Origin of the sequence: Paenibacillus larvae subsp. larvae, assembly GCF_002003265.1 — a bacterium.
GTDB classification, from domain to species: domain Bacteria; phylum Bacillota; class Bacilli; order Paenibacillales; family NBRC-103111; genus Paenibacillus_H; species Paenibacillus_H larvae.
This window is the reverse complement of the sequence record NZ_CP019687.1, coordinates 2,124,870-2,240,212: the sequence shown is the minus strand read 5'-3', so window position 1 is coordinate 2,240,212 and position 115,343 is coordinate 2,124,870. Positions and strand designations below refer to the sequence as shown.

Sequence of the window (115,343 nt, the reverse complement as noted above, 5' to 3'; positions counted from 1 at the left end):
AAGTATTGTCAGTACACTTTGGGTTACCCACGCTGCAGAAGGAGGCGAACCGCCGATTATCCTGGCTGCGTCTACTAATAATCAAGCGGTTACGAATGTGATCGACAGCTTTGGGCAAGTAACGGAAAAGGATGCTCCTTATACAGATCCATCTTTAATCGGTCGATGGATACCCGGAATCAAGAGTTACGGATTGTATCTGCCCAGGTCTTTGTCCCCTAAAGAACAGACAGCATACTCGAAGAAATATCATATTACAGATACATATGAAGGACAGTTCCCCCAGCAGATTGAAGAAGCAGCAAAGCTGGAGGAGAAGGAGACTTTCTTTTTAAAGAAATTCAATACATATACAAAGCTAAATACTCAGGATCTTCAGGTGGCTTTAGAAGAGCTTCATAGGCGGTTACTGGAGACTCTGTCTGAAATAAGTAAAGGAATTATGCTCTTTGAACAGATGGTGCAAATGAAAACCAGACTTGAAGAGAAGTATGGAACGTTCGATCTGGAACAACTAACAAGGGAACTTCAGCATACGCTGAAACAGAAGAATACAGGTAAGGGAGAGCTGCTCCTAATACTTAAGGAATGGAGTGGGTCTATACCGTTTTGGATGAAATGGTTATCCTGGACCAGCAGTATCCAGACTAAAATGTACTTGCATAATGCTGCGTTTTTTCATGAACGTAATATAAAAATTGTAGAAGAGCATTTAGGTAACCACAAGCGTATTGAAGTTGAATTTCAGGACAGATTACGGCAGATTGCTGTTGATATCAAGGGTATAGAAGAGCAACTACAAGTTGTGGGTGAAGATCGGATGCTTTGGAACAATTTAAAGGTTGCCTGGGAACAATGGCATGCGGTCTACCCTTATCTGAACATTGATTTAAAGAACGATACTTCTCTTATAGAAGAACTGGACAAAACGCTTCGGTTCAACGCTTTTAAACTGGCGACTCACTATTGGGAGGCTCGCTGGTTAATAGAGATGAAAACAAAGCAGCCAAGACAGAATAAAGACTACTATTCCGAAACGGCACACTTGGCAAAATGGAGAAGATACTGCAAGCTGACGCCTTGTCTAGTATCCACGCTGCATATGACGCCGAATTATTTTAGAACAGGCAAGGAACCATTGTTTGAAGCTATTGATCTGCTCATTATTGATGAGGCCGGACAAGTATCACCGGAAGTAGCGGCACCGACTTTTTCGCTGGCGAAAAAGTCGGTCATCGTGGGGGATGTTTTGCAAATAGAACCGGTATGGAGCATCACCTCAAGCATTGATACTGCAAACCTTTGTGATTGTAAAGTTATTGATGTAATGAACGGGGAAGCATATGAAGCAGTTTCGGATAAAGGAATATGTGCTTCTTCGGGATCCGTAATGCGCATTGCCCAGAGGGCAAGCCGATATCAACGGTATGAGGAAATTCGTAGTATGTTTCTTTCTGAACATCGAAGGTGTGTATCGGAAATTATTCAATATTGCAATGAACTGGCTTATAAGGGGAAGCTGCAGCCGCTTAGACCCTCAGTCAAGGACTTTCCACTGCCACATATGGGATATGCTCATATTAAAGGTACCCCTATGTTAAAGACTGGGAGCCGATGTAACCCTAAAGAAGCTCAGGCGATTGTTGAATGGATTAAAGCAAATCAAAACAGGCTGTTGGCATACTATAACGAACCGCGGATACTCAAAGGTGAAAAACCGTTGACGGTAAGAGAACTCTTCGGTATTGTTACTCCTTTTACCGCGCAGAAAAATGAGCTGAAACGTTGGCTAAATAACGCAGGTCTGGGGGAAATAACCGCTGGAACTGTACATGCGCTACAGGGAGCCGAACGGCAAATCGTGATCTTTTCTCCCGTCTATAGTTACAATGATAATAATTTTTTCTTCGATAAGGGAGAAAGCATGCTGAATGTAGCAGTATCCCGGGCAAAAGATAGTTTTTTGGTATTTGGAAATATGAAAATCTTTGATCAGGCAAGTCTAAAGCCATCTGGTATTCTAGCGAAATTTCTATTCGAAAAATCAGAAAATCAGTTAAACGTGGTGAAGAAAGAGAGGTAGAGAAGCACTTAACGTTGTTGGTTTTCATAAAGGCTACTTCTCCTTCTCATTTGATTCTTGTTCTTTTAGGTAAGTTCCAAATTTGGCAAGTAAATGTAGCGCAGCATACATGACTGTCGTTACGAAAAGTTCCGAATAAAAATTCCTAATTTCAACTCCGACAATAATTTGATCTAATAGATGAACAAATAATCCCAATAGTGAGATCTGAATCACCTTGCTAAAGCTAACCCCTAAGAGGTTAAAACGTTCTTTAAACAAATGCTTCCACAAGTATTAAAAAGTGTTCCCATGATGCTCTTTCGCAAGAGCCGCATAGTTAGCAGCCGTTGGAAAATATGCAGCTTGTTTCAAGCTTGTCCCGTCTAACTGTCCAATATCCTTACGATCCAGCTCTCTGGCCCATCGAATCACCATCTTTGGATCGAGCTCATGCTGCCGGGCTACAGCCGTCATTTTGCCAATCTCTTTACCTTTAGCAACGACCATTCTCTTAATATCGTTTCCTCTTCATTACATTCCCCTCCGACTTGATTTTATTGTATCGGAATAAGGGGTGTACTGTCCAAGTTCATTTGGGGGCTAAATAGAAAGCATCTATTGAAATTCAAGAGGGCTTATCGGCAGCCAAGATTGAGGTAAAGGCATTACTTGAGCAATATGAGATGTTTAGCCGTCAACTTCAAGACATCATGACACAGGTGGAGCAGCTACTGAAGCAAATCCCAGGAACAGAAGAAATGCTAACGATCCCTGGAGTTGCTATTGTTACACTAGCTGGATTTTTAGCCGAAGTTGGCGATTTACGAGGCTATGAACATAGACAGCAGATCATCAGGCTTGCAGGCTTTCATCTCAAAGAGAACAGCTCCGGCAAGAAGAAAAGCAAGTCCACGATCACCAAACGCGAACGATCTCGGCTTCGAGCCTTGCTATTCCGTGCTGTGTTACCAATGGTAGGGAAAAACGCTCAATTTAAAGCATTACACCAGTATTATACAAAGCGCAGCCACAATCCGCTCAAAAAGAAACAGTCGATAGCCCGCGTTATGTGGAAAACTTATTCGTGTACTCTACACATTGGGTACAAAATGTATACGTTATAATGCAAAAGATGTATTAGGACCGGTACGCCAGTCCCAACTACAGATGGCTGCTTAAAACAACTTCAAACCATTAATTTGCTATATAAACGCTTAAGATTATGAACAACGACATAGAAGCACGGAACAGCTGCAGATTTTATCACATCAGGGCAACGACCCAGTGAAGGAACAAGAAGCAGCGTCCATATGAACGTACCCACAGATTGGAAAGTAGCTTCCAACCTCTATTCCCGCCACCGGCTTGCTCAGAAAAATATGTCATCACAACATGATATCTCCATCTCTTAAGGAAGTCGAAGTTGAAATTTTAAGAAAACAAGAGCAAATGAAAGAAAATATTAATTTATAGTGGGAGTTATTAAATCAGCTTGTATGCTTATTTTATATACGAGTACCGCACTTGGAATCTATTTATTATTCGCAGTAGCCACCGGAAGGAAGTTGCTTATTCCTTTTTAGATTAAATGAATTCCTCTGATTATATTACTTGAAGGATCTACAATAAGAAACATTTCTTTAAAATGGTGAGCAAAATATTTTATTGCCGGAGAATGTATCAGATCGTCAGAGAAGATCCAATTAAAGGGTGTAATCGTTACAGTGCCGTCATCTTGCATATAACTTTTCTCTAAAAAGGAGTATACATAATCAAAATCATCACATTTCAGTTCATCTACAGAAGAGGGATCGATTTGATAATAGATATTGTTACCAAAATTTAAACTCGATTCTTCAATAATCTTATCCCTAGCAAAAAGATCTCTTACTATTAGGTTCATTTTTTCCTCAGCATACATTCTTCTTAGATAATCTGCTGAGGTTGATTTAACTTGTTTTAGGTTCAAACTAACATTAACCGATGAGTTGTACCTTAGCTTAACATCCTCAAAATGTATGGCAACTTCATTCTTTGCCTGGGAAAATAATGTATTTGATGTGAACACAGGTATGATAGTATAAACTAGGTCATGACAAAAAACAGACATGGATAAAAAATATTGAGAAAGAACAGTAAAGATAAAAGATTGTTGAGATAAATCAAGGTGTTTGAACTTTAAATTTTCGAACTCTTGTGGAGGTTTATTTACTCGAGAAAAAATATTGTCATTAACCAGTTTCACCCAAGACATTTTCAAGCCACCCTTTTCAATTAAAGTTACTACACAGTATAAAAAAAAATGACTGATCATAACTCTAAAGCCCCCTAATGAACTTGGACAATAAGAGTGTGTATTGTTTATACTACAAGTGATAGGGGAGGATGAATAAATGAGACGAACGAAATATTCCAACGAGTTTAAGGTACAGGTTGTAAAGGAAGCTCTGGAAACCAGAAACAAAGCAGCCGTGGCAAGACGTTACGAGCTTGCCTCCAATATTGAGTCAGGAAAATGGGGAGTGATTTCGGTAGAGGGGATTTCCCCTCTGGAAACAAAGAAGTTGTCCCAAGAAAATGACCACTTAAAACGGCTGCTAGGGGAAAAAGATCTTGAGATCACTATTCTGCGTGATCTGGTAAAAAAGAAAAACCCTCACTTGCTGACAAAGTTGAAGTAGCCGAAATCTACATTCAACAGGGATACGCTATAACGCTCGTGCTACGTTTGGTGAAGGTCCCACGTTCGACTTATTATTACATGAAAAATAAAAAAGTCATGAAGAAAACAGTTAGTGAGGGACGTCCAGCGCCAGGGTATTCCTATCAAGCGAATGGAACAAAAGTACCTGATGAACAGATTCAAGAACGGCTCATGGAACTGATTTCGTCAGATGGATTTGCTTATGGATACCGGAAGCTGACCGTTTGCTTGCGCCGAGAATACCAGTTACAGATCAATAAGAAGAAAGTGTATCGCCTATGTAAGAAGCTGGACAATCCTGCGCCCACAACGACAGAAACCTGTTGTGTATCCACGAAAACTGGCTCGTAACCGAACGGTTACTGACTCCAACCAGCTCTTCGAAACAGACATTAAATACGGATTTATAGCAGGTGAAGAACGATTTTTCTTTATTCTGTCTTGCATAGATGTATACGACCGCTCGATTGTAGCCTTTCACATAGGACTGAGCTGCGAAGCAAAAGATGTTGCAAGTACACTTCAAAGTGCCTTGATGAAGCGTCAGTTATTTGAAGCTTTAGAAAAGCCCGTAATTCGCTCGGATAACGGACCACAGTTTGTTTCCCATGCCTTTCAACAAGCCTGTACAAGCTTCGGAGTGGAACACGAACGAATTCCACAAAAACGCCGAATATGAATACTCACATTGAGTCATTTCATCAACTTCTTCAAGATGAGTGTTTGGCACGGTACGAATTTTAAACGTACGGAGAAGCTTACCAGGCTGTTACTGAGTGCATTCGGTATTACAACGAGCGACGAATTCATTCGAGCATTCATGACCTTTCTCCATACGAGTTTTACGACAAAAACGAAAAACAGCTCATCTCGATTAAGGCTATTCGAGTATAATTATAACCTTGAGGAAAGCGTTGATTAAGATAGTATGTGTCCAAAATTAGGGGGTTAATCCGGTTCCTTTCCATATTTTGTTGCAAGTGGTCATAGTAGTCCAAGGACTTGGGCTCCTAGACTAGCTACTGGTTTAACAACTCCAGGGTGGTCACATTCATACCCGGATTTCCCCAGAGTCGCTTGCTTTTGGGAATATGTACGACTGCGTTTGAAGGAACCAATATTCTCACAACAGATTATATCATAAAAAATGATTTGAAATATACAGGAATCGTTGTTTCTGATTTTCCAGGGCCAGACCTAATAAATAATGATCCGGAGTTAATAGGCATTTAGAATCTCGAGTTCCTGATGATGTGTATCAAATTGTAACTGCTTTAAATGACACAAGTGTCTTTGATTTGAATGGGCCTAACCATGTTACACTCTGGGAGAATAATAGAGGGGATCATCAAAAATGGAAATTTGTATATAATAGAGATAAAAATGCCTATCAAATAAAAAGTGTAAGTGATAAAAATCTAGTACTGGCTTGGAATGCTATCCCAAATTCCAAACAGGTTTTTGCTACACCTAATCAATATAAAGAGGAACATTATTGGATTCTGGAGGAATGTAAAGATGGCTATTACATTATTAAAAATAAAAAGGATCCGACTTTATTCTTTAATTTCTCTAAATCATTTACGATTTTTTTTCTTGTTATAAAGTAAACAACAGTTATACAAACATAAAAAGAAGCTGTTACACCAAGGACATCAATCCAGTTGGTTAGTTTGTTAAAAATAAGATGGTATAAGATAAAACTAAAAGCAAACGCTAATGGGCATACAACAAAGTATATCAATTTAACTTGACGCGTAGGCTCTATCTTCAATTGTATGTTCCCCCTCTATTCCCCATATTCCACAGTTACCGCTGTACCAAAGCAAAACTCCTACTAATCCTCCGACACTGGCTCCAACAAAAAATCTAATCGCAATTTTTGCTGCCTCCTTCCATAACTTTTGTTTTATATATGCCATTATGCCAGCCTGTACCATCGCCTGAAATGCACTTGCTCCAAAATGGTCCAATAAAGCAAACTTCATAACTCGAACCATACACCACGATGAGACTCACTTGCCTCATTTATTTCTTTTTCCAATAAGTTTAGTCCTTCATCTTCGTATAGGGGAACCCACAGACGAAAAAAACATAATCAAACTCACAAACACCAAAAAATACTTGATTTTTTCATTTTAACTACCTCCCTGTATTAATTGACGCCTTATTTACCATAATAAAACATTTTCCTTTCAATATATTCTCTTAGTCTTCCATAAATTAACATAATTTTAAACAGGTCCACCTATTTCCAGATATACCTTGTGGGTTTGTACAAATTTGCAGAAAAATCCAAATGTGGTATCGTGGAATTATATGGTACCCTAGGAAATGAGAGGAGGAAGAAAAAATGGACTATAGGATTACATTGCGCGGCGAACTTGAAAAGGCTATAGATGAAACCGGATGTATACTATCCCAACTGGAAGATAAGGGCGGTACCCAAATTGGGATTCTAAGTGTCTGCCTTCGAGGCAATCACTTCGGCCTATCACCATGAAACAATTAGACAAGCTGATAGAAGTACTTGGCTTACCAGAAGGATATTATTATGAGTACTACCTTGCGGAGTGTTTTTACAAAGACAGAGTGGCCAGACCCTGAATGGAATCTTTTTTATTCCGCTGCGTTCTAAAGAATCCGTTCTCTTTTACGAAGAAGTCATTGAGGGAGAAAAGTATAATCATTCTGATCGCATACCCGCGCTTTCCACGTGATTAGCTCCACTTGGCTCCTAGAGCATTCCCAATCCTCCAACAAAAGAATATGCTCCCATAAAGCCGAAGATTCCCCCAGTCGAGAAATCAGATGATAATATAATTTTGCCTACGATAACACAAGAAGCTTTACAGCTTTATTTGGTCAATGGAGTTGTGAAAATGCAAAAAACTTTGTAAGAAGAAAATTAATCATTTTCGAAAAGAACTCCGATAATTTTTCTGTTGTTGAAGATGAGTATAATGACCTATTGAGGATTTTGATGAATTAAGGACATAAAGCCAGAGGTAACTTATTTTATCCCGGTGACTTTCCTCATACATTTGGGTAAGCTAAAACTGAGTATGTTTTTACCAAAATTCCACATCGAAAAGAGGTGATGCCCCATGACAACGAAACGCAAGCCCAATAGATTAATCGCGGAGAAATCGCCTTACCTTCTCCAACACGCTTATAATCCGGTTAACTGGTACGCATGGAGCGAAGAAGCGTTTGACAAAGCGGAACGAGAAAATAAACCTATTTTCCTGTCTATTGGCTATTCAACTTGTCATTGGTGCCACGTTATGGAACGCGAGTCGTTCGAAGACAAGGAAGTCGCGGATCTACTTAATGAGCATTTCGTTGCAATCAAGGTGGACCGGGAAGAGCGCCCGGATATTGACCATATATACATGAAAGTTTGCCAGGCTATGACGGGGCAGGGGGGATGGCCGCTTACCATTGTGATGACCCCGGAGAAGAGGCCGTTTCTCGCCGCAACCTACATTCCCAAACACCAAAAATATGGCCGCTATGGCTTAATGGACCTGCTTCCCCGGCTTCACCAGCTATGGGAGGATGATCGTGATAAACTGCTCAGCATCGGCAACGAGATCGTAGAGGAGATGGACAGGCAGGCACAGGTAGATTTGTCCGGAAGCTATAACAGTACTCTGCTGGATAAAGCTTACAATCTTTATAAGCAGCAGTTCGATTCCAAATACGGGGGTTTTGGAGGAGCTCCGAAATTTCCGGCGAGCCACAATCTTTCTTTTTTGCTGCGCTACTATCACAGGACCGGGAAAGAATTGGCACTTCAGATGGTGGAGAAGACGCTGGATGCGATGGCCAGGGGAGGCATCTATGATCATATCGGGTTCGGTTTTGCCCGATATTCCGTGGACGAAGCGTGGCTTGTACCCCATTTTGAAAAAATGCTCTATGACAATGCCCTGCTTGCCTGGACCTATCTGGAGACTTACCAAATTACGCAAAAACCGGCGTATGCGGAAGTGGCGGCACAGATTTTTACTTATGTACTTCGCGATTTAACTGATCCGGAAGGGGGGTTTTACTGCGCGGAGGATGCTGATTCGGAGGGAGTAGAAGGCAAATTTTATGTGTGGACTCCGGATGAGGTCCGAAGCGTGCTGGGAGCTGAAGACGGCAATTGGTTTTGCGAAATCTACGATATCACCGATGAAGGGAATTTTGAAGGAAACAGCATTCCGAACCAGATTCAGCTGGACCTTGAGCAGTATAGTAAAAGAAGCGGAATTCCACTTGATGATATAAAAAAACGTGCGGATCTATGCCGGAGAAAGTTATTTGCCACTCGGGAGCAACGGGTTCATCCCCATAAGGATGATAAAATTTTGACTTCCTGGAACAGCCTTATGATCATGGCTTTAGCCAAAGGATTTCAGGTGCTGGGACGGGAGGAGTATCTGCATGCCGCGGCCAAAGCCGTCTCTTTTATTCTGGACAAACTCAGGCGGCCGGATGGAAGGCTGTTGGCCAGATACCGGAAGGGGGAGGCTGCTTATCCGTCATATGTGGATGATTATGCGTTCCTGGTTTGGGGGCTTCTGGAGATGTATGAAGCTTCTCTGGACCCTGAATATCTGGCTCTGGCCGCGGAAATCAATACACAGATGCTGGATCTTTTTTGGGATGAGGACCAAGGCGGCTTATTCTTCTACGGGAATGATAATGAAGAGTTGTTCACCCGCAATAAGGAAATTTATGATGGGGCTTTACCGAGCGGGAATTCTGTGGCGGCCTACAATTTGACCAGACTATCCCGCCTGATGGATAGTGCCGAGCTTTCCGGGAAAGCAGATCAAATGTTTGAAGCATTTGCCGGTGCTGTTGGCAGTTATCCCCCGGGATATTCCATGTATTTAATAGCACTTGAAACGGTTCTTTGGCCTTCCCGGGAGATCGTGATAGCGGGAGATTCGGGCAAGGAATCAACAAGACGGATGCTCCGCGTAGTTCAACAAACATTTGATCCCCAGAGTATCCTTATCCTGGTAGAGGATGGGAAGAAGGGAGAGCGGGTTAGGGAGTTGGTTCCGTTTGTTCAGGACAAGGCCTCTATAGATGGTAAAACTACGGCTTATGTTTGTGACAACCTATCCTGTAAGGCCCCTGTCATGGAAGCTGCAGAACTGGAACAGAGTCTTTCCCGGAAGGAAAAGTAAGAAAAAAGTATACTGGGGCCGGTATCACTCCAGTCATATTGGCTTTTATAAATTCCAAAAAGACTGCTAAAGAAAGCAGTCTTTTTGTTTGAATAACCGGATCCCCCCGATTCACTATTTTTCTGATCTATGATATTCGATTTCATTTCCCTCTCTAACGATTTGGATGTTTCCATAGCACCCGGACGTGTTCCGTATTATTCCGGTAGAACGCAATATTAATCAGGTCTCCATCCTGGATACGTTTATTTATTACATCCTGTTCTCCAAGATAAAGGACCAGATTTTGGCCGTCCATACTAATAGGGACAGTTTCATTGCCGGTGTAACGATGCCGCACACAAAATTGCCCGTTGATCTTTTCGGCAAAACAGTAATCAAATTGAACACGGTCAGTTTCAGGATCTTCTGTTTTCACAACGATATGATAATCATATACATACTCATGACCAAACGGCTTCGCTACTACAGCCAGCTTGTCCCCGTTTTCAAGTCCCAGTCTTTTCACATCAGGTTCTTGTACAAATATATTTCCACCATCGTGAGCGGCCCCCATAATAAAACCGCCAATTAATTTCCTTCGAAACTCGTACAGTTCCGCCGAACTTTGATTCCCGCGCTCAGACATTTGCTTCAGACTATCTTCTTGCAACTCCTGTGCCGGTGCCTGCTGTTCGGCATTCAGCTTATCTATCGGGCCAAGAAATCCTTGGGATACCTCTGCAGTTGTTTTCCATTCGCCCAGGAGAAGCTGATACTTAGCCAATTGATGATTGAAATGGAGCAATTCGGAAATGAGTATATTCATTTTCTCCAACCGGGTTACTTCGGTGATATAAGCCGGTGATTGGTCGGTGACATATTGCCGTGTGTAATAATAGTTCAATTCCATTTCCAGGGAGCCGATCTTTTGCCGTACTTCTTTTTGGAGCTTATAGATCAGGTATTCTTTATCGCTTTGTATATAATCTATCACTTCTTCCAGGATCATATGTTTAAATGCCTGATCGGATGATTCGGAATATTCTATGATGTACTGGCCAATCGGGGAACTTTGTAACAAAGAATCAAAAAACTTCCGGAAGCTTGTATCCCGGAGCAATTGCTTATTTCCCTGAAGAATGAGTGAGAACACATGGATATCAGTTCTAGCCAAATATAAGGAAATGCTTTCTACAATTTCCTGGTTATTCATAATTAACTCCCTTCCCGAGCTTCGAGATTCTATTGGTTCTAACATTAGAGAGACTATTATTATAGTCGATTATAGTACTTTGTATAAATAGTATTTTGTGGAAATTTCCTTATTTGATATACCCGGCATCGGCTAAAAAACGTGTATGGTCCGGGCCGTGTTCGTGAGTTCGTGATAAGATCGGCGCCATTTCTCTAATATTCTACGTTTTGGGCGTCACTTTCAAAAAGCAAGATCGCCGGGTTGCTTTAGAAGCTATTATATCGTTCATTTCGAACGGAGGAAATGGGTCAGGCGCAAAAAACTATAAAACAAATTATTCCTATCATCTAAATGTGTTATACTAAAAGGGAAAATGCGGAAAAGAGGGTGAAAGATGCCGGTTGAAACATTTAAAGCAACGGCACATTTGCAAAAAGGACGGGTGCTTCGCTGTAACGGCAAGTGCCTTTTTGCTTTTTTGGAATCTTGTTTTACATCTCGGGGTTTTGCCCTTTTCCGGTATTGCATTTTGTCAGATCGAAGCAGCCTGCGTTATGATAAGGAGAACACGGAGCTTGGAGGAACAGAGATGACGATTATATTGACCATGTTTGCAACCGGTACCTTGCTAGGATTTGTAGGAGCAGGCGGAGCCGGTTTCATTATTGCGATACTAACCTTTCTATTTCATATTCCCATACATACGGCTCTTGCCACTTCGCTTGCAGCGATGGCCTTTACCACATTATCCGGGGCGTTCAGCCATTATCGGGAAGGCAATACATCTGTTAAAACCGGCCTGATAACAGGGGGATTCGGGCTGACCGGAGCTTTCGCCGGTTCCAAAGTATCCGCTCTGATTCCGGCGGATTCCCTGCATTGGCTAACAGCGGGGATGCTGTTTCTTTCCTCTTTTCTTCTTATGGTCCGTCTTGTCGTCTTTGACCGTTATACGCAGCACAACCAAACGGCAAAACACCGGGAATCTTCCCTGTTTTGGCTGAAGTGCATCAGTCTCGGAATTGCAACAGGTTTTCTGGCCGGTACCTTCGGGATCGGTTCTACGCCTTTTATTCAGATCGGCCTACTAACCATGCTGGGCCTGAGTATCAGACAGTCGGTCGGAACTACGATGCTAATCATTTTATTCATCGCAATTGGCGGCGGGACGGGCTTTTCGACCAAAGGCTTTCTGGATGTGACACTGCTGATACAGGTGCTGGCAGGAACCATGTGCGGGGCCTGTATCGGGGCTAAATTCACTGGACATGCTCCCAAGCCGCTGTTGAAAACAGCCATGATCCTGGCTCCAGCCACAGCTGGCGTACTGCTTGTAATATAAGGTGTGTAAAACGAGCCTAAGAAACTGCTTCAAAGGCCCGTTTTTTGCTGCAATTATCATTATCACAGATGAAGCCACCATACTATCGGAATAAATAAAATTCCTGTTATGATTCCCGCCAGTGCCATGGCAAACGCACTAAAACTTCCCTCAGATTCTGAACTCCGGATTAATTTGGAAGTCCCAATGCCATGAGCTGCCGTTCCAATAGCGATTCCCAATGGAAGATCCTCGCGGATTCCCAGCCGCCAAAGAAATGCCCTCCCGAACATACTCCCCATAAGTCCTGTCAATACTGCTAAAACTGCACTCAATTCGGGAATTCCGCCTGTTAAGCGGGAAAGCTCGATGGCAATTGGTGAGCTTACGGATTTGGGCATCATGCTCAGTATCATTTCCTTCGTTCCCCCAAGACTCCATACAATTATTCCGGCAGATAGGATTCCCGCCAGAGAACCGGTAGTGATGCCTGTGATTACTGCGAACAAGTGTTTCCTGATCCGGTTTCTGAATTTATAAAGCGGAACTCCCAATGCGACTGTTGCAGGGCCAAGAATAAAGGTAAGCAGGTCTCCGCCGGCCGTATAAGCTTCATAAGGAATATGAAACAGAAGAAGCAGTAGAATAATGCCCCCTGAACTTAAAAAAAGCGGATGGATTCTGGGGAATCTTTGATTGACCAAAATCCCGCAGACATAGGCGAGAATGCTTACGGTTACCCCAAATAAAGGGTGGTATAAAAGATTATGCTTCATGCTGCCTCTCCTCTTTCAGTTCGTTTCTTTCTGGCCAGCCGAGATGTGACCCAGCCTGTTACCCCCAGAACCAAAAATGTACTAATAACAAAACTGACGGTCAAGGAAATAAATTGGGTTTCAAGTAAAGGAAAAAAGGTCATAGTGCCCACAAGAAAGGGGATAAAAAAGAGCATCATATGTTTGGTTAGAAATTGGGCCGCAGACTCCACCCACTCCAAATTGATTAAACCTGTATATAGTGATCCTGTAAATAAGATGAGTCCGATAACATTGGCCGGAAGCGGTACATGCAGCATCTCTTTCAAGAACAGGCCTAACAGGTTGAAACATAGTAAGATAGCCAAACCAAGCATGGAAATAACACCTCTTTATAAATTCTGGTATAGAACAGATAAGGGATATTTTTCCTATTATTATATAACAATCTATCATTTTAAGAACAGAAGACTGAGATGTGAAAAAATTCAAAACAAAAATTCATGGATTCACAACATTTATTTTCAAAAGCGTATTGCAAACGGGGAGTATATTTTATACGATAATGATCGTTAAATGAAACTGTATTGATACAGAATTAAAAAGTCTAGGATACAATCTGAGGAAACAAGTTTGAAACGCTTGAAACGCTTGAAATGTTTGAAACGTTGGAGGAGTGTAGTTATTTGTGAAGGAGTGGTATGTTGAATTTACGAGAAGAATCCATCAAGCTGCATCAAGAGTGCAAAGGGAAACTGGGAACCTATTCCAAAGTTCCCATAAAAAATTCAAGAGACTTAAGCTTAGCCTACTCGCCGGGCGTTTCTGAACCCTGTATAGAGATTCATAAAGAACCGGCCAAAGTTTACGAATATACACTCAAAGGTAATCTTGTTGCAGTTATTTCGAACGGTACCGCAGTACTTGGGTTAGGAAACATCGGTCCTGACGCAGCTTTACCGGTGATGGAAGGAAAAGCGGTACTCTTCAAGGCTTTTGCCGGCGTCGACGCCTTTCCTATTTGTTTAAACACGACAGATACAGAACAAATAATTAAAACCGTAAAGCTTCTGGAACCTACGTTCGGCGGAATTAATCTGGAAGATATAGCTGCCCCCCAATGTTTTGAAATTGAGGAAAGGCTTAAAAAAGAATGCAATATCCCTGTTTTTCATGATGACCAGCATGGTACAGCTATTGTTACTGCTGCAGGATTAATAAATGCACTAAAAGTAGTAGGTAAAAAGATGGATGATATCGTTGTCGCAGTGAACGGGGCGGGGGCTGCCGGAATTGCCATTACCAAGCTGCTGAATCGGATGGGCGTTGGAAATGTACTGCTATGCGATACAAAAGGTATTGTTTATGAAGGACGTTCTGCCGGCATGAATAAAATAAAAAATGAAATTGCCTCATTCACAAACAAGGAAAAAAGCCAAGGTATATTGGCTGATGCCCTTAAAGGGGCCGATGTTTTTATTGGTGTTTCCGCTGCAGGATTACTAAGAGAAGACATGCTGAAGGTAATGAAGAGAGACCCCATTGTTTTTGCAATGGCAAATCCTGTTCCTGAGATTATGCCTGATAAAGCTAAAGCAGCAGGGGTGAAAGTAATAGGAACGGGCCGTTCGGATTTTCCTAACCAGGTAAACAATGTGCTTGCCTTTCCGGGAGTATTCCGGGGAGCCCTGGATGTGAGGGCCACGGAAATAAACGAAGCGATGAAATTATCAGCTGTCCACGCAATAGCCGATCTAATCGGTCCAAATGAACTTCATGATGACTATGTAATTCCTAACCCCTTTGATTCCAGGGTTGCACCGGCTGTTGCAGCAGCCGTATCCAAAGCTGCGGTTGATACCGGGGCTGCGGGAATAATGGTTAATCCGCAAGAAATCAAATTATAAATTACGAAGTTCGCCCTACGCCTAATGCGTTTTGCTAATGCGGTTTGATCTCGACGGGAGATTGGCCGCATTTTGTTTTTGTAGCTTAGGTGCTTGCTGGAAAAATAATTCATGGGAGCTTTTTCAGGAGTTTGCATTCGTTGGTTTTTTTATACTGTTGATATATAATGATTGAAACAGTATATAACAGTAGAACGAGGTGTGAATGATGGATTCGGTCAATCCAGATCTCCGTACAAAGCATGAACATGTCACAAAGTATATCCAGTCATTAAGTGTGGGAACCGTCATATCCGTTCGAAAAATTGCCCAAGAACTCGAAGTCAGTGAAGGTACTGCTTATCGCGCGATTAAAGAAGCGGAAAATCTGGGAATCGTCAAGACGAAAAGACGGATAGGCACAGTAAGAGTAGAGAAAAAAGAGGAACATCAATTTGATAAATTGACGTTTGCCGAAATCGTAAACATTGTCGATGGAGTTATGCTTGGGGGAGCAGAAGGGCTGCATAAAACACTGAACAAGTTTGTGATAGGTGCGATGCAGCTCGAGGCCATGCTAAAATACATAGAAACCGGTAATCTTCTGATCGTCGGAAACCGCGTCCAGGTCCATGCGCGCGCTCTTGGACAAGGGGCGGGCATCCTGATCACAGGCGGTTTTGATACGTCTTCCGAAGTGAAGAGCCTGGCGGACGAACTGCAACTGCCTATTATAGGAAGTTCATACGATACGTTCACGGTTGCAACCCTGATAAATCGGGCGATCGAGGACCGGCTGATCAAGAAGAAAATTATGCTGGCGGAAGATATTCTTTGTCGGGACGTTTATTCATTGACTGAAGATCAAACGGTTAAAGACATGCAAAAACTGGTGAGAAAAACGACTCATACCAGATACCCTGTACTGGATGCAGATCAAAAACCCGTAGGCGTCATTACCACCAAAGACATCATTGGTGCCAAGCCGGGCCAGCTAATAAGCAGCCTTATGACAGCCAATCCCTTAGTGATTAGCAGTAAGGCTTCCGTAGCTTCCGCCGGACATACCATGATATGGGAAGGCATTGAGCTGCTGCCTGTCATAGACGGGGAGCGTAAGATGATCGGGGTGATCAGCCGTAAAGATGTCCTGAAAGCAATGCAGGATATCCAGAAGCAGCCCCAAAACGGAGAAACCTTCGAGGTGCAAATATGGTCGGGGTTTGAGAGGGTCAGGGACAAGGATGGAAATTTGTTTTTCAGAGGTACGGTAACACCTCAAATGACAAACTTTGAAGGTCTGGTATCTGAAGGCGTGTTATCCACGCTGATGACCCGGGCAGCTTATCAGACAGTTAAGGAACATAAAAAAGGAGATTTGATCCTGGACAGCTTCTCCAATTATTTTCTTGTGCCATTACAGATCGACGATGTGATTGAACTGGTACCGGCCATTATTGAACTAAGCAGAAGATTTTGCAAAATAGATATGGAAATTATGTGCAGAGGCATTCGTGTGGCAAGGGCGATGTTTACGGCACGGATTCTTTAAAGATTTAAGGCTGTTTTCTATATGAATGCATCATTCCCGATCAGGGATGGTGCATTTTTTATTTTTTTCGTCAACTTTTTTGTAGTAAGGGCTCTTATCGTTGTTGGTTGTCTCCGGAACGACAATCGGATCCTACAAAATTTCTTTGCATATAGAGAGGATAACATCATATCTGTTATATAACATAAATAAAAATTAAAAATTGTTATTGAACAGATGGAGAATCTATTATATAATAATTTCCATAATATACAAACTGTATTAAAACAAAGGGAGGGGAGTACAATGGATTGTCCAATTTGCCAGGGCAATGGTGAACTTGAAGCTAAGGATAGCCGCATTGGCAAAAACCATGAAGAGGAATATGAGAAAAAAGGAAATCACCATGAAATGGCCACGATTTGTTTCAGATGTGGCGGGACAGGATATTTGGAACAAATCGATTGATCTTCAGATAACAGCTATTAAGGCAAGTCATTTCTGAAATTAAAGGAGGAAAACTGAAAATGTCCGATAATAGACAAAGTGCATTGGAACAATTGAAAGCAAGCTGGAACTCAAAACGGTTTATAGGAGTGAAACGCCCGTATACGCCGGAAGATGTACTTCGGCTCAGAGGGTCAATACTGGTGGAGCACACTTTGGCCAAAAGGGGATCTGGGAAATTCTGGAACCTTGTAAATACTGAAGATTACGTCCATTCATTAGGTGCACTCACGGGGAACCAGGCTGTTCAGCAGGCGAAAGCGGGCCTTAAGGCCATTTATTTAAGCGGCTGGCAGGTGGCGGCTGATGCAAACCTGAGCGGTCATATGTATCCGGACCAAAGCTTATATCCGGCTAACAGTGTACCGAGCGTAGTGAAACGCATCAACCAGGCGCTCCAGCGGGCAGACCAAATCCAGCATTCCGAGGGCAAAAGTGATACCGATTTTTTCCTTCCTATCGCAGCTGATGCGGAGGCGGGTTTTGGCGGGCCGCTAAACGTGTTCGAGCTGATGAAAGCCATGATTGAAGCGGGGGCGGCAGCTGTACATTTTGAGGACCAGCTCTCGTCGGAGAAAAAATGCGGACACTTGGGCGGGAAAGTATTGCTGCCGACTCAACAAGCAATCCGCAATCTGATTGCAGCCAGGCTGGCAGCGGACGTATTAGGGGTGGAAACTGTGTTGATCGCCAGAACCGACGCTAATGCAGCACGGCTTTTAACCAGTGATATAGATGAAAATGATCATCCATTCTTAACCGGTGAACGTTCTCTGGAAGGTTTTCACTATGTAAAAGCAGACCTTGATCAGGCCATTTCACGGGGACTTGCTTACGCTCCTTACGCAGATATGATCTGGTGCGAAACTTCAGAACCCAACCTGGAAGAAGCCAGGCGTTTTGCCGAATCCATTCATACTAAGTTCCCTGGCAAATTACTTGCATATAACTGCTCTCCATCCTTCAACTGGAAAAAGAAATTGGATGATACCACGATTAGAAACTTCCAGCAGGAGCTCGGCAAAATGGGATATAAATTCCAATTTGTTACGCTTGCAGGTTTCCATGCGCTTAATCACAGTATGTTTGAATTGGCAAGTGGTTATAGAGATCGCGGTATGGCAGCATATTCTGAGCTTCAACAAGCCGAATTCGCCAGTGAGAAGTATGGTTATGAGGCAACACGCCATCAGCGGGAAGTAGGAACAGGATATTTTGACGAAGTTTCGCAAGTAATTACGGGGGGAACTTCCTCAACAACGGCACTCACAGGTTCTACAGAAGAGGAACAGTTCGTACATCAAAACATATAGAATATATTAAATGTGAGGAGATGAGCCTTTTGACAGAACCAATGGTTTCTCAGGGAATTGAAATAAAAGATGATTTAAAGAGCCGGCATAGGGAAATTCTTACCCCAGATGCACTGGCTTTTATAGCGGGTCTTGAAAGGCGGTTTGGCTCCAAACGCCTTCAATTGCTTCAGCAAAGGCAGGAACGCCAGAAGAGAATAGATGCAGGGGAACTTCCGGATTTTTTAAATGAAACGGAACATATCCGCAAAGGAGATTGGTCGGTTGCCCCTATTCCGGCGGTTTTACAGGACCGTCGTGTGGAAATCACGGGCCCGGCCGGTGACCGGAAAATGGTCATTAATGCTTTTAATTCAGGAGCCAAAGTGTATATGTCCGATTTCGAGGACGCTAACTCCCCTACATGGTCCAATACGATTGAGGGTCAACTGAATCTTCGTGATGCTATCGATGGAACTATTCATTTCGAGCAACCGGGGGGGAAAACCTATCGACTGCATAAGGAAAGGGCTATTTTAAAAGTCCGCCCCAGAGGGTGGCATTTAGAAGAAAAGCATATTCTGATTGACGGCCGACCAATATCGGCAGCTTTGTTTGACTTTGGTCTCTTCTTTTTTCATAATGCCAGGAATCTAATGAAAAAAGGGAGCGGTCCCTACTTTTATTTGCCGAAGATGGAGAGCCATTTGGAAGCACGCTTGTGGAACGATGTATTCGTATTTGCACAGAAGGAGTTGGGAATTCCCCAGGGAACTATCAAAGCTACTGTTTTAATTGAAACGATTCTGGCTGCTTTCGAGATGGATGAAATCCTGTATGAGCTTCGTGAACATGCTGCCGGACTGAATTGTGGACGTTGGGACTATATTTTTAGCTACATCAAAGTATTGCGTGATCAGCCGGATGTTATTTTGCCGGATCGCGGACTTGTTACTATGGAATCCCCTTTTATGAAAGCCTATACCCTTCTGGCTATTCAAACGTGTCATAAACGAAAAGCATACTGCATAGGCGGTATGGCAGCCCAAATACCGGTGAAAAGCGATCCGAAGGCCAATGAGGAGGCGATGGAAAAGGTCCGTCGGGATAAGCTTCGGGAGGTTACAAACGGGCATGACGGCTCGTGGGTTGCGCACCCTGGACTTGTTCCTGTGGTCAAAGCTGTATTTGATGAAAAAATGCCAACACCTAATCAGGTCAACAAGCAGCTAAACCATATTGAGATCAAACAATCTGATCTTCTGGAGCTTCCCCGGGGACCGATTACTGAAGAGGGTGTGCGAATTAATGTTAGTGTAGGTATTCAATATATCGAAGCCTGGCTCAGGGGCTATGGAGCGGTTCCAATCAACCACCTAATGGAAGATGTCGCAACAGCAGAAATTTCAAGGGCTCAGCTTTGGCAATGGCTTCATCATCCAAATGGGGTACTTGAAGACGGGCGGAAGGTGACACTTGAGTTATTTGAGAAAATCAAAGCGGAGGAACTTGCAAAAATCAAACAGGAGCTGGGAGACGAAGAGTACTCGAAACGAAAATTTGAGTTGGCAAGTGAGTTATTCAGCCAAATGACGGTAGCGAAACAATTTGAGGAATTCCTGACCATTCGGGGATACGATTATTTATAGATATATAGCCAAGACCGTGTATCCAAACCTATGACCGGATATCCGGTCTTTTTTTGATGGAAATAGCAACCAAATGGTATCTGCTTCGTATGTTAATTAACTCCAAATGATGGCAGAACAGAGGTGGAAAAATTGATGGATAAACAAGTTGAAATTGTTAATTATCATCCCGATTATGGGGAAAGTCTGGCCGAGATGTGGAACCGTAGTCAGGAAGCATGGGGTGGAGGGACATCTGTAACGACAGGGGATCAAGTTCGCCGGGATGAGGAAAATTCCGATTCTCTTGCGGTATTCCTTGCCGTCTATGATAACCAAGTTGTCGCTTATTGCAGCCTTAGTGAGTATACGGAGGATGAAGGAGCCTTGTATATTCATCTTCTGAATGTCCGTCCTGATTATCATGGGAAAAAGATTGGCAAGATGCTCGTGCTCCGGGCGGTAGAGGAGACGGTTCACCGGGGATGGCCACGTGTTGACTTGTATACGTGGGAGTCGAACATGAAGGCAGTTCCTCTATACAAACGCTGCGGATTCTTTTGGGAAGACCGTGAGGATACGACACACTTTATGAATTTTATTCCGCAGATCATCAATTGTGAAGCTATTTTACCCTATATGGCGGATATCGATTGGTACGCGGATTCATCCCGTACGATTGAAGTGGTCCGGGACGGCCATGTAGAGAACGGCTTTCATACGTATACATACACATGGAACAAGAATGGCCGAAAGCTTCGCGTTGATATTGAACGCAGGGGACGGGGGATCTGCCTTATCGAGACAGAAGATTATCTATTGTCAGCCATGGCTGAGAATGCCGAACCCGTATTCGGCAAGGAATATACCGTTCAATATCGGATCGTTAACAAATCCGGGGCCCCGCTTAGAATTGAGTTTGAGGGTGAATCTGACCGGAACATCTCATTTAACTGGAAACAGTCCGTCCAAGTAGAGGGCGAGCAGCTGCTTACTGCCCGCTTTTTCGTCGGAGAAATTGCAGAAGAACAGAGCGAGTGGCGGACATGTCCTACCGTGCGCACGAACGTCACGATAAATGGTTTGCAGGCTTTACTTCAGGTTGGAGTTTTCCCGAAATTTCCTGCCAGCCTGGAAATGAAGGTTCCAGATGAAATGTATGCGCTGCAGGGCAACTATGAGTTCTATATGGACATCGAGAACCATTATCCGGAAGCAGCAACTTTCTCGTTTGAACTGCCTCCCGAGCCATGGCTTGAGCTTATGCAGCGTAAATTTATAGTGAGCCTCCAACCGAAGGAGCGCGTCTCTTTGTCTGTACCCTGCCGGCTCCTCGATTATGGATTCTACAGCCAGAAGCTCAGTATCCAGGCTGCATTTGAAAGTGCTGGAGAAGTGACGTTTACCCGGACCATAAGTGGCGGCTTCAGCGGTCCAGGCGGAATGTGTATCGGTGAAACTGAGCGTTCCTACCTTGCAATGAACGGGAAGTATAAACTAAAGCATGACAAGGAGAGTAACGAACTTTATGTCCGCTGTTCGGGCAGTGAGGACGACCTCTTTATCATGCTTCATCCGATGGTAGGGAAGCCTTATTCGGGGGAATTCTCTAAGAAGAAGCCGGAGAAGGTGAAGTGGAAGCAAGAACAAGGGGCAGCCGGATTCTGGTTCATGTACCGTTCCAGTCGGTATACCGGGCTTCTGCTGCATGTCCATATTCTTCTTTATGCGGATGGAACGGTAAAGTCGTGGCAGGAACTTGAGAATGTCTCGATTAGCCCGTTCGCTTCGGAAATATGGGTATCCCAGCGGATTCATTGCGATCTCTACCGTTCCATACTGCCCTACGGGGATCAGTTTGTGGAGATGGCTGATTCCCATAGCGATGAATATGAATATTGGGATAGTGAAAAGATGAGTGAACCGTGGATGTTCTCGAAAAGAAACGGGATGACAAAGGGGATCTGCTGGTCTGATTCCCACCGGATGAGCCTGCGGGACTGGTTTTTGGAGCTTGAAACGGACATGGGCTGTCTGAACCCTAAAGAGGTGAGAAGAACTGGCGACATTATCCTGACAGCCGGGAGTTTCAGTAATTGGAAATCCTTTAGGAAGTTCGCTTTGAAGCGAACTGATGAAGAAAAACTGGAGCACACTGTCCGGGATTTGGAGTTGACGGTAAACAGAGGTAATCCGTTTGTGAAGCCTGGCGTTGAAGGTGTACCCGTCATACTGCGGGATTTGAAGCGAAATATATGGGAAGGACAGGTATCAGCAAGTTTTGCCGGTCACGAAGGACCGCACGATACAGTATTCTTCTCTTCGGATAACGAAATTACGGAAGCCCGTTTCACCCTATCTCTACCGGATAATCTATATGAAACAGTTCAGGTAGATGCTCGCCTAGGAGCATTGGAAGAGTCTTACTTTGCTGCTCTCTTCCCTATAGCCCCAGGCAATGTAGAGTTTAGGGAAACCACTAAAGCCGATTGGACGATATTGGAAGCAGATAACGGTTCTATCCGTATCATGGCTGCCGGGGGGTATTACCCGGGTCTCCATTCTATTAGGGTGAATGGGCATGAGTGGCTGGCTTCAGGATATCCAGACTATGGTGCCAAGTCGTGGTGGAACCCGTGGACAGGCGGGATGAATGATTGTTTGGATGACTTCAGTACGGTTTCCATCTTGAAAGAAGAGAGAGTAGTTTCTTCCGTCCAGTTGCCCGACAACAAGGGCAATATCTGGTCCGGTATCCGGGTGCGGCTATCTGTCCATAAGCACAAAAAGTACCGGGGACTGACATGGGACTCTTACTATTTGATGCTGCCTGGCGTTCCGGTGCTTGCTTATATGGCAGATATTCGTCAGGAAACCGGCATATATTTTGGGGGATTGCAGAGTATAACCGAAATATTCTTTCCGCTGGAATGCGGGTGGATACAGACGGCTGGTCTCCCAGGAGAAGTGCTTCGCTACCGGCTAGGGGAAGGGGAGATTTTGGTGCGCGAAGCAAGTGATTATGTACTGGGCCGTGAAGAGGGACAAGGTTTCCTTCATGTGGTGACGGATGAATCACAAATTAGACCTAGTATGTATGCCAACAAGGAAATCAGTTGTTTGTCGTTTTACCGGAACCTGGACTTGCCGCATGGTAGCATTACCCGTTCATCCCCGACCTTTTTCGTTTTTACTGATGATATATTGTCTCGGGAAGCACTCAGAAGTCTGCGTTGTCTGACATTTTCAAAGTTGTCTGCACAACAAGACGATGGACCATAGATAGACCATAGATGGACCATTAAGGAGGAAGAATGCACCTATCTCATATTAAGTCGTTTAAACAGACGGCGTCAGAACGATCACATGTCGATTATTCCGTTGAGGGATTGCTTAGGGAGTATGAACAGAACGGTATTGCTCTCGGTATAGGCATGGGGTTGACGGAGACGGACAAAGAAAGCTTTCCTGACCGTGATGCTAAAACCCCGATGGGGCTGGATATGGTGGCTGATTACCCGAGTCAGGTCCGGGTATTAATCCTTACAAGCTTGACTCTGCCGGTCTGGACGCACTGGAACGGGCTTTGCAGCAGCCGGAAGCTGTCGGAATCAAAATTTATCTCGGATACTACCCGTTCTATGCTTATGACGATGTCTATCAACCGGTGTATGAATTGGCAAAGCAATGTAAGGTTCCTGTTGTCTATCACACTGGTGATACATATTCGGAACGGGGGCTCTTGAAATACTCACATCCGCTTACGATTGACGAGGTCGCCGTCAAACATAGAGATATTAACTTTATGATGGCGTATTTCGGAGATCCATGGGTCCTGGATGGGGCTGCACGGCGTATTTTTCCAAAGATCATCCCTATCATAGAAAGATAAAAGTCAGAAATCTGTTTGCGAGAGGCAAGCAGATTTTTTTGTGTATTTAAATCTATGAATCTATTAACTTAGATATTGCGAGTTTAATAGAATCGAATTAAACTGAGATTAGTCATTTTGTAACAAAAATGACAAAAAATATCTAAGGAGGAAACGAATGAAAACAGGAAAATGGTTATCTATACTCTTATCAGCATCCTTGGTCATAGGGGCCGGTACATCATTCCCCGCATCCAGTTATGCCCAAACTGCTGATAATGAAAAAGGGGGGATTGATTGGGGATTAGTAAATCAGGAGGCTGTAGTTAAGTCTCTTCAAGAGCAGGGAAAGCTTAGCTCAAAAGCTCCGGATGAAGAAGTGCAGAAAGCTGTCGAGGAATATGTCACAAAAGGTGAAAATCCACACAGCACCACGGATGGCATTGATACTACAACCGACTTTGGCAAACTAGCATTTAAAAACAGGCAGGGAATGCAGTAGCAAACCTCCGAAAAGGTAGCCCGCGGAGAGAACGCCGGTGTAGAGGAAAGCGGGGATACGGAGAACCGCTCTATTGCCCCTAAGAAAAAAGCATTTACTGACAATGCGGTAGTGGCGTTGATTGAATTCCCGGATTATAAGCATAACCAAATCAAAAAAGGGCAGATGTTCTGGACAGCTGACTTTAGCCCGGTGCATTATAAGCAGCTGTTGTTTAACCCGAATGGGTATACGACCAAGGAAGGCTTCAAGACCGATACCATGACCCAGTATTACAACGAACAGTCAGCAGCTACATGGAATCCGAACGGGACGGTAACACCTTGGATTATGGCCCAAAATAACGCCGCCTATTACGGTGCCCATAAGGGTAGTTCCAAAGATGCGAATCCCCGTGAACTGGTAAAGGGGACTCTAGAGGCAATAGGGAAACAAATTGCCGGGAACGAAGCCTTGTACGATCAGCGGGATCCGTATGATCTGGATGGGGATGGAAATACAATGGAGCCTGATGGAATACTTGACAATCTGTTCATTGTTCATTCAGGAATGGGTGAGGACGCGATTTGGGCTCACAGATCCACACTTCGCCAGCCAGTTGAGATTCCGGGTACTAAGCTGAAAGCCTACGATTATATTATTCAGCCGGAAGACGGAGCTATTGGCGTATTTGTTCATGAATACGGGCATAACCTGGGATTGCCCGACGAATACGATACGGCTTACTCGGGAAGCGGTTCACCGATTGAAGCGTGGTCCGTCATGTCAGGAGGAAGCTGGTCAGGACAAATCCCGGGGACAGAACCAACTGGATTTAGCCCGTGGGCGAAGCTGTTTTTAAGCAAAACATATGGACTCGATTGGCCGACAGCCAAAACTACCAACTTTGATGAGCTAAAAAATAAGCAGAATGTTACATTAAGTGAGGCGGTTGAACAAAAGAAAAAAGGGAAAATCCTGAAAATCGACTTGCCGGATGTGCCTAAGCAGGCACCCACCCAGCCTATAGAAGGAAAGAATGCATATTTTTCTACTAAAGGGGACCGTTTGACCACAAGCATGATGTCTACTCCTTTGGATCTAACGGAATCCAAATCCGTCCAGCTGACTTTTGATTCGTGGAGAGACATTGAGAAGGGATATGACTTCCTTAATGTTAATGCAATTGATGAGTCAGGTGGTAAGACGAAAGTGAAAGCTTACTCTGATACTACAGGCAAATGGGTGACAGAGAAAATGGATCTTTCCGGGTTCGTCGGCAAAAAGGTGAAACTTGAATTTGAGTATGTAACAGACGAGTATACTTCCGGAGAAGGGGCTTTCCTTGACAATATTCAAGTAGAGGCAGATGGCAGCATTATTTTGAAAGACCAGGCAGAAGGAACAGGAGAATTCACGTTGAACGGTTTTAAAGTATTTGACGGGTCCCCTACTTATTTCCCCAATTATTATTTGGTAGAGTACCGCACTCATAATGGGGTAGACAAGGGCTTGCTCCACCGTTCGGTTCCGTATGATCCGGGAATGGTCGTCTGGTATTACGACGGACGCTACGAGGAAGATAATCAGACGGGAAAACATCCGGGGTATGGTTTTCTAGGTGTTGTGGATGCTCACCAGACTGCATTGAAAGATAAAGCCGGTAAGGCAGCAAAAACTTCCGTCCAGATCAAGGACGCTGCCTTTGGTTTTGACAAAACACGTCCTATCCAATTCGGCGATGTGACCCAACTTGGCCTGCCGGGAATCCCGACTTTCTCGGATGGACTCGATTATTCTACACCCTTTAATCCGGCTGGTGGCAAAATCCTCCCGAAAAACGGAATCAATATTAAACTGAAATCTGAGAACAAACGGCAGGGCAATATTTTATTGGAAGTATCTATAGCAAAAAAATAGAAGCTTGCCAAAATTAAAGCTGTCGACAAACAGGTAGCACGATCCTGAAACAGGCACGATCCTCAAAGAGGAACGTGCCTGTTTCGAAAAAAATCATTTGCCTGACCATGTTATCTTATATTTTGCCCGGAAGCGATGATCCTTATAGGCAGGAAACAACTTGTTTTATGTTTCTATATAAGCAACAATTTCATCTTCCAAGTCTAGTTTGATCTGGTTTCGAAATACCCGTTCCCCCATTTGTGTAAACATGAACTGCTCAATAGCTTCCAGGAGATTGGCTTCAATGAGAACCTGGCTTCGCTCTCCCCAGAATACTTCAGCCGAATAACCAAATTCTTCATCCCAATGAAGAACCACTTCTATATCCGCGGGCTCAAGTTGTTTACGTGTGGACATATTCAGGCACACGGCATTGATGATATCCTGTTCATCAAGTCTCATTATTCGTACTTCCTCCGGTTATTCATATTGCGGTTTTGCCTGAATAGGCTAAATATTTTGCGGATCAGTACGATGATGAGAATAATAGCGAGCACGTTCACCAGCAGGCCAAGAATGCTTCCGACAAAGCCCATGTTTCCAAATAATCCTCCAAACAACAGTCCGGCGAGTCCTCCAATAAACAAGCCCTTCATCAGTCCACCATTAAAAAATCCGCCCTTGTTTGGAGTTTGTGTGGTTGTGTTAGACTTGTTCGTGGAAGTATTGGATTGATTTTTGGTTACATTATTGGAAGGCTGGTCTTTAGGTGTATAGCTTTTGCGGGTGGAGCTGTATCCTCCTTTTTTGGCATCTACAGGATGAGGATTAGCCATGGAAAGCGAGAATGTAACCAGTAAAGCTATACATAGTAAACCGATTTTTTTCATCATAAATCAAGTCCTACCTCCAAAATAAAGTCTGATTTTGCAGACAGCTGTTGCAAGCGGTCTACGTAAACATATACGATAAAAGAAGCAACAGGTTTCAACATTTTTTCCGGAAGGAGAAGTGGGAGAAGTGACGGATTATTCCGGTGCCTATATAAACTTTCTTATTCACTTTCATACTGACCGAGATTATTTTGAATGTCATGAGATTTTAGAAGAATATTGGAAGGCTCATCCGGAGCATCCTTTAAGCCGCTCCTTTGTGCTTCTGATTCAGATTGCGGTAGCCCAGTATCATGAAAGGCGGGGGAACAGAAGAGGGGCATTAAAGATGCTTCAGAGCGCGGATATGTATTTTCACCCTGAACAGATCAGCGATCTAGGTCTTGATCCTGAACGACTCAGGGAAGAACTGGAAGAACGCAAAAAAGACTTAGCGAGGGACGGCAGGCCGTTTACTGATTTAAACTTGCCTATCCGCGACCCTGCACTAAGCCTGTTGTGCCAGGAAAGTTGCCGATCTTCCGGTCTTCAATGGGGAGTACTGAGCGATATTCAAAACGATGAGCTAGTCCATCGTCACACAAGGAGAGACCGATCATCCGTTATTGAAGAAAGACGGTTGCAAAAAGAACGGAAAGAGAATCAAAGACGATCTACTCTTGAACCCAGGACAGATGGTTAAGCCGGTTCAGTGGAACCGGCTACCGCATTTTTGTACCCTTCTTCCACAAGTTCCAGCTCTCCTGTAGCAGGATCTATAACCAAACCGTGAACAGGAAGACTTGGGGGAAGGAGAGGGTGATTGCGGATTACCGATAAGCTCTTTGCAACCGCCTCATTGACTTCGTTAAAGCCCCGAAGCCATTTTTCAAGACGGATGCCCGAGTGCTCCAACGTATTCAGCACTACTTGGCTGATCCCTCTTTCCTGGGCCTTATTCAAAACGGAGTTTGCATTTAATCCTGTCATGCCGCATTCTTTATGGCCAATAACAAGCACTTCGTCTGCATTCAGTTCGTAGACCGCTACAATAATGCTTCTCATAACGCTACCGAAAGGATGGGAGACCAGAGCCCCTGCATTCTTGATTATTTTGGCATCTCCGTTACGAAGATTCAGGGCACGTGGAAGGAGTTCTACCAGCCTTGTATCCATGCAGGTCAGAATGACCATGCGTTTATCAGGAAATTTGTCTGTTAAGAATTCTTCATATTGTTTGTTGTCGACAAATGTTTTATTGTACTCCAGAATGTTTGAAAGTAATGACATGGGTTTCCCTCCTTCAAATCCATTAATTCTGTATATGTTTTTTGTTAACCAGATTTATAGACACACTGTAAATCTGGTTTGGGCTGCTCAAAGTGAACGCCTTGGAGTCTTTTGAATAATCAATCTTTATATCTTCTTCAAAAAAGATCTCCTGCTTAGGGTTATATAATACATCGAATGAGCTTCCCCGGGCAATCTTATCGGTAGGCTTGCATTCATTTACAAGCCAAAGGGCCGGAACTCCGTCAACTGCACATCCGCAGCCCTCAATATCGTATACGAGCTTCAACCATGTGGAAGGTTCCTGTAAGAGAGGGCTCAATATTCTCTCTGCTGTCTCTGTTATCGTTAGATGCATGTAGCTCAGCTCCTTTTAATTAGTTTACCATATGCTCTTTTATTTGATAAAGTGGTGTGAAGGAAGTATCATTTAAATAGGACAAATTTGGAAAGGGGATTTGAAAATGAGTTCAACAGATTTCACGGTTCAATTAGATGGATTCAAGCAGCTTGTTCGTAAAATAAACCATTATAATGAAGCCGTTGGTCTTATGTACTGGGATTTACGGACGGGAGCCCCGCGTAAAGGTGTGGAGCAACGTTCCGAAGTGATTGGGGAATTATCAACAGAAGTATTCCGAATGTCGGTTTCCGATGAGATGGGGTGTTACCTCGATTTCTTTATGCAGCATCATAATCTGAACCAGCTGGATGAGGTTTCCCGTAAAATGGTGCTGGAATGCAAGAAAGACTATGACCGCAGCAAAAAAATTCCGGAGAAGAAGTACCAGGAGTATGTGATCTTAACTTCACAAGCAGAGACGGCCTGGGAGGAGGCTAAGGAGGAGTCTGACTTCGCGAAATTCCAGCCTTACCTGGAAAAAATCGTGAAGTTTAACCAGGAGTTTGTGGAGCTTTGGGGTTATGAAGGGAATAAATACAACACGCTACTTGATATGTACGAGCCGGGCATGACAGTAGAGAAACTCGATGAAGTATTCGGCAAACTTCGTAGTGAAGTAGTGCCTCTCTTGGCGGAGATTCAAAAATCGGGTCAGCAGCCGGACTTGTCCTGCCTGAAACAGGAATTTGATGTAGATAAGCAAAAAGCTTTCAGCAGGTTTATGTTGGGTGAACTGAATTATGATTTTGCCGCCGGAAGACTGGATGAAACAGTCCATCCTTTTGCCACAGGATTAAACCCGGGGGATGTTCGAATTACAACCCGATATTTGAAAGAGGATGTAGTAAGTGCTTTATTTGGCACGATCCATGAGTGCGGGCATGCTTTATACGAGCAAAATATTTCCAAAGATCTGGCTGGTACGAACCTATGTTCAGGTACATCGATGGGCATACATGAATCTCAATCCCGCTTCTGGGAAAATAAAATAGGCCGCAGCCACGAATTCTGGTCTAAATACTTCAGAAAGCTGCAGGAAACATTCCCTGGCCAATTCGATGAGATAAATGTGGATACATTATACAAAGCGATTAACCATACCGAGCCTTCCCTAATCCGGATCGAAGCAGATGAGCTTACATACAATTTACATATTATGATCCGTTATGAAATCGAGAAGGGACTCATAGACGGGGATATTCAGGTTGCGAATCTCCCTAAGGTTTGGAATGCCAAGTACAAGGAATATCTGGGCATTGAACCTCAGAACGATAGTGAAGGGGTTCTACAGGATGTGCACTGGTCTGGCGGTTCCTTCGGTTATTTCCCGTCTTATGCCTTGGGTAATATGTATGCGGCCCAATTCCTGCATAAGATGAAAGAAGACATTCTGGATTTTGATAATCTCGTAGCTGATGGAAACTTTAAGCCCATCAAAAATTATTTGACAGAACATATTTATCAATACGGAAAACTGCTCGACCCTAACGAAATTGTTCAAAAAGTAACAGGGGAAGAATTGAATCCGCAGTATCTAGTCGATTATCTGAAAAACAAATACAAGTCAATTTATGGATTGTAATTCTGTTGAGATAAGGGACACCTTTTTTCAAGCTGCAAGCTTCAAAGGGGTGTCTTTGTTGTCTCTGCAATGGTACACAGGATTGATGGTACTTCTTTCTGCCTTTTAAGTAACCTCACTGTTTTTTAGTTTCACTACCTCCTAGACTCCACTATCTTTCTTAACTTTACGCTTAGCTCCACTATCCCATTGGTTCAGGAAAGTACTATGAGATAGTTTAGATGCTTTATTGCTAAAGGCCCCAGTATTAATAACGCATTCGGAATGAATCAGCATTGAATTTAAAAAGAACTGCTATTTTAAAAGCTGATTATCAAAATTCATCCAAAATTAAACAATTATAATATACGACATATAGAGAAGACTCTCATAGGATAAAAAACATATAAAATCCAGCCATTAACAAGTTCAATTAGCAGTTTGAGGATCAACATGACGTCATGAAATATTCTCAAGATGCAGTCTCAATAATCCAAACGAAGACCATGTACATTTTCAATATGCAATCAGTTAAATGTCAATAATCCAAAAGGCAAACTAATCCTGTGGAGTCCGTGTTATATTTCAAGAAAAATCCAAATTACCTGGATCAAGCAGCTGTTGGCGCGTATGGAAGTACGGGGTCGTTAGATGGGGTACAAGATCGGTTCAATGCAGGGGAAACCACCGCCATACATAATTGTAATAGCTGCTCCCAAGGGGATGTATGGTGGAGCGATAGATTATATCGAAAACAGTATTCATCCAGGTATGTTTGAAGATATTTGATCCCTATTCCGTGAAAGGTATCATTCATCCAACTCCATGCCTGCTTGAAGGCAAGATATAAGGGGTTATTGCTGCGAACCCGGTATTTTTGACGGATGATCGATATGTCAGAAGCTGTTTTATCAATATGCTGCTTGGTGAAATGTTCACAATCGGAGTGAAGCGGCAATTTCCTGGGGCGATACGTGCCAGTATGTTCAGTACAAACAGACTCCCAGAGCTTCATTTTGAGCTCCCCTACTTCTTTAGTGGGTGAAACGGATGCGGCTGCGAACAAGGGATACACTCGCAGGTTATATTGCCTAGTAGCATGGTGGCCATAGAAGGCTACGATGCCATTCACTTTCCCTGTCAGAGGCCGAGTAGAATCGACACGGCCCAAGGCAGCCCGGATTTTGCGGAGCATCAACCATGCAGTCTTGTAGGTTACCCCAATTATCAAACTGAGCCGGACGGCATGAATACCGGTATCAGAACGGGAGATAAGCCATAATGCAGTGAGCCACTTGTGAAGAGGCGTACGGCTACCTTCCAAGACTGTACCTGCAATAAGTGATGTCTGGTGACGGCAAGCACGGCACTCGAAAAGAGGAAGCCTGCGTGTCCGGATCTTGTAGGCATGGGAATGCTGGCAGCGAGGGCATACAAAGCCAGTAGGCCATTTCAACTGATAAAGAAAAGGGATGCAAGAAAATTCGGTAGGAAATTGACGCTGCAATTCTTCGAGAGTAGCAATAGATTGGAGTTCTTCTAAAGTAGCAGTAGAATGTAAATTTTCCAGAGCAATAGGTCGCGGGGCTTCTATCAAGGTAACCTCCTTGTCAGGACTTTCAAAAAAATCGGATTTATAGTTAAAAGAAATTTGAAATTTAACAGGAACGTGCGTTTGCAATTCCATTATACCGAACATACATTCCTATATCAAGGTAATTTTTTCTTTTTCCTTAATGCTTTTTCTTTGACTTTTTGCAAAAGGTATATGTTTCGAGATTCGATCCATAGTTCCTGAATGAAGGGGAGAGTGGAGCTAAGGGTTCTTTCAGGAACCCCTTTGAAGGGAGGGTAAAGCATTGGAACGAAGTGAGGCCCCTAGTTTAGAGTAAACCATATTAAAAACGGACCAGGGATAGACCTAGAAAACGAAACATTACCTGCTTTAACCGCCTAACAGGCACCTGCATACGATACAATACGGATTACGACTTCTGGCGGAGATAAAACTATGGCAGCGCTTTTTTCGGGAGGCATTGACGTAGGGCTGGTAGGAGCTGAAACATCGATTTATGTATATCAGCAGGGGACTGATGATCCGGCCATCAATTTTGCCCAAGTGACTCAAACTGACGGGACCTTTCTGGTATCCCGCAAAACAAAAGGGGAGTTTGACTGGAGCAGTCTGAAAGGAGCCAGTTATCTGGGACTGCGTAAGGGCGGGATGCCTCAGATGGCTGGGGAATATTGCCTCATTCGGGACAGAGAGCGGAAAGCTGCCCTACACCGTGTATATGGCAAGCAGAGTTTTATCAAGAAAAAAGAAGAAGTTGTTCAAAAATTCTCAAATGCCATTTATAAAGCGCAAAAACGGATATTGGAAAAAAGTGTGAATGAAATTGCTGATGCCGTTGCCCCTTACTTCAAGGATAAGGAAATTGAGATCATACGCAGTGTGCTACAGCGTTATAAGGATCAGGGTACTTACGCGAGTGATCCTACTATTGATTAAGAGGAATGGGACCATTTGCAGAAGATCATGACCATGGCAGGGGAACTAAAGCAAAATGTGGATTGGGGCAAGCATGTTGACAATTCATATGCAGATAAAGCCAAGCAGAATGTAAAGTGAGTAAGATGGGGATTTGGAAAAAATCAAGGAAAGGAGGAAGCAAACGGATGGATACGACTATTGTAGTTGAAGATGTAACACACGTATACGTGACACCCGAAAAAGCCTCTTTGGCTCTAGAATCAATATGCTTGACGGTTGAGCCGGGAGAGTTTGTGAGCTTGGTGGGACCGAGTGGATGTGGCAAAACTACACTACTTTCTATAATCTCGGGTTTATTTACTCCAACCCGGGGTAAAATTGAATTGGCTGGACAAAAGGTAGTGGGCCCATCTACCAAAGTTGGGTAAATGCTTCAACAGGATTATCTCTTCCCATGGAGATTGATTTATGAGAATGCGGTGATCGGTTTAGAGCTTCAGGGAAAACGGACCCCGGAGAATGAACAGTATGTGGATCATTTGTTGGAGGAGATGGGGCCTTTCTCCAATAATCACGATTCACCCGCACAGCTTTCAGGGGGCATGAGACAGAGGGTAGCTCTTGTCCGGACACTGGCAACAAAACCGGATTATATGCTCTTAGATGAACCTTTCTCCGCTCTTGACTATCAAACTAAACTTCAACTAGAGGATTTGGTAGCTGAGACGCTCAAAGCACATAAGAAAACCGCTTTGCTTGTTACCCACGATATCTCTGAGGCTATCGCAATGAGCGACCGGGTAATTGTACTTGAACCAAGTCCCGGCCTGATTCGCCGGCAAGTTACTATTCCGCCTGAAATTCGCAGCCTCCTTCCTTTTTCAGCGAGAGATCAAGCAGGTTTCCAGCGGCTTTTCCAGGAGATTTGGCAGGAATTTGAGGACATGAGGGTAAGGGGAGGTTGTCCTGATGGTGGATAAAAGGCAGTTAGCTTCAGCAGCCCCTGAACTGCCATCCCGGATATATGAACAAGATCAGAAGCGTCGTAAAATCGAAGCACGGTGGATTAGAATCACCCAATTAATTATTCTAATTACTGGGCTCGGCTTATGGGAAGTGGCGGGAAGAAATAATTGGATCGATGTTGGCATTGGGACCTCTCTTTATTGTAGGTTTCGGTCCCGGAATGATGTCAATTATAGCCACAACTCTATCCGTAACGATTATCATAACAACGATCGTAGTTTATGGAAGTTTTAAAGAGATCGATGATAATTTTGTCAAAGTAATCCGGGTATTTGGAGGTAATAAGAATGCCGTATTTCGCAAAGTGATTCTGCCTGCTTCCTTTCCGGCTATTGTAGCTACGCTGAAGACGAATGTCGGATTGGCCTGGGTTGGTGTGATTGTCGGTGAATTTCTGGTTTCAAAAATGGGTCTCGGCTATCTGATCGTATACGTTTTCATGTGTTCAATTTTACATTAGTCATGTCAAGTTTGTTTGTGATCGCCGCGGTGGCTACGTTTATGTACCAAGGGGTTGTTTATCTAGAAAATAAGCTGATCAGGAAACGGAAATAATAAAATTCTTTCGAATACTTGGGCTTCCGCCGCTTGATAGAACCGGTCCTTGGCCGTTAAAATAAAGTATCAAATTTACCAGATAAAGAACTAGAAATCGGACCATCGGAGAAAAAGGATGAATATTAAACGCTTTATAGGAATTCGGGTTATAAAAACAGCCATTGCTGTGATTGTCTCTATTACGCTGGCCAGCTGGATAGGCCTGAAGAATCCCAATTCCGCAGGCCTATTGTCTATTTTGGGGATAGAAGTGACGAAAAGGAAAGGACTCAGAAGCGCATTCGCTCGAATCAGTGCGTCGATTCTCGGTCTGCTCGTGGCTTCCGCTTTGTTCAGCATGCTGGGGTTTCATGTATGGGTCATCAGTTTGTTTGTCCTGGTCGTCTTTCCGATACTTCACCGGCTTCGCTTATCGGATGGCGCTGTAACAGGTTCAGTTACGATGTTCCATCTGTATTTGGCTCAAACCATTACTGCTGAGCTTGTCCTTAATGAAATTTTGCTGCTCTTTGTAGGGCTCGGATCTGCCACATTGATCAACATCATGTATTTTCCTAAAAACGACGAGATGATCAGAGCCTATAAATCTAAATTGGAACAGCTGTATGCCTCTATATTTTTACATATAGCAGAACATTTGAAAGACGAAACGGTAGTATGGGACGGAAGTGAACTGCTGGAAGCAAGCCGGCTCGTCGAAGAAGGAGCTTATAAAGTCTCACATTCTCTGGAAAACTCCCTCGTCTTTGGGCAGGACGCCTATGTATACTGGCAAATGTATTTTTATATGAGAAGGGAGCAGCTTGAGTCTATCCAGCGTATGCTGGGATTAGTTGCCCAGGTTAGCAGGACTATCCCGCAAGGGGAAAGCCTGTCCTCTATTTTTGAAGAACTTAGTGAAGATGTAAAGAAAGAATATTATACCGGACGCAGCGAACAAAAATTGAAAGAGCTGGAAGACCGATATAAGAAGATGCCCCTCCCTACTACAAGGGAAGAGTTTGAGCTTCGTTCGGCCTTGCTCCAGCTTACCCGGGAACTCTACATTTATTTAATGGAAGCGAAAAAGCAAAAATAGAAGAAGTAGTGTCCCACTTCCTCAAAAGTTTTTGTCACCCTAGACGAATGTCCTGCATACACTTGTAATGAATGATGTATGGAGGAGGTTTGAAAGGATGTCAATAGATAAAGATTTGCAATGCAGAGAGATCATCACCAAAGCTGTCTGCGGCAAAGGACGCAAATTCTCTCACGTAAGCCATACCGTGACTCCGCCTCATGCTCCAACCAGTATCTTAGGCGCTTGGATTATTAATAATCAATATGAAGCCGTAAAATCTGGCGATGGGGTTGAAGTAGTTGGAAGTTACGATATCAACATCTGGTATTCTTATGATCGGAATACGAAGACCGATGTTGCTAAAGAAACGGTATCTTACGTAGAAGCGGTTGGACTATCGTATGTGGATAAAAAACATAAATCCTCTACAGCCGAAGTCGTTGCTGTTGCTACTCAAGAGCCTAACTGTGTAGAAGCGAGCATCTCCTCCGGCGGCGGCCATGTCATCATCCGGGTAGAGCGGGAATTCCAAGTGGAGATGATCGCCGAAACGAAGGTTTGTGTAGTCGTTTGCCCTCATGATTGCCATGATTATGAAGAGAAGCACGTTGATTTCGACCATCTGCATGACGAAGCGGATTTTGAAGAGCTGGATCCCGATCTGCTTGATGACGATTTAATTTAGAACCTACAATCAGTATATGCAGCATAATACCGTAGGGCAGAGGGCGTTTGCCCTCTTTTTGTTTGTAAAAGGAAAAATAGGCGAAAAGAGGGGAGAAGCTCATGTATGCAGACAAATCTGCTGCCGAAAATAAACTAGATGCCGGGGAGAAGAGGGACTATTCAGATGCTTTGCCGATACAGAGCGACAGGGCTGTAAAAGGAGCAAGGGACAAGAAAAAAGTAAACGAATGCTTGCGAATGCACGGGATCAAAACGGCAAGGGATTATAACCGCAATGAAAAACCTTATGTTCATGAATACCGGATTTGGATTGGGCATTTGGAAGTGATAGGAATGGAAGAAGAGGCGAAAAACCTTTTATCGGGTATTTCTCAAGCCGTGTTATTCGGCAGGTCAGAAAAGAAAGAGATCCGATTGCATGAACTTACTTTTCATGAACGACGGGCGGTCAAGGAAGCTAGTAAGGCTGTCTATGCTTTGGGACTCAGTTCGGCAGAAGTCATCGTTGGTATCCTGGCAAGCGGACATACGCTTATAAAGGAGGTAAATCCTGACCCGGTCTTGCCTCCCCGTATTTTAGGTAAATGGAAGGAAAGTCTTCAACTTTATGAGAAGACAATGGAGCAGGAAAGAAGTCGGACCGGCCCACCCGTACTTGGCTGTGATCCCGAATTTATACTGGTAAGCGAGCAGGGCAAAGCTGTCCGCGCTTCCCGATACCTGGATAGGGAAGGCCAGGTTGGAAGCGACGGGCTTGTCCTTCAAGGACATCAGACGGAACAACTTATCGCAGAACTGCGCCCTCTTCCTTCAGATGATCCGTTCGTGCTTATGGCTAATCTTCGCAGCGCCATGCATTTGGCTTCCCGGAAGCTGCCATTCCGGATTACCTGGCGGAGCGGCGGCATGCCGCTAAAAGGTTTTCCGCTTGGAGGACATATACATTTCAGTCATATCCGGTTGAATGTACATCTATTGCGGGCTCTCGATAATTACCTGGCAATGCCATTGGTTCTTGCGGAAGGGATAACAACCCGATTTCGCAGGCCAAGATACGGTTTCCTGGGAGATTACCGGAGGCAGCGGCATGGCGGATTCGAATACCGCTCCCTGCCAAGCTGGCTCGTTGAACCTGATTTGACCGAAGGGATCTTCTGCCTATCCGCCCTGATCGCCTCGCATTACCTTGAGCTAAATAAGCTGCCGCTACAGGAATTATCTTTTCAGCGGGCTTATTATGAAGGGGAAAAAAATATGCTGGTTGAGCCGGTTAAGGAAGTTTGGTCTGAGCTTGAGAACTTATCCGGTTACAGGAGATACAGGGCGAGGCTTGATTGGATGAAGTCAAGACTACTTTCTTTAAAACCATGGGAAGAGGAACGGGATGTCCGATTAGCGTGGGAGATTCCCCCCTTCTCCGGAGAAGAAGATTCGGATAGTCAAATCATGTTATAATAGCAAGTGTAGAAGACTTCGCCGTCCAGGACGGCGGAGTTTTCCGGTCTTACTTTTTAAGCAGAAACGATTTTGATGCTAAGTTCTTATCTTTTGATAAAAGACATGGTTTGGAGGTTACATATGTCTTCCCAATATACACCAATGATCCAACAATATCTCGCTATAAAAGAAACCGTACCGGATGCTTTTCTGTTTTTCCGACTCGGTGATTTTTACGAGATGTTTTTTGAAGATGCCCTTAATGCGGCAAGAGAACTGGAAATTACCCTGACCGGAAGAGATGGGGGGGCCAAGGAGCGTATTCCGATGTGTGGTGTTCCCTATCACTCTGCCCAGACATACATAAACCGACTAATCGAAAAGGGATATAAAGTAGCCATCTGTGAACAGGTAGAGGACCCGGCCGCTGCCAAAGGAGTGGTTAAAAGGGAGATTGTCCGGATTATTACACCAGGAACGGTAATGGACAATAAATCCCTTGGCGAAACGAGTAATAACTATATTGCGGCTATCTTCCAAACTACCGATGCATTCGGACTTTCCGCATGTGATATCTCTACAGGGGAACTTTACAGTACAAGGTTAACCGCATCCCGGGAACTGCTTGTAGATGAACTTAATACGTATATGCCTTCCGAGGTGATCGGGGAAGCCACTCTGCTTGAGGAATTAACGGTCTGGACGAAACAATGGGCTAAGCCTATTGTATACACGCCATGGGAACAAAAGGAGCCGGATTTGCTCAGCACCCATTTTGAATCAGGACAATGCGAAGGTCTGAAGACGGAAGAAGAAAACGCGCTTGTCCTGCTCCTGACTTACTTGAAGGAAACCCAGAAGAAAGCAGTAACCCATATTAAACAAATCCGCCGCTACCAGCCTACCCAATACATGACGATGGACCCGTTCACCAAACGTAATCTGGAACTGGTGGAGACTGTCCGTGACCGTACGAAAAAAGGTTCCTTACTTTGGCTGTTGGACAAAACGGTAACTGCTATGGGTGGAAGAATGCTGAGAAGGTGGATTGAGAAGCCGCTTATGAACATTTCCGGGATTGAAGAGAGATTGGAAGCCGTAGATGCACTTGTCCAGCAACTCATTCTCCGGGAAGATTTGAAATCTGGCTTGGACAAGGTTTATGATCTGGAGCGGTTGGTCGCTCGTATATCATACGGTAATGCGAATGCCCGTGACCTAGTAGCACTTCGGCAATCGCTGCGCCAGGTACCAGCATTAATGGAATTATGTCTTGACTCATCATCGAAGACTCTGCAGCGTATTGCCAGGAGGCTTGATCGCTGTGAAGATTTGGCCGGATGGATCGATGAAGCTATCGTGGACGAGCCTCCCGTTTCCGTTAGGGAAGGAGGCATGATCCGTGAAGGTTATCATGATTACCTGGACCAGCTTCGGGAAGCCAGCCGGAACGGCAAACAGTGGATTGCAGAGCTGGAACGGAAAGAAAAACAGGAAACGGGCATCAAGTCGCTTAAAATCGGCTATAATCGGGTATTCGGTTATTATATCGAGGTAACCAAAGCGAATATTCCTTCCCTGCCAGAAGGCTGGTATGAACGAAAGCAGACGCTGACCAATGCGGAACGTTTTGTGACCCCGGAACTAAAGGAGAAAGAAGCGCTCATTTTGGAAGCTGAGGAAAAAAGGGTAGACATTGAGTATGAGCTATTTGTCCAGATAAGGGACAGGATTGGAGAACACATTTCCCGTCTGCAAACCCTGGCCGAGGAAATTGCTGAGATCGATGTGTACCAGTCGCTGGCATCTGTCAGTGCAGCGCACCGTTTCGTCAAACCCGAAATCCATGAAGGTTATGAACTGATTGTTGAAGAAGGGCGGCATCCGGTTGTAGAGTCCGTATTGAACGAAGGCCAGTTTGTGGCAAACGAAACGGAACTGGTTAGGGAAGGAGGACAAATCCTACTGATCACGGGCCCGAATATGGCGGGGAAAAGCACCTACATGCGCCAGGTTGCTGTTATCTGCCTGATGGCCCAGATAGGCTGTTTTGTACCGGCTCAGAAAGCAAAAATTCCGATAACCGACCGTGTTTTCACGAGAATCGGGGCTGCGGATGACCTCATAGGTGGTCAAAGCACATTTATGGTAGAGATGATGGATATCCAGGTCATGACAGAGAAGGCAACTGAACAGAGCCTGGTCATTATTGATGAACTGGGACGAGGCACTTCAACGGGAGAAGGAATGGCTATTGCTCAGGCGGTCATTGAATATTTGCATCATGAGGTTGGGTGCAAGACGCTTGTATCGACTCACTTCCATGAGCTTGCCCACCTGGAAGAAAGCCTGCGCCATCTGCGGAATTACAGCATGGCGGTCAAGGAAAGCGGCGGACAGGTGACTTTCCTCCGCCGTCTGATCCGCGGGGCAGCCAGCACAAGTTACGGCATCTACTGTGCCGAGGTAGCGGGGCTGCCCGCTCCGATCATTCAGCGGTCTTACGAGCTGCTGAATGCGCTTAGCCTGCATCCGGTTTATCCAGATGCAGACGAGCAGGTGCGTGAATCGGCGGCAGCGGCCGAGGATTCACGTACAGAGAAGCCCCCTGCTGAGGCAGAACCGCAAGGGGCCGTGCAACTGAGCTTCTTCGCCGGGGAGGAAGAGCCGAGAGGCTTACCTTCTGCTAAGGATACGGCGAAGCCTCAGGGGGATGAAGCGGCGGAGAAAGTGATCAGCCGGCTCAAAGGGCTCGATCTGATCAATATGACGCCGCTGCAGGCCATGAACGTTATTTTTGAACTGAAACAACATTTGCAATAAAGGGAATATCCATGACAGGGGGAACCGAACGTGGGAAGAATACAACTGCTGGACGAGCAGATTTCTAACCAGATCGCTGCGGGAGAAGTGGTGGAACGGCCGGCTTCGGTAGTAAAGGAATTGGTAGAGAATTCGATTGATGCGAGCAGCACCCGTGTTGATGTTTCGATTGAAGAGGGCGGTTTGCAGTCCATCCGTGTACGGGATAACGGGTCAGGCATTGAAGCGGAAGATTGTGAGCTTGCTTTTTTTCGCCATGCAACCAGCAAAATTGCCAGGGGAAAAGACCTGTTTTCCATCCGGACATTGGGTTTTCGCGGGGAAGCTTTGCCCAGCATCGCAGCTGTCTCTAAGGTAACATGCACCACGGCTACGGATAATAACGGCCTCGGCCGCCAGATCGTGATAGAGGGGGGGAATATATGCTCTGTTCAGGAAACCGCGGCCTCCAAGGGGACCGATATTATTATAAAAGATTTGTTCTATAATACCCCGGCCCGTCTTAAATATATGAAGACGATCCAGACGGAACTCGGACATATTTCGGATTATATGTACAGACTTGCCCTTGCCCATCCCGACCGGAGCTTCACTTTGCGCCATAACGGCAATACGCTGCTGCAAACACTGGGTAACGGGGATTTGCTGCAGGTTATCGCGGCAATCTATGGGACGAACCTGGCGAAGAAGATGATCTCGCTAAAAGGGGAAAGTCTTGATTATACAGTGAGGGGTTATATCTCGAAGCCGGAGCTGACCAGGGCTAACCGGAGCGGTATCTCCATTTTTGTTAACGGCAGATATGTAAGGAGCTTCCCTCTAAATCATGCTATACTGAGCGGTTATCATACCCTGCTTCCCATCAACCGTTTTCCCCTCGTAGTACTTGAAGTCGGTATGGATCCGGGACTCGTTGATGTGAATGTGCATCCAGCTAAGCTGGAAGTACGGTTCAGCAAGGAGCAGGACTTGACCAGGTGGCTGGAGGAACTGATCAAGGAAACGCTCGGAATGCAGGTGCTCATTCCAAAGGCTGACAAACCGGCGAAAATCAGGGAACAAGTTGTGCAGGAAGAATTGCATCTTGCCCGTGCCAAGGAAGAGACAGCCCCGGCTTTTCAAGGACAGACGAAATTCAAAGAAGACAAGCCCTCACAATCTGCGCCGGTCGACAAGGAGATATTTTCCACTTCCGTTCGTTATCAGGCAGAGGATATGCACGAAAAAAGCAGAATTTCCGAATCTCCCCTTTTAGAAAGTTATGCAGATCCTAATCAATTCAGAGGATGGGAATCTTCACCTGAAGCCGGCAATTCGCCGGGTGCCGGGTCCCGCTCAAAGCCGTCGGGTTACCACTCTGATTACGGTTTCAATCACGGTTCCGGTTACCGCTCCGATTACCGTATGCCTCACGGGAACAAGCAGCCGAGCGTCCAATCGGTTAAAAGCCTGCTGCCTGAGCCGAAAGAGGAAACCGGGCAAGGCGGCGGGGTTGCTTTTCCGGAACTGACTCCGGTTGGACAGGTTCATGGGACGTATCTGGTTGCCCAGAATGAGGAAGGCTTGTTTTTAATCGATCAGCACGCGGCACATGAACGTATAAATTATGAGTACTATTATCATAAATTCGGTCAACCGGAAGAAGCGAGCCAGGAACTGCTCATGCCCATTTCGCTTGAATTCACTCCGTCGGAGGCTGCGGCCCTGAAAGACAGGCTTCATCTGCTGGAACAGGTTGGCGTTCACATCGAACCGTTCGGAGGAAATACTTTTTTGGTTCGTGCATACCCGCACTGGTTTCCAAGCGGAGATGAAAAAGAAATCATAGACGAAATGTGCGAATGGATTCTCTCGGAAAAACAGGGCGTGGATTTGGCCAAATTGCGGGAGAAATCTTCCACATTATGTTCCTGCAAAGCATCGATCAAGGCAAATCAAAATTTAAGCCGTCTTGAAATGGAAGTGCTGCTCGACCGTTTATCCGGCTGTAAAAATCCGTATACTTGCCCGCATGGCCGACCCATCGTTGTCAGTTTCTCTACCTATGAACTCGAGAAAATGTTCAAGAGAGTGATGTAGCCGGATGCAGGGGCTTTTTGACCAGGGGGTATCGTTTATGGTATCTTAAGGTGGATTCATGGAGCTGCCGTGAATCTGCTAGGAAGTTTACGGGCTGTTAAACAAGCAGGTGAGACATATTTGATCATAACGACATCGTATCAACCAACGGAGGGCCAGCTGGCCAAGGCTAAGGAAGCGGCGGACAGGCTTGAGGCTCGTTTTGTCCCGAGAAGAAAGTTTTCCATCCCTCAACTGATGGACCGCTACCATACAGAAAAAGTGATCCTGGTGGGAAAGGATGGACTGAAGGCTTATTTAAATTCAGAACCTCCTGTATTTTTCCACCCGAGTACGGCTTTTGTGAGAGCCAAGCGCATTCTTCGGGGAGAGATAGATATTATGCTGCAAGCTGCAGGAATTTCAGCCGGCGATTCCGTCCTTGATTGCACGGCGGGTTTAGCTTCAGATTCCATTGTGTTTTCTCTTGCGGCGGGAGAACAAGGAAATGTTATCTCGCTGGAAAGCGAGCAGCTGCTTTCCTTTCTGGTTGAAGAAGGGCTTAAATCTTATGTATCATCTCTGGAGCCAGTCAATCAGGCGATGAGGCGCATTCAAATTCTGCATAGGAATCATTCTGATTATCTGAAGGAAGCCGAAACGGCCAGTGTGGACATCGTGTATTTCGACCCGATGTTCCGCCAGCCTATTGAGGAATCAAGCGGTATTTACCCGCTGCGCCGGATTGCTAATCCGAAAGCCGTTGATCCGGATTCGATCCGCGAAGCCCTCCGGGTGGCAAGAAAATGTGTGGTGCTTAAGGAACACCGGGATAGCGGCGAATTTGAACGGCTCGGATTTTCGTCCATCATCAGGTCCAACACGAAAATCGCTTATGGAGTGATCTTATGCATCCAATAAATCCATCAAGTTCCCCAAAGCCGAAACTGCTCGTACTGGTAGGACCGACGGCTGTAGGGAAGACCAGATTAAGTCTGGATCTGGCCAAAGACTGGAACTGTGAAATCATTTCAGGGGATTCCATGCAGGTATACCGGGGGATGGACGTGGGTACGGCCAAGCTGTCCAAGGAAGAACAAGCTGTAGTTCCTCATCACATGATTGATATTCACGATCCTGATTATCCTTACTCTGTTTCTGAGTTTCAGGAAGCTGTCATCAGGCTGATTCCTGAGATTACGGCAAGAAAGAAACTGCCTTTTATAGTAGGGGGAACAGGATTATATGTGGAATCAGTTTGTTATAATTTTGCTTTTACTCCGGCACCCGGTGATGAAGCCTTCCGTATGGCTCAGGAAACATATGCTGATCAACATGGCGAAGAGGCCCTTTTTGCCAAACTGAAGGAGGTCGATGCCGCCTCTGCGGAGAAGCTGCATCCGAATGACAGGAGGAGAATAATCCGGGCACTGGAGATCTTCCATTTTACGGGGATTCCGTTATCCAAGCATCTGACGGACCAAAAAAAGGAGTCACCCTACGAATTATGTATCATCGGTTTGACCATGGACCGGTCTAAATTGTATGCTCGTATTGAAGAACGGGTAGATCAAATGCTTCAGTACGGTCTAGTGCAGGAAGTGGCCGGACTGCTTGAAAAGGGAATCAGTCCCGATGCGGTTTCCATGCAGGGACTTGGATACAAGGAAATCGTCCGTTATTTGCTTGGAGAGATTACATTGGAAGAAGCAGCTCAGTTGTTGAAGAGAAACACCCGTCGGTTTGCCAAAAGACAGCTTTCCTGGTTTCGCCACATGAAAGAGATTGAATGGGTGGATATGATAGAAGAGGAGAATTATGCTATTCAACGTCAGAAGATTAATGATATAATAACAGGAAAGCTTGCATAGGATATCGAATATTATTTAGGAGCAATTGATGAAACTAAAAATACGAACCGTTTATATCTAAAGGGGGAACCTTACTGATGAACAAGTCCATCAATATTCAAGACAATTTTCTGAACCAGCTTCGTAAAGAAGGAGTTCCGGTTACTGTATATTTAACCAACGGTTTTCAAATCAGAGGGTTAATTCGCGCTTTTGACAACTTTACGATCATCATTGATAGCGACGGCCGTCAGCAAATGGTTTACAAGCATGCCATATCCACCTTTACACCACAGAGGCCGGTTTCTTTGATGAACGATTCTTCCCAGGAAGGGTAGGGGCAATTTTGATCGCAGCATGAAACAATCCCCTTTCAGTTGCGTATAATTTCATGTAACTTGGCGGAACAACCTAATAGACGGGTTGTTCTTTTATTAGTTGTGAAACAACCTAGAATGTAGAAAGAAAGAGAGGGAGTCGGAGTATGGCAACCAAACCAAAACCCCCTAAGGGGAACAAAAGAAGCACAAAGCCGAGGAAAAAGATCAATCGCAGGAAAGTGCTAATTGGGGTACTCATTGCCCTAATCTCAGCGTTAATTTGTGCTATAGGACTTTATATTGTTGTTTATACAAACGGGGTTAAAATCCTCAATGAGCAAAAAGACAACCTGAATTTTAAAGAAGCATCCTACATTTACGACTTGAATGATGAGAAAGTAACATCACTATTCAGGGAAAACAGGGAGCATGTCAGCATTAAAGATGTACCCAAAAAACTGCAAGAAGCCTTTATTGCAACGGAGGACCGCAGGTTTGAAGAACACTCGGGGGTTGACCTCTGGGCAATCGGCAGGGCTCTTGTGAAAGACATCACGCATCGTGGAGCTGTGGAAGGCGGCAGTACCATTACCCAGCAACTTGCCAAGAATGTCTTTTTGAGGTCAGACAAAACCTTGTTCCGTAAAGGGACCGAGGTTTCCATCGCACTGGCTTTGGAAAACACTTATTCCAAAGATGAGATTCTGGAAATGTATTTGAACCGGATATTCCTTGGTCAAAGATCGTTTGGCATAAAAGCGGCCGCCAAGACTTACTTTGGTGTCGATAACTTGAATGACCTGCAGTTGTGGCAAATGGCCACATTAGCCGCCCTTCCGAAAGGACCGTCCGCATACAATCCAATCAGTAATCCGGAAAAATCCAAGGAACGCCGCGGGGTAGTTCTAAAGCTCATGGCTGACCAAGGGTACATTATCCAAGAGGAGTGCGCACAGGCAGCGGCAGTAGATTACGTGCCTCCGAAGGTTGAAAAGCAGGATCAGGACGGTTTATACCAAGCGTATTTGGATTATGTGGTGGAAGAAGCCGAGGAAAGATACAATATTGAAGAGGAAGCTCTTCTAACAGGCGGATATAAGATTTATACATCCATGGATCCTTATACACAATCTTATGTTGAAAAAGTCTATGCGGACGACAAAAACTTCCAGCCTACCAAAGGCGAAGCAAAAATGCAAAGCGCCATGACTATCGTCGACAACAAGACAGGCGGAATCATTGCCATGTCGGGTGGCCGAGGCTATCAAATAAAAGGGTTAAACCGCTCGACGGTTAAATACCAGCCTGCCTCCAGCATCAAACCGGTTATGGACTATGGCCCGGCACTGGAGAGCGGAAAATATACGCCTAACTCTTTACTCAGCAATAAGCAGCAGGAGTTTATCAAAGGGTGGACGCCGAGAAACTGGAACAATAAATACGATCCGGACCCTGTTTCAATGACTCAGGCGATCAAGGAGTCCTTAAATATACCGGCGATTTGGACTTTGCAGCAGATTGGTATTGATAAGGGTAAGGCATTTACCGAAAAACTGGGTATCAAGCTGGATCAGAATGACAATTATCTGCCCATTGCAATTGGCGGTTTTACAAAAGGTACTACGACCATCGAAATGGCTCAGGCGTATACGGCCTTTGCTAACAACGGACAGTTAAATGAAGCCCATGCCATACGGAAAATTACGGATAGTAAGGGCAATACTCAGGAGTTTAAAATTGCGAATAAACAAGTCATGTCTGAAAAAACAGCCTATTACATGACTCAAATGCTGCAAAAAGTTATTGAACCGGGGGGAACAGGTGTAAAAGCCAAATTCCAGGGGAAATATTCGAATTGGCCTCTTGCTCTTAAGACAGGTTCTCACCCGATGGAGACAAAAGGTTATGAAAGCAACTATAGAGATATATGGGCGGTAGGCTATACTCCGGAATGGACAGCAGCGGTCTGGACCGGATTTGACAAATACGATGCCTCAAAAGGCATGTATATCAAGAAAGATTACTCTGGTGTAGCCAATAACATTTTCAGAATGGTAATGCAGGAAGGGCTTTCGAAAAAATTCGGCAAACCGGGAAGTTTCCCGGGGGCGCCTAAAGGAACCCAGCAAATAGAAGAGACAAACAAACAGAAGGGCATATCGGACTTGTCAGCCCAATATAATAAAGACTCCAAAGCGGTAAATCTGAAGTGGAGCGCGCCTGATGACAAACTGAGTTATCAGATCTACCGGAAAAGCTCCAAAGAAAATAACTACACCACGCTTACGGCTACTTCATCCACAGAATTTACGGATGCTAATGTAAAGCCGGGAGAAACGTACGAATACTACGTAAAGACGGTTACAGACGATGATTCGTCAGGTGTAAAGTCTAATGTGGCAAGTGTAACGATCGAGGGAGAAACGTCACCGACACCAACTCCGACTCCGTCAGCTACGCCAACGCCATCAGTAACACCAACACCGTCGGCAACACCAACTGCTACACCGAAACCGACACCGTCAGCAACGCCAACTGCCACACCGAAACCGACAGAAAAGCCTGAGCCGACACTAACACCAAAGCCTGATGAATGAAGATAAAGAAAATAATGAAGCCAATAATAGCACTGAAAATGGAAACAATAGAAACAGTGACTGAGCAGGAAAATAAAACTTAAGTTTAAGGCGGTTGCCACGTAAGAGGCGGCCGCTATCTTTTTAAGACCAGAATAGCTCAACATTCCGAATTCTAATTTGTTAAAGTAAGGAGGATTTTATTTGAAAAGATCTGAGAGAAAATATAGGATGTTTCATTATTTTTTGCTTGCCCTAACCGTGATTTTAATACTCAGTGCCTGTAATACAGGGAAGAAAGACGAAAAAGGAGCAGGCGAGGCTACCCCTTCTTCCGGAAAAACTTGGTCTAAACCACCGGAAATGGCTATTGATACGAATAAAACGTACACAGCCAAAATAGAAACTGGCAAAGGGGATTTTGCCATAGAGCTGTTTTCCAAGGATGCCCCTAAGACAGTGAACAATTTTGTCTTTCTGGCGAAAGAAGGATTCTACAATAATGTGAAGTTCCATAGGATCATTAAACCATTCATGATTCAAACGGGGGACCCTTCAGGGACAGGAACTGGCGGCCCGGGCTATACCTTTGAAGATGAACTCAACACGGCCCATACCTATGAGCCCGGTATAGTAGCCATGGCTAATCGTGGACCTAACACGAACGGAAGCCAGTTTTTCATTTGTACCGGTGAACAAGCTAAAGGATTGAATAAAGTTCCAAACTATACGATTTTTGGTCGAGTCAAGGATGGGATGGATGTTGTCAATGCTATTGCTGATACCCCGGTAAAACAGAATCCAAATTCTAATGATTCGTCGCCAAGTATGCCTACAGAAGACGTTATCATTAAATCTGTAACCATAACAGAATCCTAAAGCAGTGGAGTTTTCCCTGTTTCATAACTGATTGTCAGGGGGAGTCGGGAATGGAGCAGCCTCCGGCATTACTAATCCATGGTTTTACAGGAGGTACCTTTGAGCTTGAGCCTCTTTCGGAGCTTCTGGATGAGCGAGGTATCCAGGCCCATCTTCCCGAAATGCCATGGAGTGGAGAAAGGCTCGTAAAACGTAATAAGGAATCGTGGGAGGACTGGCTATCAGAAGTTACTTCATATACGAATCGCTTTGCTTGTGAACATAGCCAGTTTGATCTCGTCGGTTTTTCACTCGGTGGGATGGTAGCAGCTTATTTGGCAAATCGCTTTCCAGTGAGGAGACTGGTGCTAGTTAACGCGGCTGTTATCTATGTCAGTCCGGTTCGCTTTATAATTGATAGCCCAAAGCATGCAGGATTCGATTGTACATCCCCATAGCGCCGTTTATATCGATCGGCATATTCAGGCCCCAAGCCATATCTACACCTACGAACAGTCGAATCATCAGCTTTGTCTGGGACCAGAGAAAGATTTGGCCATAACGCATATTGTGGAATTCCTGGAGAGACGAGAAGGGAGCTGAGCAAAGCTATTCAATTTTTTTAAAAAAACAAGAAGAAACGGAAAGTGTTAGAGGCTGTTTTCCTTGGGATCCTGCTGGCCGGGCTTCTTTGGACGTTCTATGTCCAGTGGCTTCTATCAAGGCAGGATTATCCCGCTCTTCCTGAAGGCGTGGATACAGGGATCGTATTGGGAGCCAAACTGGAAACTAACCAGGCAAGTCCCGGATTAGCTGAACGTCTGGATCAGGCAATAAGTTTATACAATCAGCGTAAATTCAAACATCTTATTGTAAGCGGCGGTTTGGATAAGGAAGGGGACAGCCAAATAACTGAAGCTGAGGGAATGAGAAATTATCTGGTACAGAAGGGTATTCCCGAACAAGCTATAACGATGGAAAAACAGGCCAAAAACACGTACGAAAACCTCGTGTTCAGCAAGCGGATCATGGAGCAGAAAGGATGGACATCCTGCATCATTATTACGCATGAATATCATGGGGCAAGGGCTATGGATATCGCAGATTTCATTGCTTTGTCACCTGCATACCTTTCAACAACGGATTCTACGCATTTGTTTATGCCTTATCATAAAATCAGAGAGATTTTGGCCTTTACCAAATGGGAATTCAACAAGTGGAGAATGCGGCTTAATATAACAGTGCAGTTAGAGAAGGAAGGTCAGCATTCCATTGAGGGTACTGGCCTTTTCCTTTTACAAGATAAAGATTTGGAAGCCTTTCTTTTTTGTATGGAATCCGTTTTTTGATTACAATAAAGGTAACTATACATAGAGGGGTTGAACATTCCATGCTGTTTATTGACAATCAAGGAATAACAGATCCGCGCATCAATTTGGCTATTGAAGAGTATGCGCTGAAATATTTATCTACAGAGCAAACCTATCTGCTGTTTTATATAAATGAACCTTCGATTATTATTGGAAAGAATCAAAATACGATTGAAGAGATCAACATGGATTATGTGAAGCAGCAAGAGCTGCATGTGGTCCGGCGTTTGTCCGGCGGTGGAGCTGTCTATCACGACCTTGGGAACCTGAATTTCAGTTTTATCACCAAGGATGACGGCAATTCGTTTCATAATTTTTTAAAGTTTACCGAGCCGGTTATTGAAGCCCTCCGTAAGCTTGGGGTAGAAGCGGAATTATCAGGCCGCAATGATATTCAAGTAGGAGAGCGTAAAATTTCCGGGAATGCCCAGTTTACGACCAGAGGGAGAATGTTCAGCCACGGTACCCTTTTATTCCATTCGGAGATGGAGAATGTAGTGTCTGCTCTAAAGGTTAAGGCCGGAAAAATCCAGTCCAAGGGCATCAAATCTATCAGAAGCCGCGTGGCCAACATCTCCGAATTTTTAAAAGAGCCCATGACAATCGAAGAGTTTCGTTTTACGCTGCTCAGTTCTATTTTTGGAATGCCGGCGGAAGAAGTCCCCCAGTATAAATTGAAGGACGAGGACTGGAAGCAAATCCAGCAAATTTCCAAAGAGCGCTACCACAATTGGGAATGGAATTATGGAAAGTCTCCTAAAAGCAATATGCAACATTCCAAACGTTTTCCTGCCGGCACCATTGATGTCCGCCTTGATATTGAACAGGGACGAATTAAGCATATTAAAATATTTGGAGACTTCTTTGGTGTACAGGACGTCTCGGAGCTGGAGGACAAGCTTACAGGGGTTCGTTATGAAGAAAAAGCGATTCGTGATACCCTGCAGGGGGTGGACGTACAAACCTACTTCGGACAGATTGAGCCGAACGATTTCATCTCTCTGCTTACTTTAGCCTCTTAATACGAAAAGCGGAAAACAAGGCCCTGTTCCGGATCACCGGACGGGGTTTTTATATAACTTTTCTCTACAAATAATTTTCCCTTTTCGTCAATATAATGGAAAGGTATAGAGAAGAGGTGAGATAGGGTGAATGGACGTGTAACATCTACGTCAGATAGCTTAAGTCTGGCAAGAAGCTCCCGGCAGATCAATGTTGTGCTGAGAACCCCGGAGCAGCCCTCATTGGCTGATAGGGAGAGTCAATTTAATGGTAAGAAGATGCTGCCCGGCCATGGACCGTTTACCGAAGTCATGAAGGAACTTGACAAGATGATAGGACTGGAAAACGTCAAAGAACTGGCTTATGAAATATACGCACTCCTGCAAATCGGGCAATACAGATCAGAAGCAGGTCTGCAGGCCAACTCCCAGGTATATCATATGATATTTAAGGGCAATCCCGGGACAGGAAAAACGACAGTAGCACGCATCATGGCAAAGCTGTTTCAAAATATGGGAGTACTCGGCAAAGGTCACCTGATTGAGGTGGAAAGAGCTGACCTTGTTGGGGAATATATTGGACATACGGCAGTAAAAACTAGAGAGTTGGTAAAAAAAGCACTAGGTGGTATTCTATTTATTGATGAAGCCTACTCCCTGGCTCGCGGGGAGAAAAGGATTTTGGTAAAGAGGCTATTGACTGTCTTGTGAAAAGCATGGAAGATTACCGGAACCAATTTATATTGATATTAGCTGGATACTCGGAAGAAATGGAGCATTTTTTACTGACAAACCCGGGCTTGCCCTCCCGGTTTCCCATTCAAGTAGATTTTCCAGATTATACGGTTGATCAACTCATGAAAATTGCCGAAGTTATGGTAAAGGAAAGAGAATACACGTTATCGCCGGGTTCGGAAATGAAGCTGAGGCAGCACCTTACCCAGGAAAAAACGAATTCGGAGATGACATTCAGCAATGCCAGGTATGTCCGGAATACGATCGAGAAATCCATGAGGCATCAGGCCGTCAGGCTGCTGCATCAGCATCAGCCTCCCCATCAGCCCAGCAAGCAGGAACTGATGTTGATCCGGCCGGAGGACATTCGTCTTGACAGGAAAACATCGGTCTACGGATAATTTGAACCTACGAAGGAGAATAGAATTGAAGCCCTCCATGCACGAAACTGAAATGAATAAACAAGATCGGGCTATTTTAGTCAGTCTGGTCACTCAAACTTTTAAGCATTATGAAGCTTTAGCGGAATATTCTTTGCAGGAACTGATTCAACTGGCCGAGACCGCAGGGGTGGAAGTACTGGAAACTATGATGCAATCCAGGGAAGTTCCCGATTCCCGTTGGTTCATCGGAAAAGGCAAGGCGGAGGAATTGAAAAATCGCATAGAGGAAACAGGAGCCAATACCGCAATCTTTGATCAGGAGTTATCCGGGGCACAGGTACGGAATCTGGAGGCCTTGCTCGATGTAAAAATCATTGACCGTACCCAGCTGATTTTGGATATTTTCGCCCAGAGAGCCAAAACGAGAGAAGGAATTATTCAGGTAGAGCTGGCTCAGCTAAGTTATTTGCTTCCCCGCCTGTCTGGACACGGCAAGAACTTATCCCGCTTAGGCGGAGGAATCGGAACAAGGGGGCCGGGCGAATCTAAGCTGGAGACAGACCGCCGCCATATCCGCAGAAGAATTAACGAATTGAAATCCCAATTGCAGGAAGTTGTCAAACACCGTAATCTGCACAGAGCAAGACGTAAAAAATCAGGTGTGGTTCAGGTTGCGCTCGTAGGATATACCAATGCGGGAAAATCAACATTGCTTCGTGAATTGACGCAAGCGGATGTATATGTGGAAAACCAATTGTTTGCCACTCTTGACCCTACCTCCAGAACTATGAAACTGCCAAGCGGAAAGGATATTGTCTTAACGGATACGGTTGGTTTTATTCAGAACCTCCCGCATGATCTGATCGCGGTTTTTCGTGCCACCCTAGAGGAAGCGAATGAAGCGGATCTGATTTTGCATGTAGTAGATAGCTCCTCGAAAATGCGGCAGGAACAAATGCGGGTAGTAGATGAAGTTCTGGAAGAACTTGGGGCCTCAGGAAAACCGGCAATCACTGTATTTAACAAAATAGATTTAATTCCTGAAAAAGAGCAGGATATGCTAACTTCACCTGGAAAGTTCCTTCGTCTTTCGGCTTATCAGGAAAGTGACCTCGAAAGATTAAAACAGACCATCCAGGATTACGTCATGGGAGACAGTAAAGAGTTTTTAATTCCTTCCACCGAGGGCGGAATTATCTCACTTCTTTACCGGATAGGTGATGTGGAAGAAGAAGGAATGGAAGCAAATAGCATGAAGTTTCGCATCCACATTCAAGAAGAAGAGTATCAGAAAGTAAGGCACAGACTCGAACAGTATGAACTAAAGCAATAGAGTTCTTGGTGTCGGCATAAATAAGGGAGGGTATAAACAAACATGAATTTTGATCGTGATCTAGTGGAACGGATGGAGCGGGCTGAAAGGAAGATCGCTCCAATAGTCAAACAAGTGGAACAAATAATAGACCGGAATTCCTGGAAAGTAATCGAGGCTTTTCAGGAAAACCAGGTCAGTGATTTTCATTTCTCGTCTTCTACCGGCTATGGATACAATGACCGGGGCAGGGAAGTGCTGGATCTTGTTTACGCCAGAGTATTCGGAGCTGAAGCCGCCCTGGTAAGACCCCATTTTGCTTCCGGTACACACACTATAGGAACGGCTCTTTTTGGCTTGCTTCGTCCTGGAGACGAATTGCTTTATATAACCGGAGCCCCTTATGATACTCTACACAAGGTAATCGGCAAGGAGAAGGACGGGACAGGTTCCTTGCGGGACTGGGGTGTTCTATATAACGAAGTGCAGCTGACACCCGGGGGAACTCCAGATTGGGAGGCCATCCGTGGAGCTATAAATGGGCACACACGCGTCATAGGCATTCAGCGTTCAAAAGGGTATGCCTGGAGGCCTGCCTTCACCATCAGGCAAATTGAAGAAATGATCCGTTTTGTTAAAAAACTGAATCCCCATGTTATCGTTTTTGTTGATAATTGTTATGGAGAGTTTACGGAGGATCAGGAACCGACAGAGGTGGGGGCTGATCTTATAGCAGGTTCCCTGATTAAGAATCCTGGAGGCGGGATTGCAGCAACAGGAGGGTATGTAGCGGGACGAGCGGATTTAGTTGAGCTCGCTGCTAACCGGTTAACGGCTCCGGGCATCGGGTCGGAAGTGGGTGCCATGCTCGGAACAACCCGCACCATGTACCAAGGTTTGTTCCTTGCCCCCATCTCGTTGGACAAGCTGTGAAAGGGGCGCTTTTTGCCGCTGCTGTTTTTGAAGATTTAGGCTTTCTGACCCATCCTTCTAGCCAGGAATTAAGAAGTGACCTGATTCAGGCAATCCGTTTTACGAGTCCGGAACATTTGATCACTTTTGTACAGGGCATTCAAAAAGCATCAGCTGTAGATGCCCATGTCACGCCGGAACCGTGGGATATGCCCGGTTACGAACATCCCGTGATCATGGCGGCAGGCACATTTATTCAAGGAGGAAGCCTGGAGTTATCGGCCGATGCACCAATAAGGGAACCTTATACGGCATATATGCAGGGCGGTCTGACCTATTCTCATTGTAAGTTAGGGGTTCTGACAGCTCTGCAGCATATGAAAAATAACAAACTCTTGTGAAGTTTCCTCACACAACTTGACATATATTTGCATAAAGGATACAATACTTAACAAGGTACACTATGTTCAAGTATAAGAGAGTACATGATTTTTCGTATCTTGTCTTATATCAGCAGGAAACACTCACCGTCTTTAAGGCGGTCCAGTTGTTTCTTTGAGGAGGATGAGTCATGAGTGATGATATTCGCAGAAATATGGCGTTATTCCCTATTGGTATTGTAATGAAGCTGACTGATTTAACAGCCAGACAAATTCGTTACTATGAACAGCATGAACTGGTGATACCAGCCCGGACCTCCGGTAATCAGAGACTTTACTCCTTCAATGACGTGGAACGTCTCCTGGAGATCAAGGATCTGATTGAGAAAGGCGTGAATATCGCCGGAATCAAACAGGTTCTGCTGCCGGTATCTAAAGATTCAGAGGAAGCTACCTACCTGAATGAGGCTAGTGAGACAAAGCGGAAGGAACTGACAGATTCTCAGCTTCGTCAGCTTTTGAAACAACAAATTGTCGGTGCTAGGCGTCCAGGCCAGGTATCCCTCATCCAAGGTGAGCTATCCAGATTTTATCATTAATCATAAATAGATTTTTAAATCAGGGGAGGAACTATCGTGGCGAACTTTACCAAAGAGGACATCTTACGCATTGCGAAAGAGGAGAACGTACGTTTTATTCGTCTGCAATTTACAGATCTGCTTGGGACCATTAAAAATGTGGAAATTCCGGTCAGCCAACTGCCCAAAGCGCTGGATAACAAAATGATGTTTGACGGCTCTTCCATTGAAGGCTATGTGCGCATCGAAGAATCTGACATGTATTTGTATCCGGATCTGAACACATGGGTCGTATTCCCGTGGGTAACGGAAAACAAAGTGGCACGTCTGATTTGTGATATTTATATGCCTGACGGTTCACCTTTTATGGGGGACCCCCGTCAAATTTTAAAAAGAGCACTGCAAGAAGCGGAAGAAATGGGCTTTACGGATATGAATGTAGGGCCGGAACCGGAGTTTTTCCTGTTTAAAACAGACGACAATGGCCGTCCTACTATGGAGCTTAACGACCAGGGAGGATATTTTGACCTTGCGCCCACAGATCTTGGTGAGAATTGCCGCCGTGAGATTGTTCTTACTTTGGAAGAGATGGGGTTTGAGATTGAAGCCTCTCACCACGAAGTTGCCCCTGGGCAGCACGAAATTGATTTTAAATACGCGGATGCAGTAAAAGCGGCCGACCAGATCCAGACCTTTAAGCTTGTTGTCAAAACAATAGCAAGGCAGCATGGCCTGCATGCAACCTTTATGCCAAAACCGATTTTCGGTGTCAATGGTTCCGGAATGCATTGCAACCAATCCTTGTTCAGAGGGAAGGAAAATGCCTTTTTCAAGGAAGATGACCAACTGGGGCTAAGTGAGGTAGGAAAGCAGTATATGGCGGGTATTTTGAAACACGCAAGAGGATTTGCCGCGATCACCAACCCGACAGTCAATTCCTTCAAGCGTCTCGTGCCCGGGTATGAGGCACCCTGCTACGTGGCATGGTCTGATAGTAACCGCAGCCCGATGATTCGTATTCCGGCTTCCCGCGGGCTGAGCACCCGTGTTGAGGTACGGAACCCTGATCCTGCCGCCAACCCTTATCTGGCTCTTGCTGCTATGCTGAAAGCCGGACTGGACGGAATCAAGAAGAAACTTCCTCTTCCTGCTCCAACTGACCGCAATATTTATGTCATGACGGAAGAAGAGCGAGAGGATCAAGGAATACCGAGCCTTCCTTTGGACCTCCGCCAAGCCCTGGATGAACTGATTAAGGATGAAGTTATTTGTGAAGCCTTGGGTGAACATGCCCTCACTCATTTTATTGAGCTGAAGGAAATTGAGTGGGATATGTATCGCACACAAGTGCACCAATGGGAACGCGATCAGTATATGACCTTATATTAATCTTTCAAACCCTTGACACTACTGGTGTTGAGGGTTTTTCTTTTTGGGGCATAGTACTTTTTTTCAATCTTTATTGAATGATGCCCCCAAAATGCCCCCAAAGTTTTCACTGGAGTAAGTTTTGAATATAATCATCATATCTCTCCATATTGTCAGATTCTAATTTCTTGGAGATGTGGGCATAAATATCTGAAGTAACCTGAATACTACCATGACCAAGCCGCTAGACTTTAAATTGGACACAGAGAACTGAGAGTGCGACAATAAAAACATTCATAATCGAGGTGTCCGACATGACGAAAAAGTATGACAAGGAATTCAAACTTCAATCCGTAAGACTTATCCAGGAAGAGGGAAAATCGGTGGCGCAGGTAGCCCGGGAAATGGGCTTGCATGAGAACACGCTTTACCGCTGGATCGCGTAATTTAAGAACGCTGGCAACCAGGCATTCCCTGGTAGTGGACAACTAAAGCCGGAGGACAAAGCTTTACGCGACCTCCAGAAGCGAATTCGCAATCTAGAAGAGGAGAACGACATCCTAAAAAAGGCGATGCACTACTTCGCAAAAGACCGGCGCTGATTTATCCATTCATCCATGATCACCGCTTCCAGTTCCGTGTCACGAAGATGTGCGCTCTGCTCAGCGTTTCCAAAAGCGGTTATTACGAATGGACGAAACGCAAGGAAAGCGAACGCCTCAAACGTCGCAAAAAACTCGAACGATGGATTCGCAGAACTTTCTTTGATTCCAGGCAGTTGTACGGCAGTCCGAAAGTGTGGTATGCATTGAAAAAACAAGGTATTCACGTCTCTCAGAAGACCGTTGCTCGTATCATGAAGGAACTTGGGTTGAGATCCCGTACCGTTAAGAAGTACAAGGCGACGACGAATTCGAAACACAACCTGCCCGTAGCGGAAAATGTCTTGAATCAATCGTTTGCTGCGGAAAAGCCCAATCAGGTCTGGATGGCGGACATCACGTATATTCCGACTGACGAAGGATGGCTCTATCTCGCCAGTCTGGAAGACCTGTGCACACGTAAGATCGTCGGGTTTCACATGGGCGAGCGAATGACCAGGGAGCTCTGCCTGAGGGCGTTGGATCAGGCGTACCGCCATCAACGGCCGAAAGGAACCGTGTTGCATCATTCGGATCGCGGTAGCCAGTATGCGTCCTCGGACTATCAAACGCAGCTACGACAATACGGCATGACGGGCAACATGAGCCGTAAGGGCAATTGCTACGATAACGCCTGTATTGAATCGTTCCACAACGTGCTGAAAAAAGAACTCGTTTACCTGCACAAATTCAAAACCAGGAAAGAAGCCAAGGAGAAGATTTTTGAGTACATTACGTGCTTTTACAATGGAAAAAGAATCCATTCCTCTATCGGGTATCTTACGCCCAATCAATGCGAACATATGATCTGTTTAGCTGCATAATTCTCTCGGTTTTAGGTGTCCAATCTATTGACAGAAGTCCAAAACGTCTTGTCAAGACACGATTTTTTGAGAAATAAGTTAAGTCCTCCTACTCGTGTATTCCAGTATGTTAAGATGCGAGTTTATTGATAGTGTGAGCGTAGAATTGGTTTGGTTTTGCTCCATCAAGAGATTGATGGGGACGTTCCTGATTGTAAAATTGGACATAGCGAGCTATCCCTTTGCGGAGTGCGCGAGGGTCTTCAAATTCATTTAAATAAATACATTCATATTTGAGGGATCGAAAGTAGCGCTCTGTTCGGCTATTGTCCCTTGCCCGGCCTTTACCATCCATTGACACCTTGATGCCTTCTTTCTCTAGCAATTCCATATAATCAGTATTGGTGAAATGAGAGCCTTGATCACTATTCATAATCTCTGGTTTGCAACGGCTGAATGCGCGTTTGAGGCACTTAAGAACAAAGCTTTTCTCGAGCGTGCTGGACAGTTCATAGTCGATCACTTTACGGCTGTACCAATCGAAGATATTAAACAGGTACATAAATCCCTTGCCCATCCTCAGATACGTAATGTCGATTCCCCAGACCTGATTCGGTCGGTCAATGGTTAAACCGCGCAGCAGGTAAGGACGGGTGTACTTGGCGTGAAGGCGTTTGCTCAGGTTCGGCTTCGGATAGATCGCCTCAAGCCCCATGAACTGCATAAGCCGACGTACGCGCTTATAATTAATCTCAAAGCCCTGATCTCGAAGGAATCGTGTCATACGTCGGTATCCGAAGTACGGGTGCTCCATATATATTTCGTCGATTCGATGCATAATCTGCACGTTTTCTTCGCTTTCACAATGTTCCTTGCGATGGCGATAAATGCTTGTCCTGTTCACACTTAGCAGATCCGCTTGACGCTTAACGTTGATTTCGGCATGATTGCGTTCTACCATCACTTTTCGATCTTCAAGAGGTTCATTTAAGGCCAGATTTTTTTTTAAGCCAGTCGATCTCCACGGTGAGCTGACCGACCAGCTTTTGCAGATGCTCTTTCTTGCTCTCGTACTCCTTTCTCAGTTTGTCCGTTTCGTTGTTTTTTTTCTCGAACACCATAGAAGCACGTTCAAGAAATTCCGATTTCCACCTCTCCCGTGTCTCAACTTATGGGAGCATTATATTTAGCTTGTTAAGAGAGTGGGCCTGCCAGTCAGGTTCACTCTTTTTTTGGTTTTTGATATATAATAAAAAGATTATATTTTTCATTAATGGGTGAAAAAATGTATCTTTTTTTAAAAGAATTAGAAATATACTTTTATTTGTAAGGGGGGAGTTTTAAAAATAAAAGAAAAGTTGTTACCCCAAAATACCGGGTAAAGAAAAAAAGGAGAAAAATCGAATGTTTGATGAAAATAATCATGGACGTAACCTTAAAAACCAATTAGAGGCTTTTTTGGAATTATTAAATAAGGGAGAAAAATTAGGTTACTTAAAAGGAAGTAAAGTAGTAGGTACCGATTTTGGTTATGAGTTCATAAGGGAAGAAAGAAATAAAACAGCGTATATAGGTCCAATTTGGTATACAGTTGAATCTACGAGTGATCCTACTTTACATTTATCAAACAAAAATAGAAAATTAACAATAGAAAGAATTAAAAATAAGCAATCAACAGGATACTTTCAAACAATACTTAAAATTAAATATGATGTAAAAATATATAGTATAGTTGATAGTTGGCCGATCTTCCGGATGCACCACCAAGGTATGAGCTAATTAAGACAATTAATAAAGAAGAAGAGCATCGTGTGTCTTTCACATTTAACAATTTCGAAGAGATACCAATATTACAGGTGAATCGCAAGACAAATTACGAAATCAACCTCGACTCGGAAGTAAACGCTAAGGATTGTTTTGATGTAATAAGTAGTGCTGGGGAAGTGGAAACAGAATTTATAAATAAACTATATTCTAATTCTTATAATATGGGTAAGCACACCGTTACATCCATGCATGGGACCAGCACGGAGAAGAAGATAAAACAGATAAAGAACATAACCTTACATTTGATGTGCAAGTCAATGCTGTAGATAAGAGTACTTGGAAGGATAAAAACCTTAGGGGTTGGAAGTTCACGTCTGCAAATCAATGGAAGATTGTTAGAGATCCAGACAATAGTCTAACAGACGACCACGTTATTTATTCTAATGATTCAATTAAGGCTCATAAAAAGTATAGGTTAGAAAAAGGAGCCTTGTACAAATTTACGGCATTTATCAAACCAGATGTTTTAAGTAGAAGAGATAAAATTGCACTATCATTGATACCCGATAATAGTTCTCTAAAAAAAGAGAAATCTTTTCTTCAAACTCGTATGACTTACCGTCCGTAGATAAGGGATTCAAAGAAGTGAGTAAGGAATTTACCCTGGGGGACGACGAAGAAAATCTAACATTTGAATTTTTTGCTAACTTCCGCGACAAAGGGGGATATATTGATTCTTTTAAATTAGAAAGAATTAAATAGGTAAACATCACAACATTTGATCGGAATGAAAGAGATTTACTTACTTTACATAAAGAAAAGGAGAAATCCCCATGATACAAACAGAAGAGAAAATGCTAAAAGCTGTAGGTCAATTCTTCTACGGAGAGAATTTTAACGAACCGGCCTTTGTTGTGGCTCGGGGCATGAATGGATTTAAATTAGATAACAAAACTTTAGATGACATGAATGTTAGAAAGAACATAAAATCTGTTCGGTGGTTAGCCAATTTTAAACCAAGGAAAAGCGGTGCCTATACATTCACCATAAATCCTAATTGTTTTGCCCATATTCTCATTGACGGTGAAAATGCTAAGGATCAAGAAATGCAGTTAGAAGCAGGAAAAAGTTATCCATTCATGGTAGCTTACTTTGGAAATCCAATGGCAGAACAAGAAGAACTGCTTCAATTAGACGTAGACTATACCTTGAATCAACAAGAAACAAAAGAGATTGAAGTCGAAACTTTTTCTATTCCTGAAATCATTTCTTTTGAAAATCTTCCAATGGGCACTGATTCTAAAACGGAAGAAAATAAACAGCCTATGTTAGATACCGATGATGATGGTATTTATGATGATTGGGAAGTGAACGGATATTATATAAAAAACCATTTGGTTCTTCCTTGGCCTAAAAAGGGGTCGGAAGAAGAAAAAGAATTAATTAAGCAAGGATTTAAAAAATTTGTTTCAAATCCGAATGAATCTCATACGGCTGGAGACCCCTATTCAGATTTGGAAAAAGCAAGCGGCGCGTTTGACCGTACAATTCACAAAGCAGCCCGGGACCCTCTTGTTGCGGCATATCCCAGTATTACAGTTGGCATGGAAGAACTGGTTCTTTCAAATAATAAAAATATTAGCTCGACAGAGGGAAAGACCGTTAGCCGGTCCACTTCTTCTAGTGTTAGTGACTCTAATACGGAAGGGATCGACGCAAGTGTGGGATTCTCTCTCTTTGAGGGATTTTCAGCATCCGTTACCGGCCATTATTCCCATTCATCAACGCATACCGTTGATTCTTCCAATACTTCAGGGCAAGATTGGCAGCATCAATTAGAATTAAATACCGGACAATCTGCTTATATGAATGCCAATGTACGCTATTATAATACGGGAACAGCCCCTGTATATAACCTGGTTCCGACCACGAATTTAGTGTTAGGAAGACAAACCGTTACTACCGTCACCGGACAACTTAATCAAAGATCGCTTAGTTTAGCTCCCGGGCAGACGTATCCTAAACAACATTTACATGGGGTGGCTTTAAATACATTAGATCAGTTTAGCTCGGCCCCCATTGCTCTTAATATCAATCAATTAGATAGATTGGAATCGGGAGAAAAATTGAAGTTAGAAACTACTCAATTTCAGGGAGCATTTGCGAGAAGATCTCCCGCTGGCGGTCAAGTAGTACTGGAGGAAAATGAGTGGGCTCATTATATGCCGCAAATAGAAAGTGTGACGGCTGGTATCCTGATTAATATGGGGGGTAACCGGTTCATGGAACGGCGTATTGCGGCAAAAGACCCTCTGAATCCCAATGATCGAACTCCGGAATTGACACTGGGAGAAGCCTTGGAAAAATCGATAGGGATGTACTTAGATGAAGAGAACAAAAATTTTTATTTCATAAATGAAGAAACAGGCACCAAACATATTATAAGTCCTGATCTGGTTCATCTTGTATATGATACAAAAACAGATAAAAAGATAAGGGAAGAACTTAATAAAACAATTGGCGAATACCAGATCGTAAGCAGTATAGGTGAAAATAAAGTAGCGGACTTAGCTGATAATAAAGTTGTCATCTATGGTAACCATGAAGGAAATAATCAAAAATGGAGATTTACCTTTAATCGTGATAAACAAGCCTACAAAATAACAAGTGTATCTAATCCTAAACTAGCCCTTACTTGGGATAGCAAGGATTCAGATAAAATATTTGGTTACGCTGGAGATTATGATAGCCAATATTGGCGTGTAGAAAGAACGTCGGACGGTTACTTTACACTCAGGAACTATAAAAATCCAAAGATGGTTCTTGATTTACCGGACAGTAACACTACCAATAGTAACCAATTAAAAGCCTATAAGGATAACGGTGGAAGTGAGAATCAAAAGTGGCATTTACAAAATACCAAAAAAAATCCGGACGGGAAAACCATTTATGATATGACCATCCAGCCCGGAATGAATATACAAATCAATGTTCCCGTATTATATGACGACTTCACGGAAAAATCCGGCCAATGGGACGGAGGGGACTATGATAAAGAGAATGCTTTGTATAAAGGTCAATGTTATAAGATACCCAAAAAAGAAGTAGGGGTATATAGTGACTTTAGTCTTGAGCGCAATGCTGTATATTTAATTGTGATGGCTATTAAAGGAAGTGAAGCAGGGAACTTTACTGTAGAGATTAATGGAGTAACAGGAACTAAAGAAATCGGAAATTTTATAGTGGATAAAGACTATAAATATGAGAAGATGGTACTTAAAACATTTGGTGATATGGAGCAGCATTTGGAACTTCTTATTAAGAATCACACCCAAAGCCCTGTGTACATTGATAATTTTTCTGTTATAAAAATAGGAAAGGGTATGGATGAATTAAGGAAAGAAAATATAAAGTATGCTGAAAATTTAAAATCTGACGAAATATTTTATATTAGTCCAATATCTGATGAAACAACAGTTATTACAAATCTGAATAATAAGGCTTACATGAGGAAGAAGAGTACGAATGAAAAACAATTTTTCAGATTTGACTTTAATAATATAGATAATTCATTTACTATTATTGATGGGAGTGCGACTACGGGTGGGTTTGAGTACGTTTTAAAATGGAACGGAGATTCAGAGATAACTTTTGATGTTGTTGCTACCTTGAAATTGGATTCTTGGTATTTGAAAAAATCTACTAATCCAGACCAAATGGGTTATCAATTTATAAATGTCTGGGATAGAAGCAAAGTATTAGAATATGTCGATGGAGAAGAAAAAGATGGATGGCCAATTGAAATTGCGACACTAGATGAAAACAATCCATCACAATACTTCCAGTTCCCTCAGAAAATAAAAGATTTGATCCTCTGGGTATCTCGAAAAGATGAGAATATAAATGTAACAAATATGAATCCAATTGTAGTACCAAAAGATTTTAAAAATAAAGATGAAGAGCGAGAAATAGATCTCTTGTTTTATTCTGAAGGTAGAGTAGATATGAATCAGTACGAAATCAAGATAGGTAATCCTGATTTATTGAGGGTTACAACAGATTCAGAATGGAAAAAAAAGGGCCATCTTAATTTTAAAATAACGAACAACCTAACCGGACATGCGGACATTAAGATTGTTGATGCTCAAGCAAAATCAACGTTCAAAACGTTCACTATCCAGGTTGAATAAATCATACACAAGCTTTATGTCCAGTATAAATAAATACAAAAGATAAAAACAGAACTAGTAGAGCCTTTGAGATGTCATCAGAGGCTCTTTGCATATTAACGAGTAAAAGAAATAGCTCCCCAACTTGCAGTGAGCGGTTAAACTCCCTAATTGTGGACACTGCACCTCTTATTCAATTAATTTTATAAAATTTCTCCAAATTGCGATTTATTCTGGAGTTTCACACCTTTATTGTCTTTGGCTCCACGGCTTTTTTCCTGACCGCATCCATGTATTCGTAAGGCGACATGTCGTAGATGCTACCGTGGATGCGGTTGTGGTTGTAGTTATGAATAAAGCCGCTAACGATTTCATACGCCTGCTTATAACTTTCAAATTCGTGACGCTGATAACACTCTATCTCTAGAATGGCATGAAAAGACTCGATATGAGCATTCTTGTTAGGAGTCTTCGGCGGTATACGTTCGTGGACAATTTCGAAGCGCTCACAGGCCTGTGCAAATTTATGGCTGATGAATTGCGGTCCATTGTCTGAGCGGATTACTGGTTTATTTGCTTTGTCAAAGAGCTGGCGCTTCATCAGTGCCTCTTGTGTAATTTGAACAAGATCCCTGGCCTCGCAGGACAATCCATGGTGATACGTGATAATCACTCGATCAAACACATCTATGATGCTCATCAGGAAGAAGAAGCGGTGTTCACCTGCCTTAGGATGTCTACATTTTATCTGGCGCTAACGGACGCAATACATTCATTTGCTTGCATAAGCGATATACTTTTTTCTTGTTGATCACGAGTCTATGCTGGCGCCTCAAGACTTTCGTCAGCTTACGGTATCCATAAGCCGATGTGTACTCGTCGGCCAGCAGTTCCATGATCCATTCACAAATCTGTTCATCGCTAACCGGCTTTCTATCTTGTGTACATGAATAACCAGGCGCAGGGCGACCTCTCCTATGGACTGTATTCGGTTCTTGCTGCCTTCGATTCACATGTGTATAGTACGTAGAGCGTTCCATTTGCAGGATGCGCAGCACGAGAGAAATGCAATTCCCCTGCTGAATATACTTTTGGGCAATAGCTATTTTATCCGCAAGTGTGGGTTCGTTTTTTTTACTAGGTCGCGGAGGATTTCCCTCTCTAATGCTTGTTCAGCATATAGCTTCTTAAGCTTCTCATGCTCTTTTGCAAGAGCCGCATAGTCAGCAGCCGTTCGAACATATGCAGCTTGTTTCAAGCTTGTCCCGTCTAACTGTCCAATATCCTTACGATCTAGCTCTCTGGCCCATCGAATCACCATCTTTGGATCGAGCTCATGCTGCCGGGCTACAGCCGTCATATTGCCAATCTCTTTACCTTTAGCAACGACCATTCTCTTAAAATCTAATTCATATCGTTTCCTCTTCATTACATTCCCCTCCGACTTGATTTTATTGTATCGGAATAAGGGGTGTACTGTCCAAGATCATTTGGGGGCTAAATAGTGTTCTTGAACATTTTCATTTCAACTCCCGCTTCAAGGAGTAAGACAGCATGAGTATGCCTTAGAAAGTGGATAGGTAGTGACGGTAAACCTACACGTTTGAGTATGCGAGAAAATGCATTGAAAAGAGAAGACTTTGGTATGTAATTTCCGTCTTCCCGGCATAGAACCAGGTTAAGATCATGGTAGTATGCATCGCCTAGTGAAAGTTTATTTTGATTTTGCCAATTCATATGATACCTAAGATTATTCGTTAATGATGTACTGATCTGTATTGTTCTAGTTGAATTAAACGTTTTGGGATCTCCAAATAAATCTTCTTCTTCTTTTGCAGTAAAACCTAAAGTCTTATTAATGTGTATTCTTTGATTTTTTAGATCGATATCAGATTTTGTTACAAATTTATCAATTATATGGAAATATAAAGGATTTCCGACTTGTCATGTGGAAATAAGGTTGTGTAACCAAAAATTTACAAGGAGGATTAGAACTATGATCACAAAGAAGACGTTAGTAGCTGTAGCAACCTCTCTTACATTAGGTTTAGGATTCGCGGCTGGAGCCACCCCCACTTTTGCACATTCAGACGATACTCTGAATCCGTCCGTATCTTCTGTTGAAAAACAGGATCAAATTCAATTGACTGGATACATCCGTTCCTTTGACCATGGGTATGCATTGATTATAGTTGCTCCCACACAAGAAGAAGCATTGCAAGGAGATTGGGAGGATCTAATTGATCAGGGTAAGTTAGTAGTTGTTCCCGTTCCAGTACTTGGTACATATGCAATAGGAGATAAGGTAGATTTAGTTTATCAATCAACACATTTTCAGATTGAGTAATTAGAGAATTCAAGAGTCTGGTGTTTTTTATTTTCGGTAGACTCCTCACCCAATAACTGGTATAATATGGATGGTATATGGAAGCACCATTACAGAAAGGGTACCTAGGATCTTGAACTGTGACCCTAAAAGTGAACATTAATAAAAAGAGTCCTTGAGATTTAAGCAGCAATGAGATGGTTCCTGAATTCATCTTCATCAGGAGTCATCTTTTTTAATGTCCATTGGTAACGTTCCGAATTATAGTATGTTATGTATTCGTTGACACGCTGACGTAATTCTTCAAGAGACGTGCAGTCCTTGTATTCAAGTTCATCTTTCATACCAAAAAATGTTTCTATGGAAGCATTGTCCAGGCAATTCCCCTTACGAGACATAGATTGCTTTAAGCCAGCTTTGGCAACGAGCAGTCTTGTATTAGGATGAGTGTAGTGCATTCCTTGATCGAAATGAAAGATGGCATCTGGATGAATGTTACCCTCCAATCTTTTAAGTAACCTCTCTAGAGTTCGTTTAACCAGCGATAGTCCCAAAGTGGAGGATACATAGTGTGCCAAAATTTGTTTTGTTGCACCATCTTTCACACAGGACAGGTAGACCCACTGGCCAGTACCATAATGCATATAGGTGATGTCAGTAAGCAGGACCTTCTCAGGTTCGCCTTGATCAAACTGGCGTTTCAGAAGGTTTGGACATATATGATGTTCTTGAGTCTTTCGCCATCTTAACAAGCACTTTTTGGGTGTATGGGTAGAAATGCTGAAGAACGTTCCAAGCAATCACAAAGTTTGCCAATTGGACATTTTTGTCATCTAACAAAACTTTGGCTAAATCGATTCGTAAAAGCTGCTGTTGCAGCTGTGTCAATGCTTGTGCCGATTTCGGCGTTGCGCCTAGTGTTCCTTTATCGTCTCTATAGAGAACGAGCGGAATATGAGCAAATATATCCGGGGCTATCTGTTTGGCAACTGTTTCTCCCGGCTGTAAAACGTGCTCTACTTCCGCCAATTGGTCCATGAGCTTAATCTCGCTGAGATCAGCGGACTGTGCCCGCTCGCTCTTGCATAACAGATCCAATTAGGAAAATCCATTTTGATGCCTTCGTGAAGCCAAGCGGTCAGATTTTTGCTTGTTTAGGCGGGCTGAGGCGAGTTGCCTTGCCTTGCTTCGAGAGCTTCACCGTCGGAGCAATCGGGTAGAAAAGCTCTCCCAATGTTTTGTTGTTAATTCATCTTTTGTTTTTGCAGCCTTACTTTGCTCATCCCATGGATAGGAAAGTAATAGTCCAGAGTCCGGTATATTTTATAATTTGGCTGGGCCATTTGAGATTTTCGCAGATCGGAATATGAAAATCGGATTCATTTCTGAATAGCTCGGAGTTGCCGATACTAAAGCTATGGAAAGAAATACAGCTGTCGAGAAAGTTCTCGACAGCCAGAGGGTCTTCTGTGGATATTATACGGAACGCTCTTTTTAACGTATCAAAGGTTCTACATCTTATATCGTGTTATTTTCATAGTATGATGCTTTATGGAATCGTTAAGTCATCATTCTATGCCTAATAGCTGATCTTCCATCCGTCCAGTGTTTTAATAAATTGGATTTTTTCATTCCTTTGGTTTCAAAGGCTTCACCCGACAATACTTCCGATTTTTGATATAGACTGAAACGATGGGCAATAATATTGCCGAATATTTCGGTGAGTTCCCCGATAATTTCTTCTTTGAAACAATAAAATGGAAGGCTATAAAATAAGAAAGTTTCTTCAAGATACGGACATAAACGTCTGATGTAACCTGGATACTGCCGTGGCCAAGTCCCTTGACATCTTTCATGCCTGCTTCACTCATAAAACAATAACAGCAACGGTACGGGTGCGGCAAAGGAAACAATTTGGAGGGTTTGAAGTTCGGCACACTTTAAAATTCTTAAAAAATCATTAAAGAGAAAGGTAGTGGGCATAAAGTTACCATCATGGGATAATAAAAGGCTCGATCCTATTTTCTAAATCCTCATATGAACATATCACAAAATTAAAAGCCAGTTTCAAATTCCTAAAGCCTTCCCTTCTTTCGGATTTTATATAACATAAAAAACCTCCGCTCAAAAAAGGAGCAGAGGCTTCATATCCCGCAAATCATTGGATGGTTCCTTTTATCATGATCTAGGCAGTCCAATCCAATTCTAACCTCTCCTTCGTTGAGTTTTAGCACTGTACAGCATAGGTTTAAAACCAGCTACATTAAGAGGGGCCTTCTTTTCGACCATTCCTGTTGACCCATTGGCGTCTCTCGACATTTTTGGGCAGTAGCATTTCTCTATACAGGAGCCTCACCTAACGGAGACTAGCGATTCAGTTGTACTTTAAAATATAAATAATTATTTTTTAATTGTCAATATAGAGAATTCATAATTTTTGTTTTTATGTCTAAAATGGGTGCCTGAAACAAGAAATTTTCAGAGAAAATGATAATATAGCCTAGTAAAATATTTTACTTCCAGTTTAAATTTATGAATACTCATAGAATCATTAGGTTTGGTATAAAATTTGCAAACTAATTACATATCTCGTATGATAATAAAAAATCCGGGCTGGCAGGTTGGTGGATCGTGGAAACAGTGATAGATCGAATGAAGACTATATGAGAGCCAGTCAAAAAAAGAGGTGAAAGCTATGACGAATTTAGAAACCAATAAACATGATCCGAATCGTTCGGATAGACAGCCTAGAAAAAAGTTGAAGTCAAAAAGAAAAAGATGGGTGCCCATCCTTGTCGTCTTATTACTTCTTTTAGGCGGAGCAGGAGCTTACGCTGCTTTCCTTTATGCTAAATTTGACCAGACCCTGAATAAAATTGCAGCTCCCTCTGGAAATGATGCTGAAGCTATTCCCGTAGCAACCAATCCAATCACTTTTTTGCTGCTTGGGATCGATGACCGTGGCGATGGGGAAACCCTGAATAGTGACACGGCGATGGCGATTTCATTAAATCCCATTACAAAATCGGCCACTGTAGTCTCCATTCCAAGAGATATGGAAATTACTTTTGATGGACGATCCAGAAAAGCCAATTACGTTTTCGCGCATAACTATATTGTTGACAAAGAAAAAGCTTTTCCGAAGACAAAAGATTTCTGGAGCAGTAAATTAGGAATTCCGGTTGATTATATGGTGACCATTGATCTTGAGGGGTTTCGTAAAGTCGTTGATGTACTAGGCGGAGTGGATGTCAATGTAAAGATGGATATGTGTTACCGGGATTCATCAGATGAAGACGGAACCAACATCAATCTTAAAGCCGGGCAGCAGCATTTGGATGGTCCGAAAGCATTGGATTATATACGTTACCGAAAATCTAACTGTGGCACAAAAGAGTCCAACGACCACGATCGGAATCTGCGCCAGCAGGAAGTCATGAATCAATTATTTGGTAAACTGAAATCTTTTAATATTATAACAAAAGTAAACGATATTCTGGATGTGGCAGGGGATAACATAAAGACGGATGTTCCATCAGATACTTTAAAACAAATGATACTGTCTTACATGAACATTGAACGTGAGAAGATTCGTTTCATAAGCTTAGATGGAGATTGGATCAGTCCTTTTGTGGTAATACCAAACGAGGATTGGGAGAATGCCAAAAAAGCCTTAAAAATTGAACGAATGAGGACAGAGGCAAATCCGAATCCAACTCTGGATTCCAAAACCCCCACAGGAACTGATATGAAATCAAATTATCGTTCGTCGGGAAATATGCGGTAATAAATTACAAATAATTATATAACGAATTCCGTTAGGGGTCAATGCTTGTTATCTTGATCCGTATAGTCTTTTCGGTATGTTATTTCAAGAGGTGGGTATGTTGATTAGATTAAAGATTGATAGGATAATTGCAGCTGATCCTGAGCTGACCATGTACAAACTACATGTGTTGACAGGCATCAGGCCAAATACAATTAGTGATCTAGTGAACAACCGTGCTAAACACTGGTCGGTAGAGAATTTAGAAAGGATCATGAATGCCTTGAAATTAGAGGATGTATCCGAATTAATGGAATTTGTAAAAGATGACAAAGAGGCCATTAAGAATTAAAACTGCGACCCTAATTGTGGATTATTAAAAAGACTAAACCAGTATCCTCCAGTTGATGTAGGAACACGCTGGTTGCCCATTATTTTAAGATATGCTTAATTGATAGAGGCAGTACAGGACTTATGTCTGCGGTATATTCATGCTTTCCCGATACGATGCAGTATTCGTCACAAAGACAGCCATGTGAATAATATCTGTAACTAATTTGTCAGTTAACTGCCAACCCTTCTCATTCCACAGTAACTGTGGGAGAGCGGAGTCATCCCGTTTACTGTTGTATATCTTTCAGAAGAGTCTTAGAGGAACTGCCTCCAGGCTCTTTTCTTTTTAACGCGGGAGTATGTGAAGTGATCCCTTGCAAAACGAATGTTCCAGTTTTATAATGGGAACAAATGTTCTAGAGGGTCTGATTTGAATGGCAAGTAAACCCGGAGATCTTCAGGATTTTTAATTTGGATCAAAATCATAATATTCTCGGCGGAAGGGGAGGGAGATCATGCTAACTGATTTAGAAAGAAAAACGCTTCGCATTTTGTTCAACTTTTCAAATCTTTACCGCAGAATGCCTACCATGAAGGAGCTGGAAAAGAAGACAGGGGCCTGCGCAGTAAATATCTTTAAGGCATTGGATGGACTGTATAAGCAAGGTTATATTACCTGGCAGCCGAGGGTAGTTCAATCCATCCAAATTATCAACGTTTGGGAAGATTCACCAAGGAACTATAATGGTACCCGAAGCAATACGCTTATGGGACGTATGTGAAAATAACGAGAGGGAACAGCTGTGGTTTTGTCAATTACGGATAGTTTTGGCATAAAAGAAGGCAAGACAAGAAACGCTCACTGTTTTCAGTCAGTGAGCGTTTCCCAAGTTATGTGTAAGGGTTGAAGTATAAGTACGCGTCTGATCAATGAATGTTCCGGAAAATCCCAATAACTTTCCCCAAGATAGAAACATTGGAAAGAATAATCGGAGCCATCGAGGAATTCTCAGGCTGAAGGCGGATATGATCCTTTTCTTTATAAAATCTTTTGACCGTAGCTTCATCATCTTCTGTCATAGCAACTACAATATCACCGTTATCGGCCGTTTGTTGTTGGCGGACAATGACAAGGTCGCCGTCATGAATACCTGTTTCTATCATACTGTCTCCCAAAACGCTCAGCATAAAGACGTTATGATCACCTACATAATGAGAAGGAAGTGGGAAATAATCCTCAATATTTTCCGTTGCGGTTATCGGCATACCGGCTGTGACTTTACCAATCAAGGGAACTCTGGTCACGGAGAAGGAAAAGGTGGAGGAACTATCCATATCGAGAATTTCAATCGCCCTTGGTTTGGTCGGGTCACGTCTGATCAGGCCCTTCTTCTCCAGACGTTCCAAATGACCGTGAACAGTGGAACTTGAAGCCAGGCCGACAGCTTCGCCGATTTCGCGTACGGAAGGCGGATAACCTTTTTCCTTGACTTCATTTTTAATAAACTCCAATATTGCTTGCTGGCGCTGAGAGAGCTTTCCCATTACCTATCACTCCAGTGTTCTCATAATTAATTCAAGTATAGCATAGAACCCGAGTTCGTACAAACATAAGTTCCTAAATATGTATTGACACAAACATTCGTTCGTGTTAGATTGAAAACAGAACAAATGTTTGGAGGGCACTTTCATGTACATTGGCTATTATGATCATACAAATTCTTCTACAATCCACACATATAAGAAAACAACCTTTCAGGCAGATCGCCGCTCGAAGAGATATAGAACTAAATGGTTACGTTTGCTGGTCATTGGTGTCCTGATGCTTGCAGCCTTTACATCCGGAGCAATTATCCATGCATATGCGGGAGATAAATCCGTTCTTGATCCGAACACCTACAGTAAGGTCATCGTCACATCCGGGGATACATTATGGAGAATAGCGGACGAATATGCACCAGAACATGAAGATATACGCCACTATCTGAATGATTTAATGAAGCTGAATAAGCTCAAATCATCAACGATTCAAGCTGGAGATGTCCTATTACTGCCCAAGAGAGATTAAATTGCAACATTTATTAAACAGACTTCATTGATTAATGAGGTCTTTTTTTAATTAAGCATTTTGACATATTCGGATAGAGAGTCCCCTATATCTTCTTGGTATGAGTAGCATATCTGTCTTGACAATTCGCCTGCTCAATGTGATAGTAGATTCAGACCAAAAGTAGAAAGGGGGAACGTGCATGTCTATGGAAGAAACGGTTCGTCGCATTAACGAACTGTCCCGTAAAGCCAAATCTGTCGGACTGACCGAATCCGAAACCGAGGAACGCACTGTTCTTCGTCAAACATATATTGAGGCAATGCGTGCCTCGTTAAGATCACAGTTAGATTCCATCGAATTTGTTGATGAAAACCCGCAGCAATGATACCCGAAGACAAAGGAGAGTTCAGGATGGCAGTCAAAGCGGTTATGTTTGATTTGGATGATACTCTATTATGGGATGAACGAAGTGTTAAGGAAGCTTTCAAAACGACTTGTGAGGAAGCAGTCCGGTATTATCCTCAGCTTTCTTCCGAACGATTGGAAAAAAGCGTAAGACAAGAAGCGAGAAGTTTATATGAAAGCTATGAAACCTATCCTTACACAAAACAAATCGGCATCAACCCTTTTGAAGCCCTCTGGGCTCGATTTACCATGGAAGAGGATGAAAATCTTCGCAAGCTTAAACAAATAGCTCCTTTGTACCGGAAAGAAGCCTGGAAAAGGGGATTGGCCGCTTTAGGTATTGAAGATGGCCTCCTCGCGGAGCAGTTAGGAGAAAGATTTATTGACGAGCGGAGAAAGCGTCCTTATATATATGAAGATACGTTTGAAGTGCTTGATCAGTTAAAAGGCCGTTATACCATACTTCTTCTTACCAATGGTGCTCCGGATTTGCAACAGGAAAAGATTGACGGAATTAAGGAGCTTGCGCCTTATTTCGACCATATCATTATTTCCGGAAAGTTCGGGGAAGGAAAGCCTTCTGTAGCGATTTTTCATCATGCTCTGGACTTGCTGAAAGTTAAGAAGGAAGAGGTTATTATGGTAGGAGATAAGCTGACAACCGACATTTTGGGTGCCAGCCGTGCCGGTATAAAAAATGTATGGATCAATCGTCACAAGATGAGCAGAACCGATGAGATTATTCCCACTTTTGAAATTACACAATTAAAGGAATTATTGCCCCTCATTTCAAGTATATAAAAAATTATATAAGCATGAGTTATACGAACCCGCTTAAGTAAAAGGCACTCCTACCTGCCAGGTATAGAGTGCCTTTAGCTTAGTATAGTGGTCAGGTCACACCCGCTATGCCCTTTGGAAAGAAGCATCTTCATAAGGATGGGCTACCCACCCTTCCGTTTCGATAAAAAGCCGGACAGCCACAATTTGTTTATTCTCCATAAGAGTAAAGAAGTGCGGAGTACCTTCCGGAACAGAGATGACATCACCCGCTTTAAGCTCTACATCAAAATAGCCCGTATCATCAGAACCTTTAATTACAAAAATACCTTTGCCTGCCGTTACGGCTCTGACTTCGTCCTCGATGTGGGTATGCACTTGTTCAAATTTATGCAAAAGCTCATCGAGATTGGGAGTTGCCTCAGACAAAGTGATGATATCCCAGGCTTGGTAACCGCGGCGAGCTGCGAGGTCTCTGATTTCACTTTCATAAGTTTGGAGCACCTGCTGTTTTTCCTTGTCTGTTAGCTGGAATTTTTCCTGCAACGCTTCAGGAAGTTTTCCGGAATCCCAATGTTCGTAAAGAACATGCTGGCGGTCTAAAAAAGACTTGACTTTACTCTCTTCTGAAATACGTTCATTCGTTTTTCTTATTCGGATTTCTGCCATACGCAATTCCCTCTTTCTGATAAAATTATTACTGGAATAATTGATTTATTCTGTATTATAGTGGAAATTCAGGATTCTGTCGATGCAAAATTCACAATTTTATAATTCCGATGAGAAAAATGCGAATTCAAGTAAAGTTTTCGATTTGGCAACGTTATCTTTCCGCTTTGTACCTTTTCATTCCCGAATGATTCTGCTACACTAGTTCTTAATTATTTGGAAATCTTACTCATCTACTACTGCAGCTGGGTTGGTGAAAGGAAGTTTAAGATTAAGATGTTGAAACCTACAATTCAAGAACAGTTAACAAAAAAGATCCTTATCCTAGATGGTGCCATGGGCACAATGATTCAGCAGGCCAACCTGACGGCAGATGACTTCGGAGGAGAAGAGCTGGATGGATGTAACGAACTTCTCGTCCTTACCCGGCCGGATCTGATAAGACGCATTCACGAGGAATATCTTGAAGCCGGGGCGGACTTGGTTGAGACGAATACATTCGGTGCTACCAGCATTGTGCTGGCTGAATATAATCAGCAGGACAAAGCACGTGAAATTAATCTGGCTGCAGCTAGACTGGCTGTCGAAGCCGTAAATAAATATTCAACATCCGAACATCCCAGGTATGCGGTCGGAGCTATGGGACCCACTACCAAAACATTGTCTGTTACCGGAGGGGTAACCTTTGAGGAGCTGGAAGAAAGTTATTATGAACAGGCACTGGCTCTTATAGAAGGAGGAGTGGACGCTCTTCTTCTGGAGACTTCACAGGATACGTTAAATGTGAAAGCCGGAAGCATTGGAATCAGACGGGCGTTTGAAACATCCGGGCGTAAACCTCCTGTGATGATTTCCGGTACGATTGAGCCTATGGGAACTACACTTGCCGGACAAAATATTGAGTCTTTCTATATTTCACTAGAGCATCTGGAACCGGTATCAATCGGGCTGAACTGCGCGACCGGTCCTGAATTCATGAGAGACCATATCCGTACTCTTGCAACGATTTCATCCTCAGCTATCAGCTGCTATCCCAATGCGGGACTGCCTGATGAAAATGGACATTATCATGAGTCTCCCGATTCTCTGGCCAAAAAGATGGCAGGTTTTGCCGAAGAAGGCTGGCTGAATATTGCGGGGGGATGCTGCGGAACAACGCCTGATCACATCCGTGCGTTAGCGGAGGTAATGAGTTCACTCAAACCAAGGTCAAAAACAGGGCATCACCCTGCAGCCGTTTCCGGCATTGAGACGGTATACATCGAGCCGGAAAACCGTCCGTATATGGTAGGAGAAAGAACCAATGTCTTGGGCTCACGCAAATTCAAGAGGCTAATCGCTGAAGGGAAATATGAGGAAGCCTCTGAGATAGCACGGGGACAGGTTAAGGGCGGCGCCCATGTAATTGATGTTTGTTTGCAGGACCCGGACCGTGATGAGATGGAGGATATGGAAAAATTCCTTCAATTAGTAGTAAAAAAAATCAAAGTTCCCTTGATGTTGGACTCTACCGATCCTCGTGTACTGGAATTGGGCCTAAAGTACTCACAGGGTAAAGCGATTATAAACTCCATCAACCTGGAAGACGGGGAAGAAAAATTTGAGTCCGTTGTTCCTCTCCTGCATCGTTATGGAGCAGCGGCTGTTGTTGGAACTATTGATGAACGGGGTCAGGCGATAACAAGGGAAGATAAGCTGGAGGTTGCTAAACGTTCCCATGAACTGCTAGTGGGCAAATACGGCCTGAAGGCGGAAGATATCATTTTTGACCCGCTTGTGTTCCCGGTAGGAACGGGTGACCAGCAGTATATCGGATCGGCCAAGGAGACGATCGAGGGGATCAGGCTTATAAAGCAGGAGCTTCCAGAGTGCAAAACCATTTTGGGACTTAGCAACGTGTCCTTCGGATTACCGGAGGCCGGACGCGAAGTCTTGAACGCCGTATATCTCTATCACTGTACCAAGGCAGGGCTCGATTACGCAATTGTAAATACGGAGAAGCTGGAACGCTATGCGTCGATACCGCAAGAGGAGAGGGAACTGGCTGAGACTCTGATTTATGAAACCAATGATGAGACTTTGGCAAAGTTTGTTGCTCACTTCCGGTCCAAAAAGGTAGAGAAGAAGGAGAAGGTATCAAATCTATCCCTCGAAGAACGCCTGGCTGCTTATGTAGTGGAAGGAACCAAGGAAGGGCTGATTCAGGATTTGGATACGGCTTTAAAGCAAAACAGCCCGCTTGAGATTATCAATGGACCTCTGATGAAGGGGATGGAAGAAGTAGGTCGTCTTTTTAATAACAATGAACTGATCGTGGCTGAAGTTTTGCAAAGCGCAGAAGTTATGAAAGCATCTGTTGTCTACCTGGAGCCGTTTATGGAAAAATCCGAATCGGCGGTAAAAGGGAAAATCCTTCTTGCTACGGTAAAAGGCGATGTTCATGACATCGGAAAAAATTTGGTAGAAATTATTTTGATCAACAACGGATATAAAATTGTTAACCTGGGAATCAAGGTTCCTCCTGAACAGCTAATAGAGGCTTTCCGCAAGGAAAAACCGGATGCAATCGGGCTCTCGGGATTATTGGTGAAATCAGCCCAGCAAATGGTTGTTACAGCCCAGGATTTGCGGGCGGCAGGCATTGATGTTCCTATTATGGTAGGAGGGGCGGCCTTGTCCCGTAAATTTACCAAGACAAGAATTGCTCCGGAGTACGGGGGACTGGTACTCTATGCCAAAGATGCGATGGATGGTCTGAATCTGGCCAATCAGCTGAGCAATCCTGATCAAAAAGCCCGGCTTATTCAAGAATTAAAGGAAACGAAGGAAGCTCAGCTCAAGGAAGCGGATCTGTCCGAAGAAAAGGCAATGCCTACTTTAACCCGTGTCAAAACGTCAACTATATCCAGAGATGTACCCGTTCAAATTCCACCGGATCAGGAACGCCATATTCTTAGAGACTACCCGATCAGCTATTTGATGCCTTACGTGAATATGCAAATGCTTCTTGGACATCATCTTGGTCTGAAAGGAAAAGTGGAGAAGCTTCTGGTTGAGCGGGATCCTAAGGCACTTCAGCTTAAAGATACGGTAGATAGTATTCTCAGTGAGGCCCAGCGGCATCATATCATTCGGGCTAACGGCATGTATTGTTTTTTTCCTGCCCAGTCGGCAGGCAATGACGTTATCATTTATGACCCTGAGAACGGGAAACAGGAAATCAAAAGATTTACTTTCCCCCGCCAGCATAAAGAGCCTTATTATTGTTTAGCGGACTATCTAAAACCGGTAGACAGCGGACAAATGGATTATGTAGGATTTCTTGTTGTGACCGCCGGACATGGTATCTCAGAATTATCCAGGGATTGGCGGGAAAAAGGGGATTACTTGAAATCCCATGCCCTTCAGGCCACCGCTCTTGAACTGGCCGAAGCATTCGCGGAGAGAATCCACCAGATGATGCGGGATTTATGGGGAATTCCGGACCCGGCCACGATGACAATGCAGGAAAGATTCGGAGCCAAGTATACGGGACAGCGCTTTTCCTTTGGATATCCGGCTTGTCCGGCACTGGAAGACCAGCGGCTGCTGTTTGAACTGATGAAGACTGAAGATATTGGGGTAGAATTGACAGAAGGATGCATGATGGAACCGGAAGCCTCTGTTTCCGCGATAGTGTTTGCTCATCCCGAAGCCAGATACTTTAATGTACTGTGAACATAGATACTGCTTAATTGGATATAGGGTGCTGTCCCTCAGGGACGGCATTCTTTTTTGTGCTGATTGACTTTTGAAAGGGAAATAAGTAGCATGTGAAGAAAATAGCGTTTAGCGTTTAGCCGTAATAGATAAAAAGAATGTAGGGTTTACACAGAGGACGGAGGAATAGGTGTGGAACTGTATTTTTTGGGAACGGGGGCAGGTTCTCCTGCAAAACACCGGAATGTAACATCTATAGTATTAAACCTGCTGCCCGAACGGGGGAGTTATTGGCTGTTTGATTGTGGAGAAGGGACACAGCATCAAATCTTGAAATCGCCGATCCGTCTTGGAAAAGTGGATAAAATTTTTATTACTCATTTGCACGGGGACCATCTATACGGACTTCCCGGTGTTCTGACCAGCCGTTGCTACCAGGGAGGAGAAGACCCTCTGGTGCTTTACGGGCCCAAAGGAATCGGGGCATTTGTGAGACAAGTACTGGACATTAGCGGAGCCCAGCTCACTTATAAATTAAGGGTCGTCGAAATTGAACATGAAGGAAATTTATATGAGGATGACCGTTTTTCTGTTGAGGCAAGAAGACTGAATCACCGGATCGAAAGCTTTGGCTACCGGATTGTGGAAAAAGATCTCCCGGGCAAGCTGGATCATGCAAGATTAAAAGCTTTGGGAGTTCCTGCAGGTCCGCTTTTTGGCCGGTTGAAAAACGGGGAGAGCATCACGTTAGAGAATGGGCAAGTGATACATGGCCCCGATTATGTGGGGGAACCGGTAAAGGGAAGGATTATCACCATTCTTGGAGATACCCAGAAAACACCGAATGCGGTAAAACTCGCTCAGGGTGCCGATTTGCTTGTACATGAAGCGACCTTTGGAGCAGAAAGACAGGATTTGGCCGGCGCCTATGGGCATTCTACGACCATTGATGCGGCAAGAACGGCGGAAGAAGCCGGAGTAGGTACGTTAGTCCTTACACATATCAGTTCGAGGTATGGGGAAGATGCAAGTTCCCTGGCTAAGGAAGCAAGGCGTATACATGCTGAAACTTTTGTAGCCGAGGACTTCTGGAGCATTTCGATTCCCCGCAAAGATAAAAAAGGTGAAACGCCGCAGGAAAACGGGTAAGCTTACGTACAAAAACAGACCCTAAACGGAGAAGCCCAATGATGGAAATCAGAAAAATGCTAGTTGACCCTAGGGTGCGTTTTCAAAGTATCATGAAGTCCAAAAGTCTGGTAAACTTTGCATATGAAGAGACGATACGAATTACGAGATGATCAATGGGACCAAATCAAAGATATGTTGCCGCCTGAACGAAAAACGCAGGGTGGCCGCCCTGCCAAGGATAACCGTCAAATGCTCAATGCGATGCTTTGGGTGATCCGTTCGGGAGCGCCTTGGCGCGATTTGCCCGAATACTACGGACCTTGGCAATCGGTATACACCCGATTCCGCCGATGGGAAAAAGCAGGCGTATTCGATCGCATGCTGGATGTCCTTTCTGCCGATCCCGATGATGAAAGCGTCATGCTCGATGCCTCCATTATCCGTGTTCACCAGCACGGGGCGGGGGCAAAAGGGGGCAGCAATTCCAAGGCATCGGCCGGTCGCGAGGAGGCTTAACCTCCAAAATCCACGCGGTAGTGGACGCCCTCGGCAATCCTTTCAAATTCGAAGTGACGGCAGGAAACATCAACGATTGCGTAGTCGGATACGAAATTCTGCAAACCCTTGATATCGAAGGTAAAAACGTCTTGGCTGATCGTGGGTACGATACCGATAAAATTATTGCGCTGCTGGAAGAAAAGCAGGCCTGTTCCGTCATTCCCAGCCGTAAACATCGAACTGTTCAACGTGTAACCGACTGGTGGCTCTTTAAAGAACGGCACCTGGTCGAATGTCTTTTCAATAAACTGAAACACAATCGTCGATTAGCTACTCGTTACGATAAATTATCGTGCACGTAGTACCAAAAGCTTCACGTCCAACTGGGTAAACACATACATAATGAAGCAAAAACTTATCTTATTTATTTCTTTTTAACAGGTAGACGCCTCACTTTTTTACTGGTATGATATGGAGGATCGGAACCACAGAAAGGGCCTTTGAGGAAGTACCTCAAGGCCCTTTTACATACACACAAATGTTAGTGAGGCTGAGCATTTGGTTGTGATTTTCGCGTTTATTTAGCAATTTGGTTGTAGGAAGGATTGTCAAGGGGTATTTTTCCTGGGCGCAAAAAAATAGCGCCCGTTTCAGAGAGCCAGCAAGAAAGGATATGAACTAACACTGTAAGAGTATCATGCTTTGTCTCTGCTGACAAGCTTAGGTGAACTGATGTCTTTAAAGGATATGGGTGTAATTGGTAAAAAGTTAATACAAAAAAAACCACGAAGGCGTAAAAATGCCAACGTGATTTTTTTGGTAATTGGAGTGGTTTTTAAATTGGTTTAAACGGTGGGACCAACAGAACAAGAATAGAATAATTTATGCCCTGCTGACAAGAATTGAACTTGGTTCCTTAAAGGAACTGGGTGTAATTTGGTAAAAAATGAATGGAGTATAAATTTGAAGATTTCTCAGAAGTAATCCCGCAAGTCTAGACCTGCGGGTTTTTTTCGGTTTAGTTGTCTATTTTTTTGATTTCTGGAGTTACTTTATAGGTGTAGCTTTCATTAACGGATCTTTTTGATATGCCGTTTTTATTTATAGGTTTAACCGTTACTGAAAAATCAGTTCCATAACTAGCTTCGTATTTACCTCTCCCTTTTAGGAATGCAAAATTTTTATTATACATATCGGTGCTAAAATCCTTTCCAGGAGCCCTAAATGCTAAGTCACCTAGAGAAAAATCAGAATAGTGCCCATAATTTGAATAATCGTAACGGGCACTAACAAAACCTATTGCTTTAGTCAGAAGGTTGACATTTCCTTTTGATTTAACCTGATTTAAATTTACAATTACCTCTACAGATGAATGTGCGGGTACTTTAATGTTTTGTGGTGTGGCCGTATACGTATAGCTTTCCGAGTTTGTTTTAGCGGACGTATCTGAAAAGTTATACTCGGTCGATAACTCCATGCCCGTTTCTCCCACGAGAGGGATTTGGAACTTTGCACTGGCTTTAGCTCCAAGTTTAAATCCGTGTGTAGTAGAATTAGTAACAGAATTTGTAATAGTTTTTGAAAAGCTATTTGTAGAGAATGTTTGTTCTTGATCTGTATTGTTTGTTAAAATCGTCTTTCCTACAAACATAGGAGTCAATTCATTTGTTATAGAGGGGGTTTCTTGTTCAACAGTTGAGTCCGTATAATTGTGTAAAAAGCTAGGTTCCAAAAAATGAAAGGAGCCATATTCATAGCCCTCAGTTAGAATAATGTTGGGACACAAAATTCTAAATATACGAGGTGTTATGAAATGGCTCAATACCAGATTAACGTAGATTCGCAGCTTTTGCATCAACTATTTTTGGGAAATTCTCAGGATGCGGGTGTAGCCAAGCTGCTCGAGTCTGTACTGAACCAAGTCTTACAAGCACAGGTGAGTGAACAAGTGGAAGCAGATCGTTATGAACGAACAGAGAATCGAAAAGCGTACCGGAATGGATCGTATCCACATGGGCTGCATACGCGGGTGGGAACCATTACACTAAGTGTTCCGCGCATCCGTGGCGGGAAGTTCACGACAGAGCTCTTTAGTCGTTACCAGAGAAGTGAACAAGCGTTAATCTTAGCGATGATGGAAATGGTCGTAAACGGCGTCTCTACGCGTAAAGTCTCGCAAGTAACCGAAGAACTCTGCGGAACCGAGTTTTCTAAATCCACTGTTTCAGACCTTTGTAAGCGGCTGGATCCCATCGTAACTGCTTGGAATAATCGAAGCCTGGCAGACAGCCTCTTTCCGTTTGTTCTCGTAGATGCGATGTATCTCAAGGTCCGTGAAGACGGTCGTGTACGCTCACGAGGCATCATGATTGCCATTGGTGTAAACACCGAGGGCTATCGTGAAGTCCTTGGCCTGATGCTGGGTGACACAGAATCTGAAGCAAGCTGGAGTGAGTTTTTCAGCTCTCTAAAAGGACGTGGATTACGAGGTGTGGATCTCATTACCTCCGACGATCATGGCGGCCTTGTACGCGCGGTACGGCAGCAGCTGCAAGGGGTAACATGGCAGCGATGCCAGACTCACTTCACGCGAAATGTATTAGAAGCCTCACCCAAAGCCTTGAAGGATGAGATCCATGGCCGTCTACGGTCGATTCTAGATGCTCCTGATACTGGAACGGCAAGGTTTTTATTAAAACAGACCTTAGCGGCTTATGAAGATAAGGCGGGTAAGGCGATGGGCGTGCTGGAAAGCGGATTTGACGATGCTACCGCCGTCTTAATGCTGCCAGAGCGTTACCGAAAACGGCTGCGCACGACAAATAGCGTTGAGCGTCTCAACGAAGAGGTTAGACGCCGGGAACGTGTCATTCGCATCTTCCCAAACCGTGAATCCGTGATTCGTCTTATTGGTGCTCTATTGATGGAACAGGATGAAAAATGGGCAGCCGGCAAGAAATATCTCGACATGACCGAGTACATGGAATGGCGGAAGGATCGGCCAAAGTCCGATGCCAAAGTGACTCGCATTATGTAGCACAGTCTAGCTGAGGGAATTTACACACAAATTTGGACTTGATCTGTTCAACTGAGAAATCAAGGAATTTTACATTTAAATAACGAACATCATTTATCCCTAGAAATTTTCCCCTTTCAGGGTTATCTGCTGCAAATTTCTTGCCCATCCTTTGCATAGCTTCCTCGATTGGTTTTTTCCAGTCTATTATAGTTGCATTTGTTTGTGTATTTATTTGCGACATATATTCTGTATCATTTACTGGAGCAGCGCTTGCTTTATCTAGGGATGTTACTGTAAATGATGTTCCTATGGATGCAACAGTAGCTAAAATAAACATTTTCTTTCCAATTTTTTTATTCATAAATTATACCTCCAAGAATTTTACATAACATTTTAAAAAAACTCTGTTCAGGGTTTGTGACATTAAAAACAGCTTTTATACCATGCCATTTCACCAATAGTTCGACCTTATCATCAGAACCCATGAATCCAAGTCTCATCGAAGTTACAAATACCCTACTCGCTTTGATCTATCCGATAAGTTCCATGCGGAGAAACTTTCTGTGACATTTTTGAATCGACCAAAAATCGCTTAAGAGGAATTCCAAACTTTGGTGACTATTCTCAATACTACTTAAACTTAAGCTTTCTCAGCAAACAACTTTAATTTATAAATATCATCCTTTCTTGGTACGTGTATTTTGAAAAAGTTTACTAATTTTTTTTACGTATCTGCTCCATCCACCCCCAATGAGACTCACTAATATATCGGCAGAGGGTCTCTGTTTTTTTACAGTTTAAAGAAAACAACGAAAATTCTAACACAATTAAAAAGAAACTAATTACTATATTCGCTTCAAATTAGGGTTTGCTGGATAAAGATATTGGGGGACGAATTGGGGACGAAATGTACTCGGATTCACCATAAATCATCTTGTGGAGGATACGGCGGTTCATGTTACGGAGGTTTATTCACGAATACGGGAACCATTTTAGTCCTGTTTATTTTATTGGTTATTGTTGCTCGTTGTTTTTGTTTTTACATAATTTTTTTGGGGAAGAGAGATAACACTTGTCTTTGCGGCAGGTTATTTTTGTGCAAAATAAAAAGCCCCGAAGGGCTTCACTGTCTCATGTTCATTCTATTCATTAATTTAACCTGCTTTAACATTTCATCTTTCACAATAATCACAGCATGGACTATCCCCGGAACCATCCAAGCATAGTCAGGATTATGCTCAGTATTCCCTGTCCTGGCTTTCCAGAAAAAAACAGCGAGTGGAGAACAAAGAAAAGCTAGAAGATACATATCAATATTTTTCCTTTTATGTAGTTGGACAAAATATAACCAACACCAGTTTACATCCTAAATATGGAACAGGCAATACGAAATTATCTATTTCACATAAAATTTAAAACCGCTTGCAAAAACGAGCATTATGGGAAAAAGCCGAATTCAGGTAAATATAACAATTGTAAAAGAGTGAAAATATATGAATAAAACAGGTACATTCTTTTTTGCATTTTATTTTAAATATATGCACGAAATGTCTTATTTTGCGCGTTGAAACAATGAGAAAATAATTTCTATAATAGAAGTAGGAAAAGAAAGGAAGTGAGCAAATAATGAAAAGTGAATTTGGTTACATAGTCATACATATAAGAACAGTTGTTTGATTGGGCATTTTTTGCAAACGATTTATTTCATATTTTATCCATAATTAATAGAGGAATTGAATTTTAACAATAGCATTAGAAGTGAGGGAAGGAATGAACGTGTAAGCAAATAACAATAGGGAAGGAAATTATTTACTTAGAACGAATTTTGGGTATTTTGAAACGATTTATTTGAAGGTTATTCGTTCAAAACTTCCTAGAGCGAATTCGCAATATCATGAAACTAAAATAAACAAGAGGTGAGTCAGATTAAAAAGCAAGTTGACTTATCAAAATTGTGTATTCTAACGGACAATGATAATCCGGATTATGAAATGATCCTGGAGAGTTATCGGCGGTTGGAGGAGAGAGCTAGATGTAGACTTTCCAGAAGATTGGAAAACAAAAGGAATGGGCATCTTGAGAAAGGTGTCTCAAGGGAGGAAGTCAATAAACTAACAAAAATGGATGTCATTATTGATGATGCAATATTAACGGAGATCTATCTTACCGTCGTAAAGGAAATGGGCTTTCAAAGCAAAGTAGACGAAGTACAATCTGTCATTTAAACAAAGACTTATAGGATTTACATTAGTTGGTTAATCAAGAAGAAGAGCCTTCTACCTAAGTCTCTTCTTTAATTTAAGAGTAACAAAAAGGTAACGCAAGGTCATGAATCAGCGTAATTTTCCGTTAATGAAAAAAAGAAAAACCTTGATTTAGCGCGATTTTGTAACAATACGTTAAAGGTATTACATTATGGTTTTGATGATTATTCCGAATTCTAATTTCGCCGGAGCGGCTAAGCCCATACGGATGCGCCGGAAAATATACAAGGTTGATAATTCACTCATATTCAGGTTGTTTGGCGAACGTATATTCTGTAGAATGGAAGGAAACAGGATTGTATTAAGGAGTTTGGCCATGAACCGATTGACAGGCAAAGTTTCCTCCATTGAAGAAATGATTGAAGTGATTCGCAAGACGCCTGAGATTATGGCGCAAGTTAGTTATTGGCATACCATCCCTCTACGCGAAGCCAAGACAGAAAGTTTCCCAGATTCGCTTCGCCCGGAACTGAGGGATGCTTTACAACATAAACAAATTCATCAACTTTATACGCATCAGGCAGCATCTTTCCGCGAAGTTGCGGCTGGAAAACATGTGGTAACAGTGACCCCTACCGCTTCGGGAAAAACGCTTTGCTACAATTTGCCTGTAATCCAGCGCGTATTGGAGAATGAAAGTACACGTGCGTTATATTTATTCCCTACAAAAGCATTGGCTCAGGATCAGGTCTCGGAACTGCAAGGACTCGTCGGCTTTATGGGGGTGGACCTTAAAACACATACGTATGACGGAGATACCCCGCCAAACGTACGACAAGTAATCCGCAATGCCGGTCATATTGTGGTGACTAACCCTGACATGCTTCATTCGGCTATTCTTCCCCATCATACAAAATGGGCAAAACTTTTCAAAAATTTGGAGTTTATCGTCATTGACGAGGTTCACTCCTACAGGGGAGTATTCGGCAGCCATATGGCTAATGTTATACGCAGGCTGAAGCGGATATGTAAATTTTACGGTTCAAATCCGCAATTTATCTGTGCTTCCGCCACCATTGCCAACCCAAAAGAGCATGCGGAAAAACTGATCGGAGAGAAAATTTCCCTGATAGACAATAACGGGGCGCCAGCAGGGATGAAACATTTCGTTTTTTATAATCCACCTGTGGTCAATCAGGCGCTTGGCATTCGCCGCAGCTCCGTTCTTGAAACAAGAAAGCTTGCAGGCACCCTCCTGCGTAATGGCATTCAGACCATTGTGTTTGCGAGAAGCAGAGTGCGCGTGGAAATTTTGCTTACCTATCTGCAGGAATCAGTCAGGCATGAGTTGGGCAATAAGACGATCCGGGGCTATAGGGGCGGCTACCTGCCGAAGCAGCGCAGGGAAATTGAACGGGGACTTCGTACAGGGGAAATCCGGGGTGTGGTAAGCACAAACGCACTGGAGCTCGGAATCGATATTGGCCAGTTGCAAGCTTGCGTGTTGAATGGCTATCCCGGTACCATTGGAAGCACTTGGCAGCAATCCGGCCGGGCCGGCTGCCGCCAGGAAAGCTCATTGACCATTCTGGTTGCCAGCAGTAATCCGTTGGACCAATATATGATCCAAAACCCCCGCTTTTTCTTTGAACGGCCTGCTGAGCAGGAGCGGATTCATCCTGATAAGACAGCGGTGGCCGGGGTCGTTTTATACGGAGATTTAAATCAATATGAAGCAAATTCGCATTTAGATGACCCAGTTTTGTTTGTTGAAAGTTTTCGAGTACTGCCTTTAAGTGATCCGAAAGATTTTGATCTATACGAAGCCATTGAATTTATAGAACAAGTTGTTCCAAATAGACATGACATTGATGTTTATAATTTATCATTTGGACCAACAGGTCCAATATTTGATGATGAAATTTCAAGATTTACATATGCATTGGATACATTAGCTTGGAATTACCAGAAACTTTTTGTTGTGGCTGTTGGGAATGATGGAGAAGCACCTTCACCTTATAACAGGGTACAGGCTCCAGCAGATTTAGTTAATGGATTAGGTGTAGGGGCGTATACTTTTAATTATGATACTGCTGAACGAATCAGAGCTAGCTACAGTTGTATTGGTGATGGAAGAGAGGGATGCAAGGTAAAGCCTGACGTCTGCGCTTTTGGAGGAGATAGTCGATATCCTATTCACCTTATAAATTCTTCAGATTCTAAAGAGAAATTGCTTTCTGCTGGCACAAGTTATTCGGCTCCAATTATATCAAGTAAGGCAGCAGAAATTTTAGGAAGGTGTAGCCGATTTACACCACTAGTAGCTAGGGCATTATTAATACATACAGCTCAGAACCCGAACAGAGTAGATAATAGTATTGGTTATGGAATTATTGATCAAAGTGTTGATGAAATTTTAAAGTGTGACAAAAATCACGTAAATATTATATATACTAATTCAATGAATCCTACAGGTATGGCAAAGCTTCCGATACCGTTGCCTTTAAATAGTTCAATAACTTCTAATGTGAATTTTTCATGGACAATTGCAACTTTATCTAAGGCAAATGCTTTACATGTAGAAGATTACACTGAATCTACAATTGAGGACACCTTCTATCCACATGATAAAAAATACAATTTCACTAAAAAAGATTGTAAAATTGAAACTTTTCATATTGTTGAAGATAAAGATAAAATTCAAGAATTTTTATCTAATGGATACCAACAATCATTACTGCCTAAATCCGCTGATACCACAAAATACAAAACTGAATCAGAAAAAAGAAACGAACTAAAATGGGATACAGTGGTAAAAAGATGGAAAAACATGAGAGCATCTTCGTTGGAAAATCCATTTTTGGTTCTTCATGGAATTGGGAGAAATGGAAGTATTGACAGAATTGACTATGCTGTTATTGTTACAATCAGTATCCCTAAATACAAAGATAACCTATACGAGGAGATTTTAAATGAATTTAAAGTTTTGGAGCCAATAGAAATAAGAAGTAGAAATGAAGTCTTGACTTCAATAAGATAACATTTGAGATTGGAAGATGATTGATAAACGGTTAATCAACGAAAGCCGTTTCACATTAACAAGGTATCTAAATTGCTCCTTTACTTACAGTAGAGGACTAACAAAGGTTTCGGCTCGCTGAACCCATTAATCAGCGGCCATACGAACCAGTCACTTGGCTGGTTTTTTGTTTGCTTTTATCCTACAATAAAGCAAGGAAACATTTCCAAGTACATTGATTGATTTTAAAAATTTCACAAAAGAGGTGGAGGATCTTGGAGGCAAGTAATCGCTTTTCCAAGTTTATTCCTGATCGTCTTATTGAGGCCAGAGAAGCTAGGGGGTTTACTTTAACGGATCTAGCGAACATCGTTGAAATATCACATCAGGCAATATCTAAATATGAAAAAGAAAAAGCTACCCCGAATCATGATACACTTGAGAAGCTTTCTGATGCATTACATGTTCCTGTCACCTACTTTTATAAAAGTTATCCTAAGAAAGTTGATGGTGTCATTTATTTTAGAAGTATGGCAATGGCTACTCGAAAATCAAAGAACATCCATCTTCATAAGATTAGTTGGATTAAGGAAATTCATAAATACCTGGAACAATATTTCAATTTTCCAAAATTGAATGTTCCGCAGTTTATAACAAGACAAGAATATTACCCAACCCCTTTTGAAGAGATCGATCAGATTGCTATGGAAGTTCGCAAACTCTGGAATTTGGGGAATGGCTCAATCAGTAATGTGGTGTTGCTTTTAGAAAAAGCTGGCATCATTGTATCTCGGGCTCCTTCTTCTTCATATAAAATCGATGCTTGTTCGATTTGGGAGCCAGATGAGCGGCCATATGTTCTTTTAAGCAACGATAAAACATCTTCAAGGTCTAGATTCGATATTGCCCATGAACTTGGTCACCTCATATTGCATTCGAAATTAAAAAAAAGCGAGTTTAATAAAAAAGAAAACTACAAGCTAATAGAAAAAGAGGATCATCGATTTGCGAGCGCATTTTTATTACCTGCTCCCAGTTTCGGTAGCGAGATAGTATCAACGTCAATCGAACATTTTATCTCATTAAAAAAGCGTTGGAAAGTATCCATTCAAGCTATGGCATATAGGGCTAACTCGTTAGGTATCCTCAGTGAACATCAGCATATTTATATAAGAAAGAAATTAGCGAAAAATAATCAATTAATTAAGGAACCTTTAGATGGAGGAAATGAACTACCTTTCGAAGAGCCTTCAGCACTTAAACAAGCAATTGAAGCTTTAGTGAATCATAAAATTAAGAATATGCCCTGCTGGATATACTGGCAAGGCATATTTTCAACTTAACCACCGTACTATCCATATTATTGTACTTCCCCTATATCCCCTCTCATCTATTCCTAAGCTACAGAAGTATGAATACATCTTATGAAGTTCCATTGCAGTTTTTATTGTTCTTTGACACAAGCGATCTGGTTGCAAAAACGGGTACATTATAGCAGAATGGTTGCAAAAGCATAAAGAGGTGGGAAGGGTAAATGAGTAAGTGGTGGTAATCCATGAAAAAAATTTTTTCTTCAAGAAGATGAGTGAAAATGATACAAACAGAAGAAAGAGCAAAAACAATTCAGGAACCAACCGTCCATGATGTGGCAAAAGCATTTCTTCGCTTGGAATCAATGACTCCAAAAAAGTTGCAAAAGCTATGCTACTATGCCTACTCTTTTTATCTTGCTATTTATGAGAAAAAGTTGTTTGATGACAATTTTGAGGCTTGGGTTCATGGACCTGTGAATCCTCAACTGTATACTGAATATCGAGAATATGGTTGGCAAGAGATACCTCAGGAAATCAATTACCCAAATTCCATTATGAAAAATGAACGAGTAAGGGAAATAATTGAAGAAGTATACGAATCATACGGACATCTGGATGGTAGCCAATTAGAGTATTTAACACGTCAAGAAGATCCTTGGAAAAATGCTAGGAACCGGTTACAGCCGTATGAATCTTCAAGAAATGTTATTGATGATGAAGATATTCGTAGTTATTATGTTGGACTCTTGAGAAATTGCTAAAGAAAGATTAAAAAAACTCTTGACAAAAGCTCTTTGCAACCATCTCACCCAAAAACCCTTGTTTTTGCAACCAGTAGAAACCTTACTTAAGTACAATATGGATGGTAAAGCACCATTACAGAAAGAGCCTTTGAGGAAGTACCTCAAGGCTCTCAGACTGTCGACAGGACGGAAGTCCTGCCTGTTCTAATTTAACTATGGTTAAAACAGTTTATTTAATTTGAACGTGATTTTTATACCCTGGTTCTCAAACGTAACATGCTTTACCTTAACGAATTCCAGAAGATGGCCATTCGGTCCGATGGACATAGACGGGAGTTTAACAGAACTTAGCGGAAGATGAATGCTGCGAATTTTTGCGTCTTTAGGAATGAGTTTTAAAGTACCGTCTTGCCATTCCATTGTATACCAGATATTTATACCTGCGGGAATAGTATCTTTATAGAGCAGATTAATGTCTCCTTCCAGTTCATTTCCGTTCAGCTTGAAATCAGCCCCGGTTATTCTGACATCAGGTCTTACATTCGGAAGTTTTGCAATCTCCTTTTTTGCCAATTGGTTAATTTCATCACTTGATAATACAAGTTCTGTGTTTAAATCTTTGACCATATCTATTATTTTAGATTTCAGAAAAATGTCCTGATAACGAAGGTCCAGCTCTTTTTGGGGTTTCACGTACCAATAAATGCCTGCTCCAATAAGGATAATAAGCAAAATAAGAATCAATAAAGTCCAAAATATTTTTTTCAGCATACCGTGCATCCTTTCTTCTATGAATCTTACGAACATTCCCCTAAAGAAAAAGAGAGCCACGTTGGTAATTATTTACCTTCGTGGATCTCTTTTTATGAACATTGGAAAATGTCCATGCGCACCTTCACCTTCACAAATAGAATGGTAACATACTTTATCTCTGCTGACAAGATTTAACCTGCTTAAAGTAGGTGGGTGTAAATGGTAGAAATGAATTGTTTGTTTATAAATTTTCAATTAAAACTTAACATATGTCTTGACAAAAGCTCTTTGCAACCATCTCACCCAAAAACCCGTGTTTTTGCAACCAGGTAGTTACCAAGGAGAATCCGTTGTTTTTTATGACGGACTTTTCATGCATCAACCATACATTGTCAGCATATTATGGTATCACCACCCTTAGACTTCCCCTTTGAGTCCAGGACGGAATTCTTCGTCGTAGGGTGGTACTTCTGGCAAGCAGGAAATAGGCCGCACGGTTTTTCGCTTAACATCCGGGATTGGACACAAAAGCGATGCCGTGACGGCCTATTTTTTATTCCACAGGTTATTTGTATAAACCATACCGATTCCTCTACGGTAAGACTTTCGATTTTACCCCAGTCCAAGAATAGCCCTTTTGTCTAATAAGACACCTTTTCTGCTACCTACAAGCACCTCTTTATGATTTTGCAACCATTCTCCAATTAAGAGCTAATTTTTGCGACCAGATCGTTTGTGTTTTTAGAAACGGAAAAAAGAGCCTTGAGGTGCTTCCTCAAGACTCTTTCTACACGATTCAAATCCACGTTGCACCAGGTAGGTGCCTGCTACTGAACAAATTTATGGTATCTCTTGATCAATTCATCCGTAATTTCATAATTCATTCCTTTTACATAAACCCTTTTCCAAGGGCCTCCTACTTGATGTGTTTTTTTAACAAGTTCTCCTGCTGAATATGACTCGTATTTATCTAGGACCTTTAATATGAATCCAACCGCATAAATACCATGCTCAGAAGATGCTACTCTCATGAAAGAAGGTGTAACGGCGAATTCATCCGTATAAATACAAAAATACTCATCTTCTTTATAATCAATTTCAGAAGAACCATGAACCTTATATTTATGAAAAACCTCTTCTACCACTGGGCCGTATTCAAATGCTACAATTGGTTCTTTGAATAACTTTTTGCCTGTAGCCAGTAAAAAATCTGCATATACATAGTATAACAGCTTCTGCAATTTTAAATGTGATACTTGTACAGTGGATACTATAAATTTAGCTACATCATAGGCCTTTAATTCCTGATCTTCTGCTATAAGCCTAACAAATTTTTCTATATCAGTCGTTACAAAAACATCCTCGAAAAATGAATCTTTTTCTACGACTGATCGCCAAGTAACAGAATCTGTAGCAATTTTGTGAATGCCTAATTGAGCATCACTATATTTTTCCTCGACTCTACTCATAAATTGCTTTATCAAAGCTTTGTCAAGTTTCCCCTCTGAAGCATAATGCCAGCCGATACGCATTCCTTTTACATAGTTACTCATTATTGCTACAAAGTGAAATGCCATGTTCAAACACCTCCTTCATGTTCTTTTGAATTTTTATATGTATTAGGCCATTTTATGTACTCGCGTTTACTTTTATGTGTTTTATGTAATTGTTCATTTTCCTTCTCATGCGCTTTATTCCATATTTGAAGTTCCCAAGGAAAAGCTTGATTATTAACATAAAAATAAATATGAGTACCTCGATAACCCTCAATGGATCTATTTTCTATTTTTATTTTATGAGTCGACTTTATTTTTTGATACAAGTCATTGAATTTATTACAATTGTAGTCAAATCCGCCAATTAATATTCTGATTCCCAATAAATCATTCAAACACTTGTTTATTGGAACTTTCCCTTCCTCTTTTTTTCCTGTCTTATAAAAAATCAATTTATGCATTATTGATTCCATTTGTTTCACTCTCATGCGCAAATGCAAATCGGCATAATCATATTCCAATTCAGTTTCAACAATGAAGGCTCTAAGCATCTCATGATAATTTTGGACTAAAGAATAAAAATCCTCTTTGACAATATTAAGTCCATCTTCAAAGGTATCCCTAACCAACTGTTTCTTCATATTTATTAACCGGTTTCTACATTCTTTTAAATATTCATTTGAGAATTCTCCATGTATATCACTAATTTCAGTTATCAAGTGTATTATAGGTTTGTAATCAATGCTTATAATAGTTCCTAACCGCTGACTGAAATCCATCCTTTTTAACCACCACCAAACAATTGTTGTACTTTTGCCCGTACTCTTTTGCTGCTCTTTAGCCATCAGTTAGGACTCTAGCATAATAATTAATTAAGGTTTAAGCTATCTTCGATATCTTAAACTTATAAAACACTTCTACACGCCTCAATAGAACTCCTTCTAAATTAGCGAAATATTTAACAAAAATTTCTATGTTTTTTGAAAAATGCGCAGGCCAGAACCCACGGATTCTCTTACTGCAACCTCTTTATGTTTTTACAACTGGAGTTGAATCGAAATACAAAAAAAGCGCCAAAATTAACTTCCTAGGCGCTCGCGGCTTAATGTACAAAGAAATAGCTCCCCAAAGAGCCATTATGAAAATGTTCGATGGGAAACCAACAATTCCTATATAAAGTAGCATATCTTACGCCGCCTTACAAGTCACAGCCCTTTTCTAAAAGAGGCTCAAACAGTCCAATCAGTACCTAGATCTTATCATACAATGATATTGAGCCTAAAGGAAAGGAGTGTTATGAGTGGGCCAAGTATACGGAAATGGAGCTTCATGTGGAGGTTACGGAGGATTCACAAGTACATCAGCTATTTTAGTCTTGTTTATTCTATTGGTCATTATTTCACGTTCTATATGGTGGTAGGGATCTTTAAAGTAAAAAGATCACGAAGGCAGACGTAAAGTTGCCTTCGTGATCTTATTTTTGTGTGAAAAGCCCGAACAGTTTTTGGCATTCTGACATAGCATAATGTAATTTCTTGTTAATTATTTCAATGGGATTCATTTTGGTTAAAAAAACTTTTAGGGAGAGGATTAAGTGAAAAAACTACTACTGACATTTTTAGCGGGGTTCTTTCTTATAGGGACTTCCTTAAGCGCTGGAGCAGCAGAGCCAGGCGATGAATTACCTGCTAAAGTTATTGCTGCTGAAAGTTGGGAACCTACGCCTGGAACGCCTGAAGAGGAAATAATTTGGGAGTTTCTTCTTAACAAAGAAAAGGAACTGGATATTAGTTCTGGTGAACTTCGGAATCAACTCCGTATTATCAAGAAGGAAACTCATCCTAAAGCAGGAACGGTTCATTACAAACTGAAACAATATATACATGACATTCCCGTGTATGGCGCTGAACAAACCATTCATATAAATAAAAAAGGGAAAATCACCTGTTTACTTGGTAATCTGCTCCCAAGCCAACATCAAAGCTTTTTGCCAGTAGAGGCTAAGCCCCAAATAAGTCCAACTGATGCTATTCAAGTCGCACAAAAAGACGCTGAAAACCAAATCGGAAATATTGGCAAACCTGCAACGGATCCCAAAGCTGATATCTATGTATATTTGCATCAAGGCAAGGCGTGGTTAGTCTATATGACAGAAATGAATACAATTGATCCCAAACCTTTTCGTACACGTTATTTTATCAATGCAAAGGATGGTAGTATCGTGAACAAATATAGCCTACTAGAACAGGCTACAGGAACAGGAACGGGTGTTTTGGGCGACACAAAAACATTTGAAACCAAACAAGTTGGAGCTCAGTTTCAACTCTATGATACGACGCGTGGTAACGGTATAAAAACATACACAGCACTTAACTCATATTTCCTTCCGGGATTTCTTGTAACCAGTAGAAACAATAATAATTGGACAGATGCAGCTGCTGTGGACGCTCATGCCTATGCTGAAAAGGTTTATGATTTCTACAAACACAAATTTAACAGAGATAGCCTAGATGGCGAAGGAATGCAGATTAAATCAACAGTTCATTTAGGCTTGAATTACAATAATGCTTTTTGGAATGGGGAACAAATTGCTTATGGAGATGGTGATGGAGTTAACTTTCGGGCATTCTCTTCAGATTTAGGTGTAATTGGTCATGAATTAACTCATGGCGTTACCCAGTATACGGCAAATTTAGAATATCGAAATGAACCTGGGGCGCTTAATGAATCTATATCCGATATTATGGGCAACTCTATCAAAAACAAAGGATGGCTAATAGGAGAAGATGTGTCGGTAAAAGGAGAAGCTTTTCGTTCCATGCAAGACCCAACACGTTATGATCAACCGGATTCGTACGAGGATCTGTACACAGGTCCATTTGATAATGGAGGAGTCCATATCAACAGTGGAATTAATAACAAAGCCTTCTATTTGCTCGCAGAAGGAGGAACTCATAGAGGGGTAACAGTGTCTGGCATAGGTAGGGATGAAGCAGTCGAAATATATTACCATGCACTTACTCATTATTTGACACCATATGCTAATTTCTCAACTATGAGGGTTGCAGCTATACAAGCAGCAAAAGATTTATTTGGAGATAATTCAAATGAGGCTAAATCAGTAAATAAAGCCTATGATGCTGTTGGGGTTCAGTAATTGCGAAAAATTCTAATAATAAAAGATCACGATGGAGTAATTTTGCCAACGTGATCTTTTTCATGGATGATATTGGGCCCCAACTTACCGGAAGCCATCGAGAAAAAATGCAAGAAAGTTAGTAGGAAAACCAACGATTCTAATAAAAAAGTAGCATAACCCCATTCCATTTTACAAGTGGAAAATATATCCTAAAACTGAATGCTAAGATGAAATGGTTAAATGTCCTTAAGGAGGTGGAATAAATCGGGAATAACCTTGATGATTCCTTTCATATTTATACATATTGTGGTAAAAGCAGAAACTAAATGTTTCGATATTTGTCTGTTTTGTTCGTGTTATGGTATATATTGATCTTTGGATCAAGTCCAAATTTGTGTGTAAATTCCCTCAGCTAGACTGTGCTACATAATGCGAGTCACTTTGGCATCGGACTTTGGCCGATCCTTCCGCCATTCCATGTACTCGGTCATGTCGAGATATTTCTTGCCGGCTGCCCATTTTTCATCCTGTTCCATCAATAGAGCACCAATAAGACGAATCACGGATTCACGGTTTGGGAAGATGCGAATGACACGTTCCCGGCGTCTAACCTCTTCGTTGAGACGCTCAACGCTATTTGTCGTGCGCAGCCGTTTTCGGTAACGCTCTGGCAGCATTAAGACGGCGGTAGCATCGTCAAATCCGCTTTCCAGCACGCCCATCGCCTTACCCGCCTTATCTTCATAAGCCGCTAAGGTCTGTTTTAATAAAAACCTTGCCGTTCCAGTATCAGGAGCATCTAGAATCGACCGTAGACGGCCATGGATCTCATCCTTCAAGGCTTTGGGTGAGGCTTCTAATACATTTCGCGTGAAGTGAGTCTGGCATCGCTGCCATGTTACCCCTTGCAGCTGCTGCCGTACCGCGCGTACAAGGCCGCCATGATCGTCGGAGGTAATGAGATCCACACCTCGTAATCCACGTCCTTTTAGAGAGCTGAAAAACTCACTCCAGCTTGCTTCAGATTCTGTGTCACCCAGCATCAGGCCAAGGACTTCACGATAGCCCTCGGTGTTTACACCAATGGCAATCATGATGCCTCGTGAGCGTACACGACCGTCTTCACGGACCTTGAGATACATCGCATCTACGAGAACAAACGGAAAGAGGCTGTCTGCCAGGCTTCGATTATTCCAAGCAGTTACGATGGGATCCAGCCGCTTACAAAGGTCTGAAACAGTGGATTTAGAAAACTCGGTTCCGCAGAGTTCTTCGGTTACTTGCGAGACTTTACGCGTAGAGACGCCGTTTACGACCATTTCCATCATCGCTAAGATTAACGCTTGTTCACTTCTCTGGTAACGACTAAAGAGCTCTGTCGTGAACTTCCCGCCACGGATGCGCGGAACACTTAGTGTAATGGTTCCCACCCGCGTATGCAGCCCATGTGGATACGATCCATTCCGGTACGCTTTTCGATTCTCTGTTCGTTCATAACGATCTGCTTCCACTTGTTCACTCACCTGTGCTTGTAAGACTTGGTTCAGTACAGACTCGAGCAGCTTGGCTACACCCGCATCCTGAGAATTTCCCAAAAATAGTTGATGCAAAAGCTGCGAATCTACGTTAATCTGGTATTGAGCCATTTCATAACACCTCGTATATTTAGAATTTTGTGTCCCAACATTATTCTAACTGAGGGCTATGAATATGGCTCCTTTCATTTTTTGGAACCTAGCTTTTTACACAATTATACGGACTCAACTGATCTTTGCATTATTAGAGACACTAAATTTATAATAAAAATAGAAAAGAAAGGGAGTGATGCATGATGGATTGTGAAAATATTCACCTAGTACATAAGTTTGAGTGAATGATTTGAAAGCGGTGTTCTAACCATTAATTTAACTAAAAGTGGAGGAAGTAATGGACGTGTAAACCATACTTATACAATAGGGAGGGACATTACTTATCTTAGAAAAATAACCAAACATCAAAATGGTTGTCCGATGTTTTGAAAACGGTTTTGTTCAAGTAAATAAATCTAAGCAAAGCAATTGAATGTAATATATATACTACATTAAGGGGTTGATCTCATGCTAATGGAAATAAATGATCGTTTATTGAAGGTGTTAGAACAGTGTGAATTAAAAGATAATCATTTACATGGAAGATTGTCTCTAATCCTAAATCACCTGTGGGAAGTTCTACCTGAATCAGAACTGACCAAATTAGTGGAGATTGAAGATTTATATATCCAGAAAGGTGTTATTGTTTGTTATACTTCTTACCATATTGGGTATGATGATGCTTTAAAAGAACATCCTTTATACATCAAAACAAATAAAAAGGAGAGGCTGTCATCTTTGAAAATTCCCCTCCTTTTACCGACAACAATGACCACATTTTGACCACGCAGTTAAGTAAAATACGTTATTTAGAGTTAAAAAAATCTCAGTATAAAAAGCGGAAAATCCAGTAATACCGCTAGATAATGAACTATTGATAAAGATGTTGCATTTGCAAAATAGTTTGAGTCTAACTACAATATGGCTAACCTGGCTTGATTAGAAATTGGAATATTGACTGTCCGGGAAAGCGGTCAAGACGAGATCATGGGCGCTTTTTTTCTTGAAATCAGTATCTTGGAGCTATTTTGATCAGAAGCATGCTGTCTCCGTCTTCTAACGGTTTTTTTGTGATTGTGATACAATGTTGACCAAAGAGAAAGGGGAGGACCGAGTGTTTGTTATCCGCTACAGCCATCTAAGTTATCAGCTTGGGCCCAAACTTATCCAAGCGGCGGGCCGGGAAAGAATTATCTGATGGACTCTGCTGGAAGAGCGTCAGGGAAGAACCCCCGAGAACAGGAAACTGGGAAATTCCGTGGCCATTATATGCAGAAGCGGTTATCCGTACCGCGGAAGAGACATTACATTATGCCCGTATAAAGATAATATGATCGATGATTAAAATGAATGAAAAACAAAGGAATGAGACCAGCTATGGCCAAAAATAAAACCAAATATTATGTAGTATGGGAAGGCCGGATTCCAGGGATTTATTCGACTTGGACGGAATGCCAAAAACAAACCCAGGGGTATCCTCAGGCTAAATTTAAATCTTACGAAAATGAGCAGGAGGCAAGAGCAGCTTTTGAAAGAGGATGGAAAAAATCCCTGGATTTCTCTGGGAAGACTAAATCAGCCGCTTCTGCTTCTGCAGAAGCGGCTGCCGAAATAGACTATGACAGTGTTTCGGTAGATGTTGGCTGCTCCGGAAATCCCGGAATTGTTGAGTATAAAGGAGTGGATACAAGAACCGGGGAGATTTTATTCTACCATGGGCCTATTGCCAAGGGAACAAACAATCTTGGAGAGTTTCTTGCAATAGTTCATGCTCTGGCCTATCTGAAACAAAAAGGAAGCAATAAAACTATCTATTCAGATTCCCGGACTGCTTTAAGCTGGGTAAAAAGGAAAGAGATATCGACCAATCTGGTACGGGACGAATCCACAAAGGAAATCTGGACTTTGGTTGACCGGGCTTTGATCTGGTTAAAAACCAACTCTTATAGCAATCCGTTACTCAAATGGGATACGAAAAGGTGGGGGGAAATCAAAGCAGATTTTGGCAGGAAGTAACTCTCCCCGGTCACCTTTTTTACCGGAGTTCCTTGCCAGAATTCCTGTTCTATCATGGGATTTGCTCCTTTGTTATAGAGTAGCAGTATGATTTTACCAAGTCCTTCTTGGAGTGTCACTTAATAATTTTACTTTCATCATGTGATCCCTCTATTTTACAAATTTAAATGGATCCCTCTACAATAAAACAGAAGAAAAGAGGGGGACAATATATGAAAAAACTGATGATTGCCGGAACGGGAAGCGGCGTTGGGAAAACAACGGTCACTTTAGGAATAATGGCCGCTCTTAAGAGAAGAGGGCTGAAGGTCCAGGGCTTTAAGTGCGGACCGGATTATATTGATCCTACTTATCACACTGCGGTTACGGGCCGTCTTTCCCGGAATTTGGACGGTTGGATGGCCGGCAAGGATGCGGTTCAGGAAATTTTTGTCCACGCTTCCTCCGATGCGGACATCAGTATCATAGAAGGGGTCATGGGCTTTTACGACGGAAGAGATCCTCTATCCAATGAGGGAAGCTCGGCAGAGGTATCGTTATTGCTGGATTGTCCGGTTTTGCTCGTTATAAATTGCCGGAGCATGGCCCGGAGTGCTGCTGCTATTGTCAAAGGATTTCAACTGCTGGAACCCGGTGTGAACATAGCTGCAGTATTTGCCAATCATGTTGGAAGCAAGGGGCATTACCAACTTGTCAAAAAAGCAGTGGAGAAAGAATGCGGGGTACCCGTAGTGGGTTATATGACCAGGGAGGAAGAGGTTTGTATACCGGAACGGCACCTCGGATTGATTCCTTCGGTAGAAAGAGGCGAATTGGCCCCGTTGTTTGGAAAGCTTGCGGATTGTATGGAGCTTGGACTTGATATGGACCGGCTTCTTTCCCTAAGTGAGTCTGCACCAGTCAACACCGACCGAAATGACCGGATACACCTGTATGCACCAAAGCCGCAGGTAGGAGAAGGGTTGGTTATTGCCGTAGCCAAGGATGCCGCTTTCCATTTTTATTACCCCGAGAATCTGGAACTTCTGGAAGCATACGGGGCAAAATGCGTGTATTTTTCTCCGTTGAATAACGAACCCGTACCAGCAGAGGCAAGCGGTTTAATTTTGGGAGGAGGTTATCCCGAAGAATTCGCAATTACTCTTGCCGGGAATGTTGTCACGATGAGGTCAATACGTAAAGGTATTCTTTCAGGCATGCCTACGATCGCCGAGTGTGGAGGTTATATGTATTTGGCCAAAGAAATTGTGAATACCCAGGGAGATTCTTACCCAATGGTAGGACTTCTGCCCGCTAAAGTAATCATGCAGAATCGTCTGGCTGCCTTGGGATACAGGGAAATAAGCGGCTGGGGCCAACACGAGCTTCTGCCTGAAGGGGAAACGGCGAAAGGGCATGAATTCCATTATTCAACCCTTCATGTTGAAGAGGGGGCTGAATGGACGCCAAATGTTAAAGTTAAAGGCAAGGGAGGCGAATTTTCTCCGGAGGGAGTACGTCTTCAGTCTTTATTTGCGGGATATACCCATATGCATTTTGCATCTAATGAAGAGATTGTACCAAGATGGCTTGGACTTTGCAGGCGTTTTGAAAAGAACAGGGAAAGGGTAGAAAACCGGTCCAAGGCATAGGCGGTAAAGGTCTGAGGCGAAAGGTTGACTTTTTGATGTGAAAGCGGTGATAATAATACAAAATAAGATCACAAAGCTTTGATAGGAAGTAGTAGGTCGTTGTCAGTCTGCTCAGAGAGCCGATGGTTGGTGGGAATCGGATGGACGGACGAACTGAATGGATCCTTAAGCTCTGCAGGGGAACGAAAGCAGACTGTTTACGGCCGCTTTTTAGTATCCTGCAGCGTTATCCTCCCCGTTACCGGAGATATAAGGTCTGTTAACCGGCATACAACCAGGTGTCCAGGTTAAAGATAAATTAGGGTGGTACCACGGCTTTTCGTCCCTTTCCAGACGAAGAGCTTTTTTATATTCTATTTAAAGATGGGGGTTTTGTAGATGAAACGAGTTTTATCGGGGATGCAACCTAGCGGGCAGCTTACTCTTGGCAATTATATCGGAGCACTACGCAATTATGTGAAAATGCAGGAACAATACGACTGTTATTTTATGGTGGTGGATCATCATGCCATTACTGTTCCTCAGGACCCGGCTGCCTTAAGGGAACAGACCGAATCAGCTGTGGCCCTTTACCTGGCCGCGGGACTGGATGCGGACAAGGCTTGTGTATTCCTTCAGTCCCATGTACCTGCCCATGTCGAACTGGGTTGGATTTTAACAACGATAACTTATATGGGTGAACTCGAAAGGATGACCCAATTTAAAGACAAATCTGCAGGGAAGGAGACGGTTGGAGCCGGATTATTTACTTATCCGTCCTTGATGGCAGCTGATATTTTACTTTATAATGCTGATCTGATTCCGGTAGGAGAGGATCAAAAGCAGCATCTGGAACTGACTCGGGACCTAGCCGCACGTTTCAACAATCGCTTTGGGGAGACTTTTCGTATGCCCGATCCTTATATTCCGGAGGTAGGGGGGCGGATTATGTCTCTCGATGATGCTTCCAAAAAAATGAGCAAGAGCAATCCAAATAAAAACAGCTTTATTACGATGCTGGACGAACCTTCTGTAATACGCAAAAAAATCAGCCGTGCAGTTACGGATTCAGGCAGAGAAGTCAGATTTGATCCGGTGCAAAAATCTGAAATCAGTAACTTGATGAGCATTTATACACATTGTTCGGATTTAACCCTGGCTGATTTAGAAGCTAAATATGAAGGGCAAGGATATGGAGCTTTCAAAAAAGATCTGGCAGAGGCTGTGGTCTCGACTTTCGAACCTATTCAGCAGCGCTACCGGGAGATCCGGGAATCCGGCTATATCTTTGATGTATTGAAGAAGGGAGCAGAGAAAGCTTCTGAAACGGCGGAACTAACCTTAAATGAAGTCAAAGAGAAAATGGGCTATATTCTTCCTCTCTGAGAGAAATAAGGTGCCTTCTTCTTAAGAAAAAAGTGCCCGAAACCAGGGCCCTTTTTTCTTTTCCCATAATCCTATCCACTTCTCTGTCTAACTCTTTTAAGTACTTTTGAGACTACGTAAAATATACGTTATGCACTTGCCACTTTCAGGGAAACGGCCAGCCACAGCTCCTTCAAACTGACACATACACCTACTGCCCCCAATAATACGGTACCTCCGACAGCGAATAAAAGGGCTATCCATCGCGGCATAGTTTCACGACCTTTCAAAGTTTTTAAAATGTGTGTATATAATTTAAACTCCTTCACATACTATCTTTGCAAGCTTGCAACTACATCAAAGACTAATAAGCTTACCGAAAGGAGTCTGATCCTCATATGGGAACAGGACAATCTCGCAGCAGTAATGTACTCGTAGTACCACAAGCTAACCAAGCTCTTGAGCAGCTGAAATATGAAGTAGCTCAAGAACTGGGTATTCAAATTCCTCAAGATGGATATTATGGCTACATGGCAACTCGTGACACTGGAGCAATCGGGGGAAATATCACCCGCCGCCTGGTACAAATTGCCGAGCAATCCCTAGCAGGTCAATTTCGTTAATCGTAAGACCCTTACCTATCCATAAGTTTTTATGTCCGATGCAATAGAAAGCTCAAGGGAAATGTCCCTTGGGCTTTTGCCTTAACAGCAGCCGCAGGAAGCCATTAAAGAAGAACAACTTTTAAAGTTGCTCTCTTTAATGGCTATTTAAATTCAGTCTTTTTTCGAGCTTGGTTTCACTTAGCCATCCTACATAAGAATTTAAATGACGGTAATCATGATCCATGAGCAGAACGGCTACAAAAGGATACTGCTTACGATGGCGATAGCGGACATCAGTCCATCTGACTTCATAACCCCAAGGATGTTGCGAGACAGCTGCACACGTATAAGAGGAAAAGTGCAGCAGTGCCTCAATATCTGTATTAGTTTTGGAAGCCTCAACAGCAGGATGATTATCACAGATAACCACGTCTACCCAGCGCAAACGGTTATTTCTTAAATCTCCAAGTACATAAGTCCCGTCCGCTCTTGTTTTCACTATGTTCCAGGCATATAGACTGTATGTTGGAATCAACAGGTATTGATCTCCGTTCTGATAATCGGGATCCTGCCTTGAGAGTCCCTTCTCAAGCCTGGAATGTACAACCGTCCGCCAGACATAATACAGGGCAATAATTCCATAGAGCACCGGAAATACAATCTCGGGGGGCACCAGATGGAAAGACCAGAGCAGGATACATAGAACATGGCTGGCAAAGATAAATGGATCAAAAATGTGTATAATGTTCCATGAGATCCATTTATGAGTGAAAGGCCTGAATGCTTGTGTTCCATAAGTATTAAAACAGTCGGTAAATACATGAAAAGCTACCGCTATAAAAACCCACATTCCTACGTGAAACAGGGGAAGCCCCCGGAAGACCAAAGCCAGAACTCCAGTGATCAGCAGGGTCCATATAGCTAGAAAAGGAAGGGAGTGAGTGATTCCCCGATGATTCCGGATATAAGCGGCATTATCTTTACATCTTAGCAGTGTATCGCTGTCGGGAGCTTGGGAGCCAAGAACCGTTCCAATAAACACTGCGGTCATTATCGTGGAGTCTTTTGCGACTATAGGATCAATGAGTGAGAGGCCGGCAAGGCCAAAGCCTATAACTAGGTGAGTTCCCGTATCCAAATACATTTCCTCCTAACATACGTGTCCTTTAGCTCATTCTATAGTTTACCATTTTCCCTGACAATTTAAATCAGCGGGAGGCCAAAAATATACAAAGTTTTTATAGAATACAAAATATTAGAAGAGTTTTGTGAACATTATATGTACTTTATGAAAATACAGACGGAAAAACATGGGATTACATGGATGGAAGGGACGGATCAGCCTTTATTGTTTGTTGAATTGTGGGATAACGTCTCTCTTGAAGAATTTGAAACCATGAAAAAAGAACGTAAGGCTCCTTCACATCCTGAATAGGGAAAGCTGGAGGGCTGGGTTAAGGGAGGCTTGTCCAAGCTTCACATTTGGCATTTTAAGGTGCTTTAGACGAAAAAAACAAAAAGGCCCCGCAGGGCCTTTAAAACTTACTTCCGGGTTTTATAACCCGGATAATAATAATTAAGCGGTTCAGTAAATGTAATGTAATCAAGATTTACCATTAGCAGCAAATATCTCATACCCGTTTTTGGATCGCTGATAATGATATGGTCACGGCCTGCGGCTTCAAGTACTCCCTGAAATACCTTGGCGTTCCATTCTGAATTATTTTCAAATGTCATGTAGATGGTGGCAACTTTACCAAGGTTTAACCGCAAAATATTTTCAATAAAAGACTCTTCCATGGGCAGTTGGGGGACAATTCCTTGAGGAGTGACCCCCATCCCGGCCGAAACCTGGGAAGGAACTCCCATCCCGGCCGGAGCCAGGGGTGTTTGCTGAGCAGCAGCTCCCGGCTGTCCATAGCCGGTAAAACCGGGCGGATATGTAGGGTATCCTTGCTGGGGGCGGCCCCTTGATAACCTTGTTGATAATACCCGTAAGGCGAGCTTCCTTTGTAAGCCATGCAACAGATTCCTCCTTATCTTTCAGCAATTTTATAAAATTAATAAGACCCAGGGACAATCTTCAGGAGTCGGAGAAAGAAACAATGTTTTTTTGTAACGGTCCGATTTTTTCTGTTTGTAGCAAATATCCAGATAATCCCCGGAAGGGCGGAAAACCAGAGAGAATTGGTGACGGGCGGGAAATATCCCCCTGGAGCATGCCAGATTCCCCTTCCCTTTGGCTTTCCATCTCATTAAACGGGCCAGCGGCTTTTGATCATGGGCTGTTTGCTTTGATTACCGACATGTAAGGTGTTCCTCCTCCCTTCCTGGCCATACACCGTTTTATTTTACGCTTTCTAGGCGCAGTCCCTTTTAATATGTATGAAGACTGGGCGGTTTTAGTGTCAGTCCCAAAAAAATAAAAATGACATGCCGCTATTTTCTTCTTTATCCCGATCCTATATAGGTGAAATCGAATACCCCCTGAGTTATCGGCCCAATCATCAATTCCTCCATCATTTTCCTCCACAGGCCATCCATTTTTTTAGCTTCATTTTTTGGACAAAAATGTCGAAAAAAGATAAAAGAAAGCAGATAACTTTAAAAGAATAAAGGGGAGAAATCAATGGGAGGAAAAGTGACTTTTTTGCACTCGATTAAAGGAAAACTGGCTTTGTTTTTTTGTATTCTGTTTGTGGTTTTCGGTACAGTGGTACAAGGTTACAATGCTTATAAGCTAAATAAAAGCATTCAGGATTCGACAGAAGAGAGATCCCAGATCCTTATTCACGAATTGGATAACATGATAAACGCCGTTGCGGACAAAGCCAGTACCTCTATAAATATGCTTTCCGGGGCGGATGATATGCTCACTGTCGTTGGAGGAAAAGGGGATAAAGCAGCCCAGGAGGCGGCTGCCTCCAGACTTGTCAATCTGTTCAAGCAAATAAAAGAGTCCGGGGAATCACTTGTTATTTATGTGGCTTTACCTAATGGGCAGATGTATGATTATCCGAAATCAGAAGGGAATTATGATGATGTAACAAATTCTTCCTGGTATACATCGGCCGCAGCAAAACCCGATCAGATTCTTTGGTCGGACCCTTACCCAGATCAGGTAACAGGTGAAACAGTCCTGACATTATCCAAGGCTATTGTTGAGAACGGACAAGTCCGCGGTGTTGTAGGAATGGATATTTCGCTCAAAAATATGAATAAGATGATTTCCAAAGAGACTTTGCAACTGGAGAAAGGCAGCCCCTTTATCGCAGACCGGAACGGGACACTTCTTGCACATCCTACCCGTGCCGGAGAGAATGTGAAAGATGATGTTTATTGGAATTCGGTTAAAGAGAATGATAAAGGCCGGAATGAGAATAATGACCAAGGAGAAAGACAGATTATTTTCCATGGAACCAACTCTCTAACCGGATAGAAACTTGGCGTGGTTTATTCATATGAGGAGCTGTACGGAGAACTTTCACGATCCATGCTTCTTCTTGTTCTTCTATCAGCCGCAATGGTTGTAGGGGTTGCCGTTCTCAGTTTCTTTGTTATCGGATATTATACTAAGCAGCTTGCCCAGCTTGTCGCAGGAGTCCAGCAGGTGGCGAATGGCAACTTAAGCAAAAAACTTCCTTCATCCAAGAGAAAAGATGAGGTCAGCCTTCTCACGGAAAGCTTCAATGTCATGATCGACGAGCTGAGAGGCATGATTCGGTCAGTAGGGGAAGCAACTGCCAAAGTAGATCAGTCCGTCGTCGAGGTAAAGGAGATCTCGGCCAAATCACTTACAACAGGCCAGGAAATTAACCGCGCTATTGAGGAAGTGGCTAATGGGGCAGTGCAGCAGGCAGCCGATGCCGAACGTTCCAATTTACAGATAGAGTCTCTTGTCGGACAATTCCAGACAGTCAAAAAATCCGGGGAAGAAGTTTTGGAAATGTCCCGCTCCGTGGAAGACTCCATTTATAAAGGAATGGATCAGATTACCCAGCTGCATGTGAAGAATGCCGAGTCCTCGGAAACTATGAAATCCGTTAGCGGAACCCTGGATGAGCTTATTGTCAACATGGAAAAGGTAGGAGATATCACGAAAACAATCAACGGTATTGCAGCCCAGACCAATTTACTGGCCCTCAATGCAGGAATTGAAGCTGCGCGTGCAGGGGAACACGGCCGAGGGTTTGCCGTTGTGGCCCAGGAAGTCCGTAAACTGGCTTCTCAAACCTCTGAAGCGGTAACGACTGTACAGGATATGCTTGAAAACTTTGCCCAAAGTGCCGGGAAAGCAGTGAAAGAAATGGGCAAGGCTAATAGGATTGAAGACGAGAGATCAGAAGCTGTAAATGGAACTGCACAATCGTTTGAAACGATTTTTATGCTGAGCGGGGAAATGCTGAAGGCTATAACCAGAATTAACGATGAAATAGAGCGTATGACTTCAGGCACGGAGGAAGTCTCCGATGCCGCCCAAACCATCTTGTCTTTGACAGAGGAGACGTCGGCTTCAGCAGAAGAGGTATCAGCTTCGGTTGAGGAGCAGAGTCATTCGATGGAGAAACTGCATGAATTGGCTGAAAAGCTATACTTAGAAGGCGAAATGCTAAAAGACCGAATCAAAAACTTTAAATTGTAAAATGGATTTTGTGAAATTGATTCAATGATTAATCAGTAACAATTATCACTGTAGACCCTCCGGAATACCGAAAAAACGGGAGAAATATTCGACAAAATGATGAATTTCTCCCTTCTTTCGTTGTAAAAGATTATCTCCGTTGCTATAGTTGATTGTAGAGATTCTTAGATGCGAAAGTTTTTTTTCTGGGAGGGTAACTAAATTGGAAAAACCGATAAGCTACGAAGCAGCTTCCGAGATCGGAATGCAGCATGGTGCCGTGGCTGTGGATGAAGCCGACGTTATGACGGATCAAGGTCCCGCAACCTGGAGGGACTTTGTGCGTTTAACGAAACCGGGAATTTTATTTTCTAATTCTATAGCCGCCTTTGGTGGATTTTGGATTGCGACTTCAGCTTTTGAGCTTGATAACAAATGGCTGCAGCTCTTACTGACATTGGTGGGAACCGTTTTAGTCATGGCCTCAGGCTGTGTCTTAAATAATTACTTAGACCGGGATATGGATACTAAAATGACAAGAACCCAGAAAAGGGCCCTGCCAAGCGGTAAAATCCAACCTTCGGTTGTGCTCATTTATGGTATTGTCCTTGGCATCCTCGGTGTAGGTGTTCTATACGCCGTCAGTCCATTATGTTCCTTGCTTGGATTTATAGGATTGTTTGTATACGTGTGGCTATATACGGTTTGGTTTAAAAGGACCTCCGTCTGGGGGACATTCGTAGGCAGCTTTGCAGGTGCCATGCCTCCATTAATCGGATATTGTGCCGTATCCCAGCAAATTGACTGGGGAGCCATATTGCTTTACAGTATCCTCTTTTTGTGGCAGCCGCCCCACTTCTGGGCACTTGGTATCCGCCGCAGGGAAGAGTATGCGGCAGCAGGAGTTCCTTTGCTGCCTGTAGTCAAGGGTATTCATGCCACCAAGATCAGCATGTTGCGTTATATTGTCCTTTTGGGGCCTGTATCCATCTCTCTGTACGCTTTGAACTTAGTAGGTGTGGTTTATCTAATGGCAGCTTCCATTATGGGATTGATCTGGGCTTACCTTGCTTACACAGGGTTTAAAACAGATGACGATGAAAAATGGGCAAAGGGCATGTTTGTCTACTCCATCAACTACTTGACGATTCTGTTTATTTTAATGGTTGTGGACTCGGTATTTCCTTTCTGAGGCCGCTCTAAGATCCCATGTAATTTCATGGGATCTTTTTTTGAAATTAAGTAAGGGTTATTCCCTGGACTGGAACAGGAGTTGAAACAGATGTCTGCTTTTTTGCAAAAAAACTGGTTTAAACTGGCTATTACTATTATTTTGCTGTCCATCATTGCTTCCTTTGCCTATAAACTTTGGGTGAGCAATGGAAACGGTACCAATGACAAACATCTAGACCCGGTGATGGAGGAGCCCTCTTTTGAATTTACCCGGATGGACGGGCAGAAGGTGGGCAAAGAGGATTTGAAGGATACCGTTCATCTTGTTTATTTCTTTTTCGGTCAATGTCCGGACGTCTGTCCCGTTACAAACGATTTGATGCGCAAGATTCAAAATCAGCTGAAAGAAAAAAATATGCTTGGAGATAAGGTGAAGATGCTCTCCATTACGTTTGACCCGGAAAGAGATACACCTGAGTTTTTGAAGGAATATGCAAAAAGGTACCAGGCTGATCCAGCAGGCTGGTGGTTCTTAAGGGATGATCATGAGAAGGTCAAAGACATGATGAAAAAGCTTAATATGACCATAGAGAGTGACGGAAAAGGATACTTTTTACATTCGAATACCATTTTTCTGGTAGACCGTAAAGGAATGGTCAGAACGAATTACACCCCTGGCGGTGAAGCAAGGAATGAATTGGATATTGATGCGATAGTACGGGATATTAAGACGCTTACTAAAGAAAAATAGATCAGAAAGCAGGGAAGCCAGGGGGGTAAACCAATACATCCTCCAGCCCTGCTTTTTCTAATTGGAGCAGCAAATATTTTTCCGGTGTTCCTTCAACTCCTGCATATCCTTTCCGGGTATATAGATGATAGGCGTCAGGAAAGAGCTCTCTTAGCAGGCCGCGGATTTTTTTGCCTGAGGGATCATTATCAGTGAAAATGTAGATTTCTTTTCCCTGAACTTGTTTCTTTAGCTTTTCGAGTGATTCAACCCCGGGTGTACCGAACGTACATAACACGTCAACTTCAGGAAGAAGAAGACGTCTGAGCCGGGAACGGTCATTTTTTCCTTCCACGATGACGGCTATAGACATAAGACAACCCTCATTTAGCAAAAATAATTGCCTCTTTATTATAGATTAAATAAGCAAAAAAGATAAAACGGCTTTGCGAATACCGGTCATAGCCCCGTTTTTTACTGTCTACTTGACGGGGCTATGACCATACTGCAAAACCGTTTGTCCCTTATTGTAATTATAGGCAGAAAGTATAAAATTCCGATATTGGCAAAAGCGGGTTATAAGGCTGAAGCAGCTTTAAAGGAACGGACTGGCAGAAAGAGCAGGGCCAGCATAAGAATGAAAAAAGCAATGAAATAAGGTGATACGGTTTCCCGGAAGTGTCCAGCCAGTAAAGGACCGAAGAAGGCTCCGATGGAAAAGGAAACAGACAGGAAAGAGAAGGCTTTACCATAATGCTGTTTGCTGGAAATAGCGGCAAGCAGGGTCGATAATGCCGGAAAAATAATTCCCTTGGCCATGCCGAGCATAAAGAGAGAAACTGTCAAGGGTATGGGGGTATCAACAGCCATGATGAAGAAAACGAGAGCTAGTGCCAGGCTGCCGAACATGGTCCGGTATAACGACGGAATACGATTTAAAAAAAGCAGGCTTAATGTACACAAGGCCCCGAGGCTAACCAATGAAAAGAAAATACCGGAAGTGAGAATAGAACTCTGGGAAGTTTTCATCATGGGCAGTTCAAAAAATAAAATCCCCTGAGAACAGGAAACGGCCAGAGGAATGATGTAAAACATCCAGGGGATCTGCAGCCTGTCTTTTTTAATCGGCCTGGCCCGTGCTTCTTGTTTCATAAAAGGGACTGCGGGACTTGTTTTTTCTTCCTTAACCCCTACTATGGACAAAAATCCGGTTATGATCAGAATCCATCCCAGAATGGTAAATGATGCCGTAAATCCTACTTTTGCTACTAATAAAGCTCCTGCCGCCGGAGAAAGTACGGAGGCCAGTGTATGGACCAGTCCGTTTACGGCCATCAATTTCCCTTGCTGGATATGGTCCTTAGCCATTTTGGCAAGTAAAGCCATACAGGAGGGTGACAGAAATGCCAGGACGAAACCGCTGACCGAACGGATGAGAAGCAATTCCCATGGGTCTGTGACGTTTGATTGAAATAGCAGTATGATTCCTGCTACAATCAAGCTGGACACAATAAATGGCTTGCTGCCGTAACGGTCAACCCCATATCCGGCCAGAATATTGCCTGGAAGATGAGTTATGGAGTAAACGCCCAGGATAAGCCCTATGAAGGATGGCGCAGCTCCGAGAGATAACGCAAAAGGAGATAAGATCGGGTATTGGGCATGAAGATCGAAAAAAGCCACAAACAAAAACAAATAAAGCCATACGGCTGTCCGCATGTAGGTTCACCGCCTTCACTGTACTGTAGAAATGGCAAGTCCTGTCTATCCTACTTGTACGCAGGCGGACCGCCAGATATGCCTGTTTTGTCCAAACAGGAAGCTGGGAGGTTGTCCTATGAAAGTAGCGATTATTGCTTTCCTGGTTCTTGCATTTTATATCTTCCTCCGTCTTCGTATGACTTACAGGTCCACAAGTATGAATGTGAAAAAAGAAGAAGAGATACGGCGGAAGCTTCAGGAATTGCGCAGAAAACGCGAAGAAGATTAGAAAAGGGTGAGGAGGAACTAAGTTGGATTCACTTTCGTTGTTTCTACAAGAACGCTGGTTTGTCCTTATTATAGGTATAGTCGTTATTATGTTGGCGTGGAAATTATTTAAGGCACTGCTCAAATGGATCGTCATTTTGGCCGTGCTCGCAGCTGTAGTGATCTATGGCTCCAGTTATGTTACAAAAGCGGAAGGCAGCCCAATAATGGAAAGTCCGCATCAGGCTGCTGATTTGAAGGATATTTCATCTGCACAAGTCTAATTCAAGGAAAAAGTAAGGTGAAGATAATTGAACGGAACAGGAGAATGGCTGTTTTCACTAAATTTAATATCTATTTTAATTATCATCGTTCTGCTCGGTTCCGTTGTTCAAGGAGCAATTCGCGGTGCATCGGGCTCGGTTCGGCGATTGTTTCTTATGATATTGCAAGGAATTATTACGATCATAAGCCTGCTCGTAACCTGGCAGCTCGCCCAATATGCATCTCCCCATTTGCAAAGCTGGCTGCAAAATAAAAACATTACGATTCCAAGCGGGGATTTGAACTATTTTAAACAACTGTACTATACTGTCGTGACCGGAATCAGAGATTTCACCTTATTCCGGATCGGACTATTATTCCTTCTGATCTATTTAATTATTAAGCCGCTGCTTAGCTGGATACTATCTCCCTTTATGGGGAGATGGTTAAGCGGACATTACAGGGGAGAAATGGATGGGACCCATTCCCTGGTCAGCGCAGTCGTTGGAGGCGCAATAGGAGTGATAATGGGGGCGGCACGGTCACTGATCATTATCATGATTTTATTTATTTACGCATCGGTTTACCCCCAGTTACCGATGACTTCTTATATTCAGGCCTCACCTATTTATCAAAAGGGGGCACAAGAAATTATTGCCCCGTTCACGGGTGATTTCATCACTTCCCAAATCCCGATATTCACACGGGCGGTCGAGCAGGAGTTCAACCAGATTCTGCAGCGGAAATATGAGGTAGTGGATGCTAATGTCCCGGATGATATCGTGGCGGCGGCAAAAAAGGTAACGGCAGGAGCCAAAACGGACGAGGAAAAAGCCCGCCGCCTATATAAATGGGTCGGTTCCCGGGTGAAATATGACTGGAACAAAGTGAAGATGTATGAAGAGCAGCGCGTCTGGAAAGAACAAACTCCCCAAGATACATTCACTTCACGGGAAGGCGTCTGCATTGATTACTCCCGTTTATATGCTGTTATGGCGCGTGCTGTCGGACTTGATGTTAAAGTAGTAACCGGTCTTGGGTACGACGGGAAAGGAGGGTATGGACCGCATGCATGGAACGAGGTGTATCTGGCAGAAAAGGATAAATGGGTTCCTCTAGACTCAACATGGTATTCCAGCGGAGGTAACTGGTTTAACCCGCCTAATTTTGACCAGACCCATATCAGAGAGGCTTAAGCTGCTGAGAGCCGTTTTTTCGTACGGAAGTATGAAGAAACGGCTTCTATAGATCTATGGGTTGATCTTCTACCTAAACAAAGCAGGGATATACGCTTCATTTTGCTTTTATGAGGGGGTCCATCGCAAGAGAGAAAGCGCTTACGGACGGTCGCTATGATTTCGCGATCATGTCTCTTCTTGCGGCCGAGAAGCTTATCCAATCCAATGCCCCAGTAGAGATAGGCCTTTCATTAGGAAAACAATCATACGTATCCGGGTACACTGTGTTCGTCGGCCATGATCAGATCAAGGAACTTAAAGACGGGATGAGAATAGGTATTGATTCCAGCTCTACCGAGCAGGTGGATCTTACAATGGCAGAATGCGAGAATCTGGATGTCGAGTTTGTAGAGGCTAACTATATGCATTTGTTTGACATGTTGGTCCGGGGAGAAATTGATGCGGAGATTTGGGACAACGAGGATACTATGCAAAACACCTCAATGCCCAACATTCCGCTTTGCACCAGGAAGGCCAAGGAGATGGATAAGAAACTGACCGAAGCCGTTTGCCTTGTGCATGCAAATAATAGCACGTTGAAAGAAGTTCTTGGTACGCTGCCTTTGGAAGACATTTTAAACATACAGAAGGCTGTGATTGATGGGACTGTAACCCCCCGATATTAAAAAGAAAGGGGAGGCATGAACTCATTTTTGCGGGGGCTGGTTGCCAATAATCTGAGTTTGGCAGACTTCTACGTTTCACTTTCATTCTAAAATACAAAAAAACTGTACAATGAATGTTGCCGGAAGAAATGGGTTGAGCAGATGTTTTTGCAAAAAGTCCCGCTATTTAGGCCATTTTAAAACAATGTCGGATGTTGGGGCCACAGTGGCTGAGTATTTCTCTACACCCGCGCCTGAAAACGACTCTTCTTTTCTAAGGCTAATAAGGTAAAAGATTTTGCTTACGGCGCTGTTCATTCCGGAGAATATGGGATAAGATATAAGGCAAAGTGTGTCTGACATAGCGGGGGCAGCCCCGCTATGTTTTATTTACTTTCATGCTTCCTTTGGCTGCAAACGTTGTTTGACAAAATTAATCCATTCCCTTACGGCATAGGATATATACTGTTCCTTCGGCCATATCATGGCCAGGCTCCAATCGATGGAAGGTTCTACCAGCGGAATCGTTATTACCCGATTCGGGTTGAGCTCCCGGCAAATGCTTTCCGGCAGCATGGAAATGCCAAGGCCTGCCGCCACCATCTCGCTAATAAAATCCCACTGCGAGCTTTCATAGACTACTTTTGGCTGAAAACCTGCACGGATGCATTCTTCCGGAATGCGGTCATGCAGAACAAAGCCTTCCCGGAATAAAATGAATGGTTCATGCTCCAGTTTTTTTAAAGCGATAACAGTTTGTCCCGCAAGCCGGTGCTTCGGGTATACGACGACCATTAATTTCTCGTGAACAAAAGGAAATGAGTCAAAAGTACCGCTTGGAATCGGCAGCAGTACCACTCCAATATCTAAATGTCCTTCTTCTACTTGTTCTTCAACCTTTTTGGCACCCTCTTCAATCAGCTGAATTTCAATATTGGGGTACTTATGGTGGAACTCGCCAATAATATGGGGAAAAAAGCGTGAGCCGACCATTGGTGGAAGTCCCATACGAATCTTCCCTTTTTTCAAGTGAATCGTATTGGCCAATTCTATAGACAAATTTTCAAAAGACTTGACGATTTGCTGTGCCTGGAGGAGAATGGATTGTCCCGCATCAGTCAGCATGACTTGCTTGGTTGATCGGTCAAGCAGGACTACACCCAATTCATCTTCAATGTTTTTGATCATCTTGCTTATGGTCGGTTGCGTAATATGCAGAACATCTGCCGCTTTAGTAAAGCTCTTGCAACGGACAACTTCAATGAAATATTTAAGATGGCGGATATCCAATTCGGACTCTCCTTTCATGACCCCTTATCATAGATAAAATGAATGGAAACAATTCTATATATGTATTTTACCTATTTTCATAACCGTTGTATACTGTTTTCTTAGAGAGAGGAGGATGGGAGATGAAAAAATGGATCACGATTGCTTTACAAATGGGGCTGCTGTGGCTTTTCGCCGTTCTGGGAGGCCTTGTCTCAGATTACTTGCATCTTCCCATTTCCGGAAGCATTATCGGAATCTTTATTTTATTTACTTGTCTGAAGCTTCGCATACTTCCGCTTCAATGGTTCGAACAGGGGGCTGACTGGCTGCTGGCCACACTGCTCTTGTTCTTCATTCCTGCGGCAGTCGGAATTATTGAACACAGTGAACTGGTGAGTATGGCGGGCATCGGATTGATTGGGATGGTTATACTTAGCACGTTTCTTGTAATGAGCTCAACCGGCCTGGTGGCCGAATTTATTTCACGCATGAGAAGAGGTAACACTAAATGATAATGGCAAGTATAGCTTGTTTTCTTTTGACCGTTGTTGGATTCTTTGGTTTTCAACATCTTTATAAAAGAACAAAAAAATGGTATTTTACACCCTTACTGGCAGTTCCTGCTTTATTGATTGTCTTTCTATTGTTGACCGATATTCCGCTAACTGCATATAATCAAGGGACCAAATGGCTATCGAATATGCTTCAGCCTGCAACCGTAGCCTTTGCCATCCCGTTGTATAAATTTTATCCGCTGCTCAAAAAACATGCTGCCGAAATTATTTCGAGCGTTTTGCTGGGTTCCGCAGTTGCAGTTGTGACCTCGGTGTTGCTATTGCATGTAATAAAAGCCAGTCCGCAAATGATTGAAAGTATGATTCCACGATCCATCACGACTCCAATCGCGATGAAAGTTTCCGAATCGTTAGGCGGAATACCTGCGATTACGGCAGCTTTCGTCATTCTGACCGGTATCATTGGATCGATGATTGGGCCTATCGTTATCGAAAAATTCCGGATCCGGGGCAATATATCAAGAGGTGTTCTCCTTGGAATGGGTGCACATGGCGCCGGAACATCAAAGGCTTATGAACTGGGAAATGTGGAGGGGGCTATTGCCAGCGTATCCATGATTATTGCAGCTTTAGCTACTTTAATGGTAATCCCGATATCGGGCTTTCTGAACTAAAAATTCCCCTGCGTTTTCTGCATTTTTTTCAAATTAACTTACAGGTAAAAAAGAACCTCCATCTCCACTTTGTTAGCGGATTTGGAGGTTTTCTTCGTTTGAATTTTGGAACTGG

At 43.0% G+C, this 115,343-nt stretch carries 100 protein-coding genes, 10 pseudogenes, 1 riboswitch and 1 other annotated feature (1 of these 112 only partly in view); of the genes and pseudogenes, 77 read left to right on the top strand and 33 right to left on the bottom strand.

Annotated elements, in window-relative coordinates:
* A protein-coding gene (locus tag BXP28_RS11615) for a DEAD/DEAH box helicase (protein ID WP_158529825.1) crosses the window boundary here: on the top strand, window positions 1-2,083 show its 3' portion. It extends 494 nt beyond the left edge of the window; the window shows 2,083 of its 2,577 coding nt (coding positions 495-2,577); its start codon lies off the left edge, out of view; the stop codon is at window positions 2,081-2,083.
* A 276-nt stretch (window positions 2,084-2,359) separates the two neighbouring features.
* On the opposite strand, the gene BXP28_RS11605 is transcribed toward BXP28_RS11615, so the two are convergent.
* Window positions 2,360-2,572: a hypothetical protein gene (locus BXP28_RS11605; RefSeq protein ID WP_036655058.1), complete on the bottom strand. Its 213-nt coding sequence runs from the start codon at window positions 2,570-2,572 to the stop codon at window positions 2,360-2,362.
* 107 nt (window positions 2,573-2,679) lie between these two features.
* Here BXP28_RS11605 and BXP28_RS11600 point away from each other — a divergent pair.
* Window positions 2,680-3,244, top strand: a pseudogene (locus BXP28_RS11600) (transposase); the annotation flags it as partial.
* 400 nt (window positions 3,245-3,644) lie between these two features.
* Here BXP28_RS11600 and BXP28_RS11595 read toward each other — a convergent pair.
* Window positions 3,645-4,379 (bottom strand): hypothetical protein, encoded by a 735-nt coding sequence (locus BXP28_RS11595; RefSeq protein ID WP_077585052.1) that lies wholly within the window; start codon window positions 4,377-4,379, stop codon window positions 3,645-3,647.
* Window positions 4,380-4,458: 79 nt separating this feature from the next.
* On the opposite strand from BXP28_RS11595, the gene BXP28_RS11590 reads away from it, so the two are divergent.
* The 5 genes from BXP28_RS11590 to BXP28_RS24240 all read left to right on the top strand — a co-directional run bounded on the left by BXP28_RS11590 (window position 4,459) and on the right by BXP28_RS24240 (window position 6,379).
* A complete protein-coding gene (locus BXP28_RS11590) occupies window positions 4,459-4,746 on the top strand; it encodes a transposase (RefSeq protein WP_036655055.1) in 288 nt (95 codons plus the stop codon).
* A gap of 38 nt (window positions 4,747-4,784) precedes the next feature.
* Complete coding sequence (locus tag BXP28_RS11585; protein WP_152532830.1) at window positions 4,785-5,120, top strand: IS3 family transposase; 336 nt, start codon at window positions 4,785-4,787, stop codon at window positions 5,118-5,120.
* A complete protein-coding gene (locus BXP28_RS11580; RefSeq protein WP_158673677.1) occupies window positions 5,095-5,448 on the top strand; it encodes a DDE-type integrase/transposase/recombinase in 354 nt (117 codons plus the stop codon). Before BXP28_RS11585 ends, BXP28_RS11580 begins: the two co-directional genes overlap by 26 nt.
* A 101-nt stretch (window positions 5,449-5,549) precedes the next feature.
* Window positions 5,550-5,663 carry a hypothetical protein gene (locus BXP28_RS25110; RefSeq protein WP_144029584.1) on the top strand — a complete coding sequence of 38 codons (114 nt, stop codon included), beginning with the start codon at window positions 5,550-5,552 and terminating at the stop codon, window positions 5,661-5,663.
* 359 nt (window positions 5,664-6,022) lie between these two features.
* Window positions 6,023-6,379, top strand: coding sequence for an RICIN domain-containing protein (locus BXP28_RS24240; RefSeq protein ID WP_023482938.1), 357 nt, complete (start codon window positions 6,023-6,025; stop codon window positions 6,377-6,379).
* Between the two features lie 135 nt (window positions 6,380-6,514).
* On the opposite strand, the gene BXP28_RS11570 is transcribed toward BXP28_RS24240, so the two are convergent.
* The gene (locus tag BXP28_RS11570) at window positions 6,515-6,757 is read right to left on the bottom strand and encodes a hypothetical protein (RefSeq protein WP_052304433.1); all 243 of its coding nucleotides are present in this window, start codon (window positions 6,755-6,757) and stop codon (window positions 6,515-6,517) included.
* Window positions 6,758-7,122: 365 nt separating this feature from the next.
* Here BXP28_RS11570 and BXP28_RS22770 point away from each other — a divergent pair, with 365 nt between their 5' ends.
* Window positions 7,123-7,272, top strand: coding sequence for a hypothetical protein (locus BXP28_RS22770; protein ID WP_155116265.1), 150 nt, complete (start codon window positions 7,123-7,125; stop codon window positions 7,270-7,272).
* Between the two features lie 604 nt (window positions 7,273-7,876).
* A complete protein-coding gene (locus BXP28_RS11565; protein WP_036655052.1) occupies window positions 7,877-9,958 on the top strand; it encodes a thioredoxin domain-containing protein in 2,082 nt (693 codons plus the stop codon).
* A gap of 154 nt (window positions 9,959-10,112) precedes the next feature.
* Here BXP28_RS11565 and BXP28_RS11560 read toward each other — a convergent pair whose 3' ends face one another.
* Window positions 10,113-11,153: a hypothetical protein gene (locus tag BXP28_RS11560; RefSeq protein WP_023482861.1), complete on the bottom strand. Its 1,041-nt coding sequence runs from the start codon at window positions 11,151-11,153 to the stop codon at window positions 10,113-10,115.
* 571 nt (window positions 11,154-11,724) lie between these two features.
* Between BXP28_RS11560 and BXP28_RS11555 the strand changes: the two genes are divergently transcribed.
* Window positions 11,725-12,477 carry a sulfite exporter TauE/SafE family protein gene (locus BXP28_RS11555; RefSeq protein ID WP_036656994.1) on the top strand — a complete coding sequence of 251 codons (753 nt, stop codon included), beginning with the start codon at window positions 11,725-11,727 and terminating at the stop codon, window positions 12,475-12,477.
* Between the two features lie 62 nt (window positions 12,478-12,539).
* Here BXP28_RS11555 and BXP28_RS11550 read toward each other — a convergent pair whose 3' ends face one another.
* Both BXP28_RS11550 and BXP28_RS11545 read right to left on the bottom strand, forming a co-directional pair.
* Entirely contained in the window at window positions 12,540-13,232 is a 693-nt protein-coding gene (locus BXP28_RS11550; RefSeq protein WP_023482859.1) for an LrgB family protein, read from the bottom strand.
* Entirely contained in the window at window positions 13,229-13,588 is a 360-nt protein-coding gene (locus BXP28_RS11545; RefSeq protein ID WP_023482858.1) for a CidA/LrgA family protein, read from the bottom strand. Before BXP28_RS11545 ends, BXP28_RS11550 begins: the two co-directional genes overlap by 4 nt.
* A 324-nt stretch (window positions 13,589-13,912) precedes the next feature.
* Between BXP28_RS11545 and BXP28_RS11540 the strand changes: the two genes are divergently transcribed.
* The 9 genes and pseudogenes from BXP28_RS11540 (at window position 13,913) to BXP28_RS11505 (ending at window position 26,327) form a co-directional block, all read left to right on the top strand.
* Entirely contained in the window at window positions 13,913-15,118 is a 1,206-nt protein-coding gene (locus BXP28_RS11540) for an NAD(P)-dependent malic enzyme (protein WP_023482857.1), read from the top strand.
* 208 nt (window positions 15,119-15,326) lie between these two features.
* Window positions 15,327-16,649 carry a DRTGG domain-containing protein gene (locus BXP28_RS11535; protein ID WP_036655050.1) on the top strand — a complete coding sequence of 441 codons (1,323 nt, stop codon included), beginning with the start codon at window positions 15,327-15,329 and terminating at the stop codon, window positions 16,647-16,649.
* A gap of 285 nt (window positions 16,650-16,934) precedes the next feature.
* A complete protein-coding gene (locus tag BXP28_RS22765) occupies window positions 16,935-17,096 on the top strand; it encodes a hypothetical protein (protein WP_155121091.1) in 162 nt (53 codons plus the stop codon).
* Window positions 17,097-17,155: 59 nt separating this feature from the next.
* Window positions 17,156-18,448, top strand: a complete 1,293-nt coding sequence (aceA, locus tag BXP28_RS11530) for an isocitrate lyase (protein WP_023482855.1) — start codon at window positions 17,156-17,158, stop codon at window positions 18,446-18,448.
* Window positions 18,449-18,468: 20 nt separating this feature from the next.
* Complete coding sequence (aceB, locus tag BXP28_RS11525; protein ID WP_023482854.1) at window positions 18,469-20,076, top strand: malate synthase A; 1,608 nt, start codon at window positions 18,469-18,471, stop codon at window positions 20,074-20,076.
* Window positions 20,077-20,211: 135 nt separating this feature from the next.
* A complete protein-coding gene (locus BXP28_RS11520; RefSeq protein WP_023482853.1) occupies window positions 20,212-23,337 on the top strand; it encodes a GNAT family N-acetyltransferase in 3,126 nt (1,041 codons plus the stop codon).
* A 32-nt stretch (window positions 23,338-23,369) separates the two neighbouring features.
* A pseudogene (locus BXP28_RS11515) lies at window positions 23,370-23,902 on the top strand (amidohydrolase family protein); the annotation flags it as partial.
* Between the two features lie 202 nt (window positions 23,903-24,104).
* Window positions 24,105-24,428: a hypothetical protein gene (locus BXP28_RS11510; RefSeq protein ID WP_023482851.1), complete on the top strand. Its 324-nt coding sequence runs from the start codon at window positions 24,105-24,107 to the stop codon at window positions 24,426-24,428.
* Window positions 24,429-24,545: 117 nt separating this feature from the next.
* Complete coding sequence (locus BXP28_RS11505; RefSeq protein ID WP_051427922.1) at window positions 24,546-26,327, top strand: immune inhibitor A domain-containing protein; 1,782 nt, start codon at window positions 24,546-24,548, stop codon at window positions 26,325-26,327.
* Between the two features lie 165 nt (window positions 26,328-26,492).
* Here BXP28_RS11505 and BXP28_RS11500 read toward each other — a convergent pair whose 3' ends face one another.
* Window positions 26,493-26,771, bottom strand: coding sequence for a DUF2653 family protein (locus BXP28_RS11500; RefSeq protein WP_036655049.1), 279 nt, complete (start codon window positions 26,769-26,771; stop codon window positions 26,493-26,495).
* The gene (locus tag BXP28_RS11495; protein WP_023482849.1) at window positions 26,771-27,202 is read right to left on the bottom strand and encodes a hypothetical protein; all 432 of its coding nucleotides are present in this window, start codon (window positions 27,200-27,202) and stop codon (window positions 26,771-26,773) included. Before BXP28_RS11495 ends, BXP28_RS11500 begins: the two co-directional genes overlap by 1 nt.
* Before the next feature lie 127 nt (window positions 27,203-27,329).
* Here BXP28_RS11495 and BXP28_RS11490 point away from each other — a divergent pair, with 127 nt between their 5' ends.
* The gene (locus BXP28_RS11490) at window positions 27,330-27,884 is read left to right on the top strand and encodes a DUF309 domain-containing protein (RefSeq protein ID WP_036655047.1); all 555 of its coding nucleotides are present in this window, start codon (window positions 27,330-27,332) and stop codon (window positions 27,882-27,884) included.
* On the opposite strand, the gene BXP28_RS11485 is transcribed toward BXP28_RS11490, so the two are convergent.
* The gene (locus tag BXP28_RS11485; RefSeq protein ID WP_023482847.1) at window positions 27,881-28,471 is read right to left on the bottom strand and encodes a beta-class carbonic anhydrase; all 591 of its coding nucleotides are present in this window, start codon (window positions 28,469-28,471) and stop codon (window positions 27,881-27,883) included. The two genes, BXP28_RS11490 and BXP28_RS11485, sit on opposite strands and share 4 nt — an antisense overlap.
* Before the next feature lie 22 nt (window positions 28,472-28,493).
* Entirely contained in the window at window positions 28,494-28,829 is a 336-nt protein-coding gene (locus BXP28_RS11480) for an iron-sulfur cluster biosynthesis family protein (protein ID WP_036655044.1), read from the bottom strand.
* Between the two features lie 106 nt (window positions 28,830-28,935).
* On the opposite strand from BXP28_RS11480, the gene BXP28_RS11475 reads away from it, so the two are divergent.
* A complete protein-coding gene (locus tag BXP28_RS11475) occupies window positions 28,936-30,456 on the top strand; it encodes a carboxypeptidase M32 (protein WP_023482845.1) in 1,521 nt (506 codons plus the stop codon).
* Between the two features lie 589 nt (window positions 30,457-31,045).
* On the opposite strand, the gene BXP28_RS11470 is transcribed toward BXP28_RS11475, so the two are convergent.
* A complete protein-coding gene (locus BXP28_RS11470) occupies window positions 31,046-32,005 on the bottom strand; it encodes a transposase (RefSeq protein ID WP_046655122.1) in 960 nt (319 codons plus the stop codon).
* Window positions 32,006-32,422: 417 nt separating this feature from the next.
* On the opposite strand from BXP28_RS11470, the pseudogene BXP28_RS11465 reads away from it, so the two are divergent.
* From BXP28_RS11465 to BXP28_RS11360, 22 genes and pseudogenes are all read left to right on the top strand, one after another.
* Window positions 32,423-33,067 (top strand): annotated as a pseudogene (locus BXP28_RS11465) (ABC transporter substrate-binding protein); the annotation flags it as partial.
* A gap of 47 nt (window positions 33,068-33,114) precedes the next feature.
* Window positions 33,115-33,909: pseudogene (locus tag BXP28_RS11460) on the top strand (ABC transporter ATP-binding protein).
* A gap of 164 nt (window positions 33,910-34,073) precedes the next feature.
* Window positions 34,074-34,510, top strand: a pseudogene (locus BXP28_RS11455) (ABC transporter permease); the annotation flags it as partial.
* Window positions 34,511-34,628: 118 nt separating this feature from the next.
* Window positions 34,629-35,591 carry an aromatic acid exporter family protein gene (locus tag BXP28_RS11450; RefSeq protein WP_023482840.1) on the top strand — a complete coding sequence of 321 codons (963 nt, stop codon included), beginning with the start codon at window positions 34,629-34,631 and terminating at the stop codon, window positions 35,589-35,591.
* Between the two features lie 97 nt (window positions 35,592-35,688).
* Window positions 35,689-36,258 carry an outer spore coat protein CotE gene (locus BXP28_RS11445; protein WP_023482839.1) on the top strand — a complete coding sequence of 190 codons (570 nt, stop codon included), beginning with the start codon at window positions 35,689-35,691 and terminating at the stop codon, window positions 36,256-36,258.
* 101 nt (window positions 36,259-36,359) lie between these two features.
* On the top strand, window positions 36,360-37,715 hold the full coding sequence (locus BXP28_RS11440) for a putative amidoligase domain-containing protein (protein ID WP_023482838.1): 1,356 nt from the start codon (window positions 36,360-36,362) through the stop codon (window positions 37,713-37,715).
* A gap of 123 nt (window positions 37,716-37,838) precedes the next feature.
* Window positions 37,839-40,520, top strand: a complete 2,682-nt coding sequence (mutS, locus tag BXP28_RS11435) for a DNA mismatch repair protein MutS (RefSeq protein WP_023482837.1) — start codon at window positions 37,839-37,841, stop codon at window positions 40,518-40,520.
* A 30-nt stretch (window positions 40,521-40,550) separates the two neighbouring features.
* Window positions 40,551-42,599 carry a DNA mismatch repair endonuclease MutL gene (gene mutL, locus BXP28_RS11430; protein ID WP_023482836.1) on the top strand — a complete coding sequence of 683 codons (2,049 nt, stop codon included), beginning with the start codon at window positions 40,551-40,553 and terminating at the stop codon, window positions 42,597-42,599.
* A gap of 120 nt (window positions 42,600-42,719) precedes the next feature.
* The gene (locus BXP28_RS11425; protein ID WP_036656949.1) at window positions 42,720-43,499 is read left to right on the top strand and encodes a class I SAM-dependent methyltransferase; all 780 of its coding nucleotides are present in this window, start codon (window positions 42,720-42,722) and stop codon (window positions 43,497-43,499) included.
* Entirely contained in the window at window positions 43,487-44,449 is a 963-nt protein-coding gene (gene miaA, locus BXP28_RS11420) for a tRNA (adenosine(37)-N6)-dimethylallyltransferase MiaA (protein ID WP_023482834.1), read from the top strand. The genes BXP28_RS11425 and miaA overlap by 13 nt, the downstream gene beginning before the upstream one ends.
* A gap of 77 nt (window positions 44,450-44,526) precedes the next feature.
* Entirely contained in the window at window positions 44,527-44,766 is a 240-nt protein-coding gene (gene hfq / locus BXP28_RS11415; RefSeq protein WP_023482833.1) for an RNA chaperone Hfq, read from the top strand.
* A 146-nt stretch (window positions 44,767-44,912) separates the two neighbouring features.
* On the top strand, window positions 44,913-47,345 hold the full coding sequence (locus BXP28_RS11410; protein ID WP_023482832.1) for a transglycosylase domain-containing protein: 2,433 nt from the start codon (window positions 44,913-44,915) through the stop codon (window positions 47,343-47,345).
* A 210-nt stretch (window positions 47,346-47,555) separates the two neighbouring features.
* Window positions 47,556-48,203: a peptidylprolyl isomerase gene (locus BXP28_RS11405; protein WP_023482831.1), complete on the top strand. Its 648-nt coding sequence runs from the start codon at window positions 47,556-47,558 to the stop codon at window positions 48,201-48,203.
* Between the two features lie 50 nt (window positions 48,204-48,253).
* Window positions 48,254-48,640 carry an alpha/beta hydrolase gene (locus tag BXP28_RS11400; protein ID WP_024094596.1) on the top strand — a complete coding sequence of 129 codons (387 nt, stop codon included), beginning with the start codon at window positions 48,254-48,256 and terminating at the stop codon, window positions 48,638-48,640.
* A 189-nt stretch (window positions 48,641-48,829) separates the two neighbouring features.
* Entirely contained in the window at window positions 48,830-49,531 is a 702-nt protein-coding gene (locus BXP28_RS11395; protein ID WP_023482830.1) for a YdcF family protein, read from the top strand.
* A 41-nt stretch (window positions 49,532-49,572) separates the two neighbouring features.
* On the top strand, window positions 49,573-50,574 hold the full coding sequence (gene lplA / locus BXP28_RS11390) for a lipoate--protein ligase (protein ID WP_023482829.1): 1,002 nt from the start codon (window positions 49,573-49,575) through the stop codon (window positions 50,572-50,574).
* 126 nt (window positions 50,575-50,700) lie between these two features.
* Window positions 50,701-51,689 (top strand): annotated as a pseudogene (locus BXP28_RS11385) (AAA family ATPase).
* Window positions 51,690-51,714: 25 nt separating this feature from the next.
* On the top strand, window positions 51,715-53,004 hold the full coding sequence (gene hflX, locus BXP28_RS11380; protein ID WP_174567586.1) for a GTPase HflX: 1,290 nt from the start codon (window positions 51,715-51,717) through the stop codon (window positions 53,002-53,004).
* Between the two features lie 72 nt (window positions 53,005-53,076).
* Window positions 53,077-54,296, top strand: a pseudogene (locus BXP28_RS11375) (methionine gamma-lyase family protein).
* A gap of 170 nt (window positions 54,297-54,466) precedes the next feature.
* Window positions 54,467-54,874, top strand: coding sequence for a MerR family transcriptional regulator (locus BXP28_RS11370; RefSeq protein WP_023482825.1), 408 nt, complete (start codon window positions 54,467-54,469; stop codon window positions 54,872-54,874).
* Window positions 54,875-54,910: 36 nt separating this feature from the next.
* Window positions 54,911-56,242, top strand: a complete 1,332-nt coding sequence (gene glnA, locus BXP28_RS11365; protein WP_023482824.1) for a type I glutamate--ammonia ligase — start codon at window positions 54,911-54,913, stop codon at window positions 56,240-56,242.
* 293 nt (window positions 56,243-56,535) lie between these two features.
* Window positions 56,536-57,686, top strand: a pseudogene (locus BXP28_RS11360) (IS3 family transposase).
* A gap of 109 nt (window positions 57,687-57,795) precedes the next feature.
* On the opposite strand, the gene BXP28_RS11355 reads toward BXP28_RS11360, so the two are convergent.
* Window positions 57,796-58,626 (bottom strand): IS3 family transposase, encoded by an 831-nt coding sequence (locus tag BXP28_RS11355; RefSeq protein ID WP_036654918.1) that lies wholly within the window; start codon window positions 58,624-58,626, stop codon window positions 57,796-57,798.
* A gap of 22 nt (window positions 58,627-58,648) precedes the next feature.
* Window positions 58,649-58,786, bottom strand: a complete 138-nt coding sequence (locus BXP28_RS25105; RefSeq protein WP_158225774.1) for a hypothetical protein — start codon at window positions 58,784-58,786, stop codon at window positions 58,649-58,651.
* 283 nt (window positions 58,787-59,069) lie between these two features.
* On the opposite strand from BXP28_RS25105, the gene BXP28_RS11350 reads away from it, so the two are divergent.
* A complete protein-coding gene (locus tag BXP28_RS11350) occupies window positions 59,070-59,444 on the top strand; it encodes a hypothetical protein (RefSeq protein WP_023483571.1) in 375 nt (124 codons plus the stop codon).
* Window positions 59,445-60,265: 821 nt separating this feature from the next.
* On the top strand, window positions 60,266-63,622 hold the full coding sequence (locus tag BXP28_RS11335) for a binary toxin-like calcium binding domain-containing protein (protein ID WP_036654912.1): 3,357 nt from the start codon (window positions 60,266-60,268) through the stop codon (window positions 63,620-63,622).
* Window positions 63,623-63,842: 220 nt separating this feature from the next.
* Here the strand turns inward: BXP28_RS11335 and BXP28_RS11330 are convergent, their stop codons facing one another.
* The 4 genes and pseudogenes from BXP28_RS11330 to BXP28_RS25765 all read right to left on the bottom strand — a co-directional run.
* Window positions 63,843-64,301 carry an integrase core domain-containing protein gene (locus tag BXP28_RS11330; RefSeq protein ID WP_077585048.1) on the bottom strand — a complete coding sequence of 153 codons (459 nt, stop codon included), beginning with the start codon at window positions 64,299-64,301 and terminating at the stop codon, window positions 63,843-63,845.
* Between the two features lie 37 nt (window positions 64,302-64,338).
* Window positions 64,339-64,659, bottom strand: a complete 321-nt coding sequence (locus BXP28_RS11325; protein WP_077585047.1) for an IS3 family transposase — start codon at window positions 64,657-64,659, stop codon at window positions 64,339-64,341.
* A gap of 44 nt (window positions 64,660-64,703) precedes the next feature.
* Window positions 64,704-65,030, bottom strand: a complete 327-nt coding sequence (locus BXP28_RS11320) for a transposase (RefSeq protein WP_024093300.1) — start codon at window positions 65,028-65,030, stop codon at window positions 64,704-64,706.
* A 71-nt stretch (window positions 65,031-65,101) separates the two neighbouring features.
* A pseudogene (locus BXP28_RS25765) lies at window positions 65,102-65,494 on the bottom strand (site-specific integrase); the annotation flags it as partial.
* 103 nt (window positions 65,495-65,597) lie between these two features.
* Between BXP28_RS25765 and BXP28_RS11310 the strand changes: the two are divergent.
* Window positions 65,598-65,948 (top strand): hypothetical protein, encoded by a 351-nt coding sequence (locus tag BXP28_RS11310; protein ID WP_046655237.1) that lies wholly within the window; start codon window positions 65,598-65,600, stop codon window positions 65,946-65,948.
* Window positions 65,949-66,109: 161 nt separating this feature from the next.
* Here BXP28_RS11310 and BXP28_RS11305 read toward each other — a convergent pair whose 3' ends face one another.
* Together BXP28_RS11305 and BXP28_RS24235 are read right to left on the bottom strand one after the other, a co-directional pair.
* Complete coding sequence (locus BXP28_RS11305) at window positions 66,110-66,679, bottom strand: IS3 family transposase (RefSeq protein ID WP_226989745.1); 570 nt, start codon at window positions 66,677-66,679, stop codon at window positions 66,110-66,112.
* Window positions 66,615-66,965, bottom strand: coding sequence for a hypothetical protein (locus BXP28_RS24235; RefSeq protein ID WP_023484140.1), 351 nt, complete (start codon window positions 66,963-66,965; stop codon window positions 66,615-66,617). The genes BXP28_RS11305 and BXP28_RS24235 overlap by 65 nt, the downstream gene beginning before the upstream one ends.
* 1,168 nt (window positions 66,966-68,133) lie before the next feature.
* Window positions 68,134-68,298, bottom strand: a riboswitch (M-box (ykoK) riboswitch).
* A 324-nt stretch (window positions 68,299-68,622) separates the two neighbouring features.
* Between BXP28_RS24235 and BXP28_RS11295 the strand changes: the two genes are divergently transcribed.
* The 3 genes from BXP28_RS11295 to BXP28_RS11285 all read left to right on the top strand — a co-directional run bounded on the left by BXP28_RS11295 (window position 68,623) and on the right by BXP28_RS11285 (window position 70,808).
* Window positions 68,623-69,714: an LCP family protein gene (locus BXP28_RS11295; RefSeq protein ID WP_051427904.1), complete on the top strand. Its 1,092-nt coding sequence runs from the start codon at window positions 68,623-68,625 to the stop codon at window positions 69,712-69,714.
* Between the two features lie 97 nt (window positions 69,715-69,811).
* Window positions 69,812-70,045, top strand: a complete 234-nt coding sequence (locus BXP28_RS11290; protein WP_036654906.1) for a helix-turn-helix domain-containing protein — start codon at window positions 69,812-69,814, stop codon at window positions 70,043-70,045.
* A 496-nt stretch (window positions 70,046-70,541) separates the two neighbouring features.
* The gene (locus BXP28_RS11285; RefSeq protein ID WP_024094581.1) at window positions 70,542-70,808 is read left to right on the top strand and encodes a hypothetical protein; all 267 of its coding nucleotides are present in this window, start codon (window positions 70,542-70,544) and stop codon (window positions 70,806-70,808) included.
* Window positions 70,809-70,953: 145 nt separating this feature from the next.
* Here BXP28_RS11285 and lexA read toward each other — a convergent pair whose 3' ends face one another.
* On the bottom strand, window positions 70,954-71,571 hold the full coding sequence (gene lexA / locus BXP28_RS11280; RefSeq protein WP_023484142.1) for a transcriptional repressor LexA: 618 nt from the start codon (window positions 71,569-71,571) through the stop codon (window positions 70,954-70,956).
* A 145-nt stretch (window positions 71,572-71,716) separates the two neighbouring features.
* Between lexA and BXP28_RS11275 the strand changes: the two genes are divergently transcribed.
* The 3 genes from BXP28_RS11275 (at window position 71,717) to BXP28_RS11265 (ending at window position 73,282) form a co-directional block, all read left to right on the top strand.
* A complete protein-coding gene (locus BXP28_RS11275; RefSeq protein ID WP_226989744.1) occupies window positions 71,717-72,094 on the top strand; it encodes a LysM peptidoglycan-binding domain-containing protein in 378 nt (125 codons plus the stop codon).
* Window positions 72,095-72,275: 181 nt separating this feature from the next.
* The gene (locus BXP28_RS11270) at window positions 72,276-72,461 is read left to right on the top strand and encodes a DUF896 domain-containing protein (protein WP_036654904.1); all 186 of its coding nucleotides are present in this window, start codon (window positions 72,276-72,278) and stop codon (window positions 72,459-72,461) included.
* A 26-nt stretch (window positions 72,462-72,487) separates the two neighbouring features.
* Complete coding sequence (locus BXP28_RS11265; RefSeq protein ID WP_023484143.1) at window positions 72,488-73,282, top strand: HAD family hydrolase; 795 nt, start codon at window positions 72,488-72,490, stop codon at window positions 73,280-73,282.
* 105 nt (window positions 73,283-73,387) lie between these two features.
* Here BXP28_RS11265 and BXP28_RS11260 read toward each other — a convergent pair whose 3' ends face one another.
* On the bottom strand, window positions 73,388-73,930 hold the full coding sequence (locus tag BXP28_RS11260; protein ID WP_023484144.1) for a 1,2-dihydroxy-3-keto-5-methylthiopentene dioxygenase: 543 nt from the start codon (window positions 73,928-73,930) through the stop codon (window positions 73,388-73,390).
* Between the two features lie 276 nt (window positions 73,931-74,206).
* On the opposite strand from BXP28_RS11260, the gene metH reads away from it, so the two are divergent.
* The 3 genes and pseudogenes from metH to BXP28_RS11245 all read left to right on the top strand — a co-directional run bounded on the left by metH (window position 74,207) and on the right by BXP28_RS11245 (window position 79,620).
* Window positions 74,207-77,647 carry a methionine synthase gene (gene metH / locus BXP28_RS11255; RefSeq protein WP_023484145.1) on the top strand — a complete coding sequence of 1,147 codons (3,441 nt, stop codon included), beginning with the start codon at window positions 74,207-74,209 and terminating at the stop codon, window positions 77,645-77,647.
* Between the two features lie 174 nt (window positions 77,648-77,821).
* Window positions 77,822-78,778, top strand: a complete 957-nt coding sequence (rnz, locus tag BXP28_RS11250) for a ribonuclease Z (protein ID WP_023484146.1) — start codon at window positions 77,822-77,824, stop codon at window positions 78,776-78,778.
* A 123-nt stretch (window positions 78,779-78,901) separates the two neighbouring features.
* Window positions 78,902-79,620 (top strand): annotated as a pseudogene (locus BXP28_RS11245) (IS5 family transposase).
* Window positions 79,621-80,276: 656 nt separating this feature from the next.
* Here BXP28_RS11245 and BXP28_RS11240 read toward each other — a convergent pair.
* A complete protein-coding gene (locus BXP28_RS11240; RefSeq protein WP_237087279.1) occupies window positions 80,277-80,909 on the bottom strand; it encodes an ETX/MTX2 family pore-forming toxin in 633 nt (210 codons plus the stop codon).
* 162 nt (window positions 80,910-81,071) lie between these two features.
* Between BXP28_RS11240 and BXP28_RS11235 the strand changes: the two genes are divergently transcribed.
* Complete coding sequence (locus BXP28_RS11235; protein WP_023483236.1) at window positions 81,072-82,295, top strand: IS256 family transposase; 1,224 nt, start codon at window positions 81,072-81,074, stop codon at window positions 82,293-82,295.
* Here the strand turns inward: BXP28_RS11235 and BXP28_RS11230 are convergent.
* Window positions 82,288-82,638, bottom strand: coding sequence for a hypothetical protein (locus BXP28_RS11230; RefSeq protein ID WP_023484631.1), 351 nt, complete (start codon window positions 82,636-82,638; stop codon window positions 82,288-82,290). The genes BXP28_RS11235 and BXP28_RS11230 overlap by 8 nt on opposite strands.
* Window positions 82,639-84,193: 1,555 nt before the next feature.
* Here BXP28_RS11230 and BXP28_RS22760 point away from each other — a divergent pair.
* From BXP28_RS22760 to BXP28_RS11210, 4 genes are all read left to right on the top strand, one after another.
* Window positions 84,194-84,502, top strand: coding sequence for a hypothetical protein (locus BXP28_RS22760; RefSeq protein ID WP_144029596.1), 309 nt, complete (start codon window positions 84,194-84,196; stop codon window positions 84,500-84,502).
* A gap of 355 nt (window positions 84,503-84,857) precedes the next feature.
* Window positions 84,858-87,521 carry a DEAD/DEAH box helicase gene (locus BXP28_RS24230; RefSeq protein ID WP_077585045.1) on the top strand — a complete coding sequence of 888 codons (2,664 nt, stop codon included), beginning with the start codon at window positions 84,858-84,860 and terminating at the stop codon, window positions 87,519-87,521.
* A gap of 254 nt (window positions 87,522-87,775) precedes the next feature.
* Entirely contained in the window at window positions 87,776-88,843 is a 1,068-nt protein-coding gene (locus BXP28_RS11215) for a helix-turn-helix domain-containing protein (protein ID WP_051428031.1), read from the top strand.
* A gap of 248 nt (window positions 88,844-89,091) precedes the next feature.
* A complete protein-coding gene (locus BXP28_RS11210; protein ID WP_024094407.1) occupies window positions 89,092-89,574 on the top strand; it encodes a Panacea domain-containing protein in 483 nt (160 codons plus the stop codon).
* Between the two features lie 201 nt (window positions 89,575-89,775).
* Here BXP28_RS11210 and BXP28_RS11205 read toward each other — a convergent pair whose 3' ends face one another.
* From BXP28_RS11205 to BXP28_RS11195, 3 genes are all read right to left on the bottom strand, one after another.
* Complete coding sequence (locus tag BXP28_RS11205) at window positions 89,776-90,327, bottom strand: hypothetical protein (RefSeq protein ID WP_024094406.1); 552 nt, start codon at window positions 90,325-90,327, stop codon at window positions 89,776-89,778.
* An 809-nt stretch (window positions 90,328-91,136) separates the two neighbouring features.
* Window positions 91,137-91,886 (bottom strand): Panacea domain-containing protein, encoded by a 750-nt coding sequence (locus BXP28_RS11200; protein WP_023483534.1) that lies wholly within the window; start codon window positions 91,884-91,886, stop codon window positions 91,137-91,139.
* Between the two features lie 2 nt (window positions 91,887-91,888).
* Window positions 91,889-92,650, bottom strand: a complete 762-nt coding sequence (locus BXP28_RS11195; protein ID WP_023483533.1) for a RelA/SpoT-related domain-containing protein — start codon at window positions 92,648-92,650, stop codon at window positions 91,889-91,891.
* A gap of 749 nt (window positions 92,651-93,399) precedes the next feature.
* On the opposite strand from BXP28_RS11195, the gene BXP28_RS11185 reads away from it, so the two are divergent.
* Window positions 93,400-94,962, top strand: a complete 1,563-nt coding sequence (locus tag BXP28_RS11185) for a M4 family metallopeptidase (RefSeq protein ID WP_036654894.1) — start codon at window positions 93,400-93,402, stop codon at window positions 94,960-94,962.
* Between the two features lie 404 nt (window positions 94,963-95,366).
* On the opposite strand, the gene BXP28_RS11180 is transcribed toward BXP28_RS11185, so the two are convergent.
* Window positions 95,367-96,590 carry an IS256 family transposase gene (locus tag BXP28_RS11180; protein WP_023483236.1) on the bottom strand — a complete coding sequence of 408 codons (1,224 nt, stop codon included), beginning with the start codon at window positions 96,588-96,590 and terminating at the stop codon, window positions 95,367-95,369.
* A gap of 450 nt (window positions 96,591-97,040) precedes the next feature.
* Between BXP28_RS11180 and BXP28_RS11175 the strand changes: the two genes are divergently transcribed.
* The 4 genes from BXP28_RS11175 to trpS all read left to right on the top strand — a co-directional run bounded on the left by BXP28_RS11175 (window position 97,041) and on the right by trpS (window position 101,584).
* On the top strand, window positions 97,041-97,355 hold the full coding sequence (locus BXP28_RS11175) for a hypothetical protein (protein WP_036654891.1): 315 nt from the start codon (window positions 97,041-97,043) through the stop codon (window positions 97,353-97,355).
* A gap of 594 nt (window positions 97,356-97,949) precedes the next feature.
* Window positions 97,950-98,588, top strand: a complete 639-nt coding sequence (gene rnhA, locus BXP28_RS11170) for a ribonuclease H (protein ID WP_036654889.1) — start codon at window positions 97,950-97,952, stop codon at window positions 98,586-98,588.
* A 212-nt stretch (window positions 98,589-98,800) separates the two neighbouring features.
* The gene (locus tag BXP28_RS11165) at window positions 98,801-100,219 is read left to right on the top strand and encodes a cobyrinic acid a,c-diamide synthase CobB (RefSeq protein ID WP_051427900.1); all 1,419 of its coding nucleotides are present in this window, start codon (window positions 98,801-98,803) and stop codon (window positions 100,217-100,219) included.
* A 69-nt stretch (window positions 100,220-100,288) separates the two neighbouring features.
* Window positions 100,289-100,549, top strand: a binding site (T-box leader).
* Between the two features lie 48 nt (window positions 100,550-100,597).
* The gene (gene trpS / locus BXP28_RS11160) at window positions 100,598-101,584 is read left to right on the top strand and encodes a tryptophan--tRNA ligase (RefSeq protein ID WP_036654887.1); all 987 of its coding nucleotides are present in this window, start codon (window positions 100,598-100,600) and stop codon (window positions 101,582-101,584) included.
* A gap of 128 nt (window positions 101,585-101,712) precedes the next feature.
* On the opposite strand, the gene BXP28_RS24225 is transcribed toward trpS, so the two are convergent.
* Window positions 101,713-101,835 carry a hypothetical protein gene (locus BXP28_RS24225; RefSeq protein ID WP_257125688.1) on the bottom strand — a complete coding sequence of 41 codons (123 nt, stop codon included), beginning with the start codon at window positions 101,833-101,835 and terminating at the stop codon, window positions 101,713-101,715.
* A 126-nt stretch (window positions 101,836-101,961) separates the two neighbouring features.
* Between BXP28_RS24225 and BXP28_RS11155 the strand changes: the two genes are divergently transcribed.
* Window positions 101,962-102,186: an alpha/beta-type small acid-soluble spore protein gene (locus BXP28_RS11155; protein ID WP_023483255.1), complete on the top strand. Its 225-nt coding sequence runs from the start codon at window positions 101,962-101,964 to the stop codon at window positions 102,184-102,186.
* Between the two features lie 136 nt (window positions 102,187-102,322).
* On the opposite strand, the gene BXP28_RS11150 is transcribed toward BXP28_RS11155, so the two are convergent.
* A complete protein-coding gene (locus tag BXP28_RS11150; RefSeq protein WP_036654885.1) occupies window positions 102,323-103,306 on the bottom strand; it encodes a metal-dependent hydrolase in 984 nt (327 codons plus the stop codon).
* 141 nt (window positions 103,307-103,447) lie between these two features.
* On the opposite strand from BXP28_RS11150, the gene BXP28_RS22750 reads away from it, so the two are divergent.
* Window positions 103,448-103,603: a hypothetical protein gene (locus BXP28_RS22750; protein ID WP_155116366.1), complete on the top strand. Its 156-nt coding sequence runs from the start codon at window positions 103,448-103,450 to the stop codon at window positions 103,601-103,603.
* Between the two features lie 107 nt (window positions 103,604-103,710).
* Here BXP28_RS22750 and gerQ read toward each other — a convergent pair whose 3' ends face one another.
* Window positions 103,711-104,193, bottom strand: coding sequence for a spore coat protein GerQ (gene gerQ / locus BXP28_RS11145; RefSeq protein ID WP_237089054.1), 483 nt, complete (start codon window positions 104,191-104,193; stop codon window positions 103,711-103,713).
* Between the two features lie 604 nt (window positions 104,194-104,797).
* Between gerQ and BXP28_RS11135 the strand changes: the two genes are divergently transcribed.
* The 4 genes from BXP28_RS11135 to BXP28_RS11120 all read left to right on the top strand — a co-directional run bounded on the left by BXP28_RS11135 (window position 104,798) and on the right by BXP28_RS11120 (window position 108,713).
* Entirely contained in the window at window positions 104,798-105,607 is an 810-nt protein-coding gene (locus BXP28_RS11135) for a PDC sensor domain-containing protein (RefSeq protein ID WP_023483258.1), read from the top strand.
* Between the two features lie 9 nt (window positions 105,608-105,616).
* Entirely contained in the window at window positions 105,617-106,810 is a 1,194-nt protein-coding gene (locus BXP28_RS11130; protein WP_023483259.1) for a methyl-accepting chemotaxis protein, read from the top strand.
* A 202-nt stretch (window positions 106,811-107,012) separates the two neighbouring features.
* Window positions 107,013-107,981: a heme o synthase gene (gene cyoE / locus BXP28_RS11125; protein ID WP_023483260.1), complete on the top strand. Its 969-nt coding sequence runs from the start codon at window positions 107,013-107,015 to the stop codon at window positions 107,979-107,981.
* 90 nt (window positions 107,982-108,071) lie between these two features.
* Window positions 108,072-108,713, top strand: coding sequence for an SCO family protein (locus BXP28_RS11120; RefSeq protein WP_023483261.1), 642 nt, complete (start codon window positions 108,072-108,074; stop codon window positions 108,711-108,713).
* Between the two features lies 1 nt (window position 108,714).
* Here the strand turns inward: BXP28_RS11120 and BXP28_RS11115 are convergent, their stop codons facing one another.
* Together BXP28_RS11115 and BXP28_RS11110 are read right to left on the bottom strand one after the other, a co-directional pair.
* The gene (locus BXP28_RS11115) at window positions 108,715-109,065 is read right to left on the bottom strand and encodes a toprim domain-containing protein (protein WP_023483262.1); all 351 of its coding nucleotides are present in this window, start codon (window positions 109,063-109,065) and stop codon (window positions 108,715-108,717) included.
* 203 nt (window positions 109,066-109,268) lie between these two features.
* A complete protein-coding gene (locus BXP28_RS11110) occupies window positions 109,269-110,411 on the bottom strand; it encodes an MFS transporter (protein ID WP_023483263.1) in 1,143 nt (380 codons plus the stop codon).
* Window positions 110,412-110,529: 118 nt separating this feature from the next.
* On the opposite strand from BXP28_RS11110, the gene BXP28_RS22745 reads away from it, so the two are divergent.
* The 4 genes from BXP28_RS22745 to BXP28_RS11095 all read left to right on the top strand — a co-directional run bounded on the left by BXP28_RS22745 (window position 110,530) and on the right by BXP28_RS11095 (window position 112,788).
* A complete protein-coding gene (locus BXP28_RS22745) occupies window positions 110,530-110,682 on the top strand; it encodes a hypothetical protein (protein ID WP_155116295.1) in 153 nt (50 codons plus the stop codon).
* A gap of 22 nt (window positions 110,683-110,704) precedes the next feature.
* Complete coding sequence (locus BXP28_RS11105; protein WP_036654880.1) at window positions 110,705-110,944, top strand: hypothetical protein; 240 nt, start codon at window positions 110,705-110,707, stop codon at window positions 110,942-110,944.
* A gap of 27 nt (window positions 110,945-110,971) precedes the next feature.
* Window positions 110,972-112,120, top strand: a complete 1,149-nt coding sequence (locus BXP28_RS11100; protein ID WP_036654878.1) for a transglutaminase-like domain-containing protein — start codon at window positions 110,972-110,974, stop codon at window positions 112,118-112,120.
* A 110-nt stretch (window positions 112,121-112,230) separates the two neighbouring features.
* The gene (locus tag BXP28_RS11095) at window positions 112,231-112,788 is read left to right on the top strand and encodes a YhfZ family protein (RefSeq protein ID WP_051427899.1); all 558 of its coding nucleotides are present in this window, start codon (window positions 112,231-112,233) and stop codon (window positions 112,786-112,788) included.
* A 375-nt stretch (window positions 112,789-113,163) separates the two neighbouring features.
* On the opposite strand, the gene cidR is transcribed toward BXP28_RS11095, so the two are convergent.
* Window positions 113,164-114,057, bottom strand: coding sequence for a cidABC operon transcriptional activator CidR (cidR, locus tag BXP28_RS11090; RefSeq protein ID WP_036654876.1), 894 nt, complete (start codon window positions 114,055-114,057; stop codon window positions 113,164-113,166).
* Window positions 114,058-114,179: 122 nt separating this feature from the next.
* Between cidR and BXP28_RS11085 the strand changes: the two genes are divergently transcribed.
* Together BXP28_RS11085 and BXP28_RS11080 are read left to right on the top strand one after the other, a co-directional pair.
* Window positions 114,180-114,551 carry a CidA/LrgA family holin-like protein gene (locus BXP28_RS11085; protein ID WP_023483267.1) on the top strand — a complete coding sequence of 124 codons (372 nt, stop codon included), beginning with the start codon at window positions 114,180-114,182 and terminating at the stop codon, window positions 114,549-114,551.
* A complete protein-coding gene (locus BXP28_RS11080) occupies window positions 114,551-115,228 on the top strand; it encodes an LrgB family protein (RefSeq protein ID WP_374049678.1) in 678 nt (225 codons plus the stop codon). The genes BXP28_RS11085 and BXP28_RS11080 overlap by 1 nt, the downstream gene beginning before the upstream one ends.
* The last annotated feature ends 115 nt before the right edge of the window (window positions 115,229-115,343 follow it).

Bases quoted from the DNA above. Each gene is read 5' to 3' on its own strand.
- BXP28_RS11605 (WP_036655058.1), bottom strand. From the start codon at position 2,572: ATGGTCGTTGCTAAAGGTAAAGAGATTGGCAAAATGACGGCTGTAGCC.
- BXP28_RS11595 (WP_077585052.1), bottom strand. From the start codon at position 4,379: ATGATCAGTCATTTTTTTTTATACTGTGTAGTAACTTTAATTGAAAAG.
- BXP28_RS11590 (WP_036655055.1), top strand. From the start codon at position 4,459: ATGAGACGAACGAAATATTCCAACGAGTTTAAGGTACAGGTTGTAAAG.
- BXP28_RS11570 (WP_052304433.1), bottom strand. From the start codon at position 6,757: ATGAAGTTTGCTTTATTGGACCATTTTGGAGCAAGTGCATTTCAGGCG.
- BXP28_RS22770 (WP_155116265.1), top strand. From the start codon at position 7,123: ATGGACTATAGGATTACATTGCGCGGCGAACTTGAAAAGGCTATAGAT.
- BXP28_RS11565 (WP_036655052.1), top strand. From the start codon at position 7,877: ATGACAACGAAACGCAAGCCCAATAGATTAATCGCGGAGAAATCGCCT.
- BXP28_RS11560 (WP_023482861.1), bottom strand. From the start codon at position 11,153: ATGAATAACCAGGAAATTGTAGAAAGCATTTCCTTATATTTGGCTAGA.
- BXP28_RS11555 (WP_036656994.1), top strand. From the start codon at position 11,725: ATGACGATTATATTGACCATGTTTGCAACCGGTACCTTGCTAGGATTT.
- BXP28_RS11550 (WP_023482859.1), bottom strand. From the start codon at position 13,232: ATGAAGCATAATCTTTTATACCACCCTTTATTTGGGGTAACCGTAAGC.
- BXP28_RS11545 (WP_023482858.1), bottom strand. From the start codon at position 13,588: ATGCTTGGTTTGGCTATCTTACTATGTTTCAACCTGTTAGGCCTGTTC.
- BXP28_RS11540 (WP_023482857.1), top strand. From the start codon at position 13,913: ATGTTGAATTTACGAGAAGAATCCATCAAGCTGCATCAAGAGTGCAAA.
- BXP28_RS11535 (WP_036655050.1), top strand. From the start codon at position 15,327: ATGGATTCGGTCAATCCAGATCTCCGTACAAAGCATGAACATGTCACA.
- BXP28_RS22765 (WP_155121091.1), top strand. From the start codon at position 16,935: ATGGATTGTCCAATTTGCCAGGGCAATGGTGAACTTGAAGCTAAGGAT.
- aceA (WP_023482855.1), top strand. From the start codon at position 17,156: ATGTCCGATAATAGACAAAGTGCATTGGAACAATTGAAAGCAAGCTGG.
- aceB (WP_023482854.1), top strand. From the start codon at position 18,469: ATGAGCCTTTTGACAGAACCAATGGTTTCTCAGGGAATTGAAATAAAA.
- BXP28_RS11520 (WP_023482853.1), top strand. From the start codon at position 20,212: ATGGATAAACAAGTTGAAATTGTTAATTATCATCCCGATTATGGGGAA.
- BXP28_RS11510 (WP_023482851.1), top strand. From the start codon at position 24,105: ATGAAAACAGGAAAATGGTTATCTATACTCTTATCAGCATCCTTGGTC.
- BXP28_RS11500 (WP_036655049.1), bottom strand. From the start codon at position 26,771: ATGAGACTTGATGAACAGGATATCATCAATGCCGTGTGCCTGAATATG.
- BXP28_RS11495 (WP_023482849.1), bottom strand. From the start codon at position 27,202: ATGATGAAAAAAATCGGTTTACTATGTATAGCTTTACTGGTTACATTC.
- BXP28_RS11485 (WP_023482847.1), bottom strand. From the start codon at position 28,471: ATGTCATTACTTTCAAACATTCTGGAGTACAATAAAACATTTGTCGAC.
- BXP28_RS11480 (WP_036655044.1), bottom strand. From the start codon at position 28,829: ATGCATCTAACGATAACAGAGACAGCAGAGAGAATATTGAGCCCTCTC.
- BXP28_RS11475 (WP_023482845.1), top strand. From the start codon at position 28,936: ATGAGTTCAACAGATTTCACGGTTCAATTAGATGGATTCAAGCAGCTT.
- BXP28_RS11450 (WP_023482840.1), top strand. From the start codon at position 34,629: ATGAATATTAAACGCTTTATAGGAATTCGGGTTATAAAAACAGCCATT.
- BXP28_RS11445 (WP_023482839.1), top strand. From the start codon at position 35,689: ATGTCAATAGATAAAGATTTGCAATGCAGAGAGATCATCACCAAAGCT.
- BXP28_RS11440 (WP_023482838.1), top strand. From the start codon at position 36,360: ATGTATGCAGACAAATCTGCTGCCGAAAATAAACTAGATGCCGGGGAG.
- mutS (WP_023482837.1), top strand. From the start codon at position 37,839: ATGTCTTCCCAATATACACCAATGATCCAACAATATCTCGCTATAAAA.
- miaA (WP_023482834.1), top strand. From the start codon at position 43,487: ATGCATCCAATAAATCCATCAAGTTCCCCAAAGCCGAAACTGCTCGTA.
- hfq (WP_023482833.1), top strand. From the start codon at position 44,527: ATGAACAAGTCCATCAATATTCAAGACAATTTTCTGAACCAGCTTCGT.
- BXP28_RS11410 (WP_023482832.1), top strand. From the start codon at position 44,913: ATGGCAACCAAACCAAAACCCCCTAAGGGGAACAAAAGAAGCACAAAG.
- BXP28_RS11405 (WP_023482831.1), top strand. From the start codon at position 47,556: ATGTTTCATTATTTTTTGCTTGCCCTAACCGTGATTTTAATACTCAGT.
- BXP28_RS11400 (WP_024094596.1), top strand. From the start codon at position 48,254: ATGGAGCAGCCTCCGGCATTACTAATCCATGGTTTTACAGGAGGTACC.
- lplA (WP_023482829.1), top strand. From the start codon at position 49,573: ATGCTGTTTATTGACAATCAAGGAATAACAGATCCGCGCATCAATTTG.
- BXP28_RS11370 (WP_023482825.1), top strand. From the start codon at position 54,467: ATGAGTGATGATATTCGCAGAAATATGGCGTTATTCCCTATTGGTATT.
- BXP28_RS11355 (WP_036654918.1), bottom strand. From the start codon at position 58,626: ATGGTAGAACGCAATCATGCCGAAATCAACGTTAAGCGTCAAGCGGAT.
- BXP28_RS25105 (WP_158225774.1), bottom strand. From the start codon at position 58,786: ATGGTGTTCGAGAAAAAAAACAACGAAACGGACAAACTGAGAAAGGAG.
- BXP28_RS11350 (WP_023483571.1), top strand. From the start codon at position 59,070: ATGTTTGATGAAAATAATCATGGACGTAACCTTAAAAACCAATTAGAG.
- BXP28_RS11335 (WP_036654912.1), top strand. From the start codon at position 60,266: ATGATACAAACAGAAGAGAAAATGCTAAAAGCTGTAGGTCAATTCTTC.
- BXP28_RS11330 (WP_077585048.1), bottom strand. From the start codon at position 64,301: ATGAGCATCATAGATGTGTTTGATCGAGTGATTATCACGTATCACCAT.
- BXP28_RS11320 (WP_024093300.1), bottom strand. From the start codon at position 65,030: ATGAAGAGGAAACGATATGAATTAGATTTTAAGAGAATGGTCGTTGCT.
- BXP28_RS11310 (WP_046655237.1), top strand. From the start codon at position 65,598: ATGATCACAAAGAAGACGTTAGTAGCTGTAGCAACCTCTCTTACATTA.
- BXP28_RS24235 (WP_023484140.1), bottom strand. From the start codon at position 66,965: ATGGACCAATTGGCGGAAGTAGAGCACGTTTTACAGCCGGGAGAAACA.
- BXP28_RS11295 (WP_051427904.1), top strand. From the start codon at position 68,623: ATGACGAATTTAGAAACCAATAAACATGATCCGAATCGTTCGGATAGA.
- BXP28_RS11290 (WP_036654906.1), top strand. From the start codon at position 69,812: ATGTTGATTAGATTAAAGATTGATAGGATAATTGCAGCTGATCCTGAG.
- BXP28_RS11285 (WP_024094581.1), top strand. From the start codon at position 70,542: ATGCTAACTGATTTAGAAAGAAAAACGCTTCGCATTTTGTTCAACTTT.
- lexA (WP_023484142.1), bottom strand. From the start codon at position 71,571: ATGGGAAAGCTCTCTCAGCGCCAGCAAGCAATATTGGAGTTTATTAAA.
- BXP28_RS11275 (WP_226989744.1), top strand. From the start codon at position 71,717: ATGTACATTGGCTATTATGATCATACAAATTCTTCTACAATCCACACA.
- BXP28_RS11270 (WP_036654904.1), top strand. From the start codon at position 72,276: ATGTCTATGGAAGAAACGGTTCGTCGCATTAACGAACTGTCCCGTAAA.
- BXP28_RS11265 (WP_023484143.1), top strand. From the start codon at position 72,488: ATGGCAGTCAAAGCGGTTATGTTTGATTTGGATGATACTCTATTATGG.
- BXP28_RS11260 (WP_023484144.1), bottom strand. From the start codon at position 73,930: ATGGCAGAAATCCGAATAAGAAAAACGAATGAACGTATTTCAGAAGAG.
- metH (WP_023484145.1), top strand. From the start codon at position 74,207: ATGTTGAAACCTACAATTCAAGAACAGTTAACAAAAAAGATCCTTATC.
- BXP28_RS11240 (WP_237087279.1), bottom strand. From the start codon at position 80,909: ATGTTTGTAGGAAAGACGATTTTAACAAACAATACAGATCAAGAACAA.
- BXP28_RS11235 (WP_023483236.1), top strand. From the start codon at position 81,072: ATGGCTCAATACCAGATTAACGTAGATTCGCAGCTTTTGCATCAACTA.
- BXP28_RS11230 (WP_023484631.1), bottom strand. From the start codon at position 82,638: ATGAATAAAAAAATTGGAAAGAAAATGTTTATTTTAGCTACTGTTGCA.
- BXP28_RS24230 (WP_077585045.1), top strand. From the start codon at position 84,858: ATGAACCGATTGACAGGCAAAGTTTCCTCCATTGAAGAAATGATTGAA.
- BXP28_RS11210 (WP_024094407.1), top strand. From the start codon at position 89,092: ATGATACAAACAGAAGAAAGAGCAAAAACAATTCAGGAACCAACCGTC.
- BXP28_RS11205 (WP_024094406.1), bottom strand. From the start codon at position 90,327: ATGCTGAAAAAAATATTTTGGACTTTATTGATTCTTATTTTGCTTATT.
- BXP28_RS11200 (WP_023483534.1), bottom strand. From the start codon at position 91,886: ATGGCATTTCACTTTGTAGCAATAATGAGTAACTATGTAAAAGGAATG.
- BXP28_RS11195 (WP_023483533.1), bottom strand. From the start codon at position 92,650: ATGGCTAAAGAGCAGCAAAAGAGTACGGGCAAAAGTACAACAATTGTT.
- BXP28_RS11180 (WP_023483236.1), bottom strand. From the start codon at position 96,590: ATGGCTCAATACCAGATTAACGTAGATTCGCAGCTTTTGCATCAACTA.
- BXP28_RS11175 (WP_036654891.1), top strand. From the start codon at position 97,041: ATGCTAATGGAAATAAATGATCGTTTATTGAAGGTGTTAGAACAGTGT.
- rnhA (WP_036654889.1), top strand. From the start codon at position 97,950: ATGGCCAAAAATAAAACCAAATATTATGTAGTATGGGAAGGCCGGATT.
- BXP28_RS11165 (WP_051427900.1), top strand. From the start codon at position 98,801: ATGAAAAAACTGATGATTGCCGGAACGGGAAGCGGCGTTGGGAAAACA.
- trpS (WP_036654887.1), top strand. From the start codon at position 100,598: ATGAAACGAGTTTTATCGGGGATGCAACCTAGCGGGCAGCTTACTCTT.
- BXP28_RS24225 (WP_257125688.1), bottom strand. From the start codon at position 101,835: ATGCCGCGATGGATAGCCCTTTTATTCGCTGTCGGAGGTACCGTATTA.
- BXP28_RS11155 (WP_023483255.1), top strand. From the start codon at position 101,962: ATGGGAACAGGACAATCTCGCAGCAGTAATGTACTCGTAGTACCACAA.
- BXP28_RS22750 (WP_155116366.1), top strand. From the start codon at position 103,448: ATGTACTTTATGAAAATACAGACGGAAAAACATGGGATTACATGGATG.
- BXP28_RS11135 (WP_023483258.1), top strand. From the start codon at position 104,798: ATGGGAGGAAAAGTGACTTTTTTGCACTCGATTAAAGGAAAACTGGCT.
- BXP28_RS11120 (WP_023483261.1), top strand. From the start codon at position 108,072: ATGTCTGCTTTTTTGCAAAAAAACTGGTTTAAACTGGCTATTACTATT.
- BXP28_RS11115 (WP_023483262.1), bottom strand. From the start codon at position 109,065: ATGTCTATAGCCGTCATCGTGGAAGGAAAAAATGACCGTTCCCGGCTC.
- BXP28_RS11110 (WP_023483263.1), bottom strand. From the start codon at position 110,411: ATGCGGACAGCCGTATGGCTTTATTTGTTTTTGTTTGTGGCTTTTTTC.
- BXP28_RS22745 (WP_155116295.1), top strand. From the start codon at position 110,530: ATGAAAGTAGCGATTATTGCTTTCCTGGTTCTTGCATTTTATATCTTC.
- BXP28_RS11095 (WP_051427899.1), top strand. From the start codon at position 112,231: ATGAGGGGGTCCATCGCAAGAGAGAAAGCGCTTACGGACGGTCGCTAT.
- BXP28_RS11085 (WP_023483267.1), top strand. From the start codon at position 114,180: ATGAAAAAATGGATCACGATTGCTTTACAAATGGGGCTGCTGTGGCTT.